Source organism: Buchnera aphidicola (Takecallis arundicolens) (assembly GCF_964058945.1).
Lineage (GTDB): Bacteria > Pseudomonadota > Gammaproteobacteria > Enterobacterales > Enterobacteriaceae > Buchnera_L > Buchnera_L aphidicola_AH.
In genome coordinates, this window is record NZ_OZ060369.1 from 115,343 (window position 1) to 230,685 (window position 115,343).

At 24.4% G+C, this 115,343-nt stretch carries 93 protein-coding genes, 3 tRNA genes, 1 rRNA gene, 1 other RNA gene and 2 pseudogenes (2 of these 100 running past the window's edge); 62 read left to right on the forward strand and 38 right to left on the reverse strand.

The genetic code is table 11. The features are described 5' to 3' along the window. Positions 1-846: the 5' portion of a molecular chaperone DnaJ gene (gene dnaJ / locus AB4W50_RS00550; RefSeq protein ID WP_367677224.1), read on the reverse strand. 297 nt of this gene lie to the left of the window's left edge; 846 of the gene's 1,143 nt are visible here — the first part of the coding sequence; the start codon lies at positions 844-846; its stop codon lies beyond the left edge, outside the window. 89 nt (positions 847-935) lie between these two features. Then, positions 936-2,849, reverse strand: coding sequence for a molecular chaperone DnaK (dnaK, locus tag AB4W50_RS00555; RefSeq protein WP_367677225.1), 1,914 nt, complete (start codon positions 2,847-2,849; stop codon positions 936-938). Positions 2,850-3,218: 369 nt separating this feature from the next. Between dnaK and ndhC the strand changes: the two genes are divergently transcribed. From ndhC to folC, 14 genes are all read left to right on the forward strand, one after another. Continuing rightward, positions 3,219-3,572 carry an NADH-quinone oxidoreductase subunit A gene (ndhC, locus tag AB4W50_RS00560; RefSeq protein WP_367677307.1) on the forward strand — a complete coding sequence of 118 codons (354 nt, stop codon included), beginning with the start codon at positions 3,219-3,221 and terminating at the stop codon, positions 3,570-3,572. A gap of 46 nt (positions 3,573-3,618) precedes the next feature. Next, positions 3,619-4,290: an NADH-quinone oxidoreductase subunit B family protein gene (locus AB4W50_RS00565; RefSeq protein WP_367677226.1), complete on the forward strand. Its 672-nt coding sequence runs from the start codon at positions 3,619-3,621 to the stop codon at positions 4,288-4,290. Between the two features lie 81 nt (positions 4,291-4,371). Continuing rightward, complete coding sequence (gene nuoC, locus AB4W50_RS00570; protein WP_367677227.1) at positions 4,372-6,135, forward strand: NADH-quinone oxidoreductase subunit C/D; 1,764 nt, start codon at positions 4,372-4,374, stop codon at positions 6,133-6,135. A gap of 31 nt (positions 6,136-6,166) precedes the next feature. After that, on the forward strand, positions 6,167-6,649 hold the full coding sequence (gene nuoE / locus AB4W50_RS00575; protein ID WP_367677228.1) for an NADH-quinone oxidoreductase subunit NuoE: 483 nt from the start codon (positions 6,167-6,169) through the stop codon (positions 6,647-6,649). Then, positions 6,646-7,980, forward strand: coding sequence for an NADH-quinone oxidoreductase subunit NuoF (gene nuoF / locus AB4W50_RS00580; protein ID WP_367677229.1), 1,335 nt, complete (start codon positions 6,646-6,648; stop codon positions 7,978-7,980). Before nuoE ends, nuoF begins: the two co-directional genes overlap by 4 nt. A 70-nt stretch (positions 7,981-8,050) precedes the next feature. Continuing rightward, positions 8,051-10,759 (forward strand): NADH-quinone oxidoreductase subunit NuoG, encoded by a 2,709-nt coding sequence (gene nuoG / locus AB4W50_RS00585; RefSeq protein ID WP_367677230.1) that lies wholly within the window; start codon positions 8,051-8,053, stop codon positions 10,757-10,759. A 6-nt stretch (positions 10,760-10,765) separates the two neighbouring features. Further along, positions 10,766-11,737 (forward strand): NADH-quinone oxidoreductase subunit NuoH, encoded by a 972-nt coding sequence (gene nuoH, locus AB4W50_RS00590; RefSeq protein ID WP_367677231.1) that lies wholly within the window; start codon positions 10,766-10,768, stop codon positions 11,735-11,737. A 16-nt stretch (positions 11,738-11,753) separates the two neighbouring features. Further along, positions 11,754-12,284, forward strand: coding sequence for an NADH-quinone oxidoreductase subunit NuoI (gene nuoI / locus AB4W50_RS00595; protein WP_367677232.1), 531 nt, complete (start codon positions 11,754-11,756; stop codon positions 12,282-12,284). A 9-nt stretch (positions 12,285-12,293) separates the two neighbouring features. After that, on the forward strand, positions 12,294-12,776 hold the full coding sequence (locus AB4W50_RS00600) for an NADH-quinone oxidoreductase subunit J (protein ID WP_367677233.1): 483 nt from the start codon (positions 12,294-12,296) through the stop codon (positions 12,774-12,776). A gap of 39 nt (positions 12,777-12,815) precedes the next feature. After that, positions 12,816-13,118 (forward strand): NADH-quinone oxidoreductase subunit NuoK, encoded by a 303-nt coding sequence (nuoK, locus tag AB4W50_RS00605; protein WP_367677234.1) that lies wholly within the window; start codon positions 12,816-12,818, stop codon positions 13,116-13,118. Further along, the gene (locus tag AB4W50_RS00610) at positions 13,115-14,962 is read left to right on the forward strand and encodes an NADH-quinone oxidoreductase subunit L (RefSeq protein WP_367677235.1); all 1,848 of its coding nucleotides are present in this window, start codon (positions 13,115-13,117) and stop codon (positions 14,960-14,962) included. Before nuoK ends, AB4W50_RS00610 begins: the two co-directional genes overlap by 4 nt. An 87-nt stretch (positions 14,963-15,049) precedes the next feature. Beyond that, a complete protein-coding gene (locus AB4W50_RS00615) occupies positions 15,050-16,528 on the forward strand; it encodes a NuoM family protein (RefSeq protein WP_367677236.1) in 1,479 nt (492 codons plus the stop codon). 273 nt (positions 16,529-16,801) lie between these two features. Further along, entirely contained in the window at positions 16,802-18,019 is a 1,218-nt protein-coding gene (locus tag AB4W50_RS00620) for an NADH-quinone oxidoreductase subunit N (RefSeq protein ID WP_367677237.1), read from the forward strand. Positions 18,020-18,221: 202 nt separating this feature from the next. Beyond that, positions 18,222-19,496: a bifunctional tetrahydrofolate synthase/dihydrofolate synthase gene (folC, locus tag AB4W50_RS00625; RefSeq protein WP_367677238.1), complete on the forward strand. Its 1,275-nt coding sequence runs from the start codon at positions 18,222-18,224 to the stop codon at positions 19,494-19,496. 7 nt (positions 19,497-19,503) lie between these two features. On the opposite strand, the gene AB4W50_RS00630 is transcribed toward folC, so the two are convergent. After that, entirely contained in the window at positions 19,504-20,481 is a 978-nt protein-coding gene (locus AB4W50_RS00630; RefSeq protein ID WP_367677239.1) for a ribose-phosphate pyrophosphokinase, read from the reverse strand. A gap of 191 nt (positions 20,482-20,672) precedes the next feature. Here AB4W50_RS00630 and prfA point away from each other — a divergent pair, with 191 nt between their 5' ends. The 4 genes from prfA to pta all read left to right on the forward strand — a co-directional run bounded on the left by prfA (position 20,673) and on the right by pta (position 26,049). Beyond that, positions 20,673-21,749, forward strand: a complete 1,077-nt coding sequence (prfA, locus tag AB4W50_RS00635; RefSeq protein WP_367677240.1) for a peptide chain release factor 1 — start codon at positions 20,673-20,675, stop codon at positions 21,747-21,749. Positions 21,750-21,755: 6 nt separating this feature from the next. After that, positions 21,756-22,583 (forward strand): peptide chain release factor N(5)-glutamine methyltransferase, encoded by an 828-nt coding sequence (gene prmC, locus AB4W50_RS00640; RefSeq protein ID WP_367677241.1) that lies wholly within the window; start codon positions 21,756-21,758, stop codon positions 22,581-22,583. 109 nt (positions 22,584-22,692) lie between these two features. Then, positions 22,693-23,898 carry an acetate kinase gene (locus AB4W50_RS00645; RefSeq protein WP_367677242.1) on the forward strand — a complete coding sequence of 402 codons (1,206 nt, stop codon included), beginning with the start codon at positions 22,693-22,695 and terminating at the stop codon, positions 23,896-23,898. Between the two features lie 69 nt (positions 23,899-23,967). Next, the gene (gene pta, locus AB4W50_RS00650; protein ID WP_367677243.1) at positions 23,968-26,049 is read left to right on the forward strand and encodes a phosphate acetyltransferase; all 2,082 of its coding nucleotides are present in this window, start codon (positions 23,968-23,970) and stop codon (positions 26,047-26,049) included. Between the two features lie 43 nt (positions 26,050-26,092). Here the strand turns inward: pta and AB4W50_RS00655 are convergent, their stop codons facing one another. From AB4W50_RS00655 to gyrA, 4 genes are all read right to left on the reverse strand, one after another. Further along, positions 26,093-26,380 carry a 2Fe-2S iron-sulfur cluster-binding protein gene (locus AB4W50_RS00655; RefSeq protein ID WP_367677244.1) on the reverse strand — a complete coding sequence of 96 codons (288 nt, stop codon included), beginning with the start codon at positions 26,378-26,380 and terminating at the stop codon, positions 26,093-26,095. After that, positions 26,355-27,488, reverse strand: a complete 1,134-nt coding sequence (gene nrdB / locus AB4W50_RS00660) for a class Ia ribonucleoside-diphosphate reductase subunit beta (protein WP_367677245.1) — start codon at positions 27,486-27,488, stop codon at positions 26,355-26,357. Before nrdB ends, AB4W50_RS00655 begins: the two co-directional genes overlap by 26 nt. A gap of 44 nt (positions 27,489-27,532) precedes the next feature. Next, positions 27,533-29,818, reverse strand: a complete 2,286-nt coding sequence (nrdA, locus tag AB4W50_RS00665) for a class 1a ribonucleoside-diphosphate reductase subunit alpha (protein WP_367677246.1) — start codon at positions 29,816-29,818, stop codon at positions 27,533-27,535. A 65-nt stretch (positions 29,819-29,883) separates the two neighbouring features. Continuing rightward, positions 29,884-32,415: a DNA topoisomerase (ATP-hydrolyzing) subunit A gene (gene gyrA, locus AB4W50_RS00670; protein WP_367677247.1), complete on the reverse strand. Its 2,532-nt coding sequence runs from the start codon at positions 32,413-32,415 to the stop codon at positions 29,884-29,886. A 138-nt stretch (positions 32,416-32,553) separates the two neighbouring features. Here gyrA and AB4W50_RS00675 point away from each other — a divergent pair, with 138 nt between their 5' ends. Beyond that, entirely contained in the window at positions 32,554-33,225 is a 672-nt protein-coding gene (locus tag AB4W50_RS00675) for a DUF2076 domain-containing protein (RefSeq protein WP_367677248.1), read from the forward strand. Positions 33,226-33,299: 74 nt separating this feature from the next. Here AB4W50_RS00675 and AB4W50_RS00680 read toward each other — a convergent pair whose 3' ends face one another. After that, a complete protein-coding gene (locus tag AB4W50_RS00680; protein WP_367677249.1) occupies positions 33,300-33,890 on the reverse strand; it encodes a peroxiredoxin in 591 nt (196 codons plus the stop codon). Between the two features lie 94 nt (positions 33,891-33,984). On the opposite strand from AB4W50_RS00680, the pseudogene ung reads away from it, so the two are divergent. After that, a pseudogene (ung, locus tag AB4W50_RS00685) lies at positions 33,985-34,637 on the forward strand (uracil-DNA glycosylase). Positions 34,638-34,669: 32 nt separating this feature from the next. Here the strand turns inward: ung and grpE are convergent. Next, a complete protein-coding gene (gene grpE / locus AB4W50_RS00690) occupies positions 34,670-34,993 on the reverse strand; it encodes a nucleotide exchange factor GrpE (RefSeq protein ID WP_367677250.1) in 324 nt (107 codons plus the stop codon). A 114-nt stretch (positions 34,994-35,107) separates the two neighbouring features. Here grpE and nadK point away from each other — a divergent pair, with 114 nt between their 5' ends. After that, on the forward strand, positions 35,108-35,983 hold the full coding sequence (nadK, locus tag AB4W50_RS00695; protein WP_367677251.1) for an NAD(+) kinase: 876 nt from the start codon (positions 35,108-35,110) through the stop codon (positions 35,981-35,983). A 106-nt stretch (positions 35,984-36,089) separates the two neighbouring features. On the opposite strand, the gene ssrA is transcribed toward nadK, so the two are convergent. Continuing rightward, positions 36,090-36,457, reverse strand: a transfer-messenger RNA (tmRNA) gene (ssrA, locus tag AB4W50_RS00700). Positions 36,458-36,612: 155 nt separating this feature from the next. Between ssrA and grxD the strand changes: the two genes are divergently transcribed. After that, positions 36,613-36,933, forward strand: a complete 321-nt coding sequence (gene grxD / locus AB4W50_RS00705) for a Grx4 family monothiol glutaredoxin (protein WP_367677252.1) — start codon at positions 36,613-36,615, stop codon at positions 36,931-36,933. A 54-nt stretch (positions 36,934-36,987) separates the two neighbouring features. On the opposite strand, the gene rnt is transcribed toward grxD, so the two are convergent. After that, a complete protein-coding gene (rnt, locus tag AB4W50_RS00710) occupies positions 36,988-37,617 on the reverse strand; it encodes a ribonuclease T (RefSeq protein WP_367677253.1) in 630 nt (209 codons plus the stop codon). A gap of 288 nt (positions 37,618-37,905) precedes the next feature. Between rnt and ychF the strand changes: the two genes are divergently transcribed. After that, complete coding sequence (gene ychF, locus AB4W50_RS00715) at positions 37,906-38,979, forward strand: redox-regulated ATPase YchF (RefSeq protein ID WP_367677254.1); 1,074 nt, start codon at positions 37,906-37,908, stop codon at positions 38,977-38,979. 52 nt (positions 38,980-39,031) lie between these two features. On the opposite strand, the gene thrC is transcribed toward ychF, so the two are convergent. The 3 genes from thrC to thrA are packed head-to-tail and all read right to left on the reverse strand — an operon-like array spanning position 39,032 to position 43,722. After that, entirely contained in the window at positions 39,032-40,318 is a 1,287-nt protein-coding gene (gene thrC / locus AB4W50_RS00720; RefSeq protein ID WP_367677255.1) for a threonine synthase, read from the reverse strand. 6 nt (positions 40,319-40,324) lie between these two features. Next, on the reverse strand, positions 40,325-41,257 hold the full coding sequence (gene thrB, locus AB4W50_RS00725) for a homoserine kinase (RefSeq protein ID WP_367677256.1): 933 nt from the start codon (positions 41,255-41,257) through the stop codon (positions 40,325-40,327). Between the two features lie 17 nt (positions 41,258-41,274). Beyond that, a complete protein-coding gene (thrA, locus tag AB4W50_RS00730; protein WP_367677257.1) occupies positions 41,275-43,722 on the reverse strand; it encodes a bifunctional aspartate kinase/homoserine dehydrogenase I in 2,448 nt (815 codons plus the stop codon). 364 nt (positions 43,723-44,086) lie between these two features. Here thrA and truA point away from each other — a divergent pair, with 364 nt between their 5' ends. The 7 genes from truA to lpdA all read left to right on the forward strand — a co-directional run bounded on the left by truA (position 44,087) and on the right by lpdA (position 54,216). Then, positions 44,087-44,869 (forward strand): tRNA pseudouridine(38-40) synthase TruA, encoded by a 783-nt coding sequence (gene truA, locus AB4W50_RS00735; protein ID WP_367677308.1) that lies wholly within the window; start codon positions 44,087-44,089, stop codon positions 44,867-44,869. Between the two features lie 186 nt (positions 44,870-45,055). After that, entirely contained in the window at positions 45,056-45,217 is a 162-nt protein-coding gene (locus AB4W50_RS00740; RefSeq protein ID WP_367677258.1) for a hypothetical protein, read from the forward strand. Between the two features lie 14 nt (positions 45,218-45,231). Continuing rightward, complete coding sequence (gene secA / locus AB4W50_RS00745; RefSeq protein WP_367677259.1) at positions 45,232-47,547, forward strand: preprotein translocase subunit SecA; 2,316 nt, start codon at positions 45,232-45,234, stop codon at positions 47,545-47,547. Positions 47,548-47,622: 75 nt separating this feature from the next. Then, a complete protein-coding gene (locus tag AB4W50_RS00750) occupies positions 47,623-48,675 on the forward strand; it encodes a GMP reductase (RefSeq protein ID WP_367677260.1) in 1,053 nt (350 codons plus the stop codon). Between the two features lie 138 nt (positions 48,676-48,813). Then, entirely contained in the window at positions 48,814-51,477 is a 2,664-nt protein-coding gene (aceE, locus tag AB4W50_RS00755; protein WP_367677261.1) for a pyruvate dehydrogenase (acetyl-transferring), homodimeric type, read from the forward strand. A gap of 13 nt (positions 51,478-51,490) precedes the next feature. Then, positions 51,491-52,687 carry a 2-oxo acid dehydrogenase subunit E2 gene (locus AB4W50_RS00760; RefSeq protein ID WP_367677262.1) on the forward strand — a complete coding sequence of 399 codons (1,197 nt, stop codon included), beginning with the start codon at positions 51,491-51,493 and terminating at the stop codon, positions 52,685-52,687. A gap of 104 nt (positions 52,688-52,791) precedes the next feature. After that, positions 52,792-54,216 carry a dihydrolipoyl dehydrogenase gene (gene lpdA, locus AB4W50_RS00765; RefSeq protein ID WP_367677263.1) on the forward strand — a complete coding sequence of 475 codons (1,425 nt, stop codon included), beginning with the start codon at positions 52,792-52,794 and terminating at the stop codon, positions 54,214-54,216. A gap of 78 nt (positions 54,217-54,294) precedes the next feature. Here lpdA and AB4W50_RS00770 read toward each other — a convergent pair whose 3' ends face one another. The 9 genes from AB4W50_RS00770 to map all read right to left on the reverse strand — a co-directional run bounded on the left by AB4W50_RS00770 (position 54,295) and on the right by map (position 63,002). Further along, entirely contained in the window at positions 54,295-55,086 is a 792-nt protein-coding gene (locus AB4W50_RS00770) for a 5'-methylthioadenosine/adenosylhomocysteine nucleosidase (RefSeq protein ID WP_367677264.1), read from the reverse strand. Then, positions 55,043-55,378 (reverse strand): iron-sulfur cluster insertion protein ErpA, encoded by a 336-nt coding sequence (gene erpA / locus AB4W50_RS00775; protein WP_367677265.1) that lies wholly within the window; start codon positions 55,376-55,378, stop codon positions 55,043-55,045. Before erpA ends, AB4W50_RS00770 begins: the two co-directional genes overlap by 44 nt. Before the next feature lie 19 nt (positions 55,379-55,397). Further along, positions 55,398-56,555: a cell division protein FtsZ gene (gene ftsZ / locus AB4W50_RS00780; RefSeq protein ID WP_367677266.1), complete on the reverse strand. Its 1,158-nt coding sequence runs from the start codon at positions 56,553-56,555 to the stop codon at positions 55,398-55,400. Between the two features lie 36 nt (positions 56,556-56,591). Then, positions 56,592-57,842 (reverse strand): cell division protein FtsA, encoded by a 1,251-nt coding sequence (ftsA, locus tag AB4W50_RS00785; RefSeq protein ID WP_367677267.1) that lies wholly within the window; start codon positions 57,840-57,842, stop codon positions 56,592-56,594. A 125-nt stretch (positions 57,843-57,967) separates the two neighbouring features. After that, the gene (gene rsmH / locus AB4W50_RS00790; RefSeq protein ID WP_367677268.1) at positions 57,968-58,903 is read right to left on the reverse strand and encodes a 16S rRNA (cytosine(1402)-N(4))-methyltransferase RsmH; all 936 of its coding nucleotides are present in this window, start codon (positions 58,901-58,903) and stop codon (positions 57,968-57,970) included. A 40-nt stretch (positions 58,904-58,943) separates the two neighbouring features. Beyond that, on the reverse strand, positions 58,944-59,432 hold the full coding sequence (ilvN, locus tag AB4W50_RS00795; protein WP_367677269.1) for an acetolactate synthase small subunit: 489 nt from the start codon (positions 59,430-59,432) through the stop codon (positions 58,944-58,946). A gap of 4 nt (positions 59,433-59,436) precedes the next feature. Next, positions 59,437-61,155, reverse strand: coding sequence for an acetolactate synthase 3 large subunit (locus AB4W50_RS00800; RefSeq protein WP_367677270.1), 1,719 nt, complete (start codon positions 61,153-61,155; stop codon positions 59,437-59,439). A gap of 168 nt (positions 61,156-61,323) precedes the next feature. After that, positions 61,324-62,148, reverse strand: a complete 825-nt coding sequence (gene dapD / locus AB4W50_RS00805; protein WP_367677271.1) for a 2,3,4,5-tetrahydropyridine-2,6-dicarboxylate N-succinyltransferase — start codon at positions 62,146-62,148, stop codon at positions 61,324-61,326. A 59-nt stretch (positions 62,149-62,207) separates the two neighbouring features. Continuing rightward, positions 62,208-63,002 carry a type I methionyl aminopeptidase gene (map, locus tag AB4W50_RS00810; RefSeq protein WP_367677272.1) on the reverse strand — a complete coding sequence of 265 codons (795 nt, stop codon included), beginning with the start codon at positions 63,000-63,002 and terminating at the stop codon, positions 62,208-62,210. 281 nt (positions 63,003-63,283) lie between these two features. Here map and rpsB point away from each other — a divergent pair, with 281 nt between their 5' ends. The 7 genes from rpsB to dnaE all read left to right on the forward strand — a co-directional run bounded on the left by rpsB (position 63,284) and on the right by dnaE (position 72,870). Then, positions 63,284-63,979, forward strand: coding sequence for a 30S ribosomal protein S2 (rpsB, locus tag AB4W50_RS00815; protein ID WP_367677273.1), 696 nt, complete (start codon positions 63,284-63,286; stop codon positions 63,977-63,979). 111 nt (positions 63,980-64,090) lie between these two features. Further along, positions 64,091-64,888, forward strand: coding sequence for a translation elongation factor Ts (gene tsf / locus AB4W50_RS00820; protein WP_367677274.1), 798 nt, complete (start codon positions 64,091-64,093; stop codon positions 64,886-64,888). A gap of 57 nt (positions 64,889-64,945) precedes the next feature. Then, positions 64,946-65,677: a UMP kinase gene (gene pyrH, locus AB4W50_RS00825; RefSeq protein WP_367677275.1), complete on the forward strand. Its 732-nt coding sequence runs from the start codon at positions 64,946-64,948 to the stop codon at positions 65,675-65,677. A 53-nt stretch (positions 65,678-65,730) separates the two neighbouring features. Continuing rightward, positions 65,731-66,288, forward strand: coding sequence for a ribosome recycling factor (frr, locus tag AB4W50_RS00830; protein ID WP_367677276.1), 558 nt, complete (start codon positions 65,731-65,733; stop codon positions 66,286-66,288). A 99-nt stretch (positions 66,289-66,387) separates the two neighbouring features. Further along, a complete protein-coding gene (gene bamA, locus AB4W50_RS00835) occupies positions 66,388-68,790 on the forward strand; it encodes an outer membrane protein assembly factor BamA (RefSeq protein WP_367677277.1) in 2,403 nt (800 codons plus the stop codon). Between the two features lie 67 nt (positions 68,791-68,857). Next, the gene (gene fabZ, locus AB4W50_RS00840) at positions 68,858-69,289 is read left to right on the forward strand and encodes a 3-hydroxyacyl-ACP dehydratase FabZ (protein ID WP_367677278.1); all 432 of its coding nucleotides are present in this window, start codon (positions 68,858-68,860) and stop codon (positions 69,287-69,289) included. A gap of 92 nt (positions 69,290-69,381) precedes the next feature. Next, entirely contained in the window at positions 69,382-72,870 is a 3,489-nt protein-coding gene (gene dnaE, locus AB4W50_RS00845; RefSeq protein WP_367677279.1) for a DNA polymerase III subunit alpha, read from the forward strand. Position 72,871: 1 nt separating this feature from the next. On the opposite strand, the gene AB4W50_RS00850 is transcribed toward dnaE, so the two are convergent. Next, the gene (locus AB4W50_RS00850; RefSeq protein ID WP_367677280.1) at positions 72,872-74,569 is read right to left on the reverse strand and encodes a proline--tRNA ligase; all 1,698 of its coding nucleotides are present in this window, start codon (positions 74,567-74,569) and stop codon (positions 72,872-72,874) included. 162 nt (positions 74,570-74,731) lie between these two features. Here AB4W50_RS00850 and AB4W50_RS00855 point away from each other — a divergent pair, with 162 nt between their 5' ends. Together AB4W50_RS00855 and AB4W50_RS00860 are read left to right on the forward strand one after the other, a co-directional pair. Continuing rightward, on the forward strand, positions 74,732-75,478 hold the full coding sequence (locus tag AB4W50_RS00855; RefSeq protein WP_367677281.1) for an EscU/YscU/HrcU family type III secretion system export apparatus switch protein: 747 nt from the start codon (positions 74,732-74,734) through the stop codon (positions 75,476-75,478). A 175-nt stretch (positions 75,479-75,653) separates the two neighbouring features. Beyond that, positions 75,654-77,738 carry an FHIPEP family type III secretion protein gene (locus tag AB4W50_RS00860; RefSeq protein WP_367677282.1) on the forward strand — a complete coding sequence of 695 codons (2,085 nt, stop codon included), beginning with the start codon at positions 75,654-75,656 and terminating at the stop codon, positions 77,736-77,738. An 18-nt stretch (positions 77,739-77,756) separates the two neighbouring features. Here AB4W50_RS00860 and argS read toward each other — a convergent pair whose 3' ends face one another. Then, positions 77,757-79,490 carry an arginine--tRNA ligase gene (gene argS / locus AB4W50_RS00865; protein ID WP_367677283.1) on the reverse strand — a complete coding sequence of 578 codons (1,734 nt, stop codon included), beginning with the start codon at positions 79,488-79,490 and terminating at the stop codon, positions 77,757-77,759. Between the two features lie 349 nt (positions 79,491-79,839). On the opposite strand from argS, the gene AB4W50_RS00870 reads away from it, so the two are divergent. The 9 genes and pseudogenes from AB4W50_RS00870 (at position 79,840) to tadA (ending at position 84,630) form a co-directional block, all read left to right on the forward strand. Then, positions 79,840-81,394 (forward strand): 16S ribosomal RNA (locus tag AB4W50_RS00870). Between the two features lie 64 nt (positions 81,395-81,458). After that, a tRNA-Ile gene (locus AB4W50_RS00875) sits at positions 81,459-81,532 on the forward strand. Between the two features lie 9 nt (positions 81,533-81,541). Further along, positions 81,542-81,614, forward strand: a tRNA-Ala gene (locus tag AB4W50_RS00880). A gap of 20 nt (positions 81,615-81,634) precedes the next feature. Beyond that, the gene (dnaQ, locus tag AB4W50_RS00885; RefSeq protein ID WP_367677284.1) at positions 81,635-82,351 is read left to right on the forward strand and encodes a DNA polymerase III subunit epsilon; all 717 of its coding nucleotides are present in this window, start codon (positions 81,635-81,637) and stop codon (positions 82,349-82,351) included. 21 nt (positions 82,352-82,372) lie between these two features. After that, positions 82,373-82,446: transfer RNA gene (locus AB4W50_RS00890), tRNA-Asp, on the forward strand. A 139-nt stretch (positions 82,447-82,585) separates the two neighbouring features. After that, positions 82,586-83,056 carry a xanthine phosphoribosyltransferase gene (gene gpt / locus AB4W50_RS00895; RefSeq protein ID WP_367677285.1) on the forward strand — a complete coding sequence of 157 codons (471 nt, stop codon included), beginning with the start codon at positions 82,586-82,588 and terminating at the stop codon, positions 83,054-83,056. A gap of 82 nt (positions 83,057-83,138) precedes the next feature. Beyond that, the gene (locus tag AB4W50_RS00900; RefSeq protein WP_367677286.1) at positions 83,139-83,603 is read left to right on the forward strand and encodes a nucleotide exchange factor GrpE; all 465 of its coding nucleotides are present in this window, start codon (positions 83,139-83,141) and stop codon (positions 83,601-83,603) included. A 73-nt stretch (positions 83,604-83,676) separates the two neighbouring features. Next, positions 83,677-84,138, forward strand: a pseudogene (gene smpB, locus AB4W50_RS00905) (SsrA-binding protein SmpB); the annotation flags it as partial. A gap of 3 nt (positions 84,139-84,141) precedes the next feature. Further along, positions 84,142-84,630, forward strand: coding sequence for a tRNA adenosine(34) deaminase TadA (tadA, locus tag AB4W50_RS00910; protein ID WP_367677287.1), 489 nt, complete (start codon positions 84,142-84,144; stop codon positions 84,628-84,630). Positions 84,631-84,659: 29 nt separating this feature from the next. Here tadA and acpS read toward each other — a convergent pair whose 3' ends face one another. Genes acpS through lepA form a run of 5 tightly spaced genes read right to left on the reverse strand, consistent with a single transcriptional unit; the run spans position 84,660 to position 89,376 of the window. After that, positions 84,660-85,040 carry a holo-ACP synthase gene (gene acpS, locus AB4W50_RS00915; RefSeq protein ID WP_367677288.1) on the reverse strand — a complete coding sequence of 127 codons (381 nt, stop codon included), beginning with the start codon at positions 85,038-85,040 and terminating at the stop codon, positions 84,660-84,662. 6 nt (positions 85,041-85,046) lie between these two features. Continuing rightward, positions 85,047-85,886, reverse strand: a complete 840-nt coding sequence (era, locus tag AB4W50_RS00920; RefSeq protein WP_367677289.1) for a GTPase Era — start codon at positions 85,884-85,886, stop codon at positions 85,047-85,049. Further along, positions 85,883-86,563 (reverse strand): ribonuclease III, encoded by a 681-nt coding sequence (gene rnc, locus AB4W50_RS00925; RefSeq protein ID WP_367677290.1) that lies wholly within the window; start codon positions 86,561-86,563, stop codon positions 85,883-85,885. The genes era and rnc overlap by 4 nt, the downstream gene beginning before the upstream one ends. A gap of 26 nt (positions 86,564-86,589) precedes the next feature. Continuing rightward, the gene (gene lepB, locus AB4W50_RS00930; RefSeq protein ID WP_367677291.1) at positions 86,590-87,555 is read right to left on the reverse strand and encodes a signal peptidase I; all 966 of its coding nucleotides are present in this window, start codon (positions 87,553-87,555) and stop codon (positions 86,590-86,592) included. Positions 87,556-87,591: 36 nt separating this feature from the next. After that, on the reverse strand, positions 87,592-89,376 hold the full coding sequence (lepA, locus tag AB4W50_RS00935) for a translation elongation factor 4 (protein WP_367677292.1): 1,785 nt from the start codon (positions 89,374-89,376) through the stop codon (positions 87,592-87,594). A 183-nt stretch (positions 89,377-89,559) separates the two neighbouring features. On the opposite strand from lepA, the gene mnmA reads away from it, so the two are divergent. The 9 genes from mnmA (at position 89,560) to ribA (ending at position 98,766) form a co-directional block, all read left to right on the forward strand. Next, complete coding sequence (mnmA, locus tag AB4W50_RS00940; RefSeq protein ID WP_367677293.1) at positions 89,560-90,657, forward strand: tRNA 2-thiouridine(34) synthase MnmA; 1,098 nt, start codon at positions 89,560-89,562, stop codon at positions 90,655-90,657. Between the two features lie 52 nt (positions 90,658-90,709). Beyond that, the gene (purB, locus tag AB4W50_RS00945; protein ID WP_367677294.1) at positions 90,710-92,086 is read left to right on the forward strand and encodes an adenylosuccinate lyase; all 1,377 of its coding nucleotides are present in this window, start codon (positions 90,710-90,712) and stop codon (positions 92,084-92,086) included. A gap of 68 nt (positions 92,087-92,154) precedes the next feature. Next, entirely contained in the window at positions 92,155-92,937 is a 783-nt protein-coding gene (locus tag AB4W50_RS00950) for an enoyl-ACP reductase (RefSeq protein WP_367677295.1), read from the forward strand. A 51-nt stretch (positions 92,938-92,988) separates the two neighbouring features. Next, entirely contained in the window at positions 92,989-94,923 is a 1,935-nt protein-coding gene (locus tag AB4W50_RS00955; RefSeq protein WP_367677296.1) for an exoribonuclease II, read from the forward strand. 122 nt (positions 94,924-95,045) lie between these two features. Then, the gene (locus AB4W50_RS00960; RefSeq protein ID WP_367677297.1) at positions 95,046-95,693 is read left to right on the forward strand and encodes a YchE family NAAT transporter; all 648 of its coding nucleotides are present in this window, start codon (positions 95,046-95,048) and stop codon (positions 95,691-95,693) included. A 44-nt stretch (positions 95,694-95,737) separates the two neighbouring features. Further along, on the forward strand, positions 95,738-96,412 hold the full coding sequence (gene lipB / locus AB4W50_RS00965; protein WP_367677298.1) for a lipoyl(octanoyl) transferase LipB: 675 nt from the start codon (positions 95,738-95,740) through the stop codon (positions 96,410-96,412). Positions 96,413-96,454: 42 nt separating this feature from the next. After that, positions 96,455-97,354, forward strand: a complete 900-nt coding sequence (lipA, locus tag AB4W50_RS00970; protein WP_367677309.1) for a lipoyl synthase — start codon at positions 96,455-96,457, stop codon at positions 97,352-97,354. 65 nt (positions 97,355-97,419) lie between these two features. Beyond that, positions 97,420-98,142, forward strand: a complete 723-nt coding sequence (gene pyrF, locus AB4W50_RS00975; protein ID WP_367677299.1) for an orotidine-5'-phosphate decarboxylase — start codon at positions 97,420-97,422, stop codon at positions 98,140-98,142. 24 nt (positions 98,143-98,166) lie between these two features. Next, positions 98,167-98,766: a GTP cyclohydrolase II gene (ribA, locus tag AB4W50_RS00980; protein ID WP_367677300.1), complete on the forward strand. Its 600-nt coding sequence runs from the start codon at positions 98,167-98,169 to the stop codon at positions 98,764-98,766. Positions 98,767-99,623: 857 nt separating this feature from the next. On the opposite strand, the gene trpA is transcribed toward ribA, so the two are convergent. Genes trpA through trpD form a run of 4 tightly spaced genes read right to left on the reverse strand, consistent with a single transcriptional unit; the run spans position 99,624 to position 104,043 of the window. Next, complete coding sequence (gene trpA / locus AB4W50_RS00985) at positions 99,624-100,439, reverse strand: tryptophan synthase subunit alpha (protein ID WP_367677301.1); 816 nt, start codon at positions 100,437-100,439, stop codon at positions 99,624-99,626. Further along, positions 100,426-101,625 (reverse strand): tryptophan synthase subunit beta, encoded by a 1,200-nt coding sequence (gene trpB, locus AB4W50_RS00990; RefSeq protein ID WP_367677302.1) that lies wholly within the window; start codon positions 101,623-101,625, stop codon positions 100,426-100,428. Before trpB ends, trpA begins: the two co-directional genes overlap by 14 nt. A gap of 55 nt (positions 101,626-101,680) precedes the next feature. Next, positions 101,681-103,042, reverse strand: coding sequence for a bifunctional indole-3-glycerol-phosphate synthase TrpC/phosphoribosylanthranilate isomerase TrpF (trpCF, locus tag AB4W50_RS00995; RefSeq protein WP_367677303.1), 1,362 nt, complete (start codon positions 103,040-103,042; stop codon positions 101,681-101,683). Next, positions 103,042-104,043: an anthranilate phosphoribosyltransferase gene (gene trpD / locus AB4W50_RS01000; RefSeq protein ID WP_367676924.1), complete on the reverse strand. Its 1,002-nt coding sequence runs from the start codon at positions 104,041-104,043 to the stop codon at positions 103,042-103,044. The genes trpCF and trpD overlap by 1 nt, the downstream gene beginning before the upstream one ends. Before the next feature lie 960 nt (positions 104,044-105,003). On the opposite strand from trpD, the gene rlmN reads away from it, so the two are divergent. The 3 genes from rlmN to glyA all read left to right on the forward strand — a co-directional run bounded on the left by rlmN (position 105,004) and on the right by glyA (position 108,780). Next, on the forward strand, positions 105,004-106,089 hold the full coding sequence (gene rlmN / locus AB4W50_RS01005) for a 23S rRNA (adenine(2503)-C(2))-methyltransferase RlmN (RefSeq protein WP_367676925.1): 1,086 nt from the start codon (positions 105,004-105,006) through the stop codon (positions 106,087-106,089). Between the two features lie 62 nt (positions 106,090-106,151). Beyond that, the gene (gene hisS, locus AB4W50_RS01010) at positions 106,152-107,426 is read left to right on the forward strand and encodes a histidine--tRNA ligase (protein ID WP_367676926.1); all 1,275 of its coding nucleotides are present in this window, start codon (positions 106,152-106,154) and stop codon (positions 107,424-107,426) included. A 100-nt stretch (positions 107,427-107,526) separates the two neighbouring features. Next, entirely contained in the window at positions 107,527-108,780 is a 1,254-nt protein-coding gene (gene glyA, locus AB4W50_RS01015) for a serine hydroxymethyltransferase (RefSeq protein WP_367676927.1), read from the forward strand. A 58-nt stretch (positions 108,781-108,838) separates the two neighbouring features. Here the strand turns inward: glyA and bioD are convergent, their stop codons facing one another. Both bioD and bioB read right to left on the reverse strand, forming a co-directional pair. Then, positions 108,839-109,507: a dethiobiotin synthase gene (gene bioD, locus AB4W50_RS01020; RefSeq protein ID WP_367676928.1), complete on the reverse strand. Its 669-nt coding sequence runs from the start codon at positions 109,505-109,507 to the stop codon at positions 108,839-108,841. 90 nt (positions 109,508-109,597) lie between these two features. Continuing rightward, positions 109,598-110,611 carry a biotin synthase BioB gene (bioB, locus tag AB4W50_RS01025; protein ID WP_367676929.1) on the reverse strand — a complete coding sequence of 338 codons (1,014 nt, stop codon included), beginning with the start codon at positions 110,609-110,611 and terminating at the stop codon, positions 109,598-109,600. An 82-nt stretch (positions 110,612-110,693) separates the two neighbouring features. On the opposite strand from bioB, the gene bioA reads away from it, so the two are divergent. Next, entirely contained in the window at positions 110,694-111,983 is a 1,290-nt protein-coding gene (bioA, locus tag AB4W50_RS01030; protein ID WP_367676930.1) for an adenosylmethionine--8-amino-7-oxononanoate transaminase, read from the forward strand. An 88-nt stretch (positions 111,984-112,071) separates the two neighbouring features. Here bioA and AB4W50_RS01035 read toward each other — a convergent pair whose 3' ends face one another. Continuing rightward, on the reverse strand, positions 112,072-113,070 hold the full coding sequence (locus AB4W50_RS01035; protein WP_367676931.1) for a beta-propeller fold lactonase family protein: 999 nt from the start codon (positions 113,068-113,070) through the stop codon (positions 112,072-112,074). A gap of 32 nt (positions 113,071-113,102) precedes the next feature. Further along, complete coding sequence (locus AB4W50_RS01040; protein ID WP_367676932.1) at positions 113,103-115,148, reverse strand: DEAD/DEAH box helicase; 2,046 nt, start codon at positions 115,146-115,148, stop codon at positions 113,103-113,105. A 186-nt stretch (positions 115,149-115,334) separates the two neighbouring features. On the opposite strand from AB4W50_RS01040, the gene gap reads away from it, so the two are divergent. Further along, on the forward strand, positions 115,335-115,343 hold the beginning of the coding sequence (gap, locus tag AB4W50_RS01045) for a type I glyceraldehyde-3-phosphate dehydrogenase (RefSeq protein ID WP_367676933.1). The gene runs 984 nt beyond the window's last position; 9 of the gene's 993 nt are visible here — the first part of the coding sequence; its start codon is at positions 115,335-115,337; its stop codon lies off the right edge, out of view.

Here is a 115,343-nt window from a genome sequence, read left to right on the forward strand (position 1 = left end):
TCCGCCTAATGCTGCCATACAAAAATTAATTGGAATTTCACAATATAAATCATTACCTTTTCTTTGAAAGATAGGATGTTTTTTTACAAAAATTTTAATATATAAATCGCCTGAAACACCGTTATTTTTTCCTGCTTCACCTTCGTTACTTAGTTTAATTTTATCTTGATTATCTACCCCAGGAGGAATTTTAACTAATATTGTTTTTTGTTTTTTTATTCGACCTGTTCCGTGGCAATGTAAACATGGATTAGATATTATATTTCCTTGTCCTTTGCAAGTGGAACATGTTTGTTGTACAGAAAAAAATCCTTGTCTCATATGTATTTGTCCACTACCATTACAAGTGTGACATTTATTAGTCTGCGTTCCTGTATGTGATCCACTTCCATGACAAAAATTACATTTCTGGAATGTTGAAATGAATATTTCTTTATTTAATCCTTTAACTGCTTCTTCTAGATTTAATTCCATATTATATTGTAAATCGGATCCTCTTTGAGACTGATTTGATTTATTACTAAAAATATCACCAAATACGTCACCAAAAATATCACTGAAATCAGTATTATTCGAAAAATTTGGATCAAATGAAGAATAATTAGAGTAGTTTCCACCTTGATTAAAAGCAGAATGTCCATGTTGATCGTATGCAGCTCGTTTTTTTGAGTCTATTAGAATTTCATATGCTTCTTTAATTTCTTTAAATTTTTTTTCTGCATCTTTATTACCCTGATTACGATCAGGATGATATTTCATGGCTAGTTTTTTATATGATTTTTTAATTTCTCGGTCATTAGCAGATTTTGAAATACCTAAAATTTTATAATAATCTTGTTTTGTCATACATATTTTCCTAAATATCACTAAATCGATAACGGACGTAAATATATTTTTTGATACGTCCGTATGAAATAACATATTTTATTTAATATTTATTTTTTTTGTTTTTTTACTTCTTCATATTCTGCATCAACTACATTTTCTTCTTTTTTTTCAGTTTTTTGATCAGTATTTTTTGGTTGATCTTGTGTTTTTTTTTGTTTTAATTCTATTAATTTAGCAGATTTTTTTATTAATTCTTGTATTGCATTTTCTATATTACTTTTTTTATCTGTTTTTAATATATTTTCTAATTCCTGAATTTTATTTTGTATATCTTGATATTCTGTGGTATTTAATTGTTGTTTTACTTCTTCTAATTGTTGTTTTGTACTATGTATAATTTGATCACCTTGGTTTTTAATTTTAATTAATTCTTCAAATTGTCTGTCTGATTCAGCGTTAATTTCCGCATCTGAAATCATTTTTTTAATTTCTTCTTCGTTTAATCCAGAGGATGCTTGAATTGTAATTTTTTGTTCTTTTCCTGTTTTTTTATCTTTTGCAGAAACATGTAATATACCATCTGCATCAATATCAAATGTTACTTCGATTTGTGGTATACCTCGGGGAGCAGGTTGTATACCATCTAAATTAAATTGTCCTAAGGATTTATTATCAGTAGATTTTTTTCGTTCTCCCTGTAATATATGTATAGTTACTGCTGATTGATTATCTTCTGCTGTAGAAAAAACTTGACTATGTTTAGTAGGAATCGTAGTATTTTTTGTTATTAATGGTGTCATGATTCCGCCCATAGTTTCAATACCTAATGATAATGGGGTTACATCTAATAATAGAACGTCCTTAACATCACCAGAAAGTACACCTCCTTGTACTGCAGCACCAATAGCTACTGCTTCATCTGGATTAACATCTTGTTTTGGTTTTTTACCGAAAAAATTACCTACTTTTTCTTGTACTAAAGGCATTCTTGTTTGTCCACCAACTAATATAACATCGTGAATATCTGATACAGATAATTTTGCATCTTTTAAAGCAGTTTGTAGAGGAGTAATTGATTTTGTTATTAAATCTTCTACTAATGATTCTAATTTCGATCTAGTGATTTTAATATTTAAATGTTTTGGACCATTTGCATCAGCTGTAATATACGGTAAATTAACATCGCTTTGTTGTGCAGATGATAATTCAATTTTAGTTTTTTCTGCAGCTTCCTTTAATCTTTGCATAGCAAGTGGATCATTTCTTAAATCTATATTTTGATCTTTTTTAAATTCTTGAACTAAATAATTAATTAGTCTGTTATCAAAATCTTCTCCACCTAAATGAGTATCTCCATTTGTTGCTAATACCTCAAAAGTTTTTTCTTTGTCAACATTGTCAATTTCAATAATTGAAATATCAAATGTTCCACCGCCTAAATCATATACAGCAATTATACGATTACCTGTACTTTTATCTAACCCATATGCTAAAGCTGCAGCAGTTGGTTCATTAATAATTCTTTTTACTTCTAATCCTGCAATTTTACCTGCATCTTTTGTTGCTTGTCTTTGCGCATCATTAAAATATGCTGGTACAGTAATTACTGCTTCTGTAATTCGTTCTCCTAAATAATTTTCTGCTGTTTTTTTCATTTTTTTTAGTACTTCAGCAGATATTTGTGGAGGTGCTATGTGTTTTCCATTGATATCAATCCAAGCATCACCATTTTCAGAATCTACAATTTTATATGGCATAATTTTGATATCTTTCTGTACTTCTTGATCTTGAAATTTTCTACCAATTAAACGTTTGATTGCAAATAATGTATTTTTTGGATTAGTAATTGCTTGTCTTTTCGCTGGTTGTCCGACTAATATTTCTCCATTTTTTGTATATGCAATAATAGATGGTGTTGTACGATCGCCTTCTGCATTTTCTAAAACTTTTGCTTGTTTTCCATCAATAATTGCAATACAAGAATTTGTAGTACCTAAATCTATTCCGATTATTTTTCCCATTATCTATATTTTCCATTTTAATAATTGTTAATAAAGATTTTTTATTAATTACAGTTTATATATAATTTTTTTTATATATGAATATTTGTTATAATACATTAAGTATAACCTATAAAGTAATAAATATGGTCTTTTTATAATTCATCAAGTATTTTAAAATATTTATAAATAATTTATATTTTTTATAATCAATTTTATTATCATTTATTATGATATAATAACATGTTATATTTACTGTTGTTACATTATATTTTTGGTATCTTACTATATTATACTTATTTTATGTAATCATTATATACTATATTACACTCATTTTAATAATTATGAAAAAAGGATATTATAAAATTGCCTATAGAAATATATAGTTTTATTTTTTTTATTTTATCTGCTTTTATAATATGTAGTTTAATGTTAATAGGTGGTTGGTTATTAGGGCCTCGTAGTTTTTCTAGAAATAAAAATATTCCATTTGAATCAGGAATTATCTCATATGGTAGTACAAGTTTAAAATGGGTAATTAAATTTTATTTATTAGCGGTTTTTTTTGTAATTTTTGATGTTGAAACATTATATTTATATGCGTGGATTATAAATGTTAAGGATATTGGTTGGTGTGGTTTTTTTGAAATTTTAATTTTTGTTTTAACATTGTTATTAACATTATTTTATTTAGTTAAAGAAAACATATTTTTTTGGATACCTAAAGTCAAATATACGATTTAATATATATATTATTCATTATAATTGCATTAGAGAGTTTGGTAATATTATGAAATACACGTTAACAAAAGTGAATGTACACAGTAGTGAAAAATACCCCTACCAAGTAAAAACTATTGTAGAAGATCCGTTAGAAAAAAAAATTCAAAATAATGTATTTACTGGACGATTAACACAGTTAATACATAAATTAGTTAATTGGAGTCGGAAGAATTCTTTATGGCCTTATAATTTTGGATTATCATGTTGTTATGTAGAAATGGTAACTTCTTTTACTGCAATACATGATATTGCAAGATTTGGATCAGAAGTACTTCGAGCATCACCAAGGCAATCTGATGTTATGGTTATTTCTGGTACGCCATTTATTAAAATGGTCCCTGTTATTCAAAGATTGTATGATCAAATGTTAGAACCTAAATGGGTTATTTCTATGGGTTCTTGTGCTAATTCAGGTGGTATGTATGATATTTATTCAGTTGTGCAAGGTGTAGATAAATTTTTACCAGTAGATGTATATATCCCAGGATGTCCGCCTAGGCCGGAAGCATATATACAGGGCTTAATGTTATTACAAGAGGCAATATCACAAGAACGTCGTCCATTATCTTGGGTTGTAGGTGAACAAGGTATATATCGAGCTAATATGCAATCTCAAAAAGATAAAAAATATTTTGATCGATCACAAGTGTATGAATTACGTACTCCAGAAGATGTTTAATTTAGTATTATTTTTTTTATAACATAAAAAAATTTTTATTATAATTAAATTTATTTTTATATAAAAATTTTTTATTTTTCAATGTTAATATCGAGTTATTGTGATATGAATATTGTATTTCAAGAATTATGTAATTATTTCAAAGATAATAAATTTATTATACAAAACACATTAATTGATGCTCCAGTAATTTGGGTAGATAGTGATATTATATATCAGGTGATAAAATTCTTAAAAGAACATGATTTAAAATATAATATGTTATTTGATTTGCATGGTATAGATGAACGATTTCGTTTAAATAAAAAAAATATACCAATTGTAGATTTTTCAGTATTTTATCATTTAATTTCTATTAAAGACAATACTGATGTTATTATTAAAGTTGCTTTACTAAAAAAGAAATTAATTATACCAACAATAACAAAAATTTTTCCAAATGCTAATTGGTATGAAAGAGAAACATGGGAAATGTTTGGTATAATTTTTGATAAACATCCAAATTTAACAAGAATTATTATGCCAAAAACATGGTCTGGTTTTCCTTTGCGAAAAGATTATCCAGCACGAGCGACTGAATGTAGTCCATTTTTTTTAAATCAATTAAAAGAAAGTCTTGCTATGCAAGATTTGTGTTTTAATCCACGTGATTGGGGTATGTCTACTGATCTTAAACATTCAGATTTCATGTTTTTAAATCTTGGACCGAATCATCCTTCTGCACATGGAGCATTTCGTATAATTTTACAATTATACGGTGAAGAAATTGTAGATTGTATTCCAGATATTGGATATCACCATCGTGGTGCAGAAAAGATGGCTGAACGTCAGTCATGGCATAGTTATATTCCATATACAGATCGTATTGAGTATTTGGGTGGTTGTGTAAATGAAATGCCTTATATATTAGCAGTAGAAAAATTAGCTGGTATTATTGTACCAGACAGAGTTAAAGTAATTCGTGTAATGTTATCTGAACTATTTCGTATTAATAGTCATTTGTTATATATTTCAACTTTTATTCAAGATGTTGGTGCAATGACTCCTGTTTTTTTAGCTTTTACAGATCGACAAAAAATATATGATCTTATTGAAGCAATTACTGGAGCAAGAATGCATCCAGCGTGGTTTAGAATTGGTGGATTAGCGCAAGATTTACCTTGTGGTTGGAATACATTGTTATTGAATTTTTTACAATGGATGCCAAAACGATTAGATGAATATATACAAGCGTCTTTAAAAAATAGTATTTTAATTCAACGATCACAGGGTATTGCATGTTATAATCAACAAGATGCATTAAATTGGGGTGTGACTGGTGCTGGTTTACGTGCGACAGGGATTAATTTTGATATTAGAAAAAAACGACCATATTCAGGATATGAAAATTTTGATTTTTCTATTCCAGTTGGTGATGGAATTAGTGATTGTTATACTAGAGTCATATTAAAAATGGAAGAAATTAAACAAAGCTTAATTATTTTAAAACAATGTTTAAATAATATGCCGGAAGGTTCATTTAAATCTGATCATCCGTTGACTACTCCTCCAGATAAAAAAGATACATTATATAATATTGAAAATTTGATCACACATTTTTTACAAGTATCCTGGGGTCCAGTAATTCCTCCTAATGAAAGTTTCCAAATGATTGAAGCAACTAAAGGTATTAATAGTTATTATTTAATTAGCGATGGTAATACTATGAGTTACCGTACTAGAATTCGTACTCCCAGTTTTCCACATTTACAACAAATTCCTTCTGTTATTCGTGGTAGTTTAATATCAGATTTAATTGTATATTTAGGTAGTATTGATTTTGTTATGTCTGATGTTGATCGATAATTTTTTATAACCCTAATTTTTTAAAACAAATATGAATATATTAAATAATAAATTAAATAATTTAGAATTAATAGCTATTCAATCAGAAAAAAAACATTATGAAGATGCAAAAGCTGTGTCTATTGAAGCATTGAAAATTGTACAGAAATCAAGAGGATGGATATCGGATGCATTAATGCGAGAAATTTCCGAGGTTTTATGTATATCTGTCAGCCAACTAGAGGAAATAGCAACTTTTTATAGTCAAATTTATCGACAGCCAGTAGGTCGATATGTTATAAAATTTTGTGATAGTGTTGTATGTTATATGTTAGGTTGTAATCGTATACAATCTACATTAGAAAATATATTAAAAATTAAACCGGGACAAACTACATTAAATAATAAATTTACAATATTACCTATTTCGTGTTTAGGGAATTGTGATAAAGCACCTGTGATCATGATTAATAATATGACATATACTCATGTTACTGTTTCTGGTATACCAATATTATTAGAGAAATGTAAATGAAAAATATTATTAGAACTCCTGAAACTCATCCTTTAACATGGCGCTTGGATGACATGAATCAATATCCAATTTGGTTAATTGAATATTGTAAAAAAAGTGGATATTCTGCTTTACAAGTAATGTTAAAAAATATGATACCTCAAGATGTTATTAATTTAATTAAAGATTCTGAGTTAAAAGGTAGAGGTGGTGCTGGTTTTTATACCGGTTTGAAATGGAGTTTAATGCCAAAAAAAATACATAATCAACCAAGATATTTGTTATGTAATGCTGATGAAATGGAACCTGGAACTTATAAAGATCGTTTATTATTAGAAAAAATACCGCATCAATTACTTGAAGGGATTATTATTTCTGGTTTTGCAATAGAAGCTTCTATGGCATATATTTTTTTAAGAGGTGAATATATCGATGCGGCACAGAATATTCAAAGGGCTATTGTAGAGGCTAGAAATTTTGGTTACCTAGGAAAAAATATTCTAGGTACAAATTTTAATTTTGATATTGTTTTACATACAGGAGCAGGGAGATATATTTGTGGTGAAGAAACAGCATTAATCAATTCTTTAGAAGGAAATCGAGCTAATCCAAGAATTAAGCCACCTTTTCCAGCTATTATTGGATTATGGGGTAAACCAACATGTGTAAATAATGTTGAAACATTATCTAATGTGCCTGCAATTGTTTTACATGGAGCACATTGGTATAAAAATATATCATCTAGTAATGATCGCGGGACAAAGTTAATGGGTTTTTCAGGACAAGTTAATAATCCTGGTATTTGGGAAGTGCCCTTCGGCATTTCTGCAAGAGAATTGTTAGAAGATTATGCACAAGGTATGAAAACAGGATTTGAACTAAAAGCATGGCAACCTGGTGGTGCTGGAACAAATTTTTTAACTGCAAAAGATATTGATTTAAAAATGGATTTTAAAAGTATTTCAGATGCTGGAAGTCGTTTTGGAACTGGAATGGCAATGGCAGTTGATCATACTATTAATATGGTTTCATTGGTTTTAAATTTAGAACAATTTTTTGCACGAGAATCATGTGGTTTATGTACTCCATGTCGTGAAGGTTTACCATGGATTGTAAAAATTTTATTATCTTTTAAGGATGGTTCCGCTAAAGTATGTGATTTTGATATTTTGGAAGATTTATGTTTTCAACTTGGTCCAGGCAAAACGCTTTGTGCACATGCCCCAGGAGCAATTGGTCCATTATATAGTGCACTAAAATTATTTCGGTTAGATTTTGAGAATTGTATTAGTACTGATAATTCAGAAAATAGTATTAATAAAAAAAAACATATATTCACATTAAATTTATAATATTATTTTTAATAAATGTATTTGCATGTTTTTAAGATAGAATGGTATATTACTTCGGAAATTAATTATTATGGCTATTATTTATATTAATAAAATGCAATATGATGTAAGTTTATCACATAATTTATTACAAACATGTTTAGCATTAAAAATAGACATACCTTATTTTTGTTGGCATCCTGATTTGGGTAGCGTTGGTGTATGTAGATTATGTGCAGTAAAGCATCATAATAATATACATGATGTATCTGGAAGAATTGTAATGTCATGTATGACGCCGATATCAAATAATATGATTATTACAACAGATGATACAGAAGTTAAAAAATTCCGTAAGGGTATTATAGAGTTATTAATGATAAATCACCCACATGATTGTCCAATTTGTGAGGAAGGTGGTCATTGTCATTTACAAGATATGACAGTATTAACTAATCATAATGTTCGACGTTATACATTTCCTAAACGTATACACCGTAATCAATATTTAGGAGAATTTATAACACATCAAATGAATCGTTGTATTGGTTGTTATCGGTGTGTCAGATATTACAAAGATTATGCAGGGGGTACTGATTTTGGAGTGTATGGGATTAGTAATAACATTTATTTTGGGCGTTTTGAGGATGGTTCTTTAGAAAGCGAGCATTCAGGTAATTTAATTGAAGTGTGCCCTACTGGAGTTTTTACAGATAAATTATCTTCTAAGTATTATAATCGAAAATGGGATTTGCAATATGGACCAAGTATATGTCAAAATTGTAGTATTGGTTGCAATATTAGTATTGGTGAAAAATATGGTATTTTGAGTAAAATAGAAAATCGATACCATAAGCATATTAATCGCTATTTTTTATGTGACTTAGGTCGTTTTGGTCATGGTTATACTAATCTTAAGAATCGTTTAAAGTATCCTATTAAATTCGAACATGATAAATATATTTCTTTAAACAAAAATTATGCAATTACGTTAATATCAGATATATTACAGAATGCACGTGGTATAATTGGAATTGGTTCTATGCGTGCTAGTTTAGAGAGTAATTTTGCATTGAGAAAATTGGTAGGTAAAGATAATTTTTCTAGTGGTATGATCGAAAATGATCATCAATGTGTACAGTTAATTATTGATATTTTAAAAAATAGTGGTATATATGTACCAACGTTGTTAGAAGTAGAAGATTATGATATTGTTTTAATTATAGGAGAAGATATTACACAAACTGCACCAAGATTAAGTTTAGCAATTCGACAACTAAGTAAAAAAAATCAAATAGATAATAATGTTAAAAACAATATACCTGAATGGCATAGTGCTGCTATATTAAATATAACTAATAAAAATAAATGTGTTTATATTGTACACACTCATGAAACAAAGTTAGATGATATTTCTGAATTAAAATATTATGCTTCTATAAAAAATCAAGAATTATTTTTGGATATTCTTTGCAAGAAAATTAATAATGTAGCTTATACATATAAAAATATTTCATCTAATATCATAGAGTATATTACATGTATTTATCATGCATTAATGTTGTGTAAAAAGCCTCTTATTATTTCTGGATTACATTCTGGTAGTATTAATTTAATTAAATTAGCAACAAATATTGCAAAAAGTTTACAATATTTAAAGAAAGATGTCGGGTTAATATTATTAACTTCTGGTGCAAATAGTATTGGAGTTGGTTTACTATCAAATATGTCTATCACATCTGCTTTGAAAAATGTCTGTGATGATAAAATTGATACTTTGGTAGTTTTAGAAAATGATTTATATCGTTATAGTACACAAGAATATATTGATTCTATTATTAAAAAACTGAAAAATATAATTGTTTTTGATCATTTAACTACTACTACTACGCAAAAAAGTACTGTATTATTTCCAACAACTAGTTTTATTGAAAGTTCTGGTACTGTTATTAATTATGAAAGTAGAGCACAGAGATTTTTCTCTGCCTTTGATCCTAAATTTTATGATGATAAAACATGTGTTTATCAGGCTTGGGAATGGATATATGAAATATATTATAATATTAATCAAAAAGATCATGTTAATACTACGTTAGATGATGTAATTGAACATTATATTCGTGATATTCCAATCTTTAAAGTTATACAACATGTTGCACCAAACGCAAAATATAGAATTTTAGGTAAAAAAATTGCTCGATCTCCTCATAGAATCAGTAGTAGAACAGCGATATTTTCTGAATTTAACATTCATGAACCAGGGCAAAATAATGATATAAATACTATGTTTTCATTTTCTATGGAAGGTATACAACAACCAAATCAAGATGTAGAATATGTTCCATTTGTTTGGTCTCCAGGATGGAATTCTATACAAGCTTGGAATAAATATATATTTGATAAAAATAATTATAATTCTGGTATGCGTATATTTCAGACAAATGGAGTGAAAAAAGAATATTTTTTTAATAAAATAAATATAACATATGATCAAGATTGTGACTGGAAAATTATACCTTATTATGTATTGTTTGGTAGTGAAGAGTTAAGTCAAAATTCCGATATTATTCGTAATAAATGTTCTGTTTTGTATGCTCTAGTAAATGAAAAATATAGAAATAAATTTTGTTTGAAACAAGATTGTATGATTGAATTTGAATGTTTAGATCAAATATTTCAATTATTAATAAAATTTTCATCTAAAATACCATTAAAAACATTAGGTTTACCTTTAGGTTTTCCCAATATGTCCCGGATTTTATTGGGTTGTACAGTAAAAAATATACGAGGTGTAACATAAAGTATTATGATCATTACACATTTAAATATCATTCATATAATGTATTGTTTTTTTCATGTTTTTTTTACCGTATTAATAATCGTTTTTTGTGGTGCTATGCTGAGTTTTATTGAACGTAGAATATTAGGTTTATTCCAAAATCGATATGGTCCTAATCGCGTAGGGTGGTTTGGATCATTACAATTGGTTGCGGATATGATTAAAATGTTATTTAAGGAAGACTGGATACCTACATTTAGTAAAAAATTAATTTTTATTCTTGCTCCTATTATTGCATTTATTTCATTATTATTAGTGATGGTAGATATACCATTGGATAATAATATTTACATGATTAATTTAAATATAGGAATTTTATTTTTTTTAATTATGTCTTCTTTATCAGTATATGCAATTTTATTTGCTGGATGGTCAAGTAATAATAAATATGCTTTATTAGGTTCAATACGTGCAATAGCACAAACTTTAAGTTATGAAGTTTTTTTGGGTTTATCTATCATGGGTGTTATTGCTAAAGCACATTCTTTTAATTTAATTGAAATTGTATATTCTCAGAAATATATTTGGAATATTATTCCTCAATTTTTTGGTTTTATTACTTTTTTAGTAGCTGGTTTAGCTTTATGTCACCGTCATCCTTTTGATCAGCCTGAATCTGAACAAGAATTAGCTGATGGATATCATATTGAATATTCTGGGATGAAATTTGGTATGTTTTTTATTGGACAATACATATCTATGATGGTGATTTCTTCTATAATAACAGTTATGTTTTTAGGCGGTTGGTTTGGTCCATGGTTACCAGGATACATATGGTTTATTTTAAAAAATGTATTTTTCATTGTATTTTTTATTTTATTACGAGCGGCTTTACCAAGGCCACGTTATGACCAAATTCTTTATTTTGGTTGGATGATTTGTTTGCCAACAACATTAATAAATTTAATTTTCACTGCATTTTTTATATTATTAAATTAATTTTTAGGTATATTTTATGTATATTAAAAACATTATTTTAGGCATAATAACCCAGTTGCGTAGTATTTTTATAACAATGAAGCATGTATTTCAAAAACGTGAAACTATATTATATCCAGATCATCCAATATACCTTGCTCCAAGGTATCGCGGACGTATTGTTTTAACCAAAGATCCTGATGGATATAGTCGTTGTGTAGCATGTAATTTATGTTCTGTTGTATGCCCGGTTAGTTGCATATCTTTACAGAAAACACAAGACCAATCTGGTCGATGGTTTCCTAAATTTTTTAAAATTAATTTTTCACGTTGTATTTTTTGTGGTTTATGTGAAGAAGCGTGTCCAACAACTGCAATTCAATTAACACCTGATTTTGAATTAAGTGATTTTAATAGACAGGATTTGGTTTATAATAAAAAAAACTTGTCTATTTCTGGAACTGGAAAGTATCATAATTATAATTTTTATGAACATACTGGGGTTAAAAATAATAAAAATAATAATATTCATGTTACACCAATTAACATTAAAGATTTATTACCTTAGGAATAATCAATGTATTTAGTTTTTTATTTTTTTGCATTTTGTACTGTATTATTTACTATTTTTTCTATTTTTCAGAAAAATATTATGTATTCGTTACTTTATTTTTTTGTTTCAGTTTTAACAACTTCTTTTATATTTTTTTTATTAGGAAATTACTTGATTGGATCATTGCAAATTATTATTTATGCTGGAGCAATTTTAGTGTTATTTGTTTTTGTAGTGATGCTATTAAATTTCGATGAATTAGAAGAAAAATTATATCATACAAAGTACAATTATTATTTTTTTACATTTTTATCTTTTTTTATATTTTTTTTATTGTATAAGATTTTTTTTTATCTACATGGAAGTTATGTTTATCAAATAATTAGTAATATTAATATTTTAGGGAAGTTTTTATTTGAACCATATATCTTAATTATTGAATTTGTATCAATTTTATTATTATCAATTATTGTTGTGATTATTTTAATTGCAAAAAGTAAACATTAATAATCTTTTTGGATTTATAACATATGGGACATAATTTATATGGTTTCTTTATTTAATTGTCTAGTTTTATCTATATTATTGTTTTTATTAGGATTTAGTTCAATTATTATACATGACAATTTATTATCTGTTTTTATTGGTTTAGAAATTATCATGAATGCTATTACTTTGTTATTAGTTGTAATGAGTAATTATTGGCATAATATGGATGGTCAAATTATGTATATTTTATCTATTACACTTACTGCTATAGAAGCAAGTATTAGTTTAACATTGTTAATACAGTATTTCAGAAAAACTACTACTTTAAATGTTAATAAATTAAGTGAGATTATTGAATGAATACAATTTCTTTAGTAATGTTATTTCCTATGATTAGTTTTTTTTGTTTGTTTTTTTTGAAAAATTTTTTATCCTATACAGTTAGTGTTATTATTAGTTTGAGTTCTATACTATTATCCATGATAACAGTATTTTTTTTGGGATATTTTTTTTTAAAAGGGCAAAATCAAATCATAGAAAATATGGTGTGGATATTATGGGATATTAAAGATTTTACAGTTGATATTTGTTTTTTAATTGATAATTTAACTTTTGTATTTTTAGTTATGATTATTTGTGTTGCATTTTTGGTTTGTGTATTTTCTGTTTGGTATATGCGATTTAAAAATGATAATATTATGTTTTTTGCATTGATTAGTTTATTTATCGTGAATATGTTAGTTTTAGTTTTATCGAATAATTTTATTATTATGTATATAGGTTGGGAGGGTATTAGTATTTGTTCATATTTATTAATAAATTTTTATTATTTTAAGAGTTATGTGAATACTGCTGCTATTACATCTTTTCTTTTTACTAAAATTGGTGATCTATTTTTAATAATAGGGATTATATTATTATACATTCACTATCATAGTGTAAATTTTTATGAAATAGATTTTTTAACAAAAGTTTATTTAATAAAATCAAATTCATTGTTATTATGTATTAATGCATTATTATTAATAGGGGCAATTGGTAAATCTGCACAAGTACCATTACAAATATGGTTACCAGAAGCTATGGTGGGTCCAGCTCCAGTTTCTGCTTTAATTCATGCTGCTACTATGGTAACTGCTGGTATTTACTTAATTGTACGAAATCATAGTTTGTTTATATTAACACCTAATATTTTATATATTATTGGTATTATAGGTAGTATAACATTGTTATTTTCTAGTCTTGTAGCTTTGGTAGAATGTGATATTAAGCGAATATTAGCATATTCTACAATGAGTCAAATTGGATATATGTTTATTGCTATAAGTGTAGGTGCATGGAATGCCGCTATTGTACATTTAATTGTACATGCTATGTTTAAAGCATTATTATTTTTGTCAGCTGGAATTTTAATTATGAAATGTCATAATGAACAAAATATTTATTTTATGGGTAATAAATTATATAAAATATTTCCTTTTGTATATTATTGTTTTCTAATAGGAGGTGCTGCTTTATCAGGTTTTCCAATTTTAACATTAGGGTTTTATAGTAAAGATGAAATATTATTTTGTATTTATAATTACCATAATATATTTTTTTTTATTACAGCAATATTATCAGTGTTCTGTACTACTTTTTATATTTTTCGTTTGATTTTTATTACATTTCATACACAGAATAAAGGTAAAAATATAGATGTATCAATTAATTTTTTTCAATATTTTCCGTTAAGTGTTTTTGCGATTTTTTCTACATATTTTGGTAAATATATTATTCCTAATCTATGTGGTATGTTTCCATTAATAATAATGTTACATAATTATGATAAAGTATATTTAGAAATTTTATCTAGTTTATTTGTAATTTTTAGTATTGGTGTAGCATATTATTTGTATATTTTAAATGTTAATTTAATATCTACAACATTTACAATAAAAATTTTACATGATTTGTTATGTATAATTAAAAATACTAATTTTGGTTTTTCATGTATTTATAGTTTATTATTTACAAATTTATATCTAAGAATAGCATATTTTTTGTCAAAAAAACCATTTAATATATTTAATAATTTTATTTTATTGTTTATTCAGAAAATATATTTTTTACTTTCATATACTGTAAATACATCGTTTAATTTTTGTATTATGATCATAGTGTATTATTTAATTTCTGTAATTTTATTTATTGTTTTATTGTAATTCAATAAATATTTACTTAAGTGGATATATGTATTTTTTGTATTATTTATATGAAATATTTTACATAATTAATAGGAATTGTAATATATGTTAATTTTTTTACTGATCATTCCATTATTGGGTAGTTTATTTTGTTGGATATTTGGTCGTCAATATTATAAATTTGCTAGATTTTTTGCTTTATCAACGGTTATTTGTTTATTGGTATTATCCGGTTTAATTTGGTTTAAATATTTTTATCACTATAATTTGCAATTATATCATACTTATTGGAATGATGAATTAATAATTCCGTGGATACCACAATTAGGTATAGATTTACATTTGGCTATAGATGGTTTATCATTCATGATGGTTGTTCTGACTAGTATTTTAGGTGTAGTTGCTATTTTATGTTCGTTTTATGAAAAGAAACAAAATGAAGGATTATTTTATTTCAATTTATTGTTTATGATGTTTGGTACAATTGGTGTATTATTATCTATTGATTTATTTTTGTTTTTTTGTTTTTGGGAAATTATGATAATTCCTATGTATTTTTTAATAATTTTTTGGGGGCATCCAAAATATACCAAAAAACAAAAAATCTATACTGCTAATCAATTTTTAATCTATACGCAAATATCTAGTATGATTATGTTATTTTCCATTCTATTATTATCATATAATTATTATTATCAGACAAATATTTGGACATTCGATTATAATCGATTTATTAATTATTCGATTCCTTTGCCATTAGAATATATAATTATGTTAGGTTTTTTTGTTGCATTTGCAGTTAAAATGCCTATTGTTCCGTTTCATGGATGGCTTTTAAATTGTCATAGTCAATCGTCTGTAGATGGTTCTTTTGATTTACTTGGTATGTTAATTAAAGTTTCTGCTTATGGATTATTACGTTTTAACATGCATTTATTTAAAAATTCTTCTAATCATTTTTATTTCGTAATTATAACTTTAGGTATAGTAACGATTTTTTATGGTGCGTGGATGGCATTTTGCGAAGTTAATATAAAAAAAATTATTGCTTATAGTTCTATATCACATATGGGTTTTATTTTAATTACAATATATTGTAATAATGTGTTTGCATATTATGGAGCAATTATTCAAATTATTTTTGGATCATTTACAACATCTGCTATATTTGTTTTATTAAGTCAATTATATCGGTGTACTAAAACAAATATTATTACACAGATGGGTGGTTTATATTCTCATGTAAACTGGATACCAAGTTTTTTTTTATTTTTTTTATTTGCAAATTTAAACCTTCCAGGGACAATTAATTTTGTTGGTGAAGTTATGGCATTAACTGGAATTTTTATTTATGAACCTTATATAGGATGTATTTTAGTTTTTAGTTTATTTTTTTCGGTAATATATTCTTTAAATATAGTACATAAAATGTTTTACGGTCCTGTAAAAAATAACGATTCTATGGATTTTAGGCAAATTAATTGTGTTGAGTTTTTTATTATATTTCTTTTTATAGTTATAACTCTCATTTTAGGTATATATCCAAACAATATTTTACAGATTGTTAAGTTTTCTATTGAATAAAATAAATTACTGTTTCATTTTATAAGAGTGATTATTTATATGTTTATACCGAATACTAAAGTAATAGCTTTAATTCCATTATTTATTTTGATGACTAGTATTTTTATAATTATGTTTTCTATTATTTTTAAGAGAAATCATGTTTTTGTTTTTTGTACCACTTTTTTTAGTCTGTTTTTACTGTTAATATCATTATTTTTTATTTATTATATTATTCCAATTACTATTACTTCGTTATTATATATTAATTTTTATTCCCTGATATATATTACAATGGTAATATTATCTAGTATTATTATGATTTTTGTTTCTTATTTTTTTTTAGAAAATTTTACTACACATAAAGAAGAATTTTATGTATTAATATTATCTTCTATTATTGGTGCTATAATCTTAATTGAAGCAAATCATATGTTTACAATATTTATTGGTATAGAATTATTATCTTTTCCTATTTTTGGTTTAATGACATATTCTTTTAAAAAAAATACAGTGATACAAGTAATATTAAAATATGTATTGCTATCTAGTGTCATCACATCTTTTTCATTGTTTGGTATTACATTAATATATTTTATATGTGGTACATTGAAATTAAATTATATTAAAATTGCATTTTTAATTAATAATGTATACATGAATAAAATTTTATTAATTGGTGTGTTATTTTTATTAACATCGTTGTTTTTTAAATTATCATTATTTCCATTACATTTTTGGGTTGCTGATGTTTATCAAAATGTTGTTCCAGTATTATTAATTTATTCTGTAACAGTAGTTAAAATTGCAGTTTTCTCAGTATTAATTAAGTTATTTATATATTTTCCACATAATCAATGTCAAGTATTATATTTATTGATTGAGATATTATCAATATTATCTATTGTTTTTGGTAGCATTATGACGGCATTCCAAAATAATATTAAAAAATTATTTGGTTATTCTTCTATTGTGCATATAGGTTATATATTAACTACATTATTAGTTATGCAGGATCATTATATTGCAAATGAAGTAGCAATAATATATCTAATAAATTATACAATGAGTAGTATTGGTATATTTAGTGCGTTAAGTTTATTAATATTATATAATAAAGATGCTAATTTTAATTTAAAAAAATTATCTGTATATCACACGATATTAAAAGAAAAACCTATTTTAAGTGCTGCACTTATTATAATTATTTTTTCTTTTGCAGGTATACCATTAACATATGGTTTTATTACAAAAATGTTAATTTTATTTATTATAATACAGAAAAAATTTTGGTTTTTATTATTTTCTATAATTATTACTTCTGGTTTTGGTATATATTACTATTTAAAAATAATATTACATTTATATAATACAAAAAATGTTATACAATTGTATCATATGAAATCTTACAAAATAATTGAATTTTTTATTATTTTAATTAGTATAATGATTATTATTTTTGGAATTTTTCCTCAAATTATTATGGATGTATTAAGATTATATAATTTATAAAATACATAATGTATAATTTCAAAATTTTATGTTACAATTTATTTTTTATTTAGTATAAAAAATTTTGTTTTACTTTTTTAGTATACAGTATACGAAAAATTTTTTAATTTATTTATTTAATAACTAGTATGTAATATATATTTTTTATAAAAGATTCATGATATGATAAGATTGATATATGTAGTATTATTTTTTAAAATTTATGAAAAAAAAATGTTTTGATCAACAACAATTATTATTACAATGGTTAAAATATATTAAAGTAATATGCATAAAAAAATATAATAATTCTATAGATAATGTTCAATATATTGCAAAAAAACTTAATTTAATTAAATGGTCAGCATTTATTATTACGGTATCTGGTACTAATGGTAAAGGTAGTACATCCACTGTCTTAGAAAGCATTTTTTTAAATATGGGTCATAAAGTTGGATTATATTCTTCTCCACATTTATTTAATTATTATGAAAGAATACGAGTTAATGGGCGGTATATTAAGGATCCAATAGTGCATATTATGGCATTTCAAAGAATAGTATTAGTCTCTAAACATATTCCATTGTCTTATTTTGAATTTATTACTCTTGCGGCATTATTAATATTTCAGTGTAATAATTTAAATATCATAATTATGGAAGTTGGTTTGGGTGGTAGATTAGATGCAACAAATATTATTGATGCAAGTATAGCAATTATTACAAATATCGATTTAGAACATACATATCTTTTAGGATGTACAAGATATAGTATAGGATATGAAAAATCTGGTATATTTCGTAATAATATTATTGCTATAGTTGGAGATAATGATATTCCTTATTCTATTTATCAAACAGCAAATATTCTTAAAGTTTGTCTAAATCGTATTAAATATGAATGGTATTGGTTTGAATCTAAATATAGTTGGTATTTTGCTGACCAAAAAGGTATTTTAAGTAATTTACCTGTACCTAAAATATCTTTACCTAGTGCTGCTATTGCAGTAGCAGCTGTACGTACTACACATTTTAATATTAGTAAAAAAATTATTATTCGTTCATTAAATGAAGTATTTTTACCAGGTAGATTTCATACAATTTATCAAAAACCGCGTATTATAGTTGATGTTGCACATAATGCACATGCAACACATTATTTAAGCAAAAAATTAAAAAGATTGTTAACTAATACACGTATGAAAATTTATGGTATTTTTGGAATTTTGTCTGATAAAGATATTAGAAATACCGTTTTTCATTTAATGGAGATTATTGATTATTGGTATTATACAATTTTGAATACTAATCGTACTGCTACAGCCAACAATATAATGCAAGTTTTACCGAAAAATGCTATTTTTTCGGTGAGTATAAAAGATGCAATATATGATCTAATATATAAAGTCCAAAAAGAAGATATCATTTTAGTATTTGGATCTTTTTTTGCTGTTTCAGAAGCGATGACAGCAATTCGTATGTTATATGATCAAGTATAAAATATTTTTATTTTCTTAAATTAAAAGTCGTATATTTTTTATATTCAAACATTGCTGAAATGGATTCCTCATTACTAATCCTACGAATAGCTTCTGCTAACATTGTAGATAAAGTTAATGTTCGGACTTTACTGTGTTGTTTTACTTCTTTCGATAATGGAATTGTATCACAAACAATAATTTCATCAATATATGTTTTCTGGATATTTTTTAGAATATTTCCAGAAAACACAGGGTGTGTTGCATATGCGAACACTTTATTTGCTCCGTTTTTTTTTAATGCCCGAGCAGCTTTACATAATGTTCCTCCAGTATCAATCATATCATCTACTAAAATACAATCTCTATTTGAAACATCTCCAATAATATTCATTACTTGTGCAACATTTTTACGTGGTCTTCTTTTATCAATGATTGCCATATCAGTATCATTTAATAATTTTGCAATTGCTCGTGCGCGAATTACTCCGCCAATATCCGGAGAAACAATAATTGGATCTTTTAAATTTAGATTTAACATATCTTCTAATAAAACGAAACTTCCAAATACATTGTCTACTGGTACATCAAAAAACCCTTGAATCTGTTCTGCATGTAAATCTACAGTGAGAATACGATCAATACCTACACTAGATAAAAAATCTGCAATTATTTTAGCGGTTATTGGGACACGTGTTGATCTTACTCTACGATCTTGTCTTGCATATCCAAAATATGGAATTACTGCAGTAATACGCCCAGCTGATGCTCTTCGTAAAGCATCTATAATAACTGCTAATTCAATAATATTATCATTTGTAGGATAGCAGGTTGATTGAATAATAAAGATATCATCTCCACGCACATTTTCATTAATTTGTACACTAATTTCTCCGTCGCTGAAACGGCTTACGGTTGCATCTCCAAGATGACTATATAATTTATTTGCAATTAATTTAGCTAAAATTGGGATTGAATTACCAGAAAATATTTTCATGTTTAGCATAAACTATCTCATATTTATGAATATATTAAGTAGTATTTTTTACAGTATATAAAATATGTTCAATATTATACAATAATATTATTATTATAGTGTATTATAATGGTTGTATTAATATTTATTGCAGTTGTTTTAAGAAAATATTTTTATAAATTGTATTTATATATCGTATTAAAGTAAGGATAAATCTAATTTTGAAAACATCTATTATAAATAAATTAGAACAATTACATATTAAATTAAAAAAAATTGAAGAATTAATTACAGATCAAGAAATTATTTCTAATCAAATACGATTTAAAAAATTATCAAAAGAATATCTGAAATTATCAACTTTAATTACTGTTTTTTTAGAATGGAAAAATATAAAAAAGGAAATTAAGTTAACTAAAAAATTACTTAGTGATTCTGAAATGTATGATATGGCTGAAGATGAATTAAAAATTTTACATGTTAAAGAGATGAATTTAAAAATAAAAATTAAAAATATGCTTTTACCTAATGATGATAATGAATATAAAAGTTGTTTTATTGAAATTAGAGCTGCTACCGGAGGTGATGAAGCTGCAATGTTTGCTGGTGATTTATTTAAAATGTATGGTCGGTATGCAGAATATAATAACTGGATTACTAAAATCATTAGTAGTCATATGAGTGAAAAAGGAGGATTTAAAGAAGTGATTTTAAAAATTACTGGTATAGGAGCATGCAAAAAATTAAAATTTGAGTCTGGAGGACATCGTGTACAACGTGTTCCTAAAACAGAATCACAGGGTAGAATACATACATCAACTTGTACAGTTGCTGTTATTCCTGTTGTTAAAGTATCTACAGAAGTTGTTATACATAATTCTGATTTAAAAATTGATACATTTCGGTCTTCTGGTGCAGGTGGACAACATGTTAATACTACTGATTCTGCAATTCGAATTACACATTTACCGACTGGTACTGTAGTAGAATGTCAGGATGAAAGATCACAACATAAAAATAAATCTAAAGCACTATCTATTTTAATATCTAGAATTCATGCACATAAAGTTGCACAACGTAATAAGAAAAATTCTTTAATTCGGAAAAATCTATTAGGAACAGGCGATCGATCGGACCGTAATAGAACATATAATTTTCCAAAAAATCGAGTTACTGATCATCGTATTAATTTAAGTGTGTATTGTTTGGACGATGTTTTAAATGGTAATTTAGATCTTTTAATAGAACCAATAATGCAAGAATATAATGCTAAACTTTTGTTAAAATTTGTAAAATAATTTAATATGCAAATTAATTTTTGGATAGAATATGGTATAAGATTATTATCTTATTCAAAAACACCAAGATTAGATACTGAATTATTTATTAGTTATGTTCTTCGTAAATCACGTACTTGGATTACGATATTTGATAATTTTATATTAAATTCTGATCAGATTTTTTTATTAAAAAAATTATTATATCGACGTTTGTGCGGTGAACCTGTTGCATATATAATTTGTAAAAAAGAATTTTGGTCTTTATCATTACTTGTTTCAAAAGATACATTAATTCCTAGATCAGAAACAGAAATTTTAGTGTATCATAGTTTAGGTCGATTAAAACAAGGAGATTATGTTTTAGATTTAGGTACAGGATGTGGTGCAATTGCTTTATCTATAGCACTCGAAAATCCAAATTGTACTATTTTTGGTATTGATTGTATTAATAATGCAATTCAGATTTCTAAAAAGAATGCTGATAATTTTAATATTAAAAATGTTAAATTTTTTTATAGTAATTGGTTTTCTTGTTTAAATAGAAAGTTTAATTTGATTGTAAGTAATCCACCATATTTAAGTTATAATGAAAAATCATCTTTATCAAGAGAGTTATTTTTTGAACCAGATATTGCATTATTTTCTAAGCAGCATGGTATATCAGAAATTAAGTATATTATTAATCATTCTAAAAAATATTTATTTTTTAATGGTTGGTTATTAATTGAACATGGATATAAACAAAGTAAAATAGTATATCAATTATTTAAAAAAAATAATTTTTATAATATTAAAACATATCAAGATTATTTAGGTTATCCACGTATTACAGTAGGTCAGAAAATCTGTTAGTTATATTTTTAAGATATTTGATAAATATCATAAATAGGGTTAAATGATATTCATTTTTATTAAATTTAGTTTATATGAATTTTATATTACATACTTTAAGTGGGAATATATGTTAAAAAACTTAGTTTTAGTATTTAATTGTGGCAGTTCATCTGTAAAATTCTCTATTTTAGACCCAATTCATAATAAAAAATATTTATTTGGTATAGTTGAAAGATTATATTTGAATGAATCATGTGTGACTTGGCATGTACATAAAAAAAAAAAAACAGTGTTAATTGGTAATAACGTTTCTCATAATCAGGCATTAAAATTTATTATTAAAGTTATTTTTACAAAATATGATGATTTAATATCAAGTATTCAATATATTGGACATCGTGTTGTACATGGGGGTAATCAATTAATTAAATCAGTTATTATTAATGATACGATAATACAAAAAATTCAGGAAAATAGTGTATTTGCTCCGTTACATAATCCAATGAATATATTAGGTATACAAGCTTCTATCCAATATTTTCCAGATTTAAAAAAAAAAAATGTTGCAGTACTAGATACTTCGTTTTATCATTCTCTTCCGGATTTTTCTTATTTGTATGCTATACCATATAAATTTTATAAAAAATATCATATTCGTCGTTATGGTGCACACGGTATTAGTCATTTATATATTGCTCACAAGACTTCAGATTTATTAAATATTAAGTTTAATAATTTAAATATTATTACTTGTCATTTAGGAGGGGGTTCATCAATAACTGCTATTCGTAATGGTTTATGTATAGATACGTCTATGGGTTTAACACCATTAGAGGGTTTAGTGATGGGTACAAGGAGTGGTGATATAGATCCTTCTGTAGTTTTTTTTATGTATGATATATTAGGAAAAAGTATGGATGAGATACAGCATATTTTAATTAATAAATCTGGTATTCTTGGTTTGACGAATGGTCTAACTAGTGATTTTAGATATATTGAGGAAAAATATTATTCGAAATTTCAGGCATATAGAATAATGAATTTATTTTGTTATAGATTATCTAAATATATTGGTTCATATGCCGCTTCATTAGAAGGTAAATTAGATGCTATTGTTTTTACAGGAGGTATTGGTGAAAATTCTGCTTTAACACGTGCATTAGTATTATCAAGATTAGAATTTCTTGGTTTAAAAATAGATAATAATTTAAATTATCAGCCAAATTTGAATAAATCACGTTTTATTAATAAAAAAAATACAATTCCACTTTTAGTGATACCGACTAATGAGGAATTTATTATTGCTAAAGAAACAATACAGTTATTTTTATGATTTTACTATTTATGAATAGTAATAATTATTAAAATAAAAATATTAATGAATTTTATATGCGAGATTTTTATGACGCGTACTATTATGTTAGTTCCGATTGGAAATAGTGTCGGTCTTACAACGGTTAGTGTAAGTTTATTAAAATTAGTTTACGAAAATAAACTCAGTGCAATTTTTTTTAAACCATTTCCTGATATTTTGAATGATATTGATGATACTGCTAATATTGTAAATAGGAATTTTGGTATTCCCAGCATTAAACCCGTTTTACCTGTAAACACAATGTTTTTATCAGATAGAGAATATGTTAAAAAATTAATACAAGATAATTTAGATTTATATTATTCATATTACAATAAGTATGATATTATTTTCATTGAAGGTAAGAAAAACAGTAATTTAAAATATTATATACATGATTTAAATTTAAAATTTTTATATCATACACGATGTGAGTTAATTATTTATAATGTTAATTATAATGATTTTTATAAAGAATTTTTGTTTTATAAAAAAAAGTATGATATTAGGAATCGTATTATTGGTATAATTAATAATTTTTATGATATTTCTATAAAAAAATATAATGATATTCTATTTTCTCCATATTCTTTAATAAATCACCATATACATCTTAATAGAAAATCAGTTGTTGTATCAAATATTCCATGGAATAAAAAGTTAATATATTTTCCTATATATGCAATATTTAAATTAATTAAAATAGAAAATATTTTAAAAAAGTATACAATAAATCAAATTGATTCATTTGTTTTATATGATCAATTTTTTTTTAATATGTCCAATCATATTTTTAATTCTGTTTTATTAATTCCTTTTTATAAATTTATTAAAAAATACCAATCGTTATGTGTAATATTAGAATGTAATATTTTACATTCTATTATATTAACTGATTGTAATAAATATGATATATGTAATTTTAGTATACTTAAAAAACAATTTAAGTATAAAATCTTATTATTTTATACTAAATCAAAATTTGATCAGGTAATACTGTCTATTCATATGTTTCATAAAAATATGATCATAAATGATAAAATTTATCTTAATTCAGTAATATTACATTTTACTAATTATATAAATAAAAAATTTATTTTTCGTTTATTAGTTCATACTAGAAAACAAATTATTCATTTTTCACAGAATGTATTTCAACAGTATTTAATTGAAAAAGCAAAAAATAAAAATAGTCATATTTTATTACCAGAAGGTTCAGAAGAACGTATTATACATGCTGCAAGTATTGTATCGAATTTAGGAATTGTGCAATGTACATTGTTAGGTAATAAAAAAATAATACATCAAATTGCTAAAAAAAACGGGTGGAATATTAATAATAATATTAATATTATTAATCCGATAAATATTTATAAAAACTATATTGAAAAGTTATTTGTATTACGAGCTCACAAAGGTATAACATGGAAATTATCAGAAAAATATGTTCAAGATCATATGGTATTAGGTTCATTATTGTTATTAGAAAACGAAGTTGATGGTGTAGTATGTGGTGTAAAGTATACTACTGCTGAAGTTTTACGTACTGCAATTCAATTAATTGGAATAAAAAAAAATATTTATAGTAATTCACCTATAGTATCATCTTCTTTTTTTATGTTGTTAAAGAGTAGTATATTATTATATAGCGATTGTGCAGTAAATATTGATCCGAACATAAAACAATTAGTAAATATTGTTTTGGATACTTCTGATTTAGCGATTTTATTTGATATCAAACCAAAAATAGCTATGTTATCTTATTCTACTGGTATTTCTGGTTCAGGTGATACTGTTGAAAAAGTACGAAAAGCAACTTGTTTAGTAAAAAAAATACGACCCGATTTAACAATCGATGGTCCCATTCAATACGATGCTGCAATCAATCCTAATATTTCAAATATTAAGTTACCTAAATCATGTTTACATGGACAAGCAAATGTTTTTATTTTTCCTGATCTAAATTCTGGTAATATTACTTATAAAGCTGTTCAACAATCTTTAAATATATCTTCTATCGGACCTATTTTACAAGGTTTAATGAAACCGGTAAATGATCTTTCAAGGGGTGCTACCGTAAATGATATTGTATATACTATCCTTGTTACTGCAATTCAAAAAATTACATGATTACTTTAATATTATTTTATGAAAAATTATTTTTTTAATATGATTAAATTAGTATTATAATATTACTTTTTGCTCTACATGAGCATGCAAGAATATTTCCTTTCGGTACGTAAGCTATACTTTTTTTAAATTGATATATTTTTCCATATACTAATTTTATACTACAACTACCACAATACCCGGAATTACATTGATAAAATATATCTATATGATTTATTAATAATATTTGTAATATTGATAATTTTTGTTGTTCTGGTCGAATATAATATTTTTTATTATATATTTCAATAATATAATCTTTTTTTTTATAGTTTAAATTTTTTAAATTCATCTTTTGAAATTTCACAATCTATTTGATTTGTTAAGTAAGAACTTGCTTCAACTTCTTGCGGAGCAACTTGTACGTTGTCTGAAATTAACCAATTATTAATCCATGGAATTGGATTTTTAATTCTGGGAAATATTGGTGTTAAATCAATTGCTTCCATTCTGAGGTTTGTAATATATTCTATATATTTAAACATAATGTCTTTATTTAGTCCTAAAATAGATCCATTCTGAAAGAGATATTCAGCCCATGTTTTTTCTTGTTCTGCTGATGTTTGAAATAGGTTAATGGTTTTTTTTTTACATTCTTTTATTATTTTTACCATTTCTGAATCATTTTCATGATTTTTTAAGATATTTATAATATGTTGCGTACCCGTTAAATGTAAAGATTCATCTCGTGCTATTAATCGAATAATTTTAGCATTACCTTCCATTAGTTTTTTTTCAGCAAATGCAAAAGAACAGGCAAAACTAACATAAAAACGTATTGCTTCTAACACATTGACGCTGATTAGACATAAATATAATGCTTTTTTAATAGTTTTTAAATTAATTTTTATAACATTATTTTTATTATTTTTATAATTTCCTTCTCCAAATAAATTCCAGTAATTTGTCATATTGATTAAAGTATCATAATAATAAGATATGTTTTTAGCACGTTCGTAAATATTTTTATTAGAAATAATTTTATTAAATATATCTGATGGACAATTTGTAATGTTCCGGATAATATGTGTGTATGATCTTGAATGAATAGTTTCTGAAAATGACCATGTTTCTACCCATGTTTCTAATTCAGGTAATGAAATAATAGGTAGAAATGCTATATTTGGACTTCTTCCTTGAATGGAATCTAATAAAGTTTGGTATTTTAAATTGCTAATAAAAATGTGTTTTTCATGTTTTGGTAATGATAAAAAGTCTATTCGATCTTTTGATAAATCAATTTCTTCTGGTCTCCAAAAAAAAGATAATTGTTTTTCTATTAAATTTTCGAAAATATGGTATTTTTGTTGGTCATATCTAGCAATATTTACAGATTGTCCAAAAAACATTGGTTCTTTTAATTGATCGTTATTTTTTCTAGAAAATGTGGTATATGACATATTTTTACCTAAGTATTTATGTTAGATTTTTATAATATTTTATATTATAATATACATGCTCCATCACTACAATAATATTCTTGACTATAATCTTTATTTTTTTTTTGATACTGATTTAAATCATCCCGGGTATTTTGATAATATAATGTTTTTAAACCTAATTTATATGCAATTAATAAATCTTGTAAAAGTATTTTAATTGGTATTTTATTGTTTGGAAATTTTGAAGGGTCATAATTTGTATTTGCTGAAATTGATTGATCAACAAATTTTTGCATGATACCAACTAAATTTAAATATCCTTGATTATTTGGCATATCCCATAGTAGTTCATATTTATTTTTTAATTTCGTATATTCAGGTACTACTTGTTTTAACATACCATCTTTAGAAGCTTTAATGGTAATATACCCTCTTGGTGGTTCAATTCCATTAGTAGCATTAGCAATTTGTGATGATGTTTCTGTAGGCATAATTGCTGAAACTGTAGAATTACGTAAACCATACTTTTTAATTTTTTCTCTTAATTTATTCCAATTTAATTGCAAATTTTGTTTACAAATTAAATCAACATTTTTTTTATAAGTATCTATTGGTAATATTCCTTTAGAATAATTTGTTTGGTAAAATAAAGCACATGGACCTTTTTCTTTAGATAGTTTATAAGATGCCTGTAATAAATAATATTGTATATGTTCAAATGTGATATGTGTTAAATTATTAGCGCTACCATCTGAATATTTTACGTTATTTTTAGCTAAATAACATGCAAAATTTATTACTCCAATTCCTATTGAACGTCTATTTTGAGCACCATTTTTTGCAGAAATGATAGGATATAATTGATAATCAATAATTTCATCTAATGCCCTAACTAACAAATCAGATAATTTTTTTAATTCAATTAAATGTTTAATACAACCTAAATTCAATGCTGATAGTATACATAATGCAATTTCTGCATTTTTATCATTAAGATCGTTTATTGGACTTGTCGGAAGGGTAATTTCTAAACATAAGTTTGATTGTTTGATAGGAGCGTATTTTGGATTGAATGCACTGTGTGTATTACAGTGATCTACATTTTGTATATAAATTCGACCTGTAGATGTACGTTCTTTCATAATTAAAGAGAATAAATCAACAGATTTAATTTTTTTCTTGCGAATGTGGATGTTATTTTCATATTGTATATATAGTTCTTCAAATTTTTTCTGGTCAGAAAAGAAATAATGATATAATTTTGGAACATCAGATGGACTAAATAATGTAATATATTGTTGATTAATTAGTCTTTGGTACATTATTTTATTAATTTGTACACAATAATCCACATGTCTTACACGATTTTCTTCAATTCCTCGATTATTTTTTAATACAATGAGACTTTCAATTTCTAAATGCCAAATTGGATAAAATAATGTTGCTGCTCCTCCTCTTATACCTCCTTGTGAACATGATTTTACAGCTGTTTGAAAATATTTATAAAAAGGTATACATCCTGTATGAAAATTTTCACCATTTCTAATGGGACTACCAATTGCGCGTATTTGGCCCACATTAATTCCAATTCCTGCTTTTTGTGAAATATATTTTACTATAGAACTTGCAGTGGCATTAATAGAATTTAAGCTATCTGAACACTCAATTAATACACATGAACTAAATTGTCTAGTTAGTGTACGTACTCCAGACATGATAGGTGTTGGTAAAGAAATTTTAAATTTCGAAATAGCATCATAAAAGTTTTTTATATATTGCATTTTTTTTTCTTTTGGATACCTAATAAATAAACAAGCAGAAATTAATATATACAAAAATTGTGCACTTTCATATATTTTTCCAGTAATGCGATTTTGAATAAGATATTTCCCTTCTAGTTGTTTTACTGCAGAGTAGGCAAAATTCATATCGCGATCATGCTTTATAAAATTGTTCATAATATAATATTCTTCTTTAGAATATTTTTTTATTAATATTGGATCATATTTTTTTAATTTTACCATTTTTTTTACATGTTTATATAAACTTGGTGGACTAAATTGTCCAAATGCTTTTTTACGTAATTGAAAAATTGTTAACCGTGCAGCCATATATTGATAATCTGGAGTATCTTGAGAAATAAGGTCTGCTGTAGTTTTGATAATGATATTATGAATATGTATTGTTTTAATTTCGTTGTAGAATTGTATTTTTGATTTTTTTATAATTTTTATTATTGAAATATTTTTTAACTTTTTAGATGCTCGGTTTAACATGGTTGATATTTTACAAAAATTTATTTTTTCTTTTTTACCGTTCTTTTTTGTTACTACTAAAATATTTTCCATTGTGTATTACCTAATTATTTTTCACTTGATAAATAAAATATTTTATTGAATATAAAAATATTATATTAATAGGATATATTAAGTTTATTATTAGAAATTTTTTGTAATGCTACAACTTTTTCATTTTTTGTAGTTCGGATTAAAATGACACCTTGTGTATTTCTACCTAAAATTCTAATTTCAGATACATTTGTACGTACTAATGTTCCGGCATTAGTAATCATCATAATTTGATCTTTTTCAGAAACTGGAATTGCACTAATTACAACGCCATTTTTTTTAGTAATTTTAATAGAACGTACGCCTTTTGTTGCTCTTGATTTGATAGGAAAATTTTCAACTTTTGTTCTTTTTCCATATCCATTTTCTGTCATTGTTAAAATTGTTTCATTTTTATGCGGAACGAGTAATGATACTACTTGGTCATTTTTATCAAGATTAATACCGCGAATACCATATGCAGTTCTACCCATTTTTCTTACTTCCTTTTCTGAAAAATGAACAACTTTACCTTTTTTACTAAAAAGCATAATATTATCTAAACCGTTTGTTACTTCTGCGCCAATTAATTCATCCTTGTCTTTAAGATGAATTGCCATCATACCAGTTGACCTTGGTTTTTTAAAAATATTAAGTGGAGTTTTTTTCACAATACCATTTGCAGTTAACATAAAAACATTTTTATTACTTGTAGCTTTACTTAAATTTAAAATAGCAGTAATACGTTCTTTTTTACTTAATGGTATTAAATTAATAATCGGTCTTCCTCTGGCATGTCGACTTGCTTCAGGTAATTGATATACTTTAATTCTATATAAAGTACCTTTATTGGAAAAACACAAAATAGTATCATGTGTATTAGTAATTAATAATGTTTCTATACAATCTTTTTCTTTAGTTTTTGCAGCAGAACGTCCTTTTCCTCCTCGATGTTGTGTGACGTAATCTGATAACGGTTGATATTTCACATATCCTGAATGTGATAAAGTTACTACTACATCTTCTTTTGTTATCATATCTTCTATTTCAACTTCAGTATTATGTTCAATAATTTCTGTTTTTCTTTTATCACCAAATTTATTTTGTATAACTTTTAATTCGTTTTTTATAATTTCTAACATATCATGATGATTGTTTAAAATACATGATAATGATTCTATTTTTTTTATTAAACTATTATGTTCTTGTAAAATACGATCTTGTTCTAATGTTGTTAATTTTTGTAATTTTAATTCAAGAATAGATTGCACTTGTTTATTACTAAATTGATAGTCTGTATTTTTTTGTTGATTATTTTGTATTGATTCGTTTTTTTGTGTATTAAGTACGTTACATAATTGATTATTTATTGGCCATTTTTGAGATAATAATGCTTTTCGTGCCAATTTTGGTTGATTAGATTTTTTTATAATTTCAATAATTTGATTAATATTACTTATAGCAATAGTTAATCCTTGTAAGATATGTATTTTTTTTTTTGCTTTTTTTAATTCAAATATACTTCTTCTTGTAATAATATTTTCTCTATGTAATAAGAAACATTTTAGAATATTTTTTAGAGACATAATTTTAGGTTGGCCATAGTATAAAGCAACCATATTAATTCCAAAGGATATTTGCATTTGTGTTAACATGTATAATTGATTTAATAATATTTCTTTAATAGTATCTTTTTTAATTTCAATTACAATTCGCATACCATCTTTATCTGACTCATCACGTAAAGCATGAATACCTTCGATTTTTTTTTCTTTTACTAATTCTGCAATTTTAGTAATTAATACAGATTTATTGACTTGATATGGTAATTCGTATATTATTATCGATTCACGTTTATTTTTAATGCTTTGTTCTATTTTATGACGTGCACGAATGTAAATTTTTCCTTTTCCAGTTCTATATGCATTTTCAATACCCTGATAACCACTAATGATACCATATGTTGGAAAATCTGGTCCTGGTATGTAATTCATAAGTTCTTTTAATGAAATATTTTCATTGTTAATGTATGCAAGACATGCATTAATTACTTCATTTAAATTATGTGGTGGAATGTTTGTTGCCATACCAACTGCAATACCTGAAGAACCATTAATTAATAAGTTGGGTATTTTTGTTGGTAAAATCTCAGGTATTTTTTCTGTTTCATCATAATTTGGTAGAAATTCAACGGTATCTTTTTCTAAATCATCTAATAATTCATGTGCTATTTTTGACATCCTAATTTCTGTATAACGCATGGCAGCTGCAGAATCTCCATCTATAGACCCAAAATTACCCTGTCCTTCAATTAAAACATATCGTAATGAGAATGTTTGTGCCATTCTAACAATCGCTTCATATACTGCTAGATCTCCATGGGGATGATATTTTCCAATAACATCACCTACAACTCTAGCAGATTTTTTATATGGTTTATTCCAATCGTTACCTAAAATGTGCATTGCGAATAAAATTCTGCGATGTACAGGTTTTAATCCATCTCTTACATCAGGCAATGCACGTCCTACAATTACTGACATAGCATAATCCAGGTAAGAAGATTTTAATTCTTTTTCAATATCGATTTTATGAATATTTTTGTACAATATATGCATATTTTTATTTCTCTTCAGTAATATAACTTTATTTAATATAAAATTATATCATATTAGAATAATACAGCGAATATAAAAAAAATAATGATTTTATTTTTTTATAATAATTAAAATACTTACAATTATTGGAAGCAATATATGAAAGAAACTGAAAAAACATTAATTATCAATTTATTTAAAAAAATAAATAACATATCATTACAAACACCTCATAAAGATTCTGAAGCAGAAAAATTAATTAATATATTATTAAAGAATCAACATGATTCTGTTTATTATATGGTACAAACACTCTTAGTGCAAGATATCTTAATTCAAGAGTTAAATGATAAAGTAAAAAAATTACAAGATCGAATTAGTCGGTTCTCTGTACAAAACATGAGTTTTTTATCAGATCATGTAAAACAAAAAGTTCGTAATTTACCTACAGATAATCATATACTGCATAACAGTAATAAAAATACATATTCTAAAAAAGTGGAACCAGAAATTGCAGAGTATAATTATTCTAATAGTAATAATACTTCTGGAAGTAATCCAAGAAGAGGAATATCAAGTTTTTTAGGTACTGCAATTCAAACAGCTGTTGGTGTAGCTGGAGGTATGGTTGCAGGTAACATGTTAACAAATTTTTTACATAATCATGAAAAAGAAAGTCATATATTAGATGATTCAAATCATGTTGACTCTAGTACTGAGCATCTGGATCCTTCAATTAATAATTTTTTTCAAGTAGATGATACTCATGAAAATCTTGATACAGATGATTTAGATGATGTACATGATTTTGATGAAAATTTTACTTCATAATAATATTTCAATATTTTTTTAAAATTATATCTTAAAAAAAACCAGCAGTAATATTTATGCTGGTTATATATATTTTATTTGTTTTGATAATATTTTATTAGTCCGTCTTGTGATGGGTGTATGGTTTTCTCCCCTTTTTTCCAATTTACAGGACAAACTTCACCATATTTTTCATGATATGTGACAGCATCTATCATTCTAATCATTTCTTTTATATTTCGTCCCAATGGTAAATCGTTTACTACTTGATGTTTGACAACACCGTTTATATCAATTAAAAAAGATGCTCTTAATGCAATTCCTAATTCAGGATGTGCAACTCCATAAGATTCTTGTATTTCTCCTTTTACATCTGATACCAACGTGTATTTTAATTTTCCAATTCCACCGTTTTCAATCTTAATGTTTTGCCATGCTTGATGTACAAAAACTGAATCGCGTGATACACCAATAATTTTTGTATTTCTTTTTTTAAATTCATTATACATCTGATTAAATACAACAATTTCTGTTGGACAAACAAATGTAAAATCCATAGGCCAAAAAAATAAAACTACTAATTTATTTTTTGTTTCTTTTTTGAAATTAAAATTGTTTACAATATTACCATTTTTTAAGATAGCCTGGGTGACAAAATTTGGTGCATTTTGAGCAACTAAAGTCATATTTATTTCCTTATATAATTACAAGATATTTTTCATTAATTACTATATTATTAATATATACTATAATTATTAATTTTATATAGTTATTGATAAAATGAAAAATTTAAATTGGCATAATATTTTTAATCAAGAAAAAAAAAAGTATTAAAAATTTTAAAGAAAGTATCAAAAGAACGACGTAGTAAAATTATTTATCCTAGACAAGAAGATGTTTTTTATGCTTTCCATTTAACACCATTTGAATCAATTAAAGTAGTAATTATTGGACAAGATCCTTATCATAATACTAATCAGGCACATGGATTAGCTTTTTCTGTTAGATTTGGATTACAGATTCCTCCATCTTTAAAAAATATATATCATGAGGTAACTGAAAATTTTAATCTTCCAAAAGATTATTATTTTCATGGATGTTTATCTAGGTGGGCACGGCAAGGTGTATTGTTACTCAATTCTATTTTAACAGTTGAGTCAGGCAAGCCAAGATCACATGTAAATTTAGGTTGGGAAAAATTTACAGATCAATTGATTTATTATATTAATACATATTTGAATAATGTCATTTTTTTATTATGGGGTCAATATGCTCAACAAAAAAGAGTTTTTATTAATTCCAATAAACATATTATTTTATGTGCTTCACATCCATCTCCACTTTCAGCATATCGTGGTTTCTTTGGGTGTCGTCATTTTATTAAAACAAATAATATTTTATTGGAACAAAAAAAAAATGTTATTTTTTGGTAAAAAATTTTATATTAAATTTCTTATTTAGTACTTTATTTTATTTTTTTTATAGTATTTAATAAGCATTTTTGGATTAGTTCAATACCTTCTATGATAGAATTTGGTTGTAATGATTGTTTATCCGATATTTCAGAAATTTTATTAAGTTTTTCTACTATATATATTAGTTCTTTTTTAAAATTTGTTAAATTTTCTTTTTGAATTTTTTGAATCGTTTGTTCAGATTTTTTTTTGATATTTTCTATATTTGCTTGTGTTCGTAATTTAATTTCTTTTTTTTTTTTTATAAGATCTGATAGTTTTTTTTCTAATTCATATATGCTTGTAGAATTATTATCCACTTTATTATTATTCATATATTCTAGTTTCGTGTTTAATATAATTTTATATGATTATATTATAAAGATTTTCGTATTTTATTTAATAATATATAATTAATTTTATTATTTTATTCAAGGAATATGTAAATAATGAAAATACAGTTTCGTTGGATTGCTATTTTAGGCCATCCTCGTAATTTTAAGTATTTTTTAACTCATAAAATTTTATACGATTGGTTAAGGCAACAAGGTTATCATGTTGTTATTGAAAAAAGTATTTCAAAATTTTTAAATTTAAATAATCCTAATGTAGCTACATGTATACAAATTGGAGAAACATGTGATTTAGGTATAGTTATTGGTGGTGACGGTAATATGTTATGTATTTTAAGAAAATTATCTTATTATCCTATAAAAATTATTGGTGTAAATTGTGGTAATTTAGGTTTTTTAACTGATTTAAATCCTAATAATATGATTATTATGTTATCTAAAATTTTGTCAGGTATTTATTTTTTAGAAAAACGTTTTTTATTAGAAGTTGATATATTGAATGCAAAAATAAAAAAAAATAGTGTTGCTGTAAATGAAATTATTTTACATTCAAAAAAGATGTCTTGTATGATTGATTTTGAATTATATATTGATAAAAAATTTGCATTTTATCAACGATCTGATGGTATTATTATTTCTACTCCCACTGGATCTACTGGATATGCATTATCTGCTGGAGGGCCTATTTTATCATTATCATCAAAAGTTATTACTATTGTTCCGATGTTACCTCATACTTTATCAGCTCGTCCAATTGTAATTAATGCGGATAATGTTATTATGTTAAAATTATTTAATTTATCAAAAAAGTTACAAATTACGTGTGATGGTCAAGTTAAATTATCGGTTATTCAAGAAAAAGAAATTTTTATTTATAAAAGTAAATACTTTATTCATTTAATTCATCCTATTAATTATAATTATTTAAATTCGTTACGTAAAAAATTAAATTGGTCAAAAAATTTTTTTTAAATTTTATTATAATGATTATATTAATTCTTTTTTGTATAAAAAATAATTTTAATAATGTTTCGTATATTTATAGTTTATATTATTATTTATCTAAAAATATATTTTTTTGGAGCTGGCGGGATTTGAACCCGCGTCCAAAATATTTATGGCTATAGTACTACATGCTTATTCTTTTTATTTTTTCAGTATTAAAACATAAAAGACAATGTTATTAAATACCTATCTCTATTTATTAATTCATATAAGATACGAGTATATCTTATGCTGGATTTCTTTTTCGTTAAACCTTTTAAATACTTTATTCTTTTAAAAGATTAAAATAAGAATAAAAAAAGGGCTTTATTAGTGTATTAAGCTGCTAAAGCGTATTGTTCGTTTTCTGCATTTATTTTTTTTCGGTTTTTAACGAGGCAACCGAACCTCGGCATGCACTAATAGCTTTTAAAAGTTTTGTCGAATCCAAAAATCAGCCCCTAATCGTATATCTTTTAAGTATATGATATACTATATTACAATCCTTGTAAAATATTTTTTCTTGAATATTATATAAAATATTTTCGTTTATTATATTAATGTAAAAATATTATTTATTTTTTGAGTATAAGTCTTTATAAAACATGGGAGTAAATATGTCTATTTTAAAAGAAATTCAAAAACAAATTCAAGATAATCCGATTTTACTTTATATGAAAGGTACACCGGATGCACCAAGTTGTGGTTATTCTGCTCGTGCATCAGAAGCATTATCATCTTGTGGAATAAGATTTGCTTATGTTAATATTTTAGAAAATGATAGTATTCGTACTACATTACCAAAATATGCTAATTGGCCAACTTTTCCTCAATTATGGGTTCAAGGTGAATTAATTGGTGGATGTGATATTATAACAAAATTATTAGATAGTGGAGAGTTAAATACAATTTTACAACAAGCTCAAAAAAATAAATAATATATTAATAAAATTAGATTAATGTATTTTTCATTAATCTAATTAATAATATATTCATCTTTTTGGAGGCCAACCTCCTAATTTTTTCCATTTATTAATTAGCGTACAGAATAAATTAGCAGTTTGTAAAGTATCATATAATGCTGAATGTGCCTGATGATTATCAAATGATAAACCAATAGCTTGGCATGCTTTTGCTAATACCGTTTGTCCAATTGCTAATCCACTTAATGTTGCTGTATCAAAAGTGACAAATTTATGAAAAGGATTATGTTTAATTTTACATCTTTTTGTTGCTTCCATAAGAAATTTATGGTCAAAATGTGCATTATGTGCAACTAAAATACTTTTGTGACATTTGTTAAATTTCATTTCTTGGTATATAATATCAAATATACAACGTAAAGCTTCTTTTTCATCTACCGCTTGTCTTAAAGGATTGAATGGATCAATTTTATTAAATAAAAGTGATGATGTATCAATTAAAGAACCTAAAAATGGTTTAATATGAAAATGTATTGTTTTTGATTTTTTTAACCATCCATTTTTATCCATAGTTAATGTAATTACTGCTATTTCTAGTAAAGCGTGAATTTTATAGTTAAAACCAGTTGTTTCAATATCTATTACTACAGGGTAAAAATTGCGAAATCTATTATTTAAATTATTACAATTAGTTTTCATTTTTTGGTTATGATTTTTTAGGTTATATTGAAATGCATATGTTTTAAATGTTTTTTATTATTAAAACATGAATTTAGGCATTATATTTCAATATATTAAAATGATTTTAGAATGATGCAACTTAATTTGTGATACCATTAAAAATGGTGATCATACTTTTATGTAATTATTTTTTAATATAATAATGTTTTTAAAAAAATTTTCTGGATATCGTTAGTAATATGTAAAAATACTGTTAAATTATTATTATTGCTATCAGATATATATATTAATATTTTGGAGTATAGCATGGGTTTTAAGTGTGGTATTATTGGATTACCTAATGTGGGTAAATCAACATTATTTAATATTTTAACAAATTCTAAAATTCCAGCAAAAAATTTTCCTTTTTGTACCATTAAACCTAATGTTGGTTTAGCTCCAGTATTTGATTTACGATTAAATAAAATTGCAAATATTGTACATCCAAAACGTATTATTACCACTTTTATGGAATTTGTAGATATTGCAGGATTAGTTAAGGGTGCATCTCAAGGATGTGGTTTAGGTAATCAATTTTTAAGTAATATACATCAGGTGGATTTATTAATTCATGTAGTACGGTGTTTTAATGATAACAATATTGTTCATATGCATGAACATGTTAATCCAATATATGATGTTGATATTATCAATATGGAATTGATTTTATCAGATTTAAATATATGTCAAGTTGAAATTTTGAAATTAAAAAAAAAAAATATATTTGATAAATATAGAATTAAAATTTTAGAACAATGTTTACATTGTTTAAATAGTAATCATTTCTTAAATACATTATTTTTAGGAAAACAAGACTTAAATATCATTGATGATTTACATTTTATTACATTAAAACCAATGATATATATTGCAAATATTTCTAATGATAGTGTTAAAAACGTAGATTTATCTAAATTTTTAAATTTTATTTCTTTAAATAAAAGTGTTTATATTCCAGTACAAATTTTTACAGAATCACAAAATACATACTTGAAATTAAGTAATTTAAATCATGTACATTTTGAAGAAAATAAAGAATCTAAAATAAATAAAATTATTCAAACAGGATATAAACTATTAGGATTACAAACTTTTTTCACAGTTGGAAAAAAAGAAGTACGATCATGGACTATTAATCTTGGTTCAACTAGTGTACAGGCTGCTAGAAAAATACATACAGATTTTGAAAAAGGTTTTATTCGTGCTGAAGTAATTAGTTATATAGATTTTATTAAATTTAAATATCATAATAAAATACGTGAATTTGGTAAAATTCGTTTAGAAGGTAAACATTACGTAGTACAAGATGGAGATATTATAAAATTTTTATTTAAAGTCTAATATTTATTAGAGAAGAAATTTCTAATATTCTTCTCTAAAATTAAATTATTTTTTATGATGTTAAAAAATGTTTTAATTTTTCAAAATTTGGTTTCATATAATGCGATAGTATTGGTAATTTTGATGGTGATTTTAATGTTTCTGATAATGGTATATTAATGTTGAGTATTTTATCGATAATGTTTTTAAATTTTGATGGATGTGCTGTTCCTAAAAATAATCCAAATTCGTCTTCTTTTAGTTGGTTATGAAGTAATTGATATGCAACTGCTGCATGTGGTTCAGATATATATCCGATATTTTGTAATGTTAACAAAGTTTCTGTGGTAACTTTATCGGAAACACTTCCAAATCCTAATGTATTTAATTTCCATCTTTTTCTTGAAAATAATTCTTCAACTCGTGGCCAGTTATTAGGTCTACTAATATCCATTGCATTAGAAATTGTGGAAATACAATCATAAGGTTTCCATTTTCCTGATTGTAAAAATCTTGGAACAGTATCATTAGCATTAGTAGCAGCAATAAATGATTGAATCGGTAAACCCATCGATTTAGCTAATAAACCTGCTGTTAAATTTCCAAAATTTCCACAAGGTACGGCAATAACTAATTTTTTTCTTTGTTTTTTTGGTATTAAAGCATAAGCTTCAAAAAAATAACATATTTGTGCTAATAATCTACTAATATTAATTGAGTTAGCAGAGTTAAGACCAGTTTGATTTCTTAATTGGTGGTCGTTAAAAGCTTGTTTAACTAGTGACTGACATTCATCAAAACTACCATCTACTGCAATAGTGGTAATATTTTTTCCTAATGTACAAAATAGTGCTTCTTGTAGTGTACTAATTTTACCTTTAGGATATAGAATGACTACACGAACATTTGGAGCATTATAAAATGCATGTGCTACAGCTGCTCCAGTATCTCCAGAAGTTGCAGTTAGTATTGTAATAATACTATTTTTTGTATTGAGATGTGATATTATTTGAGCCATAAATCGCGCTCCAAAATCTTTAAATGCTAATGTAGGTCCATGAAATAATTCACAACATGATATATTTTTTGTAACTGGTACAATGTTTGGTCCTGGGAAAGAAAATGCTTGATATACATATTTTTTTAAATTATCAATTGATATTTCTGGTCCGATAAGCATAGATAGTATTTTTACACTACGTGATAGAAAATCCATTTCGATTATTTTATTGATTTCTTTTTCAGGTATAGTTGGTAAATTTACAGGAAAAAATAATCCTTGATTTTTTCCTAATCCCATCTTAACAGCTTGTAAAAAGTTTACTTGTTCACAATAATCTTTCAAATTGTATAATTTCATAAAAATTTAAGCTCCTATGTTTCTTGTTCCTTTAGTATCTAATTTACAAATATGTACGAAACCAGTTTTATTTTGTAAGTAATTTTCTTTTAACCATTTTGATGTATTTTCAGCTACTACATGACTAGTGCAAATTGCAAAAATTGTTGGTCCAGATCCAGATATACCAAAATTAATTGCACCAAGTTTTAATATGGATTTTTTTATTTCTAAAAAATTTGGAATTAATTGCATACGGTATGGTTCTGCAATAATATCTTGCATTAATTGGGTAGCTAAATTTTCTTGTTTAGTATATGATGCATGTATAAAACCTGATAACAGTCGACTATGTTCAATACAAGTTTTTGTTTTATATTCCAAAGGTAATATAGATCGAGCAGATGATGTTGATATTTTAATTCCTGGCCAAGCAACAATCCATATCCAGTTTTTAAAAAAAGGGATTCCTTGACTGATATAATTATTTTCATTAATTATTAATTGTAATCCTCCATAATAACATGGTGCAACATTGTCATAGTGTGGTTCTCCAGATATTTCACCTTCTATTTTACCCATTAAGTAGAGTAATTTTCGTTCATCTAATGGCTTGTTGCAAAATTGATTCATTGCTACTAAAGTAGCAGAAATAGAGCAAGCACTTGATCCAAGTCCAGAACCAATTGGCATATTTTTTTCTAGAGTAATTGATACAGGTATTTTTTTTCCAATAATTTTACAAAAATGCTTCCAACATTTCCAAATGATATTTTTTTTTATATTTTTTGGTAATTGACAAGCAAATTTTCCTGTATTATGAAAATTTAAGGTATTATTACTTGTAATTGTTACACAATCGCCTAATAATTCTCCATTTTCAGGTGAAATAGCTACTCCTAATACGTCGAAACCAACATTAATATTACCAATAGAAGCAGGTGCATAAATTTTTATCATATTGATATTCCTAACTATTATGATAATATTTGTAATAAATCAGAGAAAATTCCAGCAGCTGTGACATTATTTCCTGCACCATAACCTCTTAATACTAATGGCATGGGTTGATAATATTCGCTGTATATTATTAGTGCATTTTCACCATCTCTTACATGATATAATGGATCTAATTTATTTATTTCAGTTAATTTCACTTGACAGGATCCATCTTTTTCAATAGTTCCTATTAGTCTTAGTACCTTATTATTTTCTTTAGATTTTTTTATTTTATTTTCAAAATATGTGTCTAGATCTTTTAATTGTGATAAAAATATTTTTTCATCTTCTAAATGAAGTAACCGTTCTGGTAATATTGGTATAATTTTAATATCATGGAGTTCTAATTTATATCCTGCTTCACGTGCTATAATTAATAATTTTCTAGCAACATCAATGCCTGATAAATCATCTTTTGGATTTGGTTCTGTAAATCCGAGTTTTTTAGCCATGATAGTAGCTTCTGAAATAGATAGCCCTTCTTCTAATTTTCCAAAAATAAATGATAAAGATCCTGATAGTATACCTTTAAAATTAATTAATTTATCACCAGAATCAAATAAATTTTTTAATGTTTTAATAATTGGTAAACCAGCACTAACGTTAGTTTCATATAAAAATTTTTTATTGGTTTTTACTGAAATATTTCTGATATTTTCATATTCTTGCAAACTATTGGTATTAGCTTTTTTATTTGGTGTCACAATGTGAATTTTATTTTTTAAAATATCATAATAATTTTTAGTAATATCTTGGCTAGCAGTACAATCAACAATAACGGGATTAAATATTCGAATATCTTTCGTATATCGTATTAATTTTTGTATACAAAAATTTTCATGATATTCATGAAATTCTTTTTTCCAATGATGTAATTTAATACCATTTAAATGTACCATCATTTTTTTGGAATTAGCAATACCACAAATTTTAAATTTTATTTTTTTATTAATTAATCTATGTTGTTGTTTTTCAATTTGCTGAATTAAAGATGTTCCTACACCTCCAATACCGATGATAAATATTTCTAGAGTCTTTATATTATGAAATATTCTATCATGTATTATATTAATATTTTCTATAATATTTTCATTGTCTGTAGCAATTAAAATAGCATTTTTAGAAAATTGATTGTTTATACACATGATATTTAAATCAGTATGTTTTAAAACTCCTAAAACTTTTCTTTTAGTATAGTTGTTATTTTGTATGTTGGTACCAATAATTGCGATCATTTTTAATTTTTGATTCACATGAACAATTTTTAATATATCATCGTTTAATTCTTGTTTTAATTCTTTATGTAATATGAGTTGTATGTTATTTATTTTTTTATCTATAATATAAAAAAAAATTTTGTTCTCTAAGGGAGCGTTTATTGTTGATAAGATACGAACCTTACGATTTAACAGAATTGAAAATATTTTTCTGGTAATTGGATTAATATATTGCGATTCATTAACTTTAATTATAATTAGTATAATATTATCAATATATGTAATACCTTGAATATTATTAGTGTTTTTCATGGTTTTTGTAGTAATTACTGTACCATGACGTTCTGGAAAAAATGTATTTTTAATAATACATTTAATATTATATTGTGATAATGGAAGAATAGTTTTTGGATGTAGTACCTTTGCTCCAAAAAAAGATAATTCTATTGCATCTTGATACGATATTTCATTTCGTAATTTTGCGTTTGGTACAATACGTGGATCTGCAGTATATATTCCATCTACATCAGTCCATATTTCACATGTATGTGCATTTAAACATGTTGATAATATTGCAGCAGAGTAGTCAGATCCATTTCTTCCTAGAGTAACTAGTTCTTTTTTATAATTACCAGCAATAAATCCCGGCATTAATACGATATGTCGTTTTGGAATTTTTATATTTTGGATTTTATTTTTTGATTCTAGTATTTTTACATTTGCATTAAGATAATTATTATTTGCTGTGATATATTTAACCGGATTTATTGTAAATACAGGATAGTTTTGAGAAATAAATATTTTTTTCATAATTTTTATAGAAAAAATTTCGCCTTGGGATATAATTTCTGCAAAAGTTTTTTCTATTTTTTTATTAGAATAATTAATATTTTTAATTTTGTTTTTTATTTTTTTTATTTTTTTTTTTATATATTCTATTACATCTTGTTCAGGAAAATCGTGGTATTTTTTTTTTATTCCACTAATTAGTGTATGTAAAATTTTTTTTATTTTTTTAAATAGAATATTTGAATCGTTTTTTAATGTTATATTTTTATTTATTTGATCTAAATAGTTAGTTATTTTTGCGGGTGCAGATAATACAATAGCAATGTCTTCATATTGAAATTTTTTTTTAATAATTTTTACTACATCTAAAAATTTTTTTGCATTTGATACAGATGTTCCGCCAAATTTAAGTACTCGCATTGAATTTATGTACCCTTAATGTCATTTATAATGGATTACTATATTGATTATAGTACTTTTATTATAGTAATAATAATTTTAGTATAAAATTTTTGTATTAAACTAGCAATATATTTTATTACAAAAATATGCAATGATTTTTCATTTTAAAAAATATTTTATTGAATCAAAATGAATATAGATGAATTAATCATATATATATTAACATACAATTATTATAATAAAATATATTAATTATTTATATATTATAACTAATCATTTTAAACTGTATTTTAAATATTTATTTTTACTTTTAATGTCTGTAACAACTATTATTTATGTTTTTATTATGTATTTAATAATTTAATTTAGAATTCTTAAGGTTATTATGAATCAAAATATAAAAATGGAAAAATTTGCAGCAGGGTTAGAATATGATGGTAGTGATTATCATGGTTGGCAAATTCAAAAATCAGGTATTTTAAGTATTCAATTGGTGGTAGAAAAAGCTATTTCTATAGTTGCAAATCATAAAGTAGATATTTTCTGTTCAGGTAGAACAGATGCGCATGTACATAGTGTAGGTCAAGTCATACATTTTCAAACATTTTCTGTGCGTGAGAATATATCTTGGCTTTTAGGTATTAATAGTTGTTTACCTAACGGTATTGTTATGCGGTGGATTAAAAAAGTGCCTAATATATTTCACGCCAGATATAGTGCAGTTTCACGTTGTTATCGATATATTATTTATAATAATATTACTCGATCTTCTATATTAAGGAATCGTGTTTATGATGTACATAGAGTATTAAATGTACAGGCTATGTATCATGCTAGTCAATGTATTGTTGGGGAGTATGATTTTAGTTCATTTCGCTCAAAAAAATGTCAAGCATATACACCGTTTCGAAAAATTATTTTCACTCATGTATATCAATTGAATAAATTTATTTTTATTGATATTGAGGCAAATGCATTTTTGCAATATATGGTGAGAAATATTATTGGTTGTTTACTTGAAATTGGTAAAATGAAAAAACATTTTTCATGGATAACATATGTTTTAAATAAGAAAAATCGTTTTTTTTGTGCGCCAACTGCTCATCCTTGTGGATTATATTTATTGCAAGTAAAGTACCCAAAAATTTTTCAATTACCAAAATAACATATTATAAATAATAATTTTATATACGTAAATATTATGCATTTATATTTAATATAATATTATAAAATATATAACGTATTTTGTAATTTTGATTTAAGTAATGCATTATACTGTTTATAAGTTATATTTATTATTTTATAAATTATTTTCATATACAGCGTATTGAATTACAACAAGGAGTATTCTATGTTTTTAAGAATGTTACAGTTTTTATTTAAAAAAAAAAATAACTTTAAATTAATTAAAATAAGACATATTATAGATCATATAAATAGTTTGGAAGGTTATTTTAGCAATTTATCAGATAATCAATTAAAAAAAAAACGCAAATTTTTAAAAATGCTATAAAATCAGGAAAATCTTTGGATAGTTTGTTGCCAGAGGCGTTTGCAACAGTACGAGAATCTAGCAAAAGGGTTTTTAATATGAGACATTTTGATGTGCAATTAATGGGCGGAGTTATTTTACATCAAAATTGTATTGCTGAAATGTGTACTGGAGAAGGTAAAACTTTAACTTCGACTTTAGCTATTTACTTAAATGCTTTAAGTGGAAATGGTGTACATGTAGTTACTATGAATGAATATTTAGCAAATCGTGATGCTGAAAAAAATCAAGTTTTATTTAATTTTTTGGGATTAACAGTCGGTATTACTTTGTCTAATATGTCGATTAAAAAAAAAAAACAATCATATCTTGCTGATATTACTTATGGTACCAATCATGAATTTTGTTTTGATTATTTACGTGATAATATGGTATTTTCTATTGATCAAAAAGTACAAAGGGGTTTATTTTATGTATTAATTGATGAAGTAGATTCAATATTAATTGATGAAGCGCGTACTCCTTTAATTATTTCCGGACCATCTAAAGAAAATTTAGAAATGTATCGTACTATTAATAATTTAGTTTCTCATTTTGTACAGCAAAAAATGGAATCTAAGGATATTATTATAAAAAAAGGAGATTTTTTTATTGATGAAAAAAGTAAACAAATTTTTTTAACTGAATCTGGTTTAAAAAAGGTTGAATTTTTATTATCAAATTGTCAGTTTATGAATAATCGTGCATCACTATATTCAAGCCAGAATTTAGTTTTAATGCAGCATATTATTTCTGCTTTGCGGGCACATTTTGTTTTTTTTCGTGATATAGATTATATTATAAAAGATAAAAAAATAGTTATTATTGATGAACATACTGGTCGAATGATGCCAGATAGAAGATGGTCTGATGGTTTGCATCAAGCAATAGAAGCAAAAGAGAATTTAAATATATTACATGAAAATCATACTTTAGCATCTATTACTTTACAAAATTATTTTAAAATTTATAAAAAAATTTCAGGTATGACAGGTACAGCTTCTACTGAGTCTTTTGAATTTAAAGTTATTTATGGTTTAAATACAATTACGGTACCTACTAATTATCCGATGATTCGTAAAGACTTATCTGATTTAATATATGTTACTGAACAGGATAAAATGCAAGCTATTATACAGGATATTCAACAATGTGTTTTAAAAAAACAACCTGTTTTAGTTGGGACAACTTCAATCAAAAAATCTGAAATTATTTCCGAAAAATTAATGAAATTAGGTATTAAACACAATGTTTTAAATGCTAAATCTTATACAAAAGAAGCGTCTATTATATCGGAAGCAGGTAAGTTACATGCTGTAACAATTTCTACAAATATGGCTGGCAGAGGTACAGATATTGTTTTGGGTGGAATGATAAAAATGAATAACAAAAATCATTTTTCATCGTATAATCAAAAAAAAAAATTAGAATGGTCTAAAGAACATAATTGTGTAGTATCACTAGGTGGTTTACATGTTATTGGAACGGAACGGCATGAATCACGTAGAATTGATAATCAATTACGAGGTAGAACAGGAAGGCAAGGTGCTCCAGGTTCTTCGAGATTTTATTTATCTTTAGAGGATTCTTTAATACGTATTTTTATACCAGAATCTATAAAAAAATTTATTTTAAAATTTAATATAAAATCTGGAGAACCTATAGAACATCGTTGGATTATGAATGCTATTACGTACGCGCAAAAAAAAATAGAAAATTATAATTTTACAATTAGGAAAGAATTATTAGAATATGATGATATTTTAAATAAACATAGAAATATTTTTTATTTTATCAGAGATGATATTTTAAATATGAAAAATATTAAATATATTGTACAAAATAATTTACTGTATGTAATTCGTGGTATGCTTAATATGCATTGTTCAAATGATATTCCTGTTGTTGAATGGAATGTTACAATTTTGAGTACGGTTTTTGAACATGATTTTAATTTATTTTTTCCATTTAAAAAATGGATTAAAAATAATTATAGAATTTCTAATATTTTTTTTTTACATAAAATTTATAAAAAGATACAAAACCAATATCGTAAGGTAGAAAATATAATGGGATATAATAACGTACGTATCATGGAAAAAAATATTATATTAAATATTTTAGATTTTTTTTGGAAAGAGCATTTATCATTTATGGAATATTTACGTCATGGAATACATTTAAGGGGTTATGCACAAAAAAATCCTAAACAAGAATATATTAAAGAATCATTTTTTGTGTTTGAAAAAATGTTAAATACATTAAAATATGAAATTAGTTCAAATATAATTAAGAAGATATTTAATCTATAGTTTTTCATATTTTTTATTTATTATAAATATCATTTATATCCAACCATTTTAATATTATATTATTGGAATATATTTATGCGGATTGAAGAAAGTATTAAACTAGGTTTTAAAGATGTTTTAATTATACCAAAAAGATCAACATTGAAAAGTCGTTCAGAAGTGAATTTAAATAGAAAGATATATTTTAAATACTCTAATATGATTAGTTCTGGTATTCCTATTATTGCATCAAATATGGATACTGTAGGTACATTTAATATGGCTATAAAATTATCTTCTTTGCATATTTTAACGGCTATACATAAATATTATAATATTCAAGAATGGAAAAGTTTCATTACCCATTTACCACATAATATGTTTGATTATATTATGGTTTCAACTGGTATTTCGGATGCAGATTATATTAAATTAAAAGAAATTTTTTCTTTATCACCTTTATTAAAATATATTTGTATTGATATAGCAAATGGATATTCTGATCATTTAATACATTTTGTAACAAAAATACGTACTAATTTTCCAAATAAAATTATTTGTGCTGGTAATGTGGTAACAGGTGAAATGGTTGAGGCGCTTTTACTTGCTGGAGCTGATATTGTTAAGGTTGGTATTGGTCCAGGTTCGGTTTGTACAACACGTACTAAAACTGGTGTTGGTTACCCTCAACTATCTGCTATTATTGAATGTGCAGATGCTGCGCATGGTTTACAAGGCCATATTATTAGTGATGGTGGGTGTGTTAATTCTGGTGATATTGCTAAAGCATTTGGAGCAGGTTCTGATTTTGTTATGTTGGGAGGGATATTTGCTGGTCATAATGAATGTGAAGGTAAAATTATTAAAGAGAATAATAAAAAATTTATGATTTTTTATGGTATGAGTTCAACAAATGCTATGCAATTACATATAGGTGAAGTTGCTGGTTATAAAACTGATGAAGGTAAATCAGTAAAATTATTATTAAAAGGTCCAGTACAAAATACAGTATTTGATATATTAGGTGGTTTAAGATCGTCTTGTACGTATGTAGGGGCTAGAGAAATTAAAGAATTAAATAAACGAACTACATTTATTAGAGTATTAGAACAGGAAAATACGATTTTTAATGATGATACATTGTTTTAATATTCATATTTAACGTATTTAATATATATAATAATATATTTATATTTTTAAATAAATTATATAGTTTTTTATTATTTAAAATTATTACTAGTATATTAAATAAAACATTCATTTTAAATAAATAAAGGAATATTCAGAATGTCAAATGATTCTCAGTATGATATTGATCCTATTGAAACTATTGAATGGACGGATTCTATTGAGTCAATTATTTTAAAAGATGGTATACATCGTGCAAAATTTATACTACAAAAATTGATAAATCAACTTAATACATATAGCATGTCTAGTACAAGAAAAAATTTTTTTACAGATTATATCAATACTATACCTGTTTGTCACGAGAAGAAATATCCAGGTAATTTAGATATAGAAAAAAGAATTCGTTCAGTTATACGATGGAATGCGATTGTTATGGTTTTACGTGCTTCTAATAAAAATTTAGAACTTGGTGGGCATTTATCATCATTTCAATCATCTGCAACAATTTATGAAGTTTGTTTTAATCATTTTTTTCGTGCTTCGAATAAAAATTGTGATGGGGATTTAATATATTTTCAAGGACATATTGCACCAGGTATTTATTCACGCGCTTTTTTAGAAGGTCGGTTAAGTAAAAAGCAAATCAATAATTTTAGGCAAGAAGTATTAGGTAATGGTTTATCTTCTTATCCACATCCAAAATTAATGCCTAAATTTTGGCAATTTCCGACTGTTTCTATGGGTTTAAGTCCTATTGCTTCAATTTACCAAGCAAAATTCTTAAAATATTTAGAAAATAGAAATTTAAAAAATACACAAAATAGAACAGTATATGCTTTTTTAGGTGATGGAGAAATGGATGAACCTGAATCTAAAGGGGCAATTACTGTTGCTGCTAGAGAAAAACTAAATAATTTAATTTATGTTATAAATTGTAATTTACAGCGTTTAGATGGTCCTGTTATAGGTAATGGAAAAATTATTAGTGAATTAGAAAGTTTATTTTATGGTGCAGGATGGAAAATTATTAAAGTAATTTGGGGTGATCGATGGGATATTTTATTAAAAAAAGATTTAAATGGTAAATTAATACAATTAATGAATGAAACTTTAGATGGCGATTATCAAACTTTTAAATCGAAAGATGGAGCATATATTAGAAAAAATTTTTTTGGAAAATACCCGGAGACACTGGAATTGGTAAAAGATATGACTGACGAAGAAATTTGGTTATTAAATAGGGGTGGACATGATCCGAAAAAAATATTTTCTGCTTTTTATAAAGCTAAACAATCAAAAACTAGACCTGTAGTTATTTTAATTCATACAGTAAAAGGATATGGTATGGGTCGTTTAGCAGAAGGTAAAAATGTTGCGCATCAAATTAAAAAAATGAATATTTGTGATTTAAAATATTTTTGCCAACGTTTTAATTTACCTATTTTAGAAAAAAATATTCCCGATTTGCCATATGTAACTTTTGATAAAAATTCTATAGAATATAAATATTTACATAAAAGAAGAAAAATTTTGGGTGGTTATATTCCTACTAGAATAGCCCGATTTACAGAAAAATTAAATTTACCAACTTTAGATAATTTTAAATCAGTACTTGTATCGCAAAAACGTAAACTGTCTACCACTATGATTTTTGTACGTATATTAAATATATTATTAGATTTTCCGAATTTAAAAGAACGTATTGTACCTATAATTGCTGATGAAGCTCGTACATTTGGTATGGAGGGTTTATTTAGGAAAATTGGTATTTATAATTTTGATGGTCAAAAATACACGCCACAAGATAAAAACCAATTAGCATATTATAAAGAAAATAAAAGTGGTCAAATATTACAAGAAGGTATTAATGAGCTAGGTGCTGCATCTTCCTGGTTAGCTGCTTCAACTTCATATAGTAACAATAATTTTCCAATGATTCCATTTTATATTTATTATTCAATGTTTGGATTTCAACGTATTGGAGATTTGTGTTGGGCAGCTGGTGATCAACAAGCAAGAGGTTTTTTGATTGGTGCTACTTCTGGTAGGACCACATTAAATGGTGAAGGATTACAACATGAAGATGGACATAGTCATATTCATTTTCTTACTGTACCGAATTGTATTTCTTATGATCCATCTTACTCATATGAACTTGCGGTTATTATACAAGATGGGTTAGAACGAATGTATGGATCTGCACAAGAAAATATATATTATTATATTACTACAATGAATGAAAATTATTTTATGCCTGAAATGCCTCAAAATGTTGAAGAGGGTATTAAAAAAGGAATTTATAAATTACGTTCATTGAATAATCAAAAACAAAAAGTACAATTAATGGGTTCAGGAGCAATTTTAAAAAATATAATACAAGCAGCAGATATTTTATACAATGATTATCAGATTGGATCTGATATTTATAGTGTTACATCTTTTACGGAATTAGCTAGAGATGGGCAAGATTGTGAAAGATGGAATATGTTACATCCCAATGAAAAACCTAAAATTCCTTATATTACTCAAATTATGAATTCATCTCCAGCAGTAGCAGCTACTGATTATATGAAATTATTTGCTGATCAGGTTCGAAATTATGTTCCAGCTAAGACATATCGAGTATTAGGTACAGATGGATTTGGTCGTTCAGATAGTCGTAAAAATTTACGTTATTATTTTGAAATTAGTGCACATTATATTGTTGTTGCAGCATTAACAGAATTATCTAACTGTTTATTTATAGATAAGAAAGTTGTTGGAGATGCAATACTAAAATTTAATATTAATACCAAAAAGATTAATCCACGTTTAGCATAAGAGGTTCAATCCAGTGGATATTGTAATAAAAATTCCAGATATTGGTATAGATCAAGCTGAAGTAATTGATATTTTAGTTCATGTCAATGATATTGTTGAAAAAGAACAGAGTGTAATCGTTATAGAAGGAGAAAAAGCTTCTATGGAGATTCCTTCAACGCATTGTGGTAAAGTTAAAGAAATTAAAGTGAAAGTAACAGATATTGTACGTCAAGATTGTGTTATTATGATTCTAGAACCTGTAGAAGATGTTTTAATACCTTTAGATCATGTAAAAGAAAATATAAAAATTATAGAAAATCGTGTTTTTATAATACATGCTTCACCTTTAATTCGGAGGTTAGCACGTTCTTTAAACATAAATCTAAAAAAAATTATTGGAAGTGGTAGAAAAAATAGAATTATGAAACATGATTTAGATAATTATTTAATTAATGTAAATTCACATACCAATAATAGAATATTATCCATTAAAAATCAAGAACATACATGTAATTTTGATTTTAGTCGTTTTGGTGAAGTAGAAGAAGTAAAATGCAGTAAAATTAAAAAATTATCAGGCGATTTATTATCTAAAAATTGGTCCAAGATACCTCATGTTACGCAATTTGATGAAGTTGATATTACAGATTTAGAAGCATTTCGTATCAAATATAATAATAAAATACAAAATAAATCAAAAAAATTCACGCTATTAACGTTTATTGTAAAAGCTATTACTAAAGGATTAGAGAAATTTCCATATTTAAATAGTACAATATCGAATAATGGTGAAATAATATTTTTAAAAAAATATATTAATATTGGTATAGCAGTAAATACTAGTAATGGATTACTTGTTCCAGTGATAAAAAATGTTCAAAATAAAAGTTTGTCTCATATTGCATATGAGATATATCAAAAATCAAATAGTGCTCGTTTAGGAAAAATAAAAATATCTGATTTACAAGGTGGTTGTTTTACTATTTCTAGTTTGGGTGGTATTGGTGGTACTGCATTTTCTCCAATTATTAATGCTTCTGAAGCAGCGATTTTAGGAGTTTCAAAATTTTGTTATAAACCAATATGGAATGGTACTGCATTTATTCCAAAATTAATTTTGCCATTATCATTATCTTATGATCATCGTATTATAGATGGGGTTGAAGGTGCAAAATTTATTTCTTATATAAATGAATTATTGGTTGATATTAGATTATTATTAGTATAGATAATGTTATAGTAAATGTATATGTAGTTTCATAATCATAATAATTATAAGACAAATATTTATTATTATAATATATTATATATATTTTATTGTTAAGGGTAAATATGATTCGTGAGATTCACGTACAAGTTTTAGTTCTTGGATCCGGTCCTGCAGGATATACAGCAGCATTTCGGAGTGCTGATTTAGGATTAAATACGGTTTTACTAGAAAAATATAATGAATTAGGTGGAGTATGTTTAAATGTTGGTTGTATTCCTTCAAAATTTTTGTTACATATTGCAAAGGTTATTAAAGAATCACAGGAAATATCTAAACACGGTGTTTGTTTTGAGAAACCAAAGATTGATTTTAATATAATACGAGAACGTAAAAAAAAAATTATCACTACTTTATCTACTGGATTAAAACACATGGCTAAAGGTAGAATGATAAATGTATTATATGGATTAGGTAGTTTTATTAATAAAAATACAGTTTTAGTTACTAATAAAAAAGAAAAAGTTCATGTACATTTTGATAATGTTATTATTGCTACTGGATCTACATCTATAACATTACCAAACATACCATATGATAATACCTGTGTTTGGGATTCAACTCGTGCATTATCTTTAAAAACTATTCCAAAAAAATTGTTAATTATTGGATCAGGAATTATTGGTTTGGAAATGGCTACATTTTATAGTTCTATTGGAACTGAAGTTGATGTTATTGATCGGTGTGATCAAATTTTACCTTTTTTAGATAGAGATATTGTCAAAATTTTTTCTAGAGCAGTAAAAAAAGATTTTAATATTTTATTGGAAACTAATGTTAATCATGTTACTTTACAAGATAACAAAGTTTTGGTTACTTTATGTAATAAATTGAGTAAAGATGCAGTACTGTATGATGCACTTTTAGTTGCTGTTGGTAGAAATCCTAATATAAAAACTTTACTTTTAGAGAATATTGGTTTAGAACTTGATGCAAACAATTTTATTAAAATAGATGATCAATTTCGTACAAATATTTCTAATGTGTATGCAATAGGGGATGTTACTGGACAGCCTATGTTAGCACATAAAGCAATACATCAAGGTCATATTGTTGCAGAGATAATTGCTGGTTATAAACATTATTTTAATCCAATAGCAATTCCTGCTGTTGCTTATACTGATCCCGAGATTGCTTGGACTGGTATACAGGAAAAAGAAGCAATACAACGAAATATTAATTTTGAAACTGCAGTATTTCCATGGAATGTTTCTGGTCGTGCAATCGTTTCAAATTGTGAATATGGTATGACAAAATTAATTATTAATAAAAATAATCGTCAAATTATTGGTGGTGCTATTGTTGGTAGACAGGCAGGTGAATTATTATCTGAAATCACATTAGCTATAGAAATGGGTTGTGATATAGAAGATATTGCATTAACTATTCATGCTCATCCTACATTATCTGAATCTGTAGGATTAGCAGCACAAATTTTACAAGGAACGATTACTGATTTGATCAATATTAAATCTAAATTAAAAAAATAATGTTTTTTATATTATTTAAGATCATTTGTATCATAAAGAATTATTTGTTTTATTATTCAAATAATTCTTTATAATATTTTATAAATTTTTATTTATATTCCCGATTTTGTATAATTTTTTTATTATGTTGATATAATCTTCAATAATTTTGTACGATTGTATAGAGATATTTTGTATACTTTTTTTAAATATCAATGGTGCTTTTTTGTTCGTGTCATCAGAAATAATTTTGATAATTAATACTGGTTTATTATATTGAAAACATATTTGACTGATAGCAGCAGATTCCATATCTGATGCTATAGCATCAGGAAAATTCTTTGTAATTTTATTTATATCTTGACTTTTATGAATAAATATGTCACCACTTATAATTAATCCTTCCCAGAAGGTGATTTTGTATTTATATAATATTTTTTTAATTTGTTTTCTTAAAAAAATATTTGTATTAAATTTTTGAGGAAATCCTGGTATCTGTCCTATTTTATATTGAAAACTTGTTAAATTTACATCATGGTAAGATATATTTTTTCCAATAATAAAATTAGAAATATTAATATATGGTTTTAATGCTCCGCTAGATCCTATATTGATAATTATATGAACTTTATATGTATGAATTAAAATAGTACATGCAATGCTACTAGAAACTTTACCTATACCTGATTTGATAAGAATAATTTTATTAGAATTGGAGATATAGATATTAATTCCATAAGTTTCATTTTGTATTTTTTTAAATTTTTTAACATTATAATAATATGCTCGTATTTCTTCTTCCATTGCATATATAATTCCAATTTTCATATGTTTTTTAATATAAAAGTTATACACTAAATGATGCACCACAACTGCATGTTGTTTTTGCATGTGGATTAGAGACTATAAATTTAGACCCTGATAAATTTTCTTGATAATCGATGATTCCTCCATGGAGATACTGTAAACTAATTGCATCAATAACAATAGTAAATTTTTTTTTTATAACGATATCATTAGTATTAACATTTCGATCCACTTTAAATTGATACTGAAAACCATTACATCCTCCACCAATAATATAAATTCGAAATTTTAAATCAATATTATTGTTAATTAATTTTTCAATTTTATTTTTTGCTGGAGTAGTGAATTTTAATTTTAATTTTGATTGATTTAGCATATTATTTATTGTGTAAAATTTATTTTTTTCTTAAAAAAGATGGAATATCTAAATAATTTGATTCTATTTTATTGTTTTTTTTTATTGTAATATTTTTTCGATGTATATTTTTCTGATATGTTTTTTTAATTGCTGAATTAAAATTTGGATAATGAAAATCTGTAGATATTTTTTCTTGGTGATTATTATTTTTATTTAATTGTATATTGTTTTTTATTTTTTGTTCTGTACCAATACCTGTTGCAACAACAGTAACACGTAAAGTATCGTTCATTTCTTGGTCTAATGATGTTCCTATAACAACCGTTGCATTATCTGATGAGAATGCTCGTATAGTATTTCCAACAGTCTCAAATTCATCTAGTCTTAAATCTATTCCTGCGGTAATATTTACTAATACTCCTTGCGCTCCTGATAAATCAATATCTTCTAATAATGGACTAGAGATAGCAATTTCTGCTGCTTCTTCTGCACGATTATCGCCAGACGATAAACCAGTACCCATCATTGCATATCCCATTTCGGACATTACTGTTCTAACATCTGCAAAATCAACATTCATTAACCCTGGTTTTGTAATTAATTCAGCAATACCTTGTACAGCACCTCGAAGAACATTATTTGCTGCACTAAATGCATCTAAAAGAGAAATACCTCTATTTAATACTTTTAATAATTTATCATTCGGTATAATTATTAGAGAATCGACGTATTTCGACAGTTCTAAGATGCCTTCATCAGCAAAGATCATTCGTTTTTTTCCTTCAAAAGTAAAGGGTTTAGTAATTACAGCTACTGTTAAAATACCCATTTCTTTTGCAATACAAGCAACAACGGGTGCAGCTCCGGTACCTGTTCCTCCTCCCATTCCAGCAGCTATAAATATCATATCTGCTCCTTCTAATGCTGCATTTATTGATTCACGATCTTCTTCTGCAGCATGTTTTCCAATTGCAGGATTTGCTCCTGCTCCTAATCCCTTGGTAATATTACTTCCAATTTGTATAGTTTGTTCAACTTCAATTTTTTTTAATGCTTGTGCATCAGTATTAATTGCAAAAAATTCTACTCCTGCTATTTTTTCTCGTACCATATGTTCAACAGCATTTCCTCCACCTCCTCCAATACCTAATACTTTAATTATTGCTTCATTACTTAATGCAATTGTATCAAACATGGTGTATTCCTAGTAATAATGTTAAAATTATTTTATTTATATTATTTTTTTAATCCAACTATGTAAATAATAAAACCATTTTTTTAATTTGTTTGTTTTATTAAATTGTTTTTTTTTTTGATTATATATTTTTGCACCGTATTTTACAAGCCCGATTACTGTTGCATAACTTGGTTGAATTATTTTATCACTGTACGTTTTAATCTTTATTGGTATACCAATACGTACTTGTATATTAAATATTTTTTCTGCTAGTAATTTTAATGATGATGCTTGTGCTCCACCTCCAGTTAATACAATTCCTGCTCCTAATTTATATGGTTTTCCTGAATTATATAATTTATTTTGTATTTTCATCAGCACTGTATGAATCATATTGAATAATTCTGTATATCGAGATTCGATGACTTGAATTAGAATATCTTTTTTCATATTTTTCGTTTGAATGCCGTATAGATTTGCTATTTCAATTAATTCTGATGCCGTTAGTGAAGATAGTATTGTTGATCCGTATTTTTTTTTAATAATTTCTGCATTTTTATAAGATGTATTAAAAACATATGCTATATCGTTAGTAACAGTATTTCCTGCATATGGTAAGACATAGCTATATTCAATATATCCGTTAATATATATTATAAGATCAATACTTCCTCCACCGATATCAACCATACAAACACCAGATTGTTTTTCCGAAAACGTTAATACTGCTTGACTTGATGCAATTCCAGAAAAAATAACTTTTTCTACGTGCATGTTACAAGATTCGATAGCTTTGACTAAGTTTTTTTTAAAAATATTTTTATAAGTTATTAAATGTACGTTTGCTTGCATTCGAAAGCCTGAAAGACCAACTGGATTTTTTATACCATACGTTTGATCGATCGTATATTCTTTTGGGATAACATGTAGTATCTTATAATCTTGTTTTAGTTTAATAGATTGTGCTGTATATATTGCATATTTTATATCTTGATCTGTGATTTCTTTGTTAGCAATAGGTACAATTCCAATTTCGTTTTTACAGTGAATATATTGATTGGATAGAGATACATATATAGATGAAATACGATATTCGGCCATAGTTTCGGCCTCGTATATGGCTTTTTTAATACAAGATATTAAAGATTGTAAATTATTAATATTACCTTTATCTATTCCTTTAGAAGGGTATTGTCCTATTCCGATGATATTCACTATTTTATTAATTAAAATTTCTCCTATTAAAACAACGACTTTGGTCGTTCCAACTTCTATTCCTGCGATTACCTGTTTGTTTTTTTTCATTATAATACATTTAACCTATTGATTTTTATCAATAAAAAAAGTTGTATATTTCATAGCGAGAATATTTTTAGTTTTTTATATTAAAAATTTTTTTATTATCATATTAAATTAACAATTCATGTATTTTATTTTTCTTGAAATTCTGCTGTTCTTAAAATAGCACTTCTTGATTTAAAATTATTTTTTATTTCTTCAATACTTGGGAAAATTCTATTAATTTTTTTTAATTTTATTTGACTCATATTATGAATTTGGTTTTCATTAATTGGTAGATTAAATGGAATATTTGGTTTTTTACTATATTTATTGATAAATTGTTTTACAATTCGATCTTCTAATGAATGAAAACTAATTACTGATATGCGTCCATGATTATTTAAAAAATTTAATGTTTTTTTCAAAAAGGTTTGTAATTCTTGTAATTCTTGATTAATAAAAATTCGGATTGCTTGAAAACTTTTTGTTGCTGGGTGTTTATTTTTTTTTTTTGGTACGATTGATTTAATAAGATTTGATAATTCATATGTTGTAGAAATGGGTTGTGTTTTTCTAGTTATTATAATTTTATTTGTAATTTTTTTTGCAAATTTTTCTTCCCCAAATGATTTCAGTACATAATAAATATTTTTTGCATTACTAGTATTAATCCATTTAGTAGCTGATATTCCTTGTTTTGGATTCATTCGCATATCTAGTGGGCTATTTATATTAAAAGAAAACCCTCGTGTATTAGACATAAGTTGCATTGATGACATTCCTAGATCTAATATTATTCCATCAAGTTTTTTGTATAGATGGTATTTCTTTAATAAAATATCTATATTAGAGAAATTGCCATGTATTATACAGAATCTATGATCAAATATCTTATTTGCTATTTTAACAGCGTATGGGTCTTTATCAATTGCATATAATCTACCATTTTTTCCTATTTGTTCTAATATTTTTTTAGAATGGCCTCCAGATCCAAAGGTGCCATCAAGATATATTCCATTTTTTTTTATTTTCAGGGATTTTATAGTTTCGTTTAATAAAACTGGTGTATGTAATTTTATATTCATAATAACGTGTTTTAATATTGTAGTACTTATTGTTGTGAAATTAAAAAATAGATGATTCTCGTACTATACCAATAATACCTGAACGTGATATTTCAATGATTGTGGATATTTTTTTAATAATATTTAAAAAAATATTTATTTTTTTACTTGATCCTGTAATTTCAATTGTATATATATTTGGTATAATATCAATAATTTTACCATTAAAAGTTTCTATAATAATTTTGGATTGTTCTAATGCGTAACCTGAATTTTGTATTTTAATTAATGCAATTTCTCGTTCTATATAATTATTTTGATTAATTTGAGTGACTTTTAATACATTTATTAGTTTATGTAATTGTTTTTCAATTTGTTCAACTGTTTTTGTATCTCCATTGGTTTGTATTGTAACACTAGAAATTGTCATATCTTCTGTAGGGGATACAGTAATGCTTTCTATATTATAACCACGTTGTGAAAATAGTCCGACTACTCTTGATAAAGAACCTGGTTCATTTTCTAATAATATCAATAGCATATGTTTCATAAAATTATCCTTTTTTCCGTAACCACATTTCGTTCATTCCTCCACCTTTGATTTGCATAGGATAAACATTTTCAGTATGATCAATTTGAATATCCACAAATACTAAATGACCATTTAGTATATTTTTTAAAGCTAGTTTTAATTTGTTTTCTAATTCATTATGATGTGTAATTGAAATACCTATATGTCCGTATGATTCCGATAATTTAATAAAATTAGGTAATGATTTCATATATGAATGTGAATGTCTACCGGAATAAATGATGTCTTGCCACTGTTTGACCATGCCCAGTGCACTATTATTTAAATTTAAAATTAATATTGGTAGTGTATATTGCATTGCTGTCGATAATTCCTGTATATTCATTTGTATACTACCATCTCCAGTAATACAAATAACAATTTCATCAGGAAAAGCTAGTTTTACTCCTAATGCTGCTGGTAATCCAAAACCCATAGTTCCTAAACCACCTGAATTGATCCATCTTCTTGGTTTATTAAATGGATAGTATAATGCTGTAAACATTTGATGTTGTCCAACATCGGATGTAATGTATGCATCACCTTTTGTTAAATACCATAGGGTTTCTATAACAAATTGCGGTTTTATTTTTGTACTGTTTATATTATATTTTAAACTATTTACTTTTTTCCATGTATGAATACAGTTCCACCACTGTTCTAAACGGTTTTTTAAAATCGATTTTTTATTTTCTTTTAGTAACTTTAGCATACTTTTTAATATTTTTCTTGCATCACCGACAATTGGTACATCAGCTCTAACAGTTTTTGATATTGATGTTGGATCAATATCGATATGTAAAATTTTTGCATTTGGACAATATTTATTTAGGTTATTTGTTGTACGATCATCAAAACGTACACCAATAGCAAAAATTACATCAGAGTTATGCATTGCCATATTTGCTTCATATGTACCATGCATACCTAACATATTAAGATTTTGAGGATGATTTCCTGGAAATGCACCAAGTGCCATAAGCGATGTTGTCACTGGAATATTTAAGATTTCTGCTATTTTTGTTATTTCATTTGAACTATTTGATGAAATAATACCTCCACCGATGTATATAATTGGTTTTTTAGCATGTAGTAGGATTTTTATTATTTTTTTTATCTGTCCTTTATGACCTTTTATAATGGGGTTATACGATCGAATATATACATTTTTAGGCCAAGAATATAATTTTTTATTATTTTTATTTAAAATATCTTTTGGTAAATCAATTACTATTGGACCTGGTCGTCCTGTAGAAGCTAACCAAAATGATTTTTTAAAAATCATGGGAATATCTTCAGTTTTTTTGACTAAAAAACTATGTTTTACGATTGGTCGAGAAATTCCTAACATATCGCATTCTTGAAATGCGTCATATCCTATTAACGAAGAATCTACTTGACCAGAAATAATTACCATAGGGATAGAATCCATGTATGCTGTAGCGATTCCTGTAATAGCATTGGTTGCACCAGGTCCTGAAGTGACTAATACAACTCCAGTTTTTCCGGTTGATCGTGCATATCCGTCTGCCATATGAGTCGCGCCTTGTTCATGTCGTACTAATATGTGTTTAATACTGTTATTATTTTTTAATGCATCATAGATATCTAATACTGCTCCTCCAGGATAACCAAAGATATATTGTATTCCTTGATCGATTAATGAACGAATTACCATTTCTGATCCGGATAATAATACCATTATTTCTCCTTATATTATAGAAATATATATGTGATATTATTTATTATAAATTAATATTTTTTTTATAATTATAATAATTATATACTTATGTATTTTATTTTTTTCTATTTTCTGTATTGTTTTCAGATCCATGATTTTTATTTTCGGATCTGAATATATATTTGAATTTTATTTAAGGTTTCTTAATAATTGGTTAATTTCTACTTTTTTTAAGGTTTGATTATTAACTTGTTTAACAATTACTGCACAGTATAAGTTGTATTTTTTATTTTCAGACGGTAATGTACCTGGTACAACAACAGATCCTGCAGGCACTTTTCCGTAAGTGATTTCATCTGTTTTTCTATTATAAATTTTTGTACTTTGTCCAATGTATACACCCATAGAGATTACTGAACCTTCTTCTATAATCACTCCTTCAACAATTTCCGATCTAGCACCGATAAAGCAGTTATCTTCAATGATAGTAGGATTATTTTGTATAGGTTCTAATACTCCTCCTATTCCTACTCCGCCTGATAAGTGTACGTTTTTACCGATATATGCACAGGATCCTACAGTACTCCACGTATCTATCATAGTTCCTTCGTTTATGTATGCACCAATATTAATATAGGATGGCATTAGTATAGTATTTTTAGCAATAAATGCACCTTTTCTTATTGTTGCTGGAGGTACAATACGGATATTATTTTTTTTTAATTCTTCTTTAGAAGTATGTTGATATTTTAAATCAATTTTATCATAAAAAGTATTTTTTAATCCGGTAATAATTTTGTTTTTTTTTATACAAAAATATAATAAAATAGCTTTTTTTAACCACTGATGTGTTATCCAATTACCTGATATTTTTTCTGATATTTGTAATATTCCACAGTCAAGCAGGTTAATAGTTTGTTCAATAGCATTATAGGTTTTAATATCAATATTATTGTGGTTAATGTCATTTTTTTTTTCAAATGCTTGATCAATAATATGTTTTAATTTTTCCATAAATATTTACTCTATTTTTTTAATGGATAATAAGTTGAAAATATATTTTATAATTGTTTTTATTTGCTTTGATTAAAATAAGTTCTTTTTATTTTTTCATTTTTTCTTTTTGTTAATATTTCACAACCGTTTTTTGTTATAAGTATAGTATGTTCATATTGTGCAGATAAACTGTAGTCTTTTGTACAGATTGTCCAATTATCATTCATACAAAATACGTCTTTTTTTCCAGCATTAATAATAGGTTCAATAGTAAATATCATACCTGGTTTAAGAAAAATTTTATCTTCATGGTAATGATAATGTAGAATGTATGGTGCTTCATGAAATGAAGTTCCAATACCGTGTCCACAATATTCTTCCACAATGGAAAATGGCGTTGTATTAACGTAATTTTGTATTGTTTTTCCAATAATATTAATTGGTAATCCTGGTCTAATTATTGGAAATGTCATATATAAACTTTGTTTAGCTACTTTACATAAAGAATATGCTAGTTGATGGGTTTTACCTACAATAAACATTTTTGCTGTATCAGCATAATATTTGTCTTTTATAATTGTAACATCAATATTAACAATATCTCCATTTTTTAGTTTTTTTTTTTTACTTGGTACACCATGACAAGCTATTTCATTTACAGAAATACAAATGGAATTTGGAAAACCATGATAACCTACACAACCTGGAATTGCTTTTTTTTTAATGATATAATTATAACAAATATCATTTAATTCTGTAGTAGTAACACCAGGTATAATATATTGTTTAATATTTCTTAAGACTTCACTTGCTAAATAAGCAGATATTCGCATTTTTTTAATTTCTTGCGTGTTTTTAATATAAATATTCATTTTTTTGCTATTTTTTGATTCATATCAGTGTATTTTAAATTCCGATTTTTCTAATTATTTATTTTTTGATTGTTTAAAGAATATTTAACAATACATATATTTTTTAATAAATTATTATTTTGGAATATAATTTTAAATTTATGTATTATATTTGTTATGATTCGATTATTGATAATAATATGTTATTGATATAAAATATATATTATTATTTTTTTTTGATCAACAGATTATAATTAAAAATATTTATATTTTTTAAACTTATAGGAGTGAGAATTTTTAAGATGATTTCTATTCATGATATGATAAAAGCTGGTGTACATTTCGGACATCAAACGCGTTATTGGAATCCGAAGATGAAACCGTTTATTTTTGGTGTACGTAATAGAATACATATTATTAATTTAGAACAAACTATGTCTATGTTTTATACTGCTTTATTAGAATTACGTAAAATTCATACTCGTAAAGGTAAGATATTATTTATTGGAACAAAAAAATTTGCTAGTGATATAATTAAACAAATAGCCATTAGTTGCAATCAATTTTATGTTAATAAAAGATGGTTGGGAGGTATGTTAACAAATTGGAAAACTGTACGTCAGTCTATTCAGCGATTAAAAGATTTAGAAGTTCAATCACAAGATGGTACATTATCTAAGTTAACAAAGAAAGAAGGTTTAATTAGAATGCGAGAATTATCAAAGTTAGAAAATAGTTTAGGAGGTATTAAGAATATGGGTGGATTACCGGATGTTATTTTTATTATTGATGCGTATCATGAACGTATTGCAATTCAAGAAGCAAATAATTTAGGTATTCCAGTATTTTCAGTGGTAGATACTAATTCTAATCCTGATGGTATAGATTTTGTTATTCCAGGGAATGATGATGCAATGCGTGCTATTAATTTATACTTGAATACCGTTTTTAATTTTATATCTACTAAAAATTATGAACAAGTCATGCTTATTCAGTAAATTATATTGATTAATATTTATTTTTATAATTTATTTTATTATTTTTTATTCATTAGTATATTATATGTATACTCGATTTGTTTAAATGACTCAAACAAAGGGAAATACATTATGTGTATCACTTCTGATCTTGTTAAAGAATTACGATTAAAATCAGGAATTGGTATTATGGAATGTAAAAAAGCTTTAATTTCTGCTCATGGTGATATTCAAAAAGCAATTCTTATTTTAAAAAAAAATGGACAGATTAAAGCGGAAAATAAAATTAAAAATATTACTTTACGAGGTATAATAGCAACATATGTTATAAAAAAAAAATATGCGTATATGTTAGAATTAAATTGTGAAACTGATTTTGTTGAAAAACATGTTGATTTTTTAAATTTTTCTACTGAAGTACTTAATTTTGCATATAAAAATAATATTAAAGATATAATTTTACTAAAAAAATTAATGGAAGAAAAGCGAATTATGTTAGTTTCACAGTTTAATGAAAATATTTTAATTCGTAGATTTTATTGTTTATTAGGAGATTTTATTTTATCTTATATACATAGAAATAAAATTGGTGTATTATTAAAGTCAAATTCTAAAAAAACTGAAGTTATTAAAAAAGTTGCTATGCATATTGCAGCTAATAGTCCTGATTATTTATCTCGTCATGATATACCGAATGTAATTTTAGAAAAAGAACGAAAAATACAATTAGAAGTTGCATTACGTTTAGGTAAACCGTTATCTATAGCAAAAAAAATTGTTAATGGTCAGATAGAAAAATTTATTAAAAATGTATGTTTATTAGAACAAAATTGTGTTTTTGAAGTTAATAAGACAATACAATCTTTTCTTAGTGAAAATAATATACAAATTGAACAATTTATGCGTTTTGAATTAGGTGAAATAAATTAAATATATTTTTAAATACATTATTATAATTATTAATTTTAAAATTACAAATTTGCAAATATGAAATTTATATATAGACGTGTTGTACTTAAGATTGGTGGTGAAGTTATTCAAGATTTCAATAATACAAATTTTTCAAATTGTATTATACATGATATTATTCGAGAGGTTCAGTATTTAGTGCGACATGGTATTCAGGTTAGTATTGTTATTGGTGGAGGTAATTTATTTCGAGGTGCTACTTTATCTGGATTGGGTATTAATAGAGTGACATCAGATTATATTGGTATGTTATCAACAGTAATTAATGGATTATTTTTGAAAGATTTATTTAATCAGTTTAGTGTATCATCTTGTTTAATGTCTTCTTTATTTGTAAATAGTATTTGTCAACAATATAACTTAGAACAAGCATTAGATTGTTTATCAAAGTCAGTAGTAATGATTTTTTGTGGTGGTATAGGTAATCCTTGTTTTACAACAGATTCTGTTGCATGTTTAAAAGCAATTGAAACACAATCTGAAATTATTATTAAAGGTACAAAAGTTGATGGAATATATTCTAAAGATCCAAATAAATATAAAGATGTAATTTTATATCATCAATTAAATTATAATGATGTATTGCGGTATGAATTTCAAGTAATGGATTTAACAGCATTTATATTAGCTAGAGATTATAAGATTCCAATTTGTATATTTAATATTGCACGTAGCGGAGCATTAAGGCGTATTTTATCTGGGTATAATGAAGGTACGATTATTAATGAAACTATCAAAGATATAATATGATAGCGTTTTGATATTTTATAATAAATGTAATATATTTTTCTTTAGGTGAATATATGAATTATGATATATTATATGATACAAAAATTCGTATGGAAAAATGTTTATCAACATTTCAAAAAAATGTTAATAGTATGCGTATTGGACGTGTATCTCCTGTATTATTAGATGGTATCTATATCGAATATTATGGAGTAAAAACACCATTAAAAGATTTATCTAACATTACAGTAGAAAGTGTAAATACATTAAAAATTACGGTGTTTGATAGGAAGATTTTACGAATAATTGAAAAAGAAATTTTTCATTCTAATTTAGAATTTACACCATTAGTACACGATAATGTTATTAGATTAATTGTACCGCCTTTGACTGAGGATAGAAGAAATAAAATTTGTAAATGTATACAATCTGATGCAGAAAATAGTCGGATTAGTATACGTAATATTCGACGTGACGCAAATGATACATTAAAGAAACTTGTTCAAAAAAAAATTATTACTATTGATGTAGAACATGTAACACAAAATGAAATACAAATATTAACAGATGATTATATTAATAAGGTGAATCATTTTTTTATTCAAAAGAAATCTGAAATTATGCATGTATAAAAAGTATGTTTCAGATAAAAATAATTTTTTTATAATTAATTTTATTATTTATTTTAAATATTTTATAAATTGAAATTTAACTGCATTATGAAAATATTTATGATGAGAATTTTATTATTATTTGTATTATGTTTTTATAGTATAGTTGGTTTTTCTGAAACTAATAGTAGTATTAAAAAAATACAAGTTTCAGGTTTGCATGAGGTTTCAAAAACTAAAGTATTAGATAATATGAAAATTAACAAAGATCATACAATGACTCCAGATGAGATTAAAGATAATACTTCTAAATTGTTGGAAATGGGTTATTTTAGTAATATAGTAGTATCTGAATTTAATGATAGAATTGTATTTAAATGTGAAGAAAATCCAGTTGTTTATAAAATTAAGTGTTTTGGTAATAGGCACATTGATAAGCATATTATTTTAAAACAGTGTAAAAAAAATAACATATACATTAATCATATATTTAATAATAATTCGTTAAATTTGCTTCAGGATAATTTAGAAAAATTATATGATACATTTGGAATATATGGCACTATAATTAATTTTTCTTATCACTTTATTAGTAATAATTCAATTATTTTGCAAATTAATATTGCGGAAGGTGTACCAAAAATATTAGATAATATTAATATTATAGGAAACAAAGTTTTTTCTAGTTATAAAATTATGTCTTTATTTAAATCGTATCCAAATTTTTTCCAAAGACATATCATTCATAGTAAAAAGTATGATAGTGTATTGTTTAAAAGGGATGTTAAAAAATTAAAGCATTTTTATTATGAAAATGGTTATATTGATTTTAGTATCGTAGATTTGAAATTTATATCATTGTACCACGATAAACATATTGTTATTAATGTGATAATTTCTGAGGGCGAAAAATATGTATTATCATCCTGTCAGGCTCGTGGGAATATTGAAAATTATGATTATATTTTTAAAGATGCCTTAAAAAATATTAAATTAGGAACTAAATATAATTTATATGATATGATTGACATTAAAGATTATATTCAAGATATGTTTTTTAATCTTGGTTTTTTAAAGTGTAAAATGTTTATACATTCCATTGTAGACAAAAAAAATAAATGTGTTGATTTATATTTTGATACTGATTTAGGCGAAAGGTTTATTATTAATAAAATTAACATTCAAGGAAATACATTTACAAAAAGTACGTTATTGTATCATTGTTTGAAAAAAATTTCATTAGGTCAGTATGCTAATTTGAATTTAATTCATCAAGGTAAATATGATCTTGAAGATACAGGTTATGTTCAACATGTTAAAGTAGATATTAAATTCTTACCTGAAGTTTTAAATAAAGTAGATATTACATATGTATTACAAGAAAAAAATACTAATAGTTTTCATATAAATACAGGATATGATTCTGATGGTATGAATGTAACATTGACATTAAAACATAATAACTGGATTGGTTGTGGTATTGATACTGTTGCAAATATTTTATGTAGCAAGCGTAAACATGATATTGATTTTATTATTACACATCCTAATACATTGAATGATATAATATTTAGTCATCGTATTTTTTATAATTCCTTGAGTGTTCCTGATAAAAAACATGCTGATACACTTAAAAAGTGTTATGGTTTTGAAGAAAATATTCAGTTTTTGAAATTTATAAATCATGTTATTATGATGAATTTAAATTATCATCAAAATCATTCTTTATTTTCAAGTGAAATACCATCAAAAAAATCATATAATAATTGTAAAGATGGTGATATTGCTAGCATTATGACTGATCAGTCAAATTCAAAAATGAGCATGTCATATGTATGGTTATATAATACGATACCGCACGTACATTTGCCAAATTATGGCAAGAAGGCATTTTTTCAAGGAAAAGTAGTATTTAATGGTTATAATCGGCAGTTTCATAAAGAATCATTTTCTTTTGAAGAATATTTACCGATCTTACATAGTGTAAAATATATCTTACATACTCAATTAGATGGTGGATTTGAATATCCTTATAATATAACAACAATTCCACATGATGAAGACATTTATATAAATCGGTCAAATAATATACGAGGATTTGTCAACAATAGTATTGCATTACAATCTAATCATGTTAGTAAAAATAATAATGGTCAGTCTAAAACACACGATACAGACATTTTAAATAAAAATATTGGTATTGTCGGAAATAGTTTTCTTGTTGGAAAATGCGATTTGATTATACCAAATTTTTTTATTTTTAAGGAAAATTACAATAAATTTTTTCAAACTTCTTTATTTTTTGATATTGGTAAGATTGAAAACATGATATACAAAGATACTATTAATCATTGTTTAAATGTTAAAAATAGTAATTTTTTATATAATATTCGTGCTTCCACAGGTATGTCCATAGTGTGGTATTCTTTAGCTGGTCCTTTAAATTTTTCGTATTCATACCCTTTAATATATAATATCAGTGATGTTGTAAAATCTTTTCAATGTCATATGATTGGTATATAATCATAGGATTATCATATTCTAAAATGTTTTATTATAATTTAATTTTTAAAAAATATCATTAATAAATATGAAAAAAATTTTAAAATGTATTCCCCATAGATATCCATTTTTATTAATTGATCGTATTAAATCTTATAAACATGATAATCACATTCAAGTTATTAAAAATATTACTGTAAATGATCCTTGGTTACAGGGTCATTTCCCTAATAAATTTATTTTTCCAGGCGTTTTAATGTTAGAATCAATAGCGCAGTCTGCAATTATTCTAGCATTACTTAAATATCCAGAATATCAGAATACAGAAGGTTTTTATTGTATTACAGGTATTAATAATGCTAAATTTAAAAAAATTGTTATTCCTGGAGATCAATTAATTATTAATGTTAATATTATAAAAGAACATAAAAGTATTATTTTTTTTCGTGGTACTATTTATGTTGATAATGATGTTGTCTGTTTTGCAGAAATTACATGTAAATATATTTTAAATATATAAATTAATAATTCAAGATATACGTTTTTTTAATTATTTTTACTTTAATGTATTTTATATTTAAAAAAATTAATTTTTAATATTATGTAGGTATAATGAAACCAAAATTTATTCATTTGAATACTCGTAGTGATTATTCAATTACTAGTGGTTTAAATAAACCACAAGAATTGATTAAACGGGCTTGTTTTTTAAAGATGCCAGCTTTAGGTATGGTAGATTATGGTAATTTTTATGGTGTAATTAAATTTTATCAATGCGCACTGAAATATGGCATTAAACCAATTATTGGTGTTAAATTTAATATTAAGTTTAATTTTATTAGTCAACAAGATTCGGTAATTAATATTTTAGCTGTAGATAATATAGGATATAAAAATCTAATTACCTTAATATCTAAAGCACAAGCTCAAAAAAAAAAAGATATTTGTCTTAGTAATAATAAAATTATTATACATCAAAATTGGTTGGTCAAGTATAAAAAAGGGTTAATTATTCTTTCTGGAGGGTATTATGGTGATTTTGGTAAATTTATTATTAAAAAAGATTTTTATACTGTAAATTTATTTTTAGATTTTTATGATACTTATTTTAATAATTTTTATTATTTAGAAGTACAACGCAATAATCGTCTTTATGAAGAAAAATATATACAATATGCAATAAAAATTTCAAAAAAAAGAAATATTCCTGTTGTTGCTACAAATGATGTTTGTTTTATTCACAAAGATGATTTTTATACTCATAATATTAGATTAGCAATTGATAAAAAAGTTACGATAAATGTTCAAAAAAATGATTTTTTTTATAGTAATCATCAATATTTTAAGAATGAAGATGAAATGTGTATTTTATTTCGTGATATTCCTGAAGCGTTGGAAAATAGTGTAGAAATTGCTAAACGTTGTAATGTTATTATTTCAACTGGAAAATATTTTTTACCGAATTTTTCAACTGGTGTAGTGAATGAACAAGATTTTTTAATTTCAAAAAGTGTATCAGGATTAAAAAAACGATTATGTGTTTTATATCCAGATCGAAAATATAGATCTATTATGTTTATAAAATATAAAAAACGATTGTTTATGGAATTAAAAATTATTAATACTATGAATTTTCCAGGATATTTTTTAATTGTTATGGAGTTTGTACAATGGGCTAAAGATAATAATATACCAGTTGGTCCTGGTAGAGGTTCTGGAGCAGGTTCTTTAGTTGCTTATGCTTTACAAATTACAGAAATTGATCCTTTAAAATTTGGTTTAATTTTTGAACGATTCTTAAATCCTGATAGAAAATCTATGCCTGATTTTGATATTGATTTTTGTATGGAAAAACGAGATTTAGTTATTGATCATGTTTCTGAAGTGTATGGAGCAGATCATGTATCGCAAATTATAACTTTTGGTACAATGTCTGCTAGAGCAGTAATTCGAGATGTAGGACGTGCTTTAGGTTATCCATATGGTTTTGTTAATAAAATATCTCAATTAATACCATTAGATGTTGGTATAACTTTACATAAGGCTTTATCTAAAAAATTTCATTTAATAAAATTATATAAAAAAAATATTGAAGTTAAGCGTTTAGTAGATATAGCAAAACAATTAGAAGGTGTAATTAGGAATACTGGAAAACATGCTGGTGGTGTTGTGATTGCACCAAAAAAATTAATTAATTTTATGCCATTACAATCTGATGATAATGTTTTTATTACACAATTAGATAAAAATGATATTAATTATGTTGGACTTTTAAAATTTGATTTTTTAGGTTTAAAGACGTTAACTGTTATGTATTCAGCTATAAAACTTATTAATATTTTTTTAAAAAATAGTAATATTAGTAATATAACTCTTGATTCAATTCCTTTGAATGATGAAAAAAGTTTTAAATTATTACAGACTGGAAATACTATTGCAGTATTTCAATTAGAATCATATGGTATGCGGGATTTAATAATAAAATTAAAACCTGATTGTTTTGAAGATATTATTTCGTTAATTGCATTATTTAGGCCTGGTCCTTTACAATCTGGAATGGTAGATAATTTTATTAATCGTAAACATGGTAAAGAACCTATTTTTTATCCTGATGTAAAATGGCAACATGCTTTGTTAAAACCAATTTTAAAATCAACGTACGGAATAATATTATATCAAGAACAGGTTATACAAATTGCACAAGTATTATCAGGTTATACGTTATCTAAGGCTGATATTTTACAACGTGCCATGTCAAAAAAAAGAACTCAAGAAATGGCAGCGCAACGTTTAGATTTTCAAAAAAATGCTAAAAAAAATGATATATCTGATGAACTTTCAAATAAAATATTTGATTTGTTAGAAAAATTTTCAGGTTATGGTTTTAATAAATCGCATTCTACAGCTTATGCTTTAATTTCGTATCAAACTTTGTGGATGAAAGCAAATTATCCTGCAGAATTTATGGCAGCAGTTATGAGTTCTGATCTTGATAATGTAAAAAAAATTAATATATATATTCAAGAATGTTTGCGTATGAAAATAAACATTATTCCTCCAAATATTAACACTAGTAAATATTTTTTTCAAGTGGATAGAAATCGTCATATTATATATGCATTAGGTGCTATTAAAGGTGTTGGTAGATCTGTTGTACAGGCAATAATTGAAGCTAGAAAACGTGTTGGTAAATTTAATAGTTTTTTTGAATTTTGTACAAATATAAATTCAAAATTTATTAACAAAAGAGTGTTAGAAAAATTGATTTTATCTGGTTGTTTTGATTATTTACATATTAAACGATGTCAATTAATACAGTTAGTTAAAAAAGTAATTAAATTTTCTAGTCAATATGAAAATTTTAAGAGTATTCATCAATTAAATTTATTACATTGTATTGAACAAGATTATACGTTATTAGAACGTTCGTTGCGAAAAAAAAAAAAATGTTTATGGTCTAATAAAGAAACATTAGATTTTGAAAAAGATGTATTAGGTTTTTATTTAACAGGACACCCTATTACTGAATATATAAATGAATTAAAGTATTATATTCGTGGATTTGAGATAAAAAATAGTTTAAATAGTAATTTTAGTTTAATTAAAGTATTTGGTATAGTATCATCTATACGTTTGAAATTAACAAAAACAAATAAAAATATTATGTTTTTAGAAATAAATAATTCATATCATGATATTGAAGTTATAGTGTTTGAAAATTTAATTAAATTATATATACAAAAAATAAATAAAGGTAATATAGTAATTGTTTTTGGAAAATTAATTTTGAATAATTCAATCAGAAAAATTAGATTGATTGCTAATTCTATTATTAGTATTGATGAAGCACGAAATAATTATGTTAAAAAAATTATATTATTTATTCATCAGGATATATTTTATGAACATATATTAGATGATATTAAAAATCTTATTATTCCTTCGGTAGGTGGTCATATACCGATTTATATTTGTTATAAAATTATAAATAATAAATCAAACTTTAAATTGCATAATCGGTGGAATGTATTTTTAAGTGAAAATTTAATATATAAATTAAAATTTTTATTAGGTCAAGACAATGTTTGTTTTAGTTTTTAATTTATTCGGTTTTATATATTTTATTTACAATAAAATTTTTTACTTTATTAATATCTATAATTATTTTATTTTGAATATTATTTCTGTTTTGATATTCAACAGTATTGTTATTTATTGTATTTTTATTTACAATAATAATGTTAGGAATACCAATTAAATTAATATCAGAAAATATAACTCCTATTTGTTCATTTCGGTCATCTAATAAGGTTTCTATATTTTTTTTGAATTCAAAATAAAGTTTTTCAGATATTTTTTTTATTTTTTGACATTTATTATAATTTATTGGTACAATTACTACTTGGAATGGAGCAATTATATTTGGCCAAATAATACCATTTTTATCATGATTTTGATCAATTATAGCTGCAATTAATCTAGTTACACCAATACCGTAACATCCCATATGCACCAATTTTTTACATTTATTTTTATTTAGTATTTTTAAATCTATAATCTTAGAATATTGAACCCCAATTTGGAAAATGTGTCCTATTTCAATACAATTTTGAATTTTATAATTTTTTTTATGAATTGTATTAAATATAATGTCCTGTACTTGTATGGATTTTATATTATGGTCCATAAAATTTATTTTACAATGTATTTCATTAATTATAGTTACAGGTATAACATTTTTTAAATACAGTACATGAGTATCTATAACAATTGGAATATATATTTTTTTTAATTTTATGTTTTTTATAATATTTTTAATTTCTGTTTTATTTGGAAAGATTATTTTATTTTTTGTATTATCAAAAATATTTTTTTTAATAATTTTTTTTATATCTATTATATGGTCTCCTCTTATTATATATCCAATAAATTTATTTTTTTTATCATATGGATTTTTTATAATATATATTTTTATGCATTTTTTTTTCATTAAATAAAATATTTTATTTAATTTATGTATATTTGTGTTATATATATTTTTTGTATATATTTTTTTTTTGTAAAAAAAATTTTTTATAATATAATTTTTTGTTAATAATGTAATATTATTAATTTGATGATTTTTTTTTTTTAATATAATTTTATCTTCTCCAAATTGCGATAATGCTTGAAATTCATGAGAAAATTTACCTCCTATAATTCCACAATCTGCTTGAACAGCATGGAATTTTAAATGCATTTTATTAAATATTTTTTCATATGCTAAGTATATATTTTGGTATATTTCTCTTAAAGAAGTAGAATTTTTGTGAAAAGAATATGCATCTTTCATAATAAATTCTCTAGCCCTGATAATTCCAAATCTTGGTCTGATTTCATCTCTAAACTTTGTTTGTATTTGATATAATATAATTGGTAGTTTTTTGTACGACAAAATTTCTTTTTTAATAAATTCTGTTGCCATTTCTTCATATGTTGGACTTAATATAAATTGATTATTATGTCTATCATATAACTTAATTAACTCATTTCCATATTGCTGAAATCGATTACTTTGTTTCCATAAATTTTCTGATTGTAGTATAGGAAAACATATTTCTATACCGCCGACAAGATTCATTTCATGTCTTATAATTTTTTCAATATTTTTTAATACTTTTAATCCATTTGGTAACCAGGTATATAATCCATTATGTGATTGTCGTATTAATCCTGCTTTTAACATAAGTTGATGACTAATTGTATCAATATTTTTTGGTACATTTTTTAAGGTATATAATAAATATTTACTTGTTCGCATATTTGAATGATATATTCATGATAGTTGATTTATATTAAATTATAATTTATTTTTTTTTTTAAATTAAAGTTATAATATTTTTTAAAAATAAATGAATTTTTTATAAAGAATATTTTTTAGGTTTTGAAAAATATTTTTAAAATGTATAGGATTGAAACAATTATGCAATCAGATTTTCAAGAAAAAACTGAAAAACCAACTATTTATCGAATTCAACAAGCTAAAAAACATGGTTTCATAAAATATTCTCACGAAGTTAGTTCTTTTTTAATGTTAATATCTGGAATAATAATTAGTTATTTTTATAGTCAAAATATTTTTATTATGTTTTTAAAGTTAATAATTTTATATTTTTCTTTTAATCATTCTGTTATCCATAATAGTTTTTTTTTTAGTAAATCTATTTTTTTATTACATATGATTATTTATTTTTTGTTTTTATTTTTTGTGATATATATTATTTTTCTTATCATGATTTGTATTATGTTTAATGGTTTTACATTAAATTTAAAATTTATTAAATTTAGTAGTGTTAGTATTAATATTTTTCGTATTATAAAAAATATTTTCTCATATGAATTATATATTAATTTTTTTAAAGTATTGTTAAAGATATTAGTGATATTTTTAATATTTTTTTTTTATTTAAAATATATGTTTTTAAAAATACTTGGTTTAGTTTTTTTACCAAATCTTATATCGTTTCAAATAGGGTTGAATATTTTTTTAAATTATATTTTTTTTTTATTAGTTGGTTTGATTCCTATTATGATTATTGATATTTTGTGGAATACATTTAGCTATTATAATAATTTAAAAATGACTTATCAACAAATACGAGATGAATATAAAGATAATGAAAGAAAAAAAAATTATTTTAAGGTGTTAAAAAAGAATTTAAAGAAATAATCTAATAAACTGATTTATAATTTTTTATATTTTTCATATTGATTATTGTATTTATAAATAATATAGTATAGCATGTGATATTAAATCGTGCGATTTATATTTATTATATTTTATAAAATTATCATCTTTATTTATATATTGTATATTTAAATTTTGATTAATGAGTCTTTATACTATGCGTAATATGTTTAGTTTTATTAGAACAGTATATATTTTATTAAAAATAAAGTGGCAGGCATGGATCGGACCTGCTATGATTTTTATGATTTTATCTATGATGATATTACCTTTGCCTTCTTTTATGTTAGATGTATTATTTACTTTTAACATTACGATGTCAATTTTGGTATTGATGGTATCATTATTTATACATAATACTTTAGAATTTTCAGTTTTTCCTACATTGTTATTATTTTTAACTTTATTGCGATTATCATTAAATATTGCTTCAACAAGGATTATTTTACTTAAAGGTCATACAGGATCATTTTCTGCTGGTCATGTTATTGAGTCGTTTGGTTACTTTTTAGTTGAAGGTAATTTTTCAGTTGGAATAATAATATTTATGATTTTGGTAATTATTAATTTTATTGTAATTACAAAAGGTGCAGGTCGTGTTGCTGAAGTAAGTGCGCGATTTATGTTAGATGGCATGCCTGGTAAACAAATGGCAATTGATTCTGATTTAAATTCTGGATTAATTAGTGCCCAACAAGCTAAAATACGTCGTATCAAGGTTGCTCAAGAAGCAAACTTTTATGGTGCAATGGATGGTGCAAGTAAATTTGTTAGAGGAGACGCCATTGCAGGTATTTTAATTATGATCATTAATATTTTTGGTGGTTTAATTATTGGTATTATTGAACATAATATGAAATTTTATGAAGCGAGTAAGATTTATACTTTATTAACTATTGGTGATGGACTAGTTGCACAAATTCCTGCATTAATTATTTCAATAGCAGCTGGAGTTATTGTAACTAGAGTTAGTACAAATCAAAATGTTAGTGAGCAAATGATTGAACAGATTTTTTATCATCCTCAGGTTTTTATATTAAGTAGTTTATTTTTAGTAATTTTTGGTTTAATTCCAGGTATGCCTAATTTAATATTTTTATTATTTTCTGTTGCGTTAATGATTATTGCATATTTTGTATATTATTTAAAATATGTAGTATTGAATACATCTAGTGTCTTTGAACCAAAGATTAGTGATGAACATAATAAACAAGATATATCTTGGAATGAAGTTAATTTGGAGGATTTAATAAGAATTGAGTTAGGTGTATTATTATTATCAATGATTAATATTGATAATCGTAACAATCTGTTTATTTATATTATAGAGTTACGAAAAAAATTTGCTAAACAAATTGGTTTTTTACCTGATATTATACATATTAGTTTCAGTAATAATTTACCTAAATTTAGTTATCGAATTTTGATTAAAGGTGTGGAATACGGTACTGGACGTGTTTTTTTATCTAAATTTATAGCTATTTGTACAAAAAATGTTATAGAACCAGTTTTAGGAGATCATGTTATTGATCCTATTTTTAAAGATTCAGTTATATGGATATCACCTAAATTATATTATAAAGCAAAAAAAGATAAATATAATATTATGTATCCACAATATATAATTATTATGCATTTAGAAAATATTTTGTTAACTTATTCACAAGATTTATTTGGAAGAAATGAAGTTCAAAAATTATTGGATTATATATCTTTAAAAATGCCAAAATTAATTGAAGAGTTAATACCAAATATGATTAGTATAACTTGTCTACAGCAAATATTACAGAATTTATTATTAGAACAAATTCCAATTCGTGATATGAGAACTATTTTAGAAACGTTGATCGAATATTCAACGATTTATAAAAATCCGGATGAGTTGACTAGTGTAGTACGTGTATCTTTAAGAAAATTTATTACTCAACATTTTTTTCCTAATCAAAATAAAATACATGTTATAGGATTAGATTTAAATTTTGAAAATTTTTTATTAAAAATGATGCATTCTGGAAAGAGTTTTGTTGAACCTATCAGTACAATACTGTTGAGTAATATTCGTAAATCAATTGAAAAACAACATTCCATTAATGCGCCATTAATTATATTAGTAAGAAATATAATTCGTTATTTTGTATCATCTATTTTTCGTAAATATTTTCCTAAATTAATTATACTATCAGATTTAGAAATATCTGATGACAAAAATATAATCATTACTAGTTTCATTAAAATGGATTAATTATGAATTGTAAATAATTTACATAAAATTTACAGTTTTTATTCCTAAAATTTTTAAACCTAGTTTAATTGTTTTTGCTATTAAAAAACATATTTTTAGTCTACTTTTTTTAATTTTAATAGTTTTTGTATAAAGAATAGGATATTTTTCATAAAATATTGAAAATAATGAGGATAGTTGAAATAGGTATAAACATAAAACATGAGGTCTACCATTTTTTTTAATATTGTATATAACATCTGGGAATTGTAATATTTTAATAGCTAAATTTATTTCAGTTTGTTTTTTTAATAATATTCTTGAATAAATCTTTAATGGATAAAATTTCGATTTTTTCAGAATTGATTGAATTCGAGTGTATGTATATTGTATATAAAGTGCTGTATTTCCGTGAAAAGATAACATGCAATCCCAATCAAATATATAATTTTTTTCCCTATTTTTTGAAAGATCGGCATATTTAATTGCACTTATACCAATAATTTTTGATAAATATAATACTTTATTTTTTCTTAGGTATGGTTTTTTTTGTTTGATAATTTTCTTTGATTTATTAATTGCTGTTTTTATTAATGTGTTTAACTTAATTAGTTTTCCGTTTCTAGTTTGAAATGGTTTATTTTCTTTTGTTAAAACCATACCAAACGCATGGTGTTCTAATTTAAAATCTTGTGTTATATATCCTGCTTTTTTTGCTATTATTTCAATTTGATTAAAATGTTGTTTTTGTCGAATATCTGTGTAATATATGATTCTATTTGCATTAAGTGTTTGAATACGATATTTTAAACATGCTAAATCAATAGTTGAATACAAAAATGTAGTATTTTTTTTTTGTATAATTACTCCCATGGGTTTCCCGAATTTATTTTTCATTTGATTTAGATATATAATGATATTTCCATCTTTTTCTTGTGCAATTTTCTTATCTTGTAGCTCTAATATCATGTTTGGTAAGAATTGAATGTAGAAACTTTCTCCAGTAATATGATTATTATTTAATGTGACATTTAATAATTTGTATATTTTATTATTTTCTTGCATTGTAATTTTTATAATTTTGTTCCATATTTTCATATATTTCTTGTATTTTTTTTGTAGTAAAATTAAACAATCATATGATTTTTTTTTAAATTCTTGATTTTTATCATATAATTTTTTAGATTTTTGATAAAATTTTTCTAAATTTTTTAATGATAGATTAATATCTTTATTTTTTTCATATTTCATATTTAAGAATGCAATTAACATACCAAATTGCGCTCCCCAATCGCCAATATGATTGACACGTATAACATTATGTCCTAAAAATTCTAACAGGCGTACCATAGTATCTCCTAAAATTGTTGATCTTAAGTGTCCAACGTGCATTTCTTTTGCCATATTAGGAGATGAGTAGTCTATTATAATATTTTTTTTTTTTTCTTTTGGTAATCCTATTCGGTGAGAATATATTAGATATTCTAATTTATCTGATAACCATTCATTGTTTAAGAAAATATTAATAAATCCTGGATGTGAGTATTGTATATCTTTGTATATGATATTTTTTTTTAAAAAATAAATTATTTTTATTGATAATAGTTTTGTATTGTAATTTAAAATTTTTGCAATACTAATGATACCATTAATTTGATAGTGTGCTATTTTAGATTTTGAGCTAATTTTAATATTATTAAGGTATTTTTTTGGTATTTTAGATTGTAGTATGGATTTTTCTAGATCTTTTTTTATAATAGTTTTAATGTTCATATTAACTTTATTAATATTTTTAAATAATTTAATTGTAATACATTTAATAAACTATTATCTATAAATAAAATAAATAATTTTTGTATACAATTAGGATATTCTATTTAAATAGAAACTTATTGGTTGTTAGTATTATTTTTATTTTTTAAAAAAAATAAAAAATATATTGACATATTTTTGTAATCATGTAATATATAGATTATAAGTTAAGTGAATACGCTCTTTAAAAATTAATCAAATAATTCATGTGGGCACAGAAAAATTAGTTGCCAAATGTAATTTCACCAACTATTTTGGTGAAATACCATGTTTTTCAAGTTTCACACTGTTATTTAATAATGACAGTTACGAATTTAAGAGTTTGATCATGGCTCAGATTGAACGCTGGCGGCAAGCCTAACACATGCAAGTCGAGCGGCATCGAAAGAAAGTTTACTTTCTTGTCGGCGAGCGGCGAACGGGTGAGTAATATCTGGGGATCTACCTAAAAGAGGGGGATAACTATTGGAAACGATAGCTAATACCGCATAATGTTGAGAAACCAAAGTAGGGGATCGTATTTATATAATACGACCTTACACTTTTAGATGAACCCAGACGAGATTAGCTTGATGGTAGGGTAATGGCCTACCAAGGCAACGATCTCTAGCTGGTCTGAGAGGACAACCAGCCACACTGGAACTGAGACACGGTCCAGACTCCTACGGGAGGCAGCAGTGGGGAATCTTGCACAATGGGCGAAAGCCTGATGCAGCTATGCCGCGTGTATGAAGAAGGCCTTCGGGTTGTAAAGTACTTTCGTCAGGGAAGAAAGAAAAATAGATAATACCTATTTTTTGTGACGTTACCTGAAAAAGAAGCACCGGCTAACTCCGTGCCAGCAGCCGCGGTAATACGGGGGGTGCAAGCGTTAATCGGAATTACTGGGCGTAAAGAGCGCGTAGGCGGATTATTAAGTTAGATGTGAAATCCCTGAGCTCAACTTAGGAACTGCATTTAAAACTAATATTCTAGAGTCTCGTAGAGGGAGGTAGAATTCCAGGTGTAGCGGTGAAATGCGTAGATATCTGGAGGAATACCTGTGGCGAAAGCGACCTCCTGGACGAACACTGACGCTGAGGTGCGAAAGCATGGGTAGCAAACAGGATTAGATACCCTGGTAGTCCATGCCGTAAACGATGTCAACTTGGAGGTTGTTTCCTTGAGAAATGGCTTCCGAAGCTAACGCATTAAGTTGACCGCCTGGGAAGTACGGCCGCAAGGCTAAAACTCAAATGAATTGACGGGGGCCCGCACAAGCGGTGGAGCATGTGGTTTAATTCGATGCAACGCGAAAAACCTTACCTGGTCTTGACATCCATAGAATTTCTTAGAAATAAGGAAGTGCCTTAGGGAACTATGAGACAGGTGCTGCATGGCTGTCGTCAGCTCGTGTTGTGAAATGTTGGGTTAAGTCCCGCAACGAGCGCAACCCTTATCCTTTTTTGCCATCGGTTCGGCCGGGAACTCAAAGGAGACTGCCAGTTATAAACTGGAGGAAGGTGGGGACGACGTCAAGTCATCATGGCCCTTACGACCAGGGCTACACACGTGCTACAATGGTACATACAAAGAGAAGCTACTCTGTAAGGACAAGCAAATCTCATAAAGTGTATCTCAGTCCGGACTGGAGTCTGCAACTCGACTCCACGAAGTCGGAATCGCTAGTAATCGTGAATCAGAATGTCACGGTGAATACGTTCCCGGGCCTTGTACACACCGCCCGTCACACCATGGAAGTGAATTGCAAAAGAAGTGAGTAGTTTAACCTCTTGAGGAGAACGCTTACCACTTTGTGGTTCATAACTGGGGTGAAGTCGTAACAAGGTAACTGTAGGGGAACCTGCGGTTGGATCACCTCCTTATATAATAAATGCAACTTAATTTTTTATGTGCCCACATTAATTTTTTGATTAAGACAGCTAAAATAGGCTTATAGCTCAGTTGGTTAGAGCGCACCCCTGATAAGGGTGAGGTCGGTGGTTCAAATCCACTTAAGCCTAATATAAATAGGGGCTGTAGCTCAGCTGGGAGAGCGCCTGCCTTGCACGCAGGAGGTCAGCGGTTCAATCCCGCTTAGCTCCAAAAAATTTCTAAAATAAAATATGAATAATAAAATTGATAGAAAAATTGCTTTGGATATTGAAACAACTGGATTAAATAATTCAGGATTGTTATATAAAAATCATAAAATTATAGAAATTGGAGCTATAGAAATAATAAATAGGAAAATTACTAATAATAAATTTCATGTTTATATAAATCCTGAAAGAGAAATTAATAATGAAGCTTTCAAAATTCATGGAATATCAAATAAATTTTTAATTGATAAACCTTTATTTTCAGATATATATTTAAAATTGATTGCATATATTTCAAATTCGGATATTATTGCGCATAATGCAAATTTTGATATTTCATTTATAAATTATGAAATTAAAAAATTAAATAAAAATTTTAAAACTATTAATAAATTTTGTAAAGTAATTGATACTCTTGAAATTGCACGAAATATTTTTCCAGGAAAAAAAAATAATTTAGATGCTTTATGTAATCGATATGAAATAAATAATAATAGTAGAAAAATACATAGCGCTGTACTGGATGCATTTTTAGTTGCAAAAATATATTTGAGAATGACTTGTTTACAAAAACAAATTCAATTGGATAACATAACAAGTTTAACTGATTTTAAAAAAGAATTTGATTATAATTTAAAAATTAAATTAAATATTTTAAAAGCTACTAATTCTGAAAAAAAAAAGCATAAAAGATATCTTAAATATATGGAAAAATTAGGTAATTGTTTATGGATGAATTAAATTATTTTTTAAAATTATTTTGGTGCGGTAGTTCAGTTGGTTAGAATATTGGCTTGTCACGCCAGAGGTCGCGGGTTCGAATCCCGTCCGCACCGTATTTTGTATTTAATGATATTTTTTATTTTATTAAATTTTATGTATTTATGATATTAAAAAATAATTTTTTAATACAATTTTAGTTATACTAACGATCAATTCCTATGAATTTAAATTTTATAATTTACAGGGTTTCTTATGAATAAGAAACATATCGTTACATGGGATATGCTACAAATATATACTAAAAAATTAGCTTATAAAGTCATGAATATTAGACCGTGGCAAAATATTATTGCTGTCAGTCGAGGTGGTTTAATACCTGCAGCTTTATTAGCAAGAGAGTTAAGTATTCGTCATGTGGATACTATTTGTATATCTAGTTACAATTACCATTCTTTAAAAAAAATTAAATTGATTAAAAAATCTAATTTAACAAGTTCGAATGTTATTATTATAGATGATTTAGTTGATACAGGTGGTACAGCTAAATTAATCCGAAAAATGTATCCTAAAGCATATTTTGTAACTATTTTTGCAAAACCACATGGTCTAACATTGGTTGACAAATATATTATAGATATTCCACAAAATGTTTGGATTGAACAACCTTGGGATACAGCAATATCATATATTGCTCCATTAATTGCGGAATCTAAAATTGTATAACTTTTTATATTTACTTTATATAATAATTAATTAAATAATACACTTTGATAGTGTATTAAAAATATATCTATGATTATATATTATGAGAACACAAATTGATCATTTAAAAAATTTAATATTAGACGAAAAGAAAAAAATATCTTTTATTAAAAAACTATCTGAAAAAAACGTTAAAATTTTGTTAAATAGAATCAAAAAAGATATACAGAACGTTCATAAATATTCTTTAGCAAATACTATTTTTTCAATATTATCTGATATTGATAGTTTAGAAAAATCATTTACTTTATCATTAGAGAATAATAATTTTAATTTTATTACTGCAGATTTAAAAAAAATATTAAAAATATTTGATGACTTATTTAAAAAATATAATATTACTATTATTAATGATATTAATGTTGTATTTGATCCTTCAATGCATCAAGCAATTTCGGTATCAGATTTACATAATACTAAGCCAAATTATATTATTACAGTTATGCAAAAAGGATATAAATTACATGAACGTATTTTACGTCCTGCAATGGTTGTAGTATCAAAATAGTATTTTTATATTGAATATTTTTTAATGTTAAAATCAACTGTATGGTTATTAGAATTATGATAAAAAAAAAAAAAATAGTAATATATTGAATATTACACAGAATAAAAAAGCATATTATAATTTTTTTATTGAACAAACATTGGAATCAGGTTTAATATTAAAAGGTTGGGAAGTAAAATCAATCAGAAATAAAACAGTAGATATTAGTAATGGTTATTTATTTTTTAAAAATTATGAAATCTACTTAATTGGTTTAAGTATACAACCTAATCAATTTTTATCTTGTACATTAAATCAAAATATAAAACGTAATATAAAAATTTTATTAAAAAAAAAAGAAATACATACTTTGTATGGAAAGTATAAAACAAAAGGTTATAGTTTAATCGCTCTTGCTTTATATTGGAAGAATGCTTGGTGTAAATTAAAAATTGGTGTTGCAAGAGGTAAATCTAAACAAGATAAGCGGTTACATATTAAAAAACAAGAATGGAATATACAAAAAAACATAATTGTAAAAAAAATATTAAGATAATACATGCATATTAACCATTCTAAAAATGTTAGTTTTTTAGATAATACTCAAGATCAATTATGGATGCAATATGCTTTACTTTTAGCAAATCAAGCAAAATACCATGGTGAAGTTCCAGTAGGTGCTGTTTTAGTGTTTGATGGTTATCTTGTTGGTTCTGGATTTAATTGTTCTATCAAAAATCATGATCCAACAGCACATGCAGAAATTATTGCTTTAAAAGAAGGTGGACAAATTTTAAAAAATTATCGTTTAAAACATACTACATTATATGTTACATTAGAGCCATGTATTATGTGTTTAGGGGCTATTATACATAGCCGTATTTCAAGATTAGTGATAGGAACAAAACATACATTTAAAAAAGAGCAGGAATATAATACTACATATATTTTTAATAAGTTAAAAAATAAAATTACAATTGATGAATCTATGTTTTTTAAAAAATGTACATTTTTAATAAAGGACTTTTTTAAAAAAAAAAGAAATTAACGTATATATCAATATTTATATTAAAAATATTAATTTTCTAAAATTACTACAGCAAAAATGTGTTGTTTTTCATCACTAATACTAACATGAATAGATTTAATATTTTTTTTTATTAAAATTTTTTTAGCTTGTTTTAAAAAAACAAGCTTTGGTTTTCCAAGTTTATTATGTATTAATTCAAAATTTTTAAATTTGATATCATTTCTTATACCAAAACCTAAAGATTTAAATAATGCTTCTTTTACAGCAAAACGTTTAGCAATAAAACTTGATTTATTCTTAATATTTAAAAATTTACTTAATTCTTTAGGTGATAAAATTCGTTTTGCAAATCTCATACCAAAAATATTAATTATTTTTTTTATTCTTTGTAAATAAATAATATCACATCCAATTCCTATGATTGACATTTTATATTACGCTTTTACTGTTTTAATATTTAAGGTAAGTATAATTTTTTTATTTAGATATTTTTGTATATCATGTTTAGCTAATAAATAACATTTTTTGATTTTATTTCCATTTTTACCAATAATAATTTTTTTTTGTCTAATATTTTGTGATAAAATTATAGCATAAATACAATGTATGCCACAACTGTTTATCCAATATCTTTCAATCTGGACTTTTATTAAGTATGGAATTTCTTGATTTAATAATCGAATTAATTTTTCTCGAATTATTTCGCAGATAATAAATTCTTTTGAATGTATTGTAATATTATTTTGTAAAAAAATATATTTTGATTTTGGTAAATTATTTGATATAGTATTTGATAATATATTAATATTTTTTCCAGTTTTAGCAGAAATTGGTATAATTGATAAAAATTGATGTTTTTTATGGATTAAGTTAATAAAAGGTAAAAGTTGTGTTTTATTTTTAATATGATCAATTTTATTAATTATTAAAATTATTGGTATAAAAAATTTTTTTATTTTTTGTAAGATAATATCTTCTAATTGTAACCATTTTGTTTTATTAATAACAAAAATAATTAATTGCATGCAATATTTATTTTGGAATAAATTTTTTTCTAAATTTTTTCTATCAATTTCAATTCCAGGAGTATCGATATATATACATTGGTGTTGTTTTATAGTATGTATACCAACAATATTTTTTTGAGTTGTACCAGATTTATGTGATGTTATTGATATTTTACGACCAATTAATTGATTTAAAATACTAGATTTACCAACATTTGTTCGTCCAACAATACCAATGTATCCGCAATATGTAATATCTTTTTTCATACAATTCCTAATTTTATTAACGCTGCATTTGCAGCATTTTTTTCTGCTTTTCTTTTACTAGAACCAAAACCAATGACATGATTTTTAATGTCTAAAATTTTACATTCTATCGTAAAGAGCTGATTATGTGCTTCTCCATATACTTGTGCTATAATATATTCTGGTAAAGGTAAATGTTTAGATTGTAAATATTCTTGTAATCTAGTTTTTGAATCTTTTTTTGTATTATTTGGATGAATATTTTTTAATCTTGATTCATACCATCCTAATATTAAATTCTCTATAGTTTGAATATCGCTGTCTAGAAAAATACCGCCAATTAAAGCTTCGATTGTGTTTGCTAAAATTGATTCTCGTTGTGAACCCCCGCTTTTTATTTCCCCTGGTCCCAACGTTACATACTGTCCTAACTGAAATTCACATGCAATTTTTGATAAAGTATTACCTTGTACCAATTTTGCTCGCATTCTGCTCATATCACCTTCATTAATAGTAGGAAAGTGTTTATATAATGCATATGAAATTACAAAACTTAAAATTGAATCACCTAAAAATTCTAATCTTTCGTTATGTGTACTACTTGCGCTACAATGTGTTAAAGCTTGTTGTAAAATTTCTTTCGTTTTAAAAGTATATCCTATTGTTTTTTGTAGTTTTTTTATCACGATATAACTCATATTAAGTCAAAATTTTTAATTTAAAATTAATTAATTGTACCAATACGATGTAAATTAATTCCAGTAGGCCATTTTCCTACTTTTTTTTCTAAACTCATCCAAATATAATCTACTTTACCAATAATTTTATTTTCTGGTACAAAACCCCAATAACGACTATCACAGCTATTATCTCGATTATCTCCTAAAACAAAATAATTTTTAGGTGGTATAATCCAAGTTCCTGTTGGTTGTTTATCTTGATGAAAATACAATTTTGGTGTGTTTTTATTTGCATGTGATATTAGTATGTTATATTTATAATGATCAAGAATTTCTTTATAAATCATGCAATTATAATTTAAAATATTATCATTACTGTTAAATTTTTCAACGTCCGATACAGTTTCTTGCATTTTTTTATTTTCAACAACGCTATTGGTATTGTATTTTTCAAAGACATATTGTTTAAAGGATATTTTTTTGTTATTCTTTATTGTATTATAATTTGAATAAATAGTAAGTATTTTATTGATAGAATCATATACTACTTTATCACCAGGTAAACCAATAATTCTTTTTACAAAGTTTTTACGTGAATTTTTAGGATCTTTTAATGCAATAATATCTCCTCTTTTTGGGCTATGATATTTCACTAAAATATTATTGGTAATCGGATTTTTTATGCCATAAAAATATTTTTTTACTATAATATAATCTCCAGGTAATAATGTTGGCATCATAGATTCTGAAGGGATATAGAATGGTTCATAAAAAAAACACCGAATAATAAATACTAAAAGCAAAATTGGAAATAATGATTTTATATTTTTTAATTTACAACTTTTTTTGTATGTTTTATTATTATTTAATATGTAATTTTTCTTTTGTAATTCTATATTTGATTGAAATATATTTTTATTTTTTTTAAAATTAAAAAATTTTTCAGAAATCCATAATAATCCTGTAAAAAATACTGATATTGATAAAATATCTAAAAATATGTTGTCCATCGTATTTTTATCCTGTTTATTTAATTTTTTAATATTTTAGTTAGATAGTATAGAAAAAAATGTTTCTTTTGGTATATTAATATTACCAATTTTTTTCATCTTTTTTTTACCTATTTTTTGTTTTTTTAATAATTTTTTTTTTCTACTAATATCTCCTCCATAACATTTTGATAATACATTTTTTCGTAATTGTTTTACAGTAGATCTAGCAATGATATTATTACCAATAGCAGCTTGTACTGAAATATTAAATTGTTGTCTTGGAAGTAGTGATTTAATGCGTTCAACAATTTCTCTTGCTTTGTTATATATATTATTTCTATGAAATATTAAAGATAATGCATCTATTTTTTCAGAGTTAATTAATATCTTTAAACATACTATATCAGTTTTTTTAAAATACTTAAAATTATATTCTAAAGATGCATATCCATTAGAAATAGATTTTAACTGATCAAAAAAATTTATAATAATTTCTGAAATAGGTATTTCATATTGTAATGATACTTGGTGTGCATGATAGATAATATTTTTTTGTATACCTCTTTTTTGTAAACATAACATAATAATTTTACCAACATATTTTTCTGGTGTTAAAATATTACATGCTGCAATTGGTTCTCTACATTCTTTGATATTCTTTATTTTAGATAAAGAATTTGGATTGTTTAAATAAATAGTTTTTTCATTTATAGTCTTAATTTCATACATAACGGTTGGTGTTGTAGATATTATGTTTAAATGATATTCTCTTTCTAATCTAGCTTGTATTATTTCCATATGTAATATACCTAAAAATCCGCATTTAAATCCAAAACCTAAAGCATCAGAGTTTTCTGGTTCATAAAATAGTGAAGAATCATTTAAACTTAATTTACCAAGAGCAATTCTAAAGTTATCATATTGTTCAGTTTCGACTGGAAATAATCCGGCAAATATTTTAGGATGTATTTTTTTAAATCCAGGAATAATATTTTGTGTTGGTTGATCTGCTGTAGTAATAGTATCACCTACATAAAATGCTGTAATATCTTTAACTCCACATGTAATCCATCCAATTTCACCACATGTTAATTTTTTTTTTATTTTTGATTTTGGTGTAAATATACCTATTTGATGTACTAAATAATTTTTTTTTGTACTCAAAATTTGAATTTTTGTACCTAAAGATAATATTCCATTTTTAATACGTACTAAAGAGATTACACCTAAATAATTATCAAACCAAGAATCAATAATTAAGGCTTGTAATATAGATTTATTAGATCCTGAAGGATGTGGAATATCTGTAATAATTTTGTTTAAGACATTGGTTACTCCTTTTCCAGTTTTTGCAGAACATTGTACGATATTTTTTGGATTAAGTCCAATAATTTCTTGTATTTCCTGAATCACTCTATTTGGATTTGCTGTTGGTAAATCTATTTTATTTAATATAGGAATGACATTTAGATTCATATTTAATGCCATATTGCAAGTAGCAAGTGTTTGTGCTTCAATACCTTGACATGCATCAATAATTAATAAAGCTCCTTCGCATGCATTTAATGATCGTGATACTTCATATGAAAAATCTACATGGCCTGGTGTATCAATAAAATTTAAATAAAATTTTTTGTTATTTTGGTAAGTATATTTAATTGCTACACTTTGCGCCTTAATAGTAATACCACGTTCTTTTTCTAAATCCATAGAATCTAATACTTGATTTGACATTTCTCTTTTTGTTAAACCGCCGCATATTTGAATAAATCGATCTGAAAGTGTCGATTTTCCATGATCAATGTGTGCAATGATGGCAAAGTTTCTTATGTTTTGCATAATTTTATTTTTTCTTTTAATAAAAATATGTAATACAGTATTTTTTTTATAAGATTAACAATTATTGTAATATATTTACATATTAAACGCAAAAAAAATATAAATATACTATAATACAATTTTTTATTAATAATTTTTTAATTTATATTTATATAATCATACTTAATATAATAATATAATTTTATGAAAAATAAAAAAGTAATTCTTGCAATGTCTGGTGGTGTTGATTCATCAGTATCAGCACATATTTTATTAAATTTAGGATATACAGTATCAGGAATTTTTATGAAAAATTGGGAAGAAGATGATACTATTAATTATTGTGCTTCTTCTAAAGATTTAAATGATGCAAAACAAGTATGTCAAAAATTGGGTATTTATTTACATGAAGTTAACTTTTCAGCAGAATACTGGGATAATGTATTTGAAAATTTTTTATTATCACACCAACAAGGAAAAACACCTAATCCTGATATTTTATGTAATAAAAAAATAAAATTCGGTGTACTATTTGATTTTATAATTTATCAATTACAATCAGATTATATTGCTACTGGACATTATGCACAAATTAAATATTTTAATAAAAAACCTATGTTAATTCGAAGTGTAGATATTAATAAAGATCAAAGTTATTTTTTATATACACTAAGTTCGGAAAAATTAAAAAAAATATTATTTCCAATTGGTCATTTAACAAAACAAGAAGTTCGTACTATTGCAAAAAAAATAAAATTACATAATGCAAACAAAAAAGACTCTACTGGAATTTGTTTTATTGGTCCTAATAAAAATTTTCATTTTCTAAGTCGATTTATTAGTAGTCGAAAAGGCAATATTGTTACTGAACAAGGTTATATTATTGGCACACATAATGGTTTAATAAATTATACTATTGGACAAAGAAAAAAAATAGGAATTGGTGGTAAATTCGATAAAAAAAATACACCATGGTATGTTATTAGTAAAAATTTAATGAAAAATAGTTTAATAGTGGCTCAAGGACATAACAATATTAGATTATTTTCTATTGGTGCTATTATTTTTAATGTGCATTGGATACATAAATTAAATATTTTAAATGGTTTAGTTTGTACTGTTAAAACAAGGTATCGTCAAAAAGATATATCATGTCAGATATTTTTTATTAATATATTTTCAATAAAAATTATTTTTAAAAAACCAGAATCATCTATTACACCTGGACAATCAGTAGTATTTTATTCTCAAGATATTTGTTTAGGGGGCGGTATCATTACACAGGCAATTCCATTATATTAAATATATCATATAACTTATCATAATAAATGCTTGTATTTTAGGATTTTATAATATGAATGATTTTTATTTATCAGCAATATCACCAATTGATGGAAGATATCATAAAAGTACATTAATGTTAAAAAATATATTTAGTGAATACGGTTTTTTAAAGTTTAGAGTAAAAATTGAAATACGATGGTTACAACAATTATCGTTCATTCCAGATATTACTGAATTACCGAACTTTAATGATAGTATTAACCAAGTTTTAAATAATATAGTTAACGATTTTAATTATGATGATGCTTTAGAAATTAAACATATTGAAAAAACTACAAAACATGATATAAAAGCTATTGAATATTTTTTAAAAAAAAAAATTACTTGTAAAGTACGGGATCATGATTTAATAATTAATTTTATACATTTTGCTTGCACTTCAGATGACATTAATAATTTAGCATATGCGTGCATGATTAAAAAAACTATATTTGAAATTTTAATACCATATTGGAAAGAAATTTTATCTGTTATTAAATGTTTATCTTATAAATTTAAAAACATTAGTATGTTATCAAGAACACATGGACAGCCTGCAACACCTTCTACTGTAGGTAAAATAATAATTAATTTCTATTATAGACTTAAAAGACAACTTATACAATTAAAAAATATAAATATTTTAGGAAAAATAAATGGAGCAACAGGAAATTATAATGCACATATAGCCGCTTATAAAGATATTGATTGGCATAAAATTAGTCAAAATTTTGTTACTAATTTAGGTTTACAATGGAATCCATATACTACACAAATAGAACCGCATGATTATATGTCTGAAATATTTAGTTGTATTATACGATTTAATACTATTTTAATTAATTTTAATCAAGATATATGGGGGTATATTACATTAAATTATTTTCGTCAAAAAGTTACAGACAATGAGATTGGATCTTCTATTATGCCTCATAAAATTAATCCAATTAATTTTGAAAATTCTGAAGGAAATCTAGGATTATCAAATGCGATTATGAATTATATGATATTAAAATTACCAATATCAAGATGGCAGAGGGATTTACGTGATTCAACGATATTACGTAATGTTGGTGTAGTTTTTGGTTATTCTTTTGTTGCATATGATTCTTTATTATTAGGTTTAAAAAAAATAGAAGTGAATTATGAAAATATTCAGAAAGATTTATATGATAAATGGCAATTATTAGCTGAACCAATTCAAACTGTAATGCGTCGTTTTGGTATTCCAAATTCATATGAACAATTAAAACATCTAACAAGACGTCAGGTTATTAATAAAAATAATATTCATGAATATATTAATACGTTAGAAATTCCTGAATTTGAAAAAGAAAAATTAAAAAAAATCAAGCCTGATAATTACATTGGTTGTGCGATTTCATTAGTTGAAGAATTACATAAATAAACTATCTTAATAAGTACAAAAAACTACTGGTTTTGTATATAAATGCTTATTTAAGTTTAAGGAACAACATGGGATTTTTAAAAAATAAAAAATTTTTAATTACTGGTATTTTAAATAAATTTTCTATTGCATATGGAATCGCTCAAGCAATGAATCAACAAAGTGCATCTTTAGCATTTACTTGTTTAAATAAAAAAAATAAAAAAAAAATTCAAGCAATTGCTCAACATTTTAATTCCAATATTGTAATAACTTGTAATTTTTTAAATCAATATAATATAAAAAAATTATTTATAAATTTATTTAAATATTGGGACAATTTTGATGGTTTCGTACATGCTATTGCATATGCTCCAAAAAGACAATTTTCAGATAATTATATTACTTCTGTTAATAAAAGTGATTTTAACAAAACAAATTATATGACTTCATATAGTTTAGTTGCTATGATTCAAGAATGTCATAATAGATTAAATCCTAGTTCTGCAATAGTTACATTAACATACTTGGGATCAAAAATCGCAATACCATATTATAATGTTATGGGTGTTGCAAAAGCATCTTTAGAATCTAATGTAAAATACATAGCAAATAATGTTACTAAAAATAGATTTAGAATTAATGCAATTTCCGCTGGCCCAATACAAACAATTTCTTCATATAGTATTCCGAATTTTAAAAAAATATTAAAACATTCAAAAAATTTTTCTCCAATTAAGCGTTTAGTTACAATTGATGAAATTGGTAATACTGCTGCTTTTTTATGTTCGAATTTATCAAGTGGAATAACTGGGCAAGTAATTTATGTTGATGGTGGTTTTAGTATATCTATGATGAATCATTTGTTTTAATACATGATAAATAGGTATTTTTTTTATTTTTAAATATTTTGGAATTATTATATGTTAAAAAAAAATATAGTCAGTAAATTCAAAGATCAAATAATTATTCATAGTACGGATGTTATAGGCATTGTAAAAAAATACAATCGTAAATTCGGTTTTTTACGTTCACAACATAAAGTAAATTATTTTATTCCAGAAAAATATATTAATTGTATTATGCATGGAGATAAAGTTTTAGTTATAATTTTAAGTAAAAAAAATAAACTTTTTGCTAAACCCATAAAGTTAATTAAATCATTTTTAAATACTTTTATTGGTAATATAAAAAAAATAGGAATGGATTTTTTTATTCAACCAAATTATCCCTTTTTAAAAGAATTAATTCTGTGTAGTATTGATAATATTCAATTTCCAAATATTAAGCATGGAGATTGGTTTATTGCAGAATTATTACATCATAAGTTAAACGGTTTTAAAGATTTTTATGTTAGGTTAGTTAAATTTATTGCTTCAGGGAATGATACATTTTTACCTTGGAAAGTCATTTTATCACATTATAAAATAGAATATAAATTTCCAAAAATGACTTCTTATGATATTATTTTTAATAATAATATTCCTAGAAAAGATTTAACACATTTAAAATTTATTACCATTGATGATGAAAAAACTAAAGATATAGATGATGCGTTGTTTTTAAAAAAAATTGATAATTCTGAAATTAAAATTATTATTGCAATTTCAGATCCTACTGCATATATTAGTCCAGGAAGTACGTTAGATATTTTAGCAGCTAAACGATTATTTACAAATTATTTGCCTGGTTTCAGTATTCCAATGTTACCAATAGAGTTATCAGAAGATATACTCTCTTTACATCCTAATAAAAAAAAACCAGTTTTAGCTTGTGAAGTTAGTATAAATAAATGTGGTGATATTTCTAAAAACATTATTTTTTTTTTAGCTTGGATACGGTCTCATGAAAAGTTAAATTATAATAATGTTTCAAATTGGATTCAGGGTGTAGAAGTGTGGAAACCAGGTACAGTAGATATCGCTAATCAATTAAATTTATTACATCAATTATGTTGTAGACGAATATCATGGAGAAAAAAATATGCATTAATATTTAAAGATAATCCAGAATATAAGTTTCATTTTTCTAATAATCAGGATGTTATAAAAATTTCTTTAGAATATAGAAATATTGCACATAAAATGGTAGAAGAAGCTATGATTATTGCGAATATTAGTGCAGCGAAATTCTTATCAAAACATGTAGGATTTGGTATTTATAATGTTCATTCTGGATTTAATATGATTAATGCTAAACGTGTTGCATTATTTTTACAAAATAATGGTATTAACATGAATTATAAAAAAATCGCTACTTTAATAGGTTTTTGTGAATTATATCGTATGTTAAATACTTTGCCAAATTGTTATATCGATAATCGAATTCGACGATATCAATCTTTAGGAACATTTAGTTTAACACCAAAACCACATTTTGCTTTAGGATTAAATGAGTATTTAACATGGACATCACCAATACGTAAATATAGTGATATGATTAACCATAGATTATTAAAAAATGTTATTTTAGGATATCCTTCTACCAAACCAAGTCATAATATTGTAGTAAATATTGCAAACTGTAAACGTCGTCATAAAGTTATTAAAAAAAATATAGAAAATTGGTTATATATAAACTTTTTTCAAAAAAATAATACAATACAAAAAATTTTTGAAGCTAAAATTTTTGATATTTTACCATCTGGTATTAAAGCACGCTTATTAATCAATGGGGCTAGAATATTTATTCCAATTATATATATATCAAACATGAAAACAGAATTAATATGTGATCAACAGAATGGAATTTTATATTTGAATAATAAAGAATTATATCGTGTTTCTAATGTTATAACAGTCATTATTATTGATCTTAAAATTGAAGAACGTATTATTTTGGCACGACCTTATACTTAAATTAATATATTAAATAATTTTTATATTATTAAGATAAAAAATGGAATTATATAGTTTTTTAATTATATTTCATGAAATAGTATATAATTTTATGTTAACATTTATATAACTGAGGAGAATTCTTGGATAGTTTAAATTCAAATTTTGCAATTTATTTACATTTTTTTGCAGGATTATTTGCTATAATTAATCCTATTGGTATGATTCCTATTTTTATTGGTATGACTGGTTTCTATTCCAGTAAAGAAAGAAATAAAATAAATATCATTGCAAACATTGCTGCTGCTTGTATTCTAATTGTGTCATTATCTATTGGTAATATCATATTAAATCTTTTTGATATTTCTATAGAGTCTTTTCGAATTGCTGGTGGAATATTAATTATTAGTATTTCAATATCCATGATTAATGGAACTTTAATGAATAATTTAGTAAAAAAAAAAAATAAAAATAAAGGATTATATAATAAAGAAAATATTAGTATCATACCTTTAGCTATGCCTTTAATTGCTGGTCCAGGAGCAATTAGTTCAACTATTATATGGAGTACACATCATACTAATTGGAACAACATTATCGGATGCATTATAGTAATATTATTATTTTCATTATTATGTTGGATTTTATTTCAAATTGCACCATACTTTATTAAAGTACTTGGATCGACTGGGATTAGTATCTTAACAAAAATAATGGGTTTATTATTAATGTCACTTGGTATTGAATTTATTATTGCAAGTATTAAAGTTATTTTGACTAAAATTTTATAAATGATGTATATTATTTTAATATAAAAATATATTTTTTATTATATATGAATATTTTTTCTACTAATTTTAAAAAACCATATGTTATTATTCGGTATTTTCAACAATCTTCATGGCAGTATGTTTTTGATAATATGAATTATTTTACTAATTCACGTAATCAAAATACAATAGATGAAATTTGGTTTGTAGAACATGATCCAGTGTATACGCAGGGACAAGTTTTTCAAAAAAAAAATAAGAAGTTTATTCATGATATTCCAGTGATATACGCTAATCGCGGTGGTAAAATTACATATCATGGTCCAGGACAACAAATTGTATATTTATTATTAGATTTAAAAAGATTAAAAATGAATATTAGGCAATTATTATTCTTAATTGAATATGTTGTATTAAATACATTGTTTTCTTTTACTATTATTGGTAATAATTTTAAAACAGGAATTTATGTTGAACATAAAAAAATTTGTTCAATTGGATTACGTATTAAAAAATATTATTCTTTACATGGATTTGCATTAAATGTAAATATGGATTTAACACCATTTAAATATATTAATCCATGTGGTGATGCAAAAATTATTATGACTCAAATGTATACAGTAAAAAATAATATATCTGTTAATATTGTTCAAAAAACTTTAATTAAAAAATTTTCTTTATTTTTTGATGTAATATCAATTTCTACTGTAAATAATATTAATCCAATTAAAATATAGTTCTACATATTATATTTTATGAAATACAAAATTGGAACTTGTATGAAGTATATTCAAGATAAAAAAATAAATAAATTCCATAATACAAGAAATGTGCTATCTAAACCAAAATGGATCAAAATTAAGTTACCAAAATCATTTGATCATATTAATCGTTTAAAAAGTATTTTAAGAAAAAATACTTTAAATACTGTATGTGAAGAAGCTTTATGTCCAAATATTACAGAATGTTTTAATAATCATACTGCCACATTTATGATTTTAGGTAATATTTGTACTAGAAAGTGTCCGTTTTGTGCTGTAAGAAAAGGTCGGCCATATGCTGTTGATATCCATGAACCTAAAAAAATATCAGAAACAGTATTACAATTAGGTATTAAATATATTGTTATTACTTCAGTAAATCGAGATGATTTAAAAGATGGTGGAGCTAATCAATTTGTAGAATGTATTAAATATTTACGTACTAATAATACAGTTCAAATTGAAATTTTAGTTCCTGATTTTAGGCAATCATTACAAAAATCTATTGATATTATATCAAATTATCCTCCAGATATTTTTAATCATAATTTAGAGAATGTTCCTCGATTATATAAAGTTATTCGTCCAGGAGCAGATTATAAAAAATCATTGTATTTGTTAAATTATTTTAAAAAAAAAAATTCTACTATTCCTACAAAATCAGGTTTAATGTTGGGATTAGGAGAAACAGAGAAAGAAATTTTAAAGGTATTATCTGATCTTAGATTGAATGGTGTTAATATGTTAACTTTAGGTCAGTATTTACAACCAAGCAAAAATCATTTGAAAGTACAAAGATATATTACACCATTGGAATTTGAACATTATAAACATGAAGCTTTATCGATGGGTTTTAATAAAGCATTTTGTGGTCCTTTAGTACGGTCATCATATCACGCTAATTTACAAATAAAATAATATTTATTATATTATGATATCATTAATACTATAAAATATAATATTTAATTTTATGTAGGGCAAATATGTCACAAATTAATTTAAATCAAAAAAATCCTGAAATTATTATAGCATTAGATTATGATGATAAAAAATCGATTTTTGAATTAATAGATAAACTTGATCCAAGTATTTTTAAATTAAAAATTGGACATTGTATGTTTATTAAATTTGGAATATCATTAATTAAAGAAATAAAAAAATTAAATTTTGATATTTTTGTTGATTTAAAATTATACGATATTCCAAATATTATTTTTAAATCTATTGTATCGATTGCAGAATTAGGAGTATGGATGACAAGTATACATGCATCAGGGGGAGGGAATATGATGGAACATGCAAAATTAGCGTTAAATAATTTTGTTAATCCGCCTTTATTAATTGCTATTACTGCATTAACTAGTTTTACTGGTTTTGATTTATCGCAAACTGGTGTATCAATATCGTTATCAAATTATATTGTAAAATTATCTGAATTAACGAAATCTTATAAATTAAATGGTATTGTATGTCCAGGTTACATATCAAAAAAAATAAAACAAATTTTAGGCAATGATTTTAAAATTATTGTTCCTGGTATACGATTTATTAATCATGATCAAAATGATCAAAATTTAATTACTTATATTGAAGAAATTAAACGTTATTCTATTGATTATATTGTGATAGGACGAACTATTACTAGTACGTCAAATCCTATACAGACATTACATAAAATCTTAAACTATATTCATTCTAGTAATTAATATAATTATATTAGTCGAGAAAATATGAAAATTGAACGTATACAAGATGCTGTTTTACCTACTCCATGGGGAGAATTTAAAATTATTGGTTTTAAAGAAAAATCTAATGATAAAAATCATGTTGCTTTAACTTATGGTAAAATCAATCATGTAAAACCTGTATTGCTTAGAATTCATTCAGAATGTTTAACAGGAGATGCTTTATTTAGTTTGCGGTGTGATTGTGGAGAACAATTAAAGACATCATTAATGTTGATTGCTAAGTTAGGTAGCGGAATATTAATTTATCATAGACAGGAAGGTCGAAATATTGGTTTATTAAATAAAATTAAAGCGTATAATTTACAAGATCAAGGATTAGATACAGTAGAAGCAAATCATAAACTAGGGTTTTCAGCAGATGAGAGGGATTTTACTATCTGTGCAGATATATTAAAATTAATGCGTATAGATCAAGTAAAATTATTAACAAATAATCCTTTGAAAGTAAAAATTTTACATGATTCTGGAATTAATGTTGTTAAAAGAGTGGATTTAATTGTTCCACATAATCCGAAAAACAAAAAATACTTAAATACTAAGATTAGTAAAATGGGTCATGTAATGCCAAAAAAATATTCTTAGATATTTTTATTTTAAATTTTAAAATATTATTTAATTAATTTTAATTTTTATATTATATATATTAATTAAAATCATATTATATAAATTATTATTACACTGTTTTTATAATTATTTTTATATTAATATTTGTTAATAATATCTTAGTGAAGATTACATATTAATTTAGGTATTTATTATTGATTATATCTTATATATTTTATTATATAAAATTTATCCCTCTCATATGATTGAATAATAAATAAATTGTATATATTTTGTGTATAAAAATACATATTTTTATGCATATATTTACATAATATTAAATGTATTTAAAATAATATTAATATTTTTTAATAAATATCTTGATTATTATATAATATTTATATACATATTAAAAAAAAATATTTTTAATAATAAATACAATATTATTGCATAAAATGTATATAATACACTAGTTACTAAATACGATAACATAGTATAATAATAAGGAAATCTATTTAATTGCATTAATATTAAAAATATTATACATGTTAATACAAATATTATTTTTATACCTTTAGTATTTTTGTATGATATTTTTTCATAATATTTAGTTTGTTTTAAAATACGTATTGTAAATAACATTACACATAATATAACAGGTACTACAACAGTCATTATTAATATTTTAAAAATATTTGTTAAGATAAATAAAAATATTAATACATTTAATATAGTTATAATTGTTCTATTATTCATAATTCTCATAAAATTTATAATTTAAAATTTAATATATAGATATTTTGTAATTAGAATAAAAAAATTTTATATTTTTTATAAAATACTATAAGTACTAAATATATATAATATGTAAAATTATTTTTTTATAAATAAAAAAACTATTTTTTAGTTTTTTTTGTTGCATATTTTAAATTTACTGCTAACTGTACAATTTTTTTTATCATTATATTATTATTTTTTTGAAATTTATCAATTATATCGATAATAATTGATCCACAAATAATGCCGCTTGTACCTAATGATAATGATTTTTTAATTTGTGATGGTGTTGAAATACCAAAACCATGTAAAATAGGAGCAGAATTATATGTTTTTAATTTCTGAATAATATGTAAATTCGGGTCATTTGTTTTTTGTAAACAACCTGTTACTCCAGTACGAGAAATTAAATAAATATATTCAGTACTTTGTATGGAAAGTTTTTTTATTAAATCAGTATTAGCATTTGGTGGACAAATAAAAACTGAAGATATGTTATTATTGTTTGCACATTTTTGGAATATTTCTGATTCTTCTATAGGAACGTCTGGTATTAATACAGAATCTATACCAGAATATTTACAATTTTCGTAAAATTTATTAATTCCGTTTTTAAAAACAATATTTGCATAAACTAATATACCAATTGGTATTTTAGGATATTTATTACGTAGTATATTTAAAATTTCAAAACATTTTATAATTGTTATACCATGTGATAATGCTCTTAAATTAGCATTTTGCACTATAATTCCATCTGCTAATGGATCTGAAAATGGTATACCTAGTTCTAATGCATTTGCACCAGATATAATTAAAGCATCAATAATACGATAAAATACACTAATTGAAGGATCACCTATAGTAACAAATGGAACAAAACAACCTTCATTTAATATTTGCATTTTTTTAAACATATTTTTATATCTTAACATTTTGAATCCTTTTATTTAAAATGTTTTCATGTATTGTAGTTATATCTTTATCTCCTCTACCAGACAGATTAACAATAATATTTTGTTTTTTATTTGGTTCTTTATGTATGATTTTTAATGCATATGCAATAGCATGTGCAGATTCTAACGCTGGAATTATCCCTTCAAATTTACATAAATCAACAAATGCGTTTAATGCTTCTTGATCGGTTATAGTATAATATTGAACCCTTCCTGTAGAATGTAGCCATGCATGTTCTGGTCCAACAGATGGGAAATCTAATCCTGCAGAAATAGAATGCGATTCTTGAATCTGTCCATCTTGAGTTTGCATAATTGCAGATTTCATACCAAAATAAATACCAGTTTTACCGTATTGTAATGGTGCTCCATGTTTACCTGTTAAAATATCTGTTCCTCCTGGTTCAATACCAATTAATTGAACATTATCATTTATAAATGTATGAAATATTCCAATAGCATTAGAACCCCCGCCAACACACGCTATTATCTTATCAGGTAATTTCAATGTTTTCTTTAAAATTTGTTTTTTTGTTTCTATACCAATAATTTTTTGAAATTCGCGTACCATAGTGGGATATGGATGAGGTCCTGCTGCTGTACCTAACATGTAATGACTATGTATATAATTTTCAGACCAATCTCTTAAAGCTTCATTACAAGCATCTTTTAATGTACCTGATCCACTATTAACGGTGATAACTTCTGCTCCCATTAATTTCATTTTTAAAACATTAATGGATTGTCTTTGTATATCTTTACTTCCCATATAAATACGACATTTTAAATTTAATAATGCACAAGCAAATGCAGTTGCTATTCCATGTTGACCAGCACCAGTTTCTGCAAGGATACTTTTTTTATTCATCTTTTTTGCTAATAATGCTTGTCCCAATACTTGATTTGTTTTATGAGCCCCACCATGTAATAAATCTTCTCGTTTTAAATATAATTTTGTTTTTGTTTTTTTAGTAATATTTTTACATAATGTTAATGGTGTTGGTCGGCCTGCATAATTTTTTAATAATTCTGATAATTTTTTTTGAAAAATTATATCATTTTGTGATTCTACAAAATATTGTTCTAACTGTTTAAGTGCTGGTACTAAAATTTGTGGTACATACATACCACCAAAGTTTCCAAAATATGGATTTAATAAATTCATAAAAAACAATTCCTATATTACATGTGTTAATAATGTTATAAAAAAATAGTATTATTTATGATAATTTCAACTTTTTAAATACAAGTTTTAGTTTATCATAATCTTTAATACCAGGTTTTTTTTCTATCTTTGAATTAAAATCTAATCCAAAACAATTTAAATTTGATGCTTCTATACAATTTTTATGCGATAAGCCTCCAGATAAAAATACTTTATCTAAATTATATGTTTTTGTTTTTTTCCAATCAAAACAAATACCACTACCACCTTTAAAATTATCAAATAAGTAATAATTTATATATTTAAAATTTAATTTTTCTTGATTATTTTCGATACATATTGCTTTCCAAATTTGAATATGATCTGATATTTTTTTTCTTAAATTCGCTATATATTCTTGATCTTCATTACCATGCAATTGTATGGCATATAAACTACATGCTTGAGATAAATATTTTATTTTTTCAATATTTTCATTTTGAAAAACTCCAATATATTTTAATTTTGTATTTTGAATTATGTTACATGCAGTATTACATGGAATATTACGTTTTGAATTAGGAATAAATATTAATCCTCCATATACAGCACCTAGTTTTTTAGATCGATTTGCATCTTTTATTCGTGTTAATCCGCATATTTTATTATTACCAAATAAAATACTATTAACTTTTAAATGGACATTTTTAGATTTCATGATAGATGAACCAATTAAAAAACCATGCACTATTTTTTTTAATTTTTTAATTTGTTGATTGTTATAAATACCCGATTCACTGATAATAATTCTATCTTTTGGTATTAATGGCGCAAGTTTATATGTTGTATTAATATCAATAGTTAAATTGTTTAAGTTTCTATTATTAATTCCAATAATTTTAGCATTTAAATGAATTGCACGTTTTAATTCTATTAGATTATTAATTTCAGTCAAAATACCCATGTTCATTTTATGAGCAATACTAGCAAGTAATTTGTATTGATCATCATTTAATACCGATAACATTAATAAAATAGCGTCAGCATGATAATATCTAGCTAGATATATTTGATACGGATCAATAAAAAAATCTTTACATAATATTGGTTGTTTTACGAGCATACTTACTTCAGACATGCGTTCAAATGTACCAGAAAAATATTTTTTATCAGTTAAAACAGAAATTACTGTAGCATGTTTTTTATAACATTGTAAAATATTTTTTATATTTAAATTAGAATTTATTATACCTTTTGAAGGGGAAGATTCTTTAATTTCTAAAATAAAATTTGGAAATGATGATTTTAATGATTGATAAAAGTTACGATTAGAGATAACAATTTTTTTTTTAATATGTTGTAATTTTTGCATATTTTTTTGATATTTTAACCACTGTACTTTATCATAAAGTATACTTTGTAATATATTTTTGTTCATTATTTATCTCTTATAGATATTTTTTTTATTTGTTTATAAATTGCTCCATTTTGTATTTTTTTAAGGGCTATCTTAGTATTAATTTTAAGATTTTTATATCCAAATAATTTTAATAAAATTGCTGTATTCATTGCTATTAAATATTGATATTTAATATCACCAATACCTTTACAAACATCATTAAAAATTTTACAATTTTCATCAATAGTATTATTTTGTAATACGCATGCTAATGTTTTATTAATACCAAAATCTTCTGGATATAATTTGTATTGCATAATTTTTCCATACTTTAATTCTACTATATTGGTAACATGATGTAATGTGATTTCATCTATACCTCCACTACATAAAATAATTGCTCTTTCATAATTTAATTGATGTAAAATTTTTGCAAATGGTAGTAATAAATTTTTAGAATATACTCCAATAACAGAAAAATTCGGTTGAGATGGATTTAATAAAGGTCCCAATATATTAAATATAGTTTTCGTATTTAGTTCTTTTCTAATTTTAGTTACTACTTGAAAACTTGGATGGTATTGTGGTGCATATAAAAAACAAATATGGTAATTATCTAATTGCGCTCTAGATTGAGTAGTATTAATTTTTATATTAATATTATTTTTCTTTAAAATATCTGCAGAACCAAGTTGACTTGAGATACCATGATTGCAATGTTTAATAATTTTAAAACCAAATGAAGAAGCTAATATAGCACTTGCTGTAGATATATTAATTGTATTAGCACCGTCTCCTCCAGTACCTGCAATATCTGAAAATGGATATTTTGGTTTAGGAAATGGTATAACATATTTATAGCAAGCTTTTAAAGCGCCAATAATTTCATGAATAGAAATTGGACGTACTTTTATTGCAGTTAATATTGATGTTAACTTGATGGTAGATATTTTATTTTTTATAATTTTTTTAAATAAATAATAACTCTCGTATTCATTTAGTTTTTTTAATGAATATAATTTATTCAATATTTTTTTCATATTAATAAGCTATAATGATATGATCTTAATATTGTGATCATATTTGTAGTGTATACTTGTATTATTAATTTTTTTTAAAAAAAATAAAAAAATTAAAAATTTATTATGAATACAAAAATAATATAAAAAAAATATATTTACAATTATTTTATTCATATTTTACATTAACTTGATAGCTGTATATCAGTTCAGTATATATAATATTTTTAATAAAAACTTATGTTTAGAATCATTAATAATATTAATATCAACTTTATATTTATAATGTTAATATCATTAATTTTAAAAAACATTAAAATATTCGTTTTTTAATTTATTTATTACACTAAATATTATAAGATCAAAATTAATTTTTTCAACGTTAAATATATAGACATGATCAAAAAATTAAAAAATTAATTTTATTATGATATTATATAGTAAATAAAAATGATAAAATATGATTATAATTTATATTTTTTAAATAAAAAAATTTTTTAGTACTGTATGAAAAGTATTATTTTTATTGTAAATAATTTTTTAATTAGATCATTTACACCGATAAAAAAATAATATTATTGTATATATATATTTTTATTATAGTACAAAACAATGGAAGTTGCTTATAAAATTTATTTTTATGTATTAAATATATTTCTATATAATATCTTTTTTGTAATATTATCCAAAATTTTTTATGTAATGATATGATTTATAAGAACGTTATGATCGCTTTTTAATAAATTTTTTAATTATATACATTGTATTTTTACTCAAAAAATAGCATTAAAATTTTTATTATTACAATAATTTTTATATTTATCATATTTTTAACATGATTTTACCATTTTTTTTAACGGCATCAATCATAATGTTTAATACAGGATGTATAAAACTTCTTTAATCTGTTTGTAACACGTAAAATATAATTTATTGCATATAAAAATGTTATAATAGGTTTTAAAAACAGTTATATTAATTATGAATATTGATTTACATTATCTAAACACTAATAAAGTAAATTTGTTAAATTTCGATCGTAAAAAAATGCAAAATTTTATGCATTTAATCGACGAAAAAAGTTTCCGAGCTGATCAATTAATGCATTGGATATATCAACGTTTTTGTAATAATTTTTCATATATGACTAATTTTACAGAATGCTTAAAAAATAAACTTAAAAATACCAGTTTTATACAATTTCCTTATATATTAAAAGAAATAGTTTCTATAGATCATACTATTAAATGGTTAATTTCTGTACAAAATGGGATTATTGAAACAATATATATTCCAGAAAAAAAACGGGGTACATTATGTATTTCATCTCAAGTAGGATGTCCGTTAACATGTACATTTTGTGCAACTGGTATGCAAGGATTTAAAAGAAATTTATTAGTTTCTGAAATTGTTGGGCAAATTTGGTTAGCATATCAAAAGATTAATAATAATACAAAACATGTATATTTTCCTATTACTAATATAGTATTTATGGGAATGGGAGAGCCGTTATTAAATTTAAAAAATTTAATTACTGCATTAAATATTATATCTGATACATGTGGTTTTAATATTTCAAAAAAAAAAATTGTTATATCAACAGCAGGTATAATACCAGCATTAAACAAATTATCTAAGATATGCGATGTAAAATTAGCCATTTCATTACATGCGTCAAATAATACAATTAGAAATCGACTTATGCCAATTAATAAACGATATAATATCCAATCTCTTTTAAAAACGGTATTGCGTTTTTTACAAAATTCAAAATTAAATAAAAATGGTATAACAATTGAATATATTATGTTACATAATATAAATGATTCAATTGTACATGCTAAAGAATTAATTAAACTATTATATAATATACCTAGTAAAATTAACTTAATTCCTTGGAATTATTTACCAAATAGTCATTTAAAATGCAGTAGTATTACAAAAATAAATATTTTTTCTAAATATTTAATTAATAAAGGATTAATGACTACGATACGAAAAACAAGAGGGCAAGATATTCAAGCTGCATGTGGACAATTAACAGGTAATAATAATTATAAATCATAAGAAATATAAAATATTGTATAAATAGATATTTTACATATTTGTATTAACATAGGAAGATTTTTGTGAATTATTTTTTTCAATCTATAAAAGGTATGCATGATTACCTTCCCGAACAAACGATCTTATGGAATAAAATAGAAGATATATTTAAAAAAATATTGCATAATTATGGTTATTGTGAGATTAAACTACCTATCTTAGAAAAAACTATATTATTTAAGGCATCAATAGGAGAAATGACAGATATTATTGGAAAAGAAATGTATTCATTTCATGATAAAAATAATCTTAGTATTACTTTACGTCCAGAAGCAACGACAAGTTGTGTAAGGTCTATTATTCAAAATAAATTAATATATCATAAAAAACAAAAACTATGGTATTATGGTCCTATGTTTCGATATGAACGTCCGCAAAAAGGACGTTATCGTCAATTTTATCAATTTGGTCTTGAGACTTTTGGATTTTTCGAATTAGATATTGAATTTGAATTAATTATATTAGTGAATAAATTTTGGAAAGCATTAGGTATTTCACGTTTTTTAACATTAGAGATTAATTCTATTGGTTTACTCTCTGAAAGAAATGCATATCAAATGGAATTACGTAATTTTTTGAAAACATATGAATCTTATCTTGATAATATTTGTATAAGACAATTAAATAAAAATCCGTTAAGGATTTTAGATAGTAAAAATAAAAATATACAAAAAATATTATTAAAAGCACCGAATTTAATAGATTTTGTTAATACAAAGTCAAGGTTACGTTTTGAAAAATTATGTAATTTACTTTCAAATTTTAATATTCCATATACTATAAATTATAAATTAATTCGCGGACTAGATTATTATAATGATACAGTATTTGAATGGAAAACAAATTATATAGGATCACAAAATGCAATATGTGCAGGAGGTCGATATGATACATTGGTAAAAAGGTTATTAGGACCAGATACTCCAGCAGCTGGATTAGCAATCGGTATGGATCGATTAATATTATTAATACAGTCATTGAATTTATTTTCTCAAAAAAATATAGAAACTGATATTCATATTTTTTTTAGTAACAAATCTATAAAAAATCGAGCAATATTTTTATCCGAAGAAATTAGAAATGAATTTCCTAAATTAAAAATATTATTAGAATTTCAATCTAAAAAAATAAATACAATATTTAAAAACATAAAAAAATATTTTACAAAAATAATATTATTTATTCAGTCAGAAAATATAATTTATTTATATGATGTTATCTGTAAAAAAAATCAGATTATTAATTCAAATAATATTAATATTATGATAAAAAATATTTTTAATTTTTATACAAAATAATATTAATAATATATGTGATTATTGTATAATAAAAAATTAATTATATATTTTTTATAAAATATATTCAAATAATACTATTATGTCATTTTAAGGATTATATATGTTACAATATAAAACATGCAACATACAATCTGATACAGAATTGTGGAATTACATTAAACAAGAAATGTTACGACAAGAGCAGCATATTGAATTAATTGCTTCAGAAAATTACGCTAGTCTTTCTGTTATGCAAGCACAGGGATCGCAATTAACTAATAAATATGCGGAGGGATATCCTGGAAAAAGATATTATGGAGGTTGTGATTTTGTGGATCATATTGAGTTATTGGCAATTAATCGAGCTAAAAAATTATTTCATGCTGATTATGCTAATGTACAACCACATTCTGGATCTCAGGCAAATTTTGCTGTATATACTGCGTTATTAAAACCTGGTGATATGATTTTAGGAATGGATTTATCTCATGGAGGTCATTTAACACATGGATCTGTTATAAACAGTTCAGGAAAAATTTATAATTCAATTACATATGGTTTAAATAAAACAGGTAATATTGATTATGACCATTTACAGTATCTTGCACAGAAACATAAACCAAAAATGATTATTGGTGGGTTTTCGTCTTTTTCAAGATATGTAGATTGGAAAAAAATGCGTGAAATATCTAATACTATTAATGCATATTTATTAATTGATATGGCACATGTAGCTGGTCTAGTTGCAGCAAATTTATATCCTAATCCCATAGAGTATGCTGATGTAGTAACAACAACTACACATAAAACACTCTCTGGACCGAGAGGTGGATTAATTCTTTCAGCAAATCAAGATGAAGCATTTTATAAAAAATTAAATTCTGCTGTTTTTCCAGGTATGCAAGGTGGACCTTTAATGCATGTAATTGCTGCTAAAGCAGTAGCATTTCACGAAGCATTACATCCGAATTTTAAAACTTATCAAAAACAAATATTAAAAAATTCTAAAATTATGGCAAAATCTTTTATGGAACAAAATTTTAATATTATTTCTGGAGGTACAGATAATCATTTATTTTTAATAAATTTAAATAATAAAAATATTACTGGAAAAAAAGCAGAAAATATTTTGCAATTAGCAAATATTACAGTAAATAAAAATAGTATTCCAAATGATACAAAGAGTCCTTTCGTCACTTCAGGTATTCGTATAGGTACACCAGCTATTACAAGAAGAGGTTTTAAAGAATTAGAATCTAAAATTATTACTAAATGGATCATTGATATTATTAATGATTATAATAATATTAAAAAAATACTGAATATTAAAAATCAAGTACTTGAATTATGTAAAAAATATCCCGTTTATAAATAATTTTTTTATATAGTTATGGATGTAAAATACATAACTATATTTATTCTATTAATATGTACTATTCTGGAAGTATAATATTAATATTATTTGTACAAATATTATTGATATCCTGAATATAAGGTATTATACCTAAAAAAGGAGATTTTATATATTGTTTTATTGTATATATATAATTTAATAAATACTGTTCATAATTCATACAATTTGCAAACCAACCTGTTAGTTTTAAACCAGATGCAATAATTGATTTTACTGTTAATATAGCGTGGTTAATACAACCTAATTTTATTGAAATTACTAAAATAACAGGAATTTTTTCTTCTTTTATCCAATTAGATAAAGTATTTGTATTAAATATTGGTGTATCCCATCCTCCAATACCTTCTATAATTATCCAGTTTGCTTTTTTTTGAATATTATGTAATTTATCGGATAAATTTTTAAAAGTAATATTATTTTTTTTGCAGTAAAAAAAATTAGGAGGTATGTTACCATAAAAAGAATATGGGTTAATTTCTTTATATTTAAATTTAATCACACTATGTTTTTTTAATAATAATGCATCATGATTACGTAAACCATATATTGTTTTTATACAACCACTAGATACTGGTTTATATCCTGCTGTATTAAACCCTATAATTGTAGCTTTTTTTAATAATAACACTGATACTATTGTTTTTCCCACATTGGTATCTGTTCCAGTAACAAACCATGTTTTTATCATAATTAATATTTGATTTTATATATGATTAATATATTACGACTACCTATATAAAATAGGTAGAATTATAATAATAAGAATATAATATAAACATTATTTTAGTAAAGCATTATAATGTTGTGTTTCTGTTTTATATTTTTGTATTTTATTTTGTTTTGATTGTATAATATGCTTTTTAGCATATAATCCTAATTTCTGAAATAATTTTAAATCTTCTTTTTTTGTTGGATTAGATGTAGTTAATAGTTTACAACCATAAAATATAGAATTTGCTCCTGCTATAAAACACAATGCTTGCATATTTTGACTCATATTTTCACGTCCAGCAGATAGTCTAATATATGATTTCGGCATCATAATTCGAGTTACTGCAATGGTTTTAATAAAATCAAAATCTTCAAGATTTTTATTACGTTCTAAAGGTGTACCTTTAATTTTAACTAACATATTCATAGGAATGCTTTCAGGATTTTTAGTTAATTTCGATAATTGCAATAGTAACTCAGCACGATCATTAGTATTTTCTCCTAACCCTAATATTCCACCTGAACAAACTTTCATACCGGAATTTCTTACAATATCTAATGTATTTAATCGTTCTTGATATGTACGTGTTGTAACAATTTTACTATAGAATTTTGGTGAAGTGTCTAAATTATGGTTATAAAAATCTAAACCTGCAGAATATAATCTTTCTGCTTGATTCTTATTTATACTACCTAATGTCATGCATGTTTCCAATCCCATTTTTTTAATTTTTTTAATAATTTCAATTAAGTATGGCATGTCTCTTTCTTTTGGATTTTTCCATGCAGCTCCCATACAAAATCGGTTTGAACCAGATTGTTTAGCTTGTTTAGCTGCATCTAAAATTTTAGAAATTTCTAAAAGTTTTTCATTTTTTATATTTGTTTTATATCTTGAGCTTTGTGCACAATATTTACAATCTTCAGGACATAATCCAGTCTTGATGGATAATAAAGTACTGATTTGAATTTCATTGGGAGTAAAATTTTTTCTGTGTATTTTTTGTGCTTTAAAGATCAAATCTAAAAATGGTTTTTGAAATAGTTTATTAATTTCTTCAATTTTCCATATTTTTTTCATATTAAATTCCAAAAAAAATTATATTTTATATCAATAATTATTTATAATAAGATATCTATACATTTTAATATAATATTACGCTATGAAACAAAATAATTTACAATTTAATTCAAAACATATCTGGCATCCATATGATTCTATTAGTAAACCGTTACCTTGTTATATGATTCAATCAGCATGTGGAGTATATTTAAAATTAGACTCTGGTTTAAAAATTATCGATGGTATGTCTTCTTGGTGGTCTGCGATACATGGATATAATCATCCTATTCTGAAAAAACATTTAGTTCAACAAGTTAACAACATTACACATGTTATGTTTGGTGGTATAATACATAAACCTGCTTTATTATTATGTAAAGAATTATTAAAAATTTTACCTAAAAAACTAAAATGTATTTTTTTATGTGATTCAGGATCTGTTGCAATTGAAGTTGCTATGAAAATGGCATTACAATATTGGAATAACAATAAAAAAACTAGAAGAATTTTTTTAACTATACGTAATGGATATCATGGCGATACATTTTCTGCAATTTCAGTATGCGATCCAAAAAATTCTATGCATAAATTATATAAAACAATATTACCTAAGCATTTTTTTGCAAAAAAACCAAAAATATTTTTTAAAGAAAAATGGAATAATTATGATATTCATTCTTTTTTAGATTTAATAGTGAATAATCAATCTACAATTGCAGGAGTAATTTTAGAACCTATATTACAAGGTATAGGTGGTATGCAATTTTATCATGTAGAATATTTGAAACAAGTACGTTTATTATGTAATATGTATGATATTCCATTAATTATAGATGAAATAGCTACCGGTTTTGGTAGAACTGGTAAAATGTTTGCTTACGAACATGCCAATATTATTCCAGATATATTATGTATAGGTAAAGCATTGACGGGAGGTATGATGACTTTAGCTGCAACTATTACTACTAAAAAAATTGCACATCAAATTAGTAATAATTATCCTTATAAATTTATGCATGGACCAACATTTATGGGAAATCCATTAGCTTGCTCTGTTGCACAAAAAAATATTTCATTATTAAGAAAAAATATATGGAAAAAACAAGTTAAACGTATTGAAAAATATTTTCAAAATAAATTATTTTTATTATTAAATCATCCTCGCATTTGTGCAATAAGAGTTATTGGAGCAATTGCTGTTATCGAATGTTATCATAATATTAATTTGAAACTAATGCAAAAATTTTTTGTTAACTATGGTGTTTGGATTAGACCATTTAAACAAATCATTTATTTAACTCCACCATATATAATTAAGACAATACATTTAAAAAAATTAATACAGTCTATTAAATTGGCAATTAATGATAATTCTTTGTTTATTTTTTAAATTTATTTTTTATAATTTAATCTTATTATATTTATTATATCGTTGATATAGTAACATATTTAAGAAAATAATGATTAAATTTTATATATTATATTGTATGACTTATGATCCATGTTGGATTTATACCAGTCGGATATTTATATAATAAATTTAATAAACCATTTTTCATAGAAATACTGTATACTGCAATGGTATTACATGTTTGACTAGCAACAATTAAATAATTATTATTACTATTTATAATAAATGATTTTGGTTGTTTGACTGTATTGATTTGATGAATAAAATTTAATGTACAATTTAAATTTATTTTAAAAATAGTAATTGTACTATATAATCTATCAGAAACATATAAATATTTACTGCATGATGTCATATGAATATCAGCAGACCAAAAATAATTATTTTTTATTTTTTGTTTAAATAAACTAATATTTTGTATATTTTGTATATTATTATTAACATTATTGATTTTCCATACATCTACTGTACCATTTAATTCATTAATACTATAACAATAATTTTTACTGTTATGAAAAATAATATGTCTAGGTCCAGACTTTTTAGAACAAATTACATATTTCAAATATTTTAATGGTAATTTTCCAAATAAATGTAATTTAAATAAATATATCCGATCTGTTAATAAAGATGTTGTAATTACTAATTTATTTGATAAATCTAATTTTACTGCATGACATCCATTCATATTTTTAATAATTTGAATGGGTTGTTCAGGTATATGCTGATCATTAATTGTACTTATAGTTAAACAACCAGCATGATAGTAACTACAAAGTAAAAATTTTTCTTTTTGATCTAATGTAATATAATTTGGGCTATATGGAATATTTACAGAACCAGTTTTCTTTAATGTACCATTTGATAAAATATTATATACCAAAATTTTATATTTTGGTCTGATACCAATATATAGTGTATTTCGTTTTTTTGAAATAATTATTGGCTGTCCTTCATTGTTTTCAGTATATACAATTTGTATTAAATGCATTTCACCCGTATATAATAATTTCCAAACTTCAATTGCTTGATTACCAGCTGCAACTATATAAATGAATTGTTTCATGTGATATTACCTAATTTTTTAAACATGATGTTTTAAGTGAATATTTTTTTGATTTTTTTTAGGATATTAAATATCCATTGAATTCTTTCTATATAATTTTCAAAATAATAAAAAAATTGTAAAGAATGTTGATTATTGAATTTCCATTTCTTAAATTCTACTTTACATATTTTTAATAGTTGAATAGTATTAATTGATTTGTTATTTGCATCAAATATTATAGTACTACTTTTATTATCTGAGTTAAGTTTTATAATACTAATATTTTGTGATAATATTTTAATTTTAGTAGCAAAAATTAAATTTTCAGCTTCTTTTGGTAAATCACCAAATGCATTAATTAAATCTATTTTTGTTTGTAATAATGCTTCTTGTGTCTTCATAGAAAAAATTTTTTTATACCACATTAACCTGATATTTACATCTGAAATATAATTTTTTGGTAAAATGGTTGGTATAGATAATTTTATTTCAGGTTGTTCATGTTCTAATTGTTTTAATGATAAATGTTTATTATTTTTAATATATTTAACTGTTTTATTTAAAAATTCCATATAAAGTAATAATTCAATATTTTTTGCATGCCCGCTTTGATTTTTACCTAATACTTCCCCTACTCCTCTAATTTTTAAATCATGTTTTGACAACTCAAAACCAGATCCAAAACTTTTAATGTTACTAATTACATCTAATCTTTTTTTACTATTTACTGATACTATTTTTTTATTTCGTATTAGTAACCAAGCGTAAGCTTGTATATTTGATCGACCAACTCGTCCGCGCATTTGATGTAATTGTGCTAATCCAAAAAAATCAGCATTTTCAATAATAATAGTATTTACTGTAGGTATATCAATACCTGTTTCAATAATTGTAGTACATATTAATACTTGAAATTTTTTATTAGCAAAATCATACATAATTTTTTTTAAAAGACTACCATTCATTTGTCCATGACCGATTTGAAAAGTTGCTTCAGGAATCATTTTTTGTAATACATTTAATTTTTCTGTGAGATCTTGCACTTTATTACAAATATAATATAATTGTCCATGTCTTGAAATTTCAAATAAAATTATTTTTCTAATTAATAGATTACTATATGTTTTAACAAAAGTTTTAATTGGTAAACGATTTTGTGGTGGTGTTGTAATAATTGATAAATCACGCATACCATGTATTGCCATATTTAATGTTCTTGGAATTGGTGTAGCAGTCAAAGTTAAAATATCTATATTAGAAAAATTTTTTTTAATATTTTCTTTTTGGTGTACGCCAAATCTATGTTCTTCATCAATAATTAATAAACCTAAATTAAACCACTGAATATTATTGAATAAAATTTTATGTGTTCCAATGGTAATATCAGTCTCCCCGGTATTAATTTTATTAATAGACATTAATTGAACTGATTTTTTTTGAAAACGGGATAAAAGTTCAATTTGTATATTATGTTTAAGAAATCTATTTTTAAAAGTTTTATAATGTTGCTGTGCTAATAATGTTGTTGGTACTAAAATAACTACTTGTTTGTTATTTTTTACTGCAATAAATGCAGCACGAATTGCTATTTCTGTTTTTCCAAATCCTACATCTCCACAAATAAGTCGATCCATTGGAATCGGTTTATACATATCTGATAGTACTTCTTGCATGACTTTTTTTTGATCTTTTGTCATCTTAAATGGAAAACTTGAACAAAATAATTTATATTCTTGATCCTGCTTTTTAAACGAAAAACCGGTTTTTATCATACGTTGTGCATGATTTTCTAATATTTGTATTGCAGAATCGTGAATATTTTTAAAAATTTTTTTTCTTTCTTTTTTCCATTTTTTACATCCCAAAGTATCTAAAGTTAATTTTGTATTGATAATATCAGTATTATATTTTTTAATTAAGTATAGATGTGTAATTGGTACATATAATTTAGCATGATTTGCATAAAGAATAGTTAAATATTCTACAGTAATATTATTATTTTTGATAATACTTAAACCTTGATATTTTCCTAAACCATGTTTTAAATGAATAACAAATTCATTTTTTTTTAATTTAAAGATATTATTTTGGTTCATATAAATAACATGTAGTTGTGATAGATAATATTTTTATTATGTATTAATAATATAAAAAATAAATAAAATACTTGATTATAACTATACAAATATAATTTTATTTTTATCTTTTAAAAATATTTTTGATATATTAAGATATATGTTATATCATGTTATAAAGAATGATATTGATATAAGGTAAATATTATGACTATT

What these genes read in the sequence shown, in the direction of transcription:
- dnaK (WP_367677225.1), bottom strand. Translation starts at nt 2,849, where the DNA reads ATGGGAAAAATAATCGGAATAGATTTAGGTACTACAAATTCTTGTATT.
- AB4W50_RS00565 (WP_367677226.1), top strand. Translation starts at nt 3,619, where the DNA reads ATGAAATACACGTTAACAAAAGTGAATGTACACAGTAGTGAAAAATAC.
- nuoC (WP_367677227.1), top strand. Translation starts at nt 4,372, where the DNA reads ATGTTAATATCGAGTTATTGTGATATGAATATTGTATTTCAAGAATTA.
- nuoE (WP_367677228.1), top strand. Translation starts at nt 6,167, where the DNA reads ATGAATATATTAAATAATAAATTAAATAATTTAGAATTAATAGCTATT.
- nuoF (WP_367677229.1), top strand. Translation starts at nt 6,646, where the DNA reads ATGAAAAATATTATTAGAACTCCTGAAACTCATCCTTTAACATGGCGC.
- nuoG (WP_367677230.1), top strand. Translation starts at nt 8,051, where the DNA reads ATGGCTATTATTTATATTAATAAAATGCAATATGATGTAAGTTTATCA.
- nuoH (WP_367677231.1), top strand. Translation starts at nt 10,766, where the DNA reads ATGATCATTACACATTTAAATATCATTCATATAATGTATTGTTTTTTT.
- nuoI (WP_367677232.1), top strand. Translation starts at nt 11,754, where the DNA reads ATGTATATTAAAAACATTATTTTAGGCATAATAACCCAGTTGCGTAGT.
- AB4W50_RS00600 (WP_367677233.1), top strand. Translation starts at nt 12,294, where the DNA reads ATGTATTTAGTTTTTTATTTTTTTGCATTTTGTACTGTATTATTTACT.
- nuoK (WP_367677234.1), top strand. Translation starts at nt 12,816, where the DNA reads ATGGTTTCTTTATTTAATTGTCTAGTTTTATCTATATTATTGTTTTTA.
- AB4W50_RS00610 (WP_367677235.1), top strand. Translation starts at nt 13,115, where the DNA reads ATGAATACAATTTCTTTAGTAATGTTATTTCCTATGATTAGTTTTTTT.
- AB4W50_RS00615 (WP_367677236.1), top strand. Translation starts at nt 15,050, where the DNA reads ATGTTAATTTTTTTACTGATCATTCCATTATTGGGTAGTTTATTTTGT.
- AB4W50_RS00620 (WP_367677237.1), top strand. Translation starts at nt 16,802, where the DNA reads ATGGTAATATTATCTAGTATTATTATGATTTTTGTTTCTTATTTTTTT.
- folC (WP_367677238.1), top strand. Translation starts at nt 18,222, where the DNA reads ATGAAAAAAAAATGTTTTGATCAACAACAATTATTATTACAATGGTTA.
- AB4W50_RS00630 (WP_367677239.1), bottom strand. Translation starts at nt 20,481, where the DNA reads ATGCTAAACATGAAAATATTTTCTGGTAATTCAATCCCAATTTTAGCT.
- prmC (WP_367677241.1), top strand. Translation starts at nt 21,756, where the DNA reads ATGCAAATTAATTTTTGGATAGAATATGGTATAAGATTATTATCTTAT.
- AB4W50_RS00645 (WP_367677242.1), top strand. Translation starts at nt 22,693, where the DNA reads ATGTTAAAAAACTTAGTTTTAGTATTTAATTGTGGCAGTTCATCTGTA.
- pta (WP_367677243.1), top strand. Translation starts at nt 23,968, where the DNA reads ATGACGCGTACTATTATGTTAGTTCCGATTGGAAATAGTGTCGGTCTT.
- AB4W50_RS00655 (WP_367677244.1), bottom strand. Translation starts at nt 26,380, where the DNA reads ATGAATTTAAAAAATTTAAACTATAAAAAAAAAGATTATATTATTGAA.
- nrdB (WP_367677245.1), bottom strand. Translation starts at nt 27,488, where the DNA reads ATGTCATATACCACATTTTCTAGAAAAAATAACGATCAATTAAAAGAA.
- nrdA (WP_367677246.1), bottom strand. Translation starts at nt 29,818, where the DNA reads ATGGAAAATATTTTAGTAGTAACAAAAAAGAACGGTAAAAAAGAAAAA.
- gyrA (WP_367677247.1), bottom strand. Translation starts at nt 32,415, where the DNA reads ATGCATATATTGTACAAAAATATTCATAAAATCGATATTGAAAAAGAA.
- AB4W50_RS00675 (WP_367677248.1), top strand. Translation starts at nt 32,554, where the DNA reads ATGAAAGAAACTGAAAAAACATTAATTATCAATTTATTTAAAAAAATA.
- AB4W50_RS00680 (WP_367677249.1), bottom strand. Translation starts at nt 33,890, where the DNA reads ATGACTTTAGTTGCTCAAAATGCACCAAATTTTGTCACCCAGGCTATC.
- grpE (WP_367677250.1), bottom strand. Translation starts at nt 34,993, where the DNA reads ATGAATAATAATAAAGTGGATAATAATTCTACAAGCATATATGAATTA.
- nadK (WP_367677251.1), top strand. Translation starts at nt 35,108, where the DNA reads ATGAAAATACAGTTTCGTTGGATTGCTATTTTAGGCCATCCTCGTAAT.
- grxD (WP_367677252.1), top strand. Translation starts at nt 36,613, where the DNA reads ATGTCTATTTTAAAAGAAATTCAAAAACAAATTCAAGATAATCCGATT.
- rnt (WP_367677253.1), bottom strand. Translation starts at nt 37,617, where the DNA reads ATGAAAACTAATTGTAATAATTTAAATAATAGATTTCGCAATTTTTAC.
- ychF (WP_367677254.1), top strand. Translation starts at nt 37,906, where the DNA reads ATGGGTTTTAAGTGTGGTATTATTGGATTACCTAATGTGGGTAAATCA.
- thrC (WP_367677255.1), bottom strand. Translation starts at nt 40,318, where the DNA reads ATGAAATTATACAATTTGAAAGATTATTGTGAACAAGTAAACTTTTTA.
- thrB (WP_367677256.1), bottom strand. Translation starts at nt 41,257, where the DNA reads ATGATAAAAATTTATGCACCTGCTTCTATTGGTAATATTAATGTTGGT.
- thrA (WP_367677257.1), bottom strand. Translation starts at nt 43,722, where the DNA reads ATGCGAGTACTTAAATTTGGCGGAACATCTGTATCAAATGCAAAAAAA.
- AB4W50_RS00740 (WP_367677258.1), top strand. Translation starts at nt 45,056, where the DNA reads ATGTTTTTAAGAATGTTACAGTTTTTATTTAAAAAAAAAAATAACTTT.
- AB4W50_RS00750 (WP_367677260.1), top strand. Translation starts at nt 47,623, where the DNA reads ATGCGGATTGAAGAAAGTATTAAACTAGGTTTTAAAGATGTTTTAATT.
- aceE (WP_367677261.1), top strand. Translation starts at nt 48,814, where the DNA reads ATGTCAAATGATTCTCAGTATGATATTGATCCTATTGAAACTATTGAA.
- lpdA (WP_367677263.1), top strand. Translation starts at nt 52,792, where the DNA reads ATGATTCGTGAGATTCACGTACAAGTTTTAGTTCTTGGATCCGGTCCT.
- AB4W50_RS00770 (WP_367677264.1), bottom strand. Translation starts at nt 55,086, where the DNA reads ATGCAAAAACAACATGCAGTTGTGGTGCATCATTTAGTGTATAACTTT.
- erpA (WP_367677265.1), bottom strand. Translation starts at nt 55,378, where the DNA reads ATGCTAAATCAATCAAAATTAAAATTAAAATTCACTACTCCAGCAAAA.
- ftsZ (WP_367677266.1), bottom strand. Translation starts at nt 56,555, where the DNA reads ATGTTTGATACAATTGCATTAAGTAATGAAGCAATAATTAAAGTATTA.
- ftsA (WP_367677267.1), bottom strand. Translation starts at nt 57,842, where the DNA reads ATGAAAAAAAACAAACAGGTAATCGCAGGAATAGAAGTTGGAACGACC.
- rsmH (WP_367677268.1), bottom strand. Translation starts at nt 58,903, where the DNA reads ATGAATATAAAATTACATACACCAGTTTTATTAAACGAAACTATAAAA.
- ilvN (WP_367677269.1), bottom strand. Translation starts at nt 59,432, where the DNA reads ATGAAACATATGCTATTGATATTATTAGAAAATGAACCAGGTTCTTTA.
- AB4W50_RS00800 (WP_367677270.1), bottom strand. Translation starts at nt 61,155, where the DNA reads ATGGTATTATTATCCGGATCAGAAATGGTAATTCGTTCATTAATCGAT.
- dapD (WP_367677271.1), bottom strand. Translation starts at nt 62,148, where the DNA reads ATGGAAAAATTAAAACATATTATTGATCAAGCATTTGAAAAAAAAAAT.
- map (WP_367677272.1), bottom strand. Translation starts at nt 63,002, where the DNA reads ATGAATATTTATATTAAAAACACGCAAGAAATTAAAAAAATGCGAATA.
- rpsB (WP_367677273.1), top strand. Translation starts at nt 63,284, where the DNA reads ATGATTTCTATTCATGATATGATAAAAGCTGGTGTACATTTCGGACAT.
- tsf (WP_367677274.1), top strand. Translation starts at nt 64,091, where the DNA reads ATGTGTATCACTTCTGATCTTGTTAAAGAATTACGATTAAAATCAGGA.
- pyrH (WP_367677275.1), top strand. Translation starts at nt 64,946, where the DNA reads ATGAAATTTATATATAGACGTGTTGTACTTAAGATTGGTGGTGAAGTT.
- frr (WP_367677276.1), top strand. Translation starts at nt 65,731, where the DNA reads ATGAATTATGATATATTATATGATACAAAAATTCGTATGGAAAAATGT.
- bamA (WP_367677277.1), top strand. Translation starts at nt 66,388, where the DNA reads ATGATGAGAATTTTATTATTATTTGTATTATGTTTTTATAGTATAGTT.
- fabZ (WP_367677278.1), top strand. Translation starts at nt 68,858, where the DNA reads ATGAAAAAAATTTTAAAATGTATTCCCCATAGATATCCATTTTTATTA.
- dnaE (WP_367677279.1), top strand. Translation starts at nt 69,382, where the DNA reads ATGAAACCAAAATTTATTCATTTGAATACTCGTAGTGATTATTCAATT.
- AB4W50_RS00850 (WP_367677280.1), bottom strand. Translation starts at nt 74,569, where the DNA reads ATGCGAACAAGTAAATATTTATTATATACCTTAAAAAATGTACCAAAA.
- AB4W50_RS00855 (WP_367677281.1), top strand. Translation starts at nt 74,732, where the DNA reads ATGCAATCAGATTTTCAAGAAAAAACTGAAAAACCAACTATTTATCGA.
- AB4W50_RS00860 (WP_367677282.1), top strand. Translation starts at nt 75,654, where the DNA reads ATGCGTAATATGTTTAGTTTTATTAGAACAGTATATATTTTATTAAAA.
- argS (WP_367677283.1), bottom strand. Translation starts at nt 79,490, where the DNA reads ATGAACATTAAAACTATTATAAAAAAAGATCTAGAAAAATCCATACTA.
- dnaQ (WP_367677284.1), top strand. Translation starts at nt 81,635, where the DNA reads ATGAATAATAAAATTGATAGAAAAATTGCTTTGGATATTGAAACAACT.
- gpt (WP_367677285.1), top strand. Translation starts at nt 82,586, where the DNA reads ATGAATAAGAAACATATCGTTACATGGGATATGCTACAAATATATACT.
- AB4W50_RS00900 (WP_367677286.1), top strand. Translation starts at nt 83,139, where the DNA reads ATGAGAACACAAATTGATCATTTAAAAAATTTAATATTAGACGAAAAG.
- tadA (WP_367677287.1), top strand. Translation starts at nt 84,142, where the DNA reads ATGCATATTAACCATTCTAAAAATGTTAGTTTTTTAGATAATACTCAA.
- acpS (WP_367677288.1), bottom strand. Translation starts at nt 85,040, where the DNA reads ATGTCAATCATAGGAATTGGATGTGATATTATTTATTTACAAAGAATA.
- era (WP_367677289.1), bottom strand. Translation starts at nt 85,886, where the DNA reads ATGAAAAAAGATATTACATATTGCGGATACATTGGTATTGTTGGACGA.
- rnc (WP_367677290.1), bottom strand. Translation starts at nt 86,563, where the DNA reads ATGAGTTATATCGTGATAAAAAAACTACAAAAAACAATAGGATATACT.
- lepB (WP_367677291.1), bottom strand. Translation starts at nt 87,555, where the DNA reads ATGGACAACATATTTTTAGATATTTTATCAATATCAGTATTTTTTACA.
- lepA (WP_367677292.1), bottom strand. Translation starts at nt 89,376, where the DNA reads ATGCAAAACATAAGAAACTTTGCCATCATTGCACACATTGATCATGGA.
- mnmA (WP_367677293.1), top strand. Translation starts at nt 89,560, where the DNA reads ATGAAAAATAAAAAAGTAATTCTTGCAATGTCTGGTGGTGTTGATTCA.
- purB (WP_367677294.1), top strand. Translation starts at nt 90,710, where the DNA reads ATGAATGATTTTTATTTATCAGCAATATCACCAATTGATGGAAGATAT.
- AB4W50_RS00950 (WP_367677295.1), top strand. Translation starts at nt 92,155, where the DNA reads ATGGGATTTTTAAAAAATAAAAAATTTTTAATTACTGGTATTTTAAAT.
- AB4W50_RS00955 (WP_367677296.1), top strand. Translation starts at nt 92,989, where the DNA reads ATGTTAAAAAAAAATATAGTCAGTAAATTCAAAGATCAAATAATTATT.
- lipB (WP_367677298.1), top strand. Translation starts at nt 95,738, where the DNA reads ATGAATATTTTTTCTACTAATTTTAAAAAACCATATGTTATTATTCGG.
- lipA (WP_367677309.1), top strand. Translation starts at nt 96,455, where the DNA reads ATGAAGTATATTCAAGATAAAAAAATAAATAAATTCCATAATACAAGA.
- pyrF (WP_367677299.1), top strand. Translation starts at nt 97,420, where the DNA reads ATGTCACAAATTAATTTAAATCAAAAAAATCCTGAAATTATTATAGCA.
- ribA (WP_367677300.1), top strand. Translation starts at nt 98,167, where the DNA reads ATGAAAATTGAACGTATACAAGATGCTGTTTTACCTACTCCATGGGGA.
- trpA (WP_367677301.1), bottom strand. Translation starts at nt 100,439, where the DNA reads ATGTTAAGATATAAAAATATGTTTAAAAAAATGCAAATATTAAATGAA.
- trpB (WP_367677302.1), bottom strand. Translation starts at nt 101,625, where the DNA reads ATGAATTTATTAAATCCATATTTTGGAAACTTTGGTGGTATGTATGTA.
- trpCF (WP_367677303.1), bottom strand. Translation starts at nt 103,042, where the DNA reads ATGAACAAAAATATATTACAAAGTATACTTTATGATAAAGTACAGTGG.
- trpD (WP_367676924.1), bottom strand. Translation starts at nt 104,043, where the DNA reads ATGAAAAAAATATTGAATAAATTATATTCATTAAAAAAACTAAATGAA.
- rlmN (WP_367676925.1), top strand. Translation starts at nt 105,004, where the DNA reads ATGAATATTGATTTACATTATCTAAACACTAATAAAGTAAATTTGTTA.
- glyA (WP_367676927.1), top strand. Translation starts at nt 107,527, where the DNA reads ATGTTACAATATAAAACATGCAACATACAATCTGATACAGAATTGTGG.
- bioD (WP_367676928.1), bottom strand. Translation starts at nt 109,507, where the DNA reads ATGATAAAAACATGGTTTGTTACTGGAACAGATACCAATGTGGGAAAA.
- bioB (WP_367676929.1), bottom strand. Translation starts at nt 110,611, where the DNA reads ATGAAAAAAATATGGAAAATTGAAGAAATTAATAAACTATTTCAAAAA.
- bioA (WP_367676930.1), top strand. Translation starts at nt 110,694, where the DNA reads ATGAAACAAAATAATTTACAATTTAATTCAAAACATATCTGGCATCCA.
- AB4W50_RS01035 (WP_367676931.1), bottom strand. Translation starts at nt 113,070, where the DNA reads ATGAAACAATTCATTTATATAGTTGCAGCTGGTAATCAAGCAATTGAA.
- AB4W50_RS01040 (WP_367676932.1), bottom strand. Translation starts at nt 115,148, where the DNA reads ATGAACCAAAATAATATCTTTAAATTAAAAAAAAATGAATTTGTTATT.